Below are 80,943 nucleotides of genomic sequence, written 5' to 3' on the forward strand. Positions count from 1 at the left end.
CCGCGCGCGCCGGATGCGCCGGTCGATTACGACAAGGCGGCCGCGCCGGCGCCTGCGTCGGCAACGGCGACGAACGGGTAAGCACGGAGAAGGGCGGGCGCGGTATGCCGCGCCTCGCTTCGAAGTGGCTGTATGCGAAAACGAAAACGCTGCGGACGAAAGTCCGCGGCGTTTTCTTTTGCGCGGTCGAATCGTGCGGGAAGAATGGCGTCGACGTCGTGACGATGCGTGCGTCGCGTCGTATTGCGTTCGCGCCATCACACCGATCACGTCGATCACGTCGATCACACCGATCGCACCGTCAGTCGGCATGGCGCATCGTGCATCCGGCGACCTGCCTGCCCGCGTGAAGTGCGATCGCCCGGCACCGTGTCGGGTCCTGCATCCCAAACAAAACGCCACGGCATGCCGTGGCGTTCGTCGTTACCGCGTCGCGCCGTCGTCCGGCGCGGCGCGATCAGTGGTGTGCGTCGGCGGGACGCCCATCGAAGTCGTGTCCGGCGCGCCGAATTTCGCAGCGCGCATCCTTTTCGCCTTTCACGCCGTTGAACACGATGTTCAGGATCACGGCCGTGGCCGATGCGAGCAGGATGCCGCTGTGCAGGATCGGCGCGAGCGCCGGCGGCAGCTTCGAGAAGAAGTGCGGCGACACGACCGGCACGAGGCCCATGCCGACGCTCACGGCGACGATGAACAGGTTGTGCGAGTTGTTCACGAAGTCGACCTTCGACAGCACCTTGATGCCGTTCGCGGCGACCATCCCGAACATCACGATGCCCGCGCCGCCGAGCACGAACGGCGGCACCGACGCGACGACCTGCGCCATCTTCGGGAACAGGCCGAGCAGCACGAGGATCACGCCGCCCGTCGCACACACGAAGCGGCTCTTCACGCCCGTCACGCCGATCAGGCCGACGTTCTGCGAGAACGACGTATGCGGGAACGAGTTGAAGATGCCGCCGATCAGCGTGCCGAGGCCGTCGACGCGCAGGCCGCGCACGAGGCGCTCCTGGTTGACCGGGCGATCGACCATGTCGCCGACCGCGAGGAACATGCCGGTCGATTCGATGAACGTGACGAACATCACCGTGACCATCGTCACGATCGACAGCGGATCGAAGTGCGGCAGGCCGAAGTGGAACGGCATCACGAAGCCGACCCACGGCGCATGCGCCACGCCGTCGGTGTTCACGCGGCCGATCGCGAACGCGATCACGAAGCCGGCGACGATGCCGAGCAGTACCGAGATGTTCGCGATGAAGCCGCGGCCGAACTTGTTGATCAGCAGAATCAGCGTGAGCACGAGCAGCGACAGGCCGAGATAGACCGGGCTGCCGTACTCGGGGTTGCCGACGCCGCCGGCCGCCCAGTTGATGCCCACTTCCATCAGCGACAGCCCGATCACGGCGATCACCGTGCCGACGACCACGGGCGGGAAGAACCGCAACAGCTTGCCGATCATCGGCGCGAGCACGATGCCGATGATGCCGGCGGCGATGGTCGAGCCGAAGATGTCGAGAATGCCGAGGCCGGGGTTCGTGCCGATCGCGATCATCGGGCCGACCGCCGCGAACGTGCAGCCCATGATGACGGGCAGGCGGATGCCGAAGATCCACAGGCCGAGCGTCTGGATCAGCGTGGCGATGCCGCACGAAAACAGATCGGCGCTGATCAGGAACGCGATCTGGTCTTTCGGCAGCTTGAGCGCGGCGCCGACGATAAGCGGCACGGCGACGGCGCCGGCGTACATGACGAGGACGTGCTGCAGGCCGAGCGTTACCAGCTTGCCGGTCGGCAGCACCTCATCGCACGGATGGACCGTGTTCGATTGCATCTGTCTCACTCCATGATCTTGTTTTCGGGGTGATACGAAGTTATTCGGAATGAGTCCATGCAACAAGAGCACTGGGTTCTATTCCGCTCTTTGCTGGTTCGATATGCCATTTCGGCATGGAGCAGGGGATCGATCATCGGGAAACTGCCGCGGGAGTGAGGTGTACCGGTTTTATAGCGCTTCAAAATAGCGCCGGCCCCCATGTCAAATATGGGTCGCTTTATGGTGTGTATCGGGCCGGCCGCATAGTGGCAAAAAGCGGGGTGCGGAAATCGCGCCGGGTTAACCCGCGAACGGCCGCTTTCGCGTGCAAGGTGCAGCCCGGCGGAACGCCGCGACCCGACCGCATTTTCGATACGTCGAAGCGACCGCCAAAAACGGGGCGCGCGTCGCGATCCCGTTATCATCGATATCCGTTCATACGACTCCCCTTCACGTCATGCGCCTGCTCGGAATCGACCTCGGCACCGGCTCCATCAAACTCGTCACGCTCGATGCCGACGGCGTCGAGCGGGCGGTGGCGAGCGAGCCTTATGAGTTGTCGTCGCCGCAGCCCGGCTGGGCGGAAATCGCGGCCGACACCTGGTGGCAGGCGCTCGTGCGCGCGGCCGCGCGGCTGCCGGCCGACGAGCGTGCGCAGGTGGCGGCGATCGGGTTTTCGGGGCAGATGCATGGCGTCGTGCTGATCGACGCGGCCGGCCAGTCGGTGCGGCCCGCGCTGCTGTGGCCCGACACGCGCGCGGCGCGCGAGGCGGATGCGGCCGGCTGGCCGGCGTCCGGATCGTCCGTCGCACCGAACCCCGTGGCGCCCGGCATGGCGGGCCCGCTGTTGCGCTGGCTGGCGACGCACGCACCCGATGCGCTGCATGCCGCGCGCTGGGCCGTGCAGCCGAAGGACTGGCTGCGCATCGCACTCGGCGGCGACGTGGCGGCCGATCCGAGCGACGCGTGCGCCACCGCGCTCGCCACGCCCGACGGCGCATGGGATATCGCGTTGATCGACGCGCTCGGCCTGCCGGCCGACCGCTTCGCGCCGGTTCGTGCGTCCACCGCGCGCGGCGGCGTGCTCGGCGCGCAGGCCGCCGCCGCGCTCGGCCTGCCGGCCGGCGTGCCGTTGGCGACGGGCGCGGCCGATACCGCGTGCGCGGCGCTCGGCAGCGGGCTGGCCGCGGCAGGCGATGCGCTGCTGACGACCGGCAGCGGCGGGCAGATCGTCGTGCTCGCGGATGCGCTGCCGCCCGCGCGGCGCGGCTTGCATCGCTATCGTGCGGCGGCGGGCGGCGGCTATTACACGATGGCGGCGATGCAGAACGTCGGGCTCGCGCTCGAAGCCGTGCGCGGCTGGCTCGGCTACGCGCGATGGGCCGATGCGTATGACGACGCGTTCGCGCAGCCGGCGTCCGAACGGCTGTGCTTCCTGCCGTACCTGACCGGCGAGCGCTCGCCGTGGATGAACCCCGATGCGCGCGGCGGCTGGCTCGGCCTCGGGCTCGGCGATACGCGCGGCGCGATGATGCGCGCCGCATTCGAAGGCGTCGCGTTCGCGTTGCGCGCGGGGCTCGATGCGATCCGCGACGCCGATCGCGGCGACGCGGTGACGACGCTGCGCCTCGCGGGCGGCGGCTCGGTCGATCCGCGCTGGCGCCAGTTGCTCGCCGACGCGCTCGGCGCATCGCTGCAGGCGATCGATTGCCCGAACGCCGCGACGCGCGGCGCCGCGCTGCTCGCAGGCGTCGCGATCGGGCATTGGCGCGAGGATGCGTTGCACACGCTGGCGCCGAGCGCGTCGCCGGTTGCCGCGCCGCATGACGACCGCCTGCTGGCTGCCCGCCACGCGCGCTTCGTCGATCTGTACGCGCGCACGGATGCATGGTTCACGACGGGCGTTTAAACTCGGGCACTTGTTCTTTTGCGTCAGCGATGACGCATCCTGGCAAGCCGGCGACCGTTTCCCGCACGCGACGCGCGGCGGGAGCCGCCATCATGGCGAGCACGAGATTCTTGCGCCGTGCCACGCGCGGCACGGCTTCGACCGCTTTGCACGAAACCCCGGCAGGCGCCGGCACGCCGGCTCGGGCCGATTTCACAGACACACAGGAGTGACACGATGAAAACGAAAGCCGCGATTGCATGGAAGGCCGGTGCGCCGCTGACGATCGAGGAAGTCGATCTCGAAGGGCCGCGCGCCGGCGAAGTGCTGATCGAAGTGAAGGCGACGGGCATCTGCCACACCGACTACTACACGCTGTCGGGCGCCGATCCGGAAGGGATCTTCCCGGCGATCCTCGGCCACGAAGGCGCGGGCGTGGTGGTCGACGTCGGCCCCGGCGTCGGCACCGTGAGAAAGGGCGACCACGTGATTCCGCTCTACACGCCCGAATGCCGCGAATGCAAGTTCTGCCTGTCGCGCAAGACCAACCTGTGCCAGAAGATCCGCGCGACGCAGGGCAAGGGCCTGATGCCGGACGCGACGTCGCGCTTCTCGCTCGACGGCAAGCCGCTGTTCCACTACATGGGCACGTCGACGTTCTCGAACTACATCGTCGTGCCGGAGATCGCGGTCGCGAAGGTGCGCGAGGACGCGCCGTTCGACAAGATCTGCTACATCGGCTGCGGCGTGACGACGGGCGTCGGCGCGGTCGTGTACTCGGCGAAGGTCGAGGCCGGTGCGAACGTCGTCGTGTTCGGCCTCGGCGGGATCGGCCTGAACGTGATCCAGGGCGCGAAGATGGTCGGCGCGGACAAGATCATCGGCGTCGACATCAACCCGAAGCGCGTCGAGCTCGCGAAGAAGTTCGGGATGACGCACTTCATCAACCCGAACGAAGTCGAGAACGTCGTCGACCACATCGTGCAGCTGACCGACGGCGGCGCCGACTACTCGTTCGAATGCGTCGGCAACGTGAAGCTGATGCGCCAGGCGCTCGAGTGCACGCACAAGGGCTGGGGCCAGTCGTTCATCATCGGCGTGGCCGCGGCCGGCGAGGAAATCGGCACGCGTCCGTTCCAGCTGGTGACGGGCCGCGAATGGAAGGGCTCGGCGTTCGGCGGCGCGCGCGGTCGTACCGACGTGCCGAAGATCGTCGACTGGTACATGGAAGGCAAGATCAACATCGACGACCTGATCACGCACACGCTGCCGCTCGAGCGGATCAACGAAGGCTTCGACCTGATGAAGGCCGGCGAGTCGATCCGCTCGGTCGTGCTGTACTGACCGGGGGCATACCGCCATGCTCGAACTCGTTTCCTCGCATGCGTGCCACGGCGGCGAGCAGCGTTTCTACCGTCACGATTCGGCGGCCATCGGCCTGCCGATGAAGTTCTCGGTGTACCTGCCGCCGCAGGCCGCGCACGGGCGCGTGCCGGCGCTGTTCTATCTCGCGGGGCTCACGTGCACCGACGAGACGTTCGCGATCAAGGCCGGCGCGCAGCAATACGCGGCGCAGCACGGGATCGCGCTCGTGATGCCCGACACGAGCCCGCGCGGCGCGGGCGTGCCGGGCGAGACCGATGCATGGGACTTCGGCGTCGGCGCGGGCTTCTACGTCGATGCGACCGAAGCGCCGTGGTCGACGCATTACCGGATGGAGTCGTACGTGACGGGCGAGCTGCGCGTGCTCGTCGCGGCCGAGCTGCCGATCGACGGCGCGCGGCTCGGGATCTTCGGCCACTCGATGGGCGGGCACGGTGCGCTGACGCTCGCGTTGCGTCATCCGGGCCTGTACCGGTCGGTGTCGGCGTTTGCGCCGATCGCCGCGCCGACGCGCTGCCCGTGGGGCGAGAAGGCATTCGCGGGCTACCTGGGCGCCGATCGCGAAGCGTGGAAGGCGCACGACGCGAGCGAGCTGGTCGCGCGCGCCGATGCACCGAAGTTCGCGGACGGCATCCTGGTCGATCAGGGGCTCGCCGATCAATTCCTCTCGAACCAGCTGAACCCCGACGTGTTCGAAGCCGCGTGCGCGAAGGCCGGCCAGCCGCTGACGCTGCGCCGCCATCCGGGCTACGACCACGGCTACTACTTCATCTCGACGTTCATCGCGGATCACCTCGCGCATCACGCGCGCGTGCTGGCGCGGTGAGTATCGGCGCAAGCCGGTCACGCATCCGGTTCGCATGAAAAAACGCCGGCGCTGCCCTCGGGCACGCCGGCGTTTTCATTGGCATCGGGCGGCGAGCGCCGCGATCAGTTGCGCCGCAACAGGCTCGCGCCGTACACGAGCGCCGACAGCGCGGTGATCCAGAAGCTCGTCGGCCAGTCGGTGTGATACGCGAGCACGATGCCGACCCACGCTTCGAACAGCGCGAACAGCGCGGCGAGCAGCACGCCCGTCGACAGGCGCGTCGACACGTTCTGCGCGGCCGCCGCCGGCCCGACCAGCAGCGTGAACACGAGCAGCACGCCGACGATCTGCGTCGCCGCCGCCACCGCGAGCGCGCACACCGCGAGGAACAGCATCGACACCGTGCGCAGCGACACGCCCTTGGCTTCGGCCAGCTCGGGCTGCAGCGACGCGAACAACAGCGGCCGCGCGATCAGCGCGAGCGCGGCGAGGCTCACGGCGCCGATGCCGGCGAGCACCGCGAGCGTGTCGCGGCTGACCGCGAGCACGTTGCCGAACAGCAGCGCGGTGACCTGCGTCGCGAACGACGTGTAGAAGTGCAGGAACAGCAGGCCGAAGCCGAGCGCGCCGGACAGGATCACGCCGATCGCCACGTCGCGGCCCGCGAGCCGTTCGCCGAGCGCGCCCATGCCGATCCCGGCCGCGAGCGTGAAGCCGACCATCCCCCAGATCGGCGAGAGGCCGAGCAGCACCGCGCCCGTCGCGCCGGTGAAGCCGACGTGCGACAGCGCGTGGCCGGCGAAGGTCTGCCCGCGCAGCACCAGGAAATAGCCGACGATGCCCGCGAGCACCGCGACGATTCCCGACGCCGCGAAGGCGTTGATCATGAAGTCGTATTCAAACATCGTGCGAATGCCCGGGATGGGCGTGTCCATGGTGATGATGGCCGTGGCCGCCGCCACCGCCGTGCGAATGATCGTCGTCCTCGTGTTCGTGATCGTGCTTCTCGATCTCGACGTCGCCCGACATCACGAAGATCTTGCCGTTCACGCGCATCACGTCGATCGGCGATCCGTAGAGCCGCGACAGCACGGGCTTCGTGATCACCTCGTCGACGGTGCCGAGCGCCGCGACGCCGTTGCCGAGATACAGCACGCGGTCGAGCGCGTTCAGCAGCGGATTCAGTTCGTGCGCGGAGAACAGCACGGTGATGCCGAGCTCGCGCTGCACGTTGCGCACGAGTTCGACGACGCCGCGCTGGTGGTTCGGATCGAGGCTGATCAGCGGCTCGTCGAGCAGCAGCAGCTTCGGGTTGCCGAGCAGGCATTGCGCGAGCAGCAGCCGCTGCCGTTCGCCGCCCGAGAGTTCGGACAGCGGCCGGCGCGCGAGCGACGGGCCGCCGACGAGGTCGAGCACGCGATCGACGTCGCGGCGCGTGGCCGCGTTCGTGTGCGGCAGGCCCCAGCGGTGGCCGTCGGCGGCCATCGCGACGAAGTCGTAGCCGCGCATCCGGCGGTTCGCGAGGCCGCTCCTGATCTGCGGCATGTAGCCGATCGACGCGTTGCCGCGCACGACCGGCACGCCGCCGACCGACAGCGTGCCGGCCGACACGGGGATGAGGCCGAGCACCGCGCGCATCAGCGTCGTCTTGCCCGCACCGTTCGGCCCGAGCACGCCGACGAATTCGCCGGGCTCGATCGAGAAACTCACGTCGCGCAGGATCGTGCGGCCGCCCAGTTCGAGCGTGACGCGATCGACGGCGAGGGCGTGGGGAGTGACGGTCATGTCGTTACGGTCGTTTATTGCTTGCCGGCCGACAGCGCGTTGCCGAGCGCGTCGAGCTGGCCGGCCATCCATTGCTGGAAGGTCTTGCCGGCCGGCTGCGTCTCGGTGACGCTGACGGTCGGCACGCCGCCGTCGCGCGCGATTTTCAGCATGCGCTTGGTCATCGGTTCTTCGGCCTGGCTGTTGTAGATCAGCACGCGCACCTGCTTCTTGCGCAGGTCGCCTTCGAACGCGGCGACGTCCTGTGCGCTCGCCTCGGTGTCGTTCATCGTCGCGAGCTGGAAGCGCTGGTTGCGCATGTCGAGGCCGATCGCGTCCGACATATAGCCGAACACGGGCTCGGTGGCCGTCACGGGCACGCCCTTGTACTTCGCGCGCAGCGCGGCGACCTTGTCGTCGACGGGCTTCAGCGACGCGACGAACTTCTGCAGGTTCGCATCGTACTCGGCCTTGTTCGCCGGGTCGGCGCGGCCGAGCTCGGCCGCGATCGCGCGGGCGGCCGCCGGCATCGTCGCCGGGTCGTACCACAGGTGCGGGTTGTCGCCGGCCTTCTTGCCGACGAGATCGGCGACGACGATCGTCGCGCGCTTCGCCTGCTTCGACGCGCCGAGCAGCTTGGCCATCCACGGATCGTAGTTCGCGCCGTTGTAGATCACGACCTGCGCGTGCTGGAGCGCGCGGGCGGTCTTCGGGCTCGCTTCGAACAGGTGCGGATCTTGGTCGGGATTGCTGAGGATGCTCGTGACCGCGACGTGGCGGCCGCCGATCTGCGATGCGACGTCGCCGTAGAAATTCTCGGCGGCGACGACGTTGACGGTCGCGGCCTGCGCAAGCACGGGCGCGGCGAACGACAGCGCGGCGACGGCGGCGGCCAGCCAGCGGACAGGCGACAGGGCGCGCCGCGGCGCGCGCTTCAGGGCAATGGACATGGAACTCCTCGTTGGAAGGGCGGCGCGTGCGCCGCGCGAGTCGGCGTCAGCGCTGCGCGGGCTTGCGCTTGCAGTGCCCGCACAGGCCGCTCAGCTCGACGACTTGGTGGTGGACTTCGAAACCGTGCGCGGGCCCGCTCGCGGACAACTGCTTCGCGAGGTCACCGCCGGGAATCTCGACGGTGTCGCCGCACGCATCGCAGATCAGGAACTGGCCTTCGTGCGGCACGCCGATCTCGCAGCAGGCGAAGAACGCGTTCTTCGATTCGATCCGGTGGATGAAGCCGTGCTCGACGAGGAAATCCAGTGCGCGATAGACGGTCGTCGGCGGCACGCGGCCGCGCTGCGGTTCGAGTTCCGCGAGCAGGTCGTACGCGCCGATCGGGCGCTGCGCGGCCAGCACGCGTTCGTAGACCTGGCGGCGCAGCGGCGTCCACGCGAGCCCGTGCTCGGCGGCGAATGCGTCGGCCCGGGACAGCCGGGCGTCAATGGACGATGAGGTAGCCATGGCATGAAGCAGGCGCTGAAACAAAGTACAGCGATGATATAACGTATCGTCGCGCCATGCAGCGCGAATTCCGTTTCCCGCCCTTGCTTCCCGCCGTCGCTGCGTCCCCTTCACCGTCAACGCCACTGCGCCGCACCGTGCGCCGCGCGCCCTTGCCGTGCGGGCGCGGCGGGACATCGCCGGGCGCCGCCGTGCCGCAGCGCGTCATAGAAAGCCGTCACGTCGTCTTGACAGCGCGTATCGCGTATCCGATCATTCGATCACCAACAGAGCAATTGATCGGTCCGCGAGCGTTCGCTCACTTCGTGACCGTCGTGCAACAGAACGAACCGGAGACAACCAGTGAGACTGGCAGACAAGGTCGCGATCCTGACGGGCGCCGCAAGCGGCATCGGCGAGGCGGTCGCGCAACGCTATCTGGACGAGGGCGCGCGCTGCGTGCTGGTGGACCTGAAGCCTGCGAGCGGCTCGCTCGCACGGCTGATCGAGGCCAGCCCCGGCCGCGCGGTGGCCGTCACGGCCGACGTCACGCGCCGCGACGACATCGCGCGGATCGTCGCGACGGCGGTCGAGCGCTTCGGCGGCGTCGACATCCTGTTCAACAACGCGGCGCTGTTCGACATGCGCCCGATCCTCGACGAATCGTGGGACGTGTTCGACCGGCTGTTCTCGGTCAACGTGAAAGGGCTGTTCTTCCTGATGCAGGCCGTCGCGCAGCGGATGGTCGAGCAGGGGCGCGGCGGCAAGATCGTCAACATGTCGTCGCAGGCCGGCCGTCGCGGCGAGGCGCTCGTGTCGCACTACTGCGCGACCAAGGCCGCGGTGATCAGCTATACGCAGTCGGCCGCGCTCGCACTCGCGCCGCACCGGATCAACGTGAACGGCATCGCGCCGGGCGTCGTCGACACGCCGATGTGGGAGCAGGTCGATGCGCTGTTCGCGCGTTACGAGAACCGGCTGCTCGGCGAGAAGAAGCGGCTCGTGGGCGAAGCCGTGCCGCTCGGCCGCATGGGCGTGCCGGGCGACCTGACGGGCGCCGCGCTGTTCCTCGCGTCGGCCGACGCCGACTACATCACCGCCCAGACGCTGAACGTCGACGGCGGCAACTGGATGAGCTGACATGCCGCCGCTCGCACGCGCAACCCCGGCGGCTTCGCTGCACGCGGCCGCCGCCGCACGAGGACACGCCTGATGGCCGAGATCGTCGTCGCCGGCGAACTGCTGGCCGAATTCGTCGCCGCCGAGCGCGGCCAGGGCTTCGATACGCCGGGCCTGTTCGCCGGACCGTTCCCGAGCGGCGCGCCGGCGATCTTCGCCGATCAGGCCGCCCGGCTCGGCGCGCGCGTCGCGTATGCGGGCTGCGTCGGGCGCGACGCGTTCGGCGATGCGATCGTCGCGCGGCTCGCACGCGACGGCGTCGACGTCGCGCGCATCCGCCGCGTCGGCCGTCCGACCGGCACCGCGTTCGTCGCGTATCGCGACGACGGCTCGCGCAGTTTCGTCTTCACGTTGTCGACCAGCGCGGCCGCGTGCGTCGATGCGTCCGACGTCGACACCGCGATGTTCGACGGCTGCCGCTATTTCCACGTGATGGGCTCGTCGCTGACGAGCGAATCGGCGATCGCGGCCGTGCAGCGCGGCGTGATCGAGGCCGCGCGCGCCGGCGCGAAGGTGTCGTTCGATCCGAACGTGCGGCCCGAGATGCTGAGTTTTCGGCCGATGCGCGCGGCGCTCGACGAGATGCTCGCCGCGTGCCACCTGTTCCTGCCGAGCGAAGCCGATCTGCCGTTCTTTTGCGGGCCGCAGCCGGCCGAGCGCGCGATCGCGGGCCTGCTCGCGACGCATCCGCTGCTCGAGCGCGTCGTGCTCAAATGCGGCGCGCAAGGCAGCGTCGCGTTCGACCGTGCGAGCCGCATCGACGCGCAGGCTTATCCCGTCGACGAGCTCGATCCGACCGGCGCCGGCGATTGTTTCGGCGGCACGCTGGTCGCGAGCCTCGTCGCGGGCCTGCCGATCGATATCGCGTTGCGCCGCGCGAACGCGGCGGGCGCGATCGCGGTCACGCGGCGCGGCCCGATGGAAGGCAACAGCAGCGCGGCCGAGATCGACCGTTTCCTGACCGAACGAGGTATCGCATGTCCGGCCTGACGACCGTTGCCGAGCGCACGCGCACCGCACACGCGGACACGGTGCTGCGGATGATCTTCGACGCGAACCGCGCGGACGCGCAGCGCGGCATCTATTCGATCTGCAGCGCGCACCGGCTCGTGCTGGAGGCCGCGTGCGAAACCGCGCGCACCGACGGCTCGCCGCTGCTGATCGAGGCGACCTGCAATCAAGTGAACCATCTCGGCGGCTATACGGGCATGACGCCGGCCGATTTTCGCCGCGACGTCGATGCGATCGCCGCGCGCTGCGGGCTCGCGCCGTCGGCGCTCGTGCTCGGCGGCGACCATCTCGGCCCGAACCCGTGGCGCCATCGCCGCGCGGCCGACGCGATGCGCGAGGCCGGTGCGATGGTCGCCGCGTATGTCGAAGCCGGGTTCGAGAAGATCCATCTCGACGCGAGCATGGCGTGCGCGGACGATCCGGCGCGGCTCGACGATCGCACGATCGCCGCGCGCGCGGCCGAGCTGTGCCGCGTCGCGGAAGACGCGGCGGCGCGCGCCGGGATCGCGCCCGTCTACGTGATCGGCACCGAGGTGCCGACGCCGGGCGGCGAGGTGGGCGGCGAGGCGAGCGACGACGCGATCGCGCGGATCGCGGTCACGCGCAGCGACAGCATCGCGGCGACGCTCGACGCGCATCGCCGAGCATTCTCGGCGGCCGGGCTCGACGACGCGTGGACGCGCGTCGTCGCGATCGTCGCGCAGCCGGGCGTCGACTTCGACGATCGCCACGTGCTCGACTACGACAGCGCGAAGGCAGCGTCATTGGGCGCGAGTATCCTGCAGACGCCGCACCTCGTGTTCGAAGCGCATTCGACCGATTACCAGACCGAGGCCGCGCTCGCCGCGCTGGTGCGCGACCACTTCGCGGTGCTGAAGGTCGGCCCCGCGCTGACGTTCGCGCTGCGCGAGGCGCTGTTCGCGCTGACGTTCATCGAGGACGCGCTGATCGACGACGTCGCGCAGCGCTCGCGGTTGCGCGACGTCGTCGATGCGGCGATGCGCGCGCAGCCCGAACACTGGGCGCCGTACTACCGCGGCGACGAGACCGCGCAGCGGCTCGCGCGCCAGTTCAGCTACAGCGACCGCATCCGCTATTACTGGCTGCAGCCGGCCGTCGCGGCCGCGGTCGAGCAACTGTTCGACAACCTCGCGCGGCAGCCGGTGCCGGAGACGCTCGTCGCGCAGTGGCTGCCGGACGTCTATGCGGCATGCCGCGCGGGCGGCCTCGCGAAGGCGCCGCGCGCATGGGTGCGCCACCGGATACGCGACGTGATCGCGCACTATGCGCGCGCGTGCGGGATGCAGCGGCCGGCATGACGGGCCGCGAAGGAAACGATGCAACACCGACGCAAGACCGACGACATTTCGAACAATCACAGGAGACATGCCATGCAACGAAAGATGCTCGACGCCGCCGCACGCTGTTTCGCCGGAGCCGCGCTTGCGACGGCGGCCTGCGCGGCGTCCGCCGGCACGCTGACGATCGCGACGCTGAACAACCCCGACATGATCGAGTTGAAGAAGCTGTCGCCGGCGTTCGAGAAGGCGAACCCCGACATCAAGCTGAACTGGGTGATCCTCGAGGAGAACGTGCTGCGCCAGCGCGCGACCACCGACATCACGACCGGCAGCGGCCAGTTCGACGTGATGGCGATCGGCACCTATGAAACGCCGCAGTGGGGCAAGCGCGGCTGGCTCGCGCCGATCACGGGGCTGCCCGCCGACTACGACCTGAACGACATCGTGAAGACCGCGCGCGACAGCCTGTCGTACAACGGCCAGCTCTACGCGCTGCCGTTCTACGTGGAAAGCTCGATGACGTTCTACCGCAAGGACCTGTTCGCGGCGAAGGGGCTGAAGATGCCCGACCAGCCGACCTACGACCAGATCGCCGAATTCGCGGACAAGCTCACCGACAAGTCGAAGGGCACCTACGGGATCTGCCTGCGCGGCAAGGCCGGCTGGGGCGAGAACATGGCGTACGTGTCGACGGTCGTGAACACGTTCGGCGGGCGCTGGTTCGACGAGAACTGGAACGCGCAGCTGACGTCGCCCGAATGGAAGAAGGCGATCAATTTCTACGTGAACCTGCTGAAGAAGAACGGCCCGCCGGGTGCGAGCTCGAACGGCTTCAACGAGAACCTGACGCTGACCGCGTCCGGCAAGTGCGCGATGTGGATCGACGCGACGGTCGCGGCCGGGATGCTCTACAACAAGCAGCAGTCGCAGGTGGCCGACAAGATCGGTTTCGCGGCCGCGCCGGTCGCCGCGACGCCGAAGGGCTCGCACTGGCTGTGGGCGTGGGCGCTGGCCGTGCCGAAGACGTCGAAGCAGCAGGATGCCGCGCGCAAGTTCGTCGCGTGGGCGACGTCCAAGCAGTACATCGAGATGGTCGGCAAGGACGAGGGCTGGGCCTCGGTGCCGCCGGGCACGCGCACGTCGACGTATCAGCGCGCCGAGTACAAGGCCGCCGCGCCGTTCTCGGATTTCGTGCTGAAGGCGATCGAGACGGCCGACCCGAACGATCCGTCGCTGAAGAAAGTGCCGTACACGGGCGTGCAGTACGTCGGGATTCCTGAATTCCAGTCGTTCGGCACGGTGGTCGGCCAGTCGATCGCGGGCGCGGTCGCGGGCCAGATGTCGGTCGACCAGGCGCTCGCCGCCGGGCAGGCTGCCGCCGACCGCGCGGTGCGGCAGGCCGGCTACAAGAAGTAACGCGCAAGCCGTCGCGCGGCTCGCATCGTGCGCCATGGCGCACGGCGCGAGCCGGCGCAGCCGACAGGCGGGCAGGCCGTTCGCGCCCGCGCATCAACCGGAGGGACTCCGATCATGCGTCACCTGCGTCTTCCCCTGAGTCACGCGCCGTCGGTCGGCGACGCGTCGTCGCCGCCCGGTGCGCCGCGCCGCGCGCGCGGCGGCGCGAGCTGGCTCGTGTCGCCGTCCGTCGCGGTGCTGCTGCTGTGGATGTCGATTCCGCTCGCGATGACGATCTGGTATTCGTTCTCGCGCTACAACCTGCTGAACCCGGACGTGAAGGGCTTCGCCGGGCTCGACAACTACCGTTTCCTCGCGACCGATCCGTCGTTCCTGCCCGCGATCTGGCACACGCTCGTGCTGATCGGCGCGGTGCTCGCGATCACCGTGGTCGGCGGCGTGCTGATGGCCGTGCTGTTCGACCGCAAGTTCTACGGGCAGGGCATCGCGCGCCTGCTCGCGATCGCGCCGTTCTTCGTGATGCCGACGGTGTCCGCGCTGATCTGGAAGAACATGATCCTGCATCCGGTGTACGGGCTCGTCGCGAACGCGATGCGCGCGCTCGGGATGACGCCGATCGACTGGTTCGCCGACTACCCGTTGACCGCGGTGATCATCATCGTCGCGTGGCAGTGGCTGCCGTTCGCGTTCCTGATCCTGTTCACCGCGATCCAGTCGCTCGACCAGGAACAGAAGGAAGCCGCGCGCATCGACGGCGCCGGCCCGGTCGCGATGTTCTTCTACATCACGCTGCCGCACCTGAAGCGCGCGATCGCCGTGGTCGTGATGATGGAGACGATCTTCCTGCTGTCGATCTTCGCGGAGATCTATACGACGACGGGCGGCGGCCCCGGCGACGCGACGACCAACCTGTCTTACCTGATCTATGCGCTCGGCCTGCAGCAGTTCGACGTCGGCCTCGCGTCCGCGGGCGGCATCATCGCCGTCGTGGTCGCGAACGTCGTGTCGTTCTTCCTCGTGCGGATGCTCGCGCGCAACCTGAAGGGAGAGTACGAGAAATGAGCGACCTGACCTTCGAAGGCCGGCGCACGCCGGCCGTGTTCGACCTCGTGCGGCGCGCGCTGCCCGGCACGCTCGCATGGCTGATCGCGCTGCTGCTGTTCTTCCCGATCTTCTGGATGGCGATCACCGCGTTCAAGACCGAGCAGCAGGCGTACGCGTCGACGCTGTTGTTCATGCCGACGCTCGACAGCTTCCGCGAGGTGTTCGCGCGCAGCAACTACTTCGCGTTCGCATGGAATTCGGTGCTGATCTCGGCCGGCGTCACGGTGATCTCGCTGCTGTTCGCGGTGCCGGCCGCGTATGCGATGGCGTTCTTCCCGAACCATCGCACGCAGAAGGTGCTGCTGTGGATGCTGTCGACGAAGATGATGCCGTCGGTCGGCGTACTGGTGCCGATCTACCTGCTGTGGAAGAACTCCGGGCTGCTCGACACGGTGTCGGGGCTCGTGATCGTCTACACGCTGATCAACCTGCCGATCGCGGTATGGATGACCTTCACGTACTTCAACGAGATCCCGAAGGACATCCTCGAAGCCGGGCGCATCGACGGCGCGTCGACGTGGCAGGAGATCGTCTACCTGCTGATGCCGATGGCGCTGCCGGGGCTCGCGTCCACCGCGCTGCTGCTCGTGATCCTGTCGTGGAACGAGGCGTTCTGGAGCATCAACCTGTCGAGCTCGAACGCCGCGCCGCTGACCGTGTTCATCGCGTCGTATTCGAGCCCCGAAGGGCTGTTCTGGGCGAAGCTGTCCGCCGCCTCGCTGCTCGCGGTCGCGCCGATCCTGATCGTCGGCTGGCTGTCGCAGAAGCAGCTCGTGCGGGGGCTCACGTTCGGGGCGGTCAAATGAGCGGTGCGAGTGCAGGGACGAACGTGCTGATCTGCGATTGCGACGGCGTGCTGATCGACAGCGAGGCCGTCGCCGCCGACGTGATCGTGCGCGAGCTCGATGCGCGCTGGCCGGGCGTCGATGCGCGGCCGGCCGTGATGCCGCTGCTCGGGCTGCGCATCGAGCGCGTGCTGGCGGGCGCGAGCGACGCGGTGGGGCGCGCGCTGTCGGCCGACGACGTCGACGCGATCCGCCGCGCGGTCGAGGCGGCCGCCGTCAACGCGCCGATGGTCGACGGCATCGATGCGGCACTCGCGGCGATCGAGCTGACGACCGCCTGCGCGAGCAACAGCTATCGCGCATACGTCGAAGCGGCGCTCGCGCGCACCGGCCTCGCGCGCTTTTTCGGCGACCGGCTGTTCTGCGCGGATTCGGTCGCGCGGCCGAAGCCGGCGCCGGACGTGTATCTGGCGGCCGCGCGCACGCTCGGCGCGGCGCCCGCGAACTGCCTCGTCGTCGAGGACAGCGCGACGGGCATCACCGCGGCGGCCGCGGCCGGCATGACCGTGCTCGGCTTCGTCGGCGGCGGGCACGCATCGGCCGCGCAGATCGACGCGCTGCGCGGCATCGGCGCGCGTCACGTATTCGACGACATGCACGAGCTGCCCGGCTACGTCGCGCGTTGGCAGGCGACGGGCGCGGTGCTGCCGAACTAGCAACGATCACGCGCCGCCGGCCAGGCGACGCATCACGAACGAACGGAGACAGATCATGGCAAGCGTGCTCCTGCGCAACATCGCGAAGCGCTACGACGACACCGAAGTGCTGCGCAACGTGAACCTCGACATCGCCGACGGCGAATTCGTCGTATTCGTCGGGCCGAGCGGCTGCGGCAAATCCACGCTGATGCGGATGATCGCCGGCCTCGAAGACATTTCGAGCGGCGACCTGCTGATCGACGGCGCGAAGGTCAACGACGTGCCGAGCGCGAAGCGCGGCATCGCGATGGTGTTCCAGTCGTATGCGCTGTACCCGCACATGACGCTGTACGACAACATGGCGTTCGGCCTGAAGCTCGCGGGCGCGAAGAAGCCCGAGATCGACCAGGCCGTGAAGCAGGCCGCGAAGATCCTGCACATCGATCACCTGCTCGACCGCAAGCCGAAGCAACTGTCCGGCGGCCAGCGGCAGCGCGTCGCGATCGGCCGCGCGATCACGCGCAAGCCGAAGGTGTTCCTGTTCGACGAACCGCTGTCGAACCTCGACGCCGCGCTGCGCGTGAAGATGCGGCTGGAATTCGCGCGGCTGCATGACGAGCTGAAGACGACGATGATCTACGTGACGCACGACCAGGTCGAGGCGATGACGCTCGCCGACAAGATCGTCGTGCTGTCGGGCGGCGCGGTGCAGCAGGTCGGCACGCCGAACACGCTGTATCACGCGCCGGCGAACCAGTTCGTCGCGGGCTTCATCGGCTCGCCGAAGATGAACTTCCTGAAGGGCACGGTCGAATCGGCCGATGCGACCGGCGTGCTCGTGCGGTTCGACAGCGGCGAGACGCAGCGTGTCGCGGTCGACGCGGCCGGGCTGCAGCGCGGTGCGGCCGTGACCGTCGGCGTGCGGCCCGAGCACCTGCTGGTCGATGCGGCGGCGCCCGGCGTCGCCGCGCGGACGATGGCCGTCGAATCGCTCGGCGACGCCGCGTATCTCTATGCGGAGTCGGCCGTCGCGCCGGACGGGCTGATCGCGCGAATTCCGCCGCTCGACACGTATCGCACCGGCGAGGCGCTGCGCGTGCATGCGCTGCCCGAGCACTGCCATCTGTTCGACGAGCACGGGCAGGCGTTTCGGCGGCTGAGCGCGCACGCGAAGGCGGCTTGACCGCTGCTGCGCGCCGGTTACAGCCGCAAATGCTCGGCCATGTAATCGACGAACGCGCGCTGCTTGGGCATCGGATGGCGGCCTGACGGCCACAGCACGTAGAACGGCGTACGGCTCGCGACGTGGTCGTCGAGCACCGCGCGCAGCCTGCCGTCGGCGAGCGTGTCGCGTACGAAGAACTCGGGCAGGCATGCGATGCCGAGCCCGCGTAGCGCGAAGCACAGGCGCGTCTCGGCATTGTTGCTGACCATCGAGACGGGTACTTCCGGCGGCGTGCCGGCGCGCGGCGCGCGCAGCGGCCAGATCTCGAGCTTGCCGCTGCTCGGGAAGCGGTAATGCAGGCAGCGGTGCTGCGCGAGATCGGCCGGCGTGCGCGGCGTGCCGTGCCGGTCGAGATAGTCGGGCGACGCGACCAGGTGCTGGCGGAAGTGGCCGAGCAACCGCGACGACAGTCGCGAATCGGTCGGACGGCCGGTGCGCAGGACCACGTCGAAGCCTTCGTCGATCACGTCGACGATCCGGTCGCTGAAATCGATGTCGAGCTCGATCGCCGGATACGCGGCCATGAAATCGGCGAGCACCGGCAGCAGCAGCGTGCCGATCGTCGGCAGGCTCACGCGCAGCCGCCCGCGCGGCGCCTCGACGCTCTGCGTCAATTCCCGCTCGGCCGCATCGATTTCGGCGATCACGCGCCGGCACCGTTCGAGAAAGCGCGCGCCTTCGGCCGTCAGCGTGATGCTGCGCGTGCTGCGGTGAAAGAGCCGCACGTTCAGGCGCGCCTCGAGGCGCGCGATGCGCTTGCCGATCGCCGACGCCGACAATCCGAGCGCGCGGCCGGCCGCGACGAAGCTGCGTGTTTCCGCGACCTGGACGAACACGACGAAACCGCCAAGATTTTCCATGCAGGGCCTCGATTACGGACATCGATGTCCGGAGTGTCCGGAACTCTAACCCGGTTTTTCTTCCGGCGCCGGCTCCTTACGATGGGCGTTCCTTCACTGTTCGAGGTCACGCCATGTCGTCACTGCCTGTCACCACGCACCGCAGGGAACCGGACGCCGCGCTGCGCGCGCGGCTCGACGCCGTGCTCGATCGCGCGCTGGCCGACGCGCGCGTGGTCGGCGCGGTCGTGCTGGTCGCGCGCGACGGCGAATTGCGTTATGCACGCGCGGCCGGGCTGGCCGACCGCGAAGCCGGCACGCCGATGCGCGAGGACACGCTGTTCCGGCTCGCGTCGGTATCCAAGCCGATCGTGACGGCCGCCGCGATGCGGCTCGTCGCGGCATCGAAGATCGGCCTCGACGAACCGGTCGCGCGCTGGCTGCCGGCATTCACGCCGACGCTCGCGGACGGCACGCCTGCCGACATCACGCTGCGCCATCTGCTGTCGCACACGGCCGGGCTCGGCTATCGCTTTCTCGAAGCGGACGCCGACGGACCGTATGCGCGCGCGGGCGTGTCCGACGGCATGGACGGCGCCGGACCGTCGCTCGCGGAGAACGTGCGGCGCATCGCCGGCGTGCCGCTGCGATTCGCGCCCGGCACGTCGTGGCACTACTCGCTCGCGACCGACGTGGTCGGTGCGCTGATCGAGGCGGTCGACGGCCGACCGCTCGCCGATGCCGTGGCGGCGCTCGTGACGACGCCGCTCGGGATGACCGACACGGCGTTTTTCACGCGTGACGCGGCGCGCCTCGCGACGCCTTACGTCAGTACGCCCGGCGTGCCGCGCCGGATGACCGGCGACGATCTCGTCCCGGTGTACGAGGGTACGGTCGGCATCCGTTTCGCACCGGCGCGCGCGTTCGATGCGGCCGCGTGGCCGTCGGGCGGCGCAGGGATGATCGCTACGGCGGGCGACTGCATGACGCTGCTCGATACGTTGCGCACCGGGCGCGACGGTTGGCTCGCGCGCCGCTGGATCGACGAGATGTCGCGGGTTCAGCCGGGCGCGCACGACCTGCCGGACGCGCCGGGGTTCGGCTTCGGGCTCGGCTGTTCCGTGCTGCATGACCCGGCGGCCGCGCGATCGCCGGAATCGGTCGGCACGTGGCGCTGGGGCGGCGCGTACGGGCATGCGTGGTTCGTCGACCGGGCGGCCGGGCTGACGGTGGTGGCGCTGACCAATACGTTGTACGAAGGGATGCACGGGCGCATCGTCACCGACGTGCGCGATGCGGTGTATGGCGTCGACGACCGGAGTGCGCAATGAGCGAGTGCGTATCCGTCTCCGAGCGCGCCGTCGATCGCGCGGCAGATCCGTCCACGCCGGCCCGTGCGCACCTGCCCGTCGCGAACCTGCTCGCGCTGGCCACCGCCGGCTTCATCACGGTACTCACCGAAGCGCTGCCGGCCGGCCTGCTGCCGCCGATGAGCGCCGACCTGCGCGTGACCGAGGCGCTGGTCGGCCAACTGGTGACCGCCTACGCGCTCGGCTCGATCGTCGCGGCGATTCCGCTCGTCGCCGCGACGCGCGCGATGCGCCGGCGCCGCCTGCTGCTCGCCGCGCTGGCCGGTTTCGTCGTGTCGAACGCGCTGACGGCCGCGTCGCCGTATTACGCGCTCACGCTTGCGGCGCGGTTCGTCGCGGGGATGTCGGCCGGGCTGCTGTGGGCGCTGCTGGCCGGGTATGCGAGCCGGATGGTCGACCCGGCGCTGCGCGGCCGCGCGATCGCGGTCGCGATGCTCGGCATACCGGCGGCGATGTCGATCGGCATTCCGGCCGGCACCGCGCTCGGCGCGACGTTCGGCTGGCGCCTCGCGTTCGCCGGTATTTCGGCCGCGGCGCTCGCGCTGATCGGCTGGATCCGCATGCGCTTACCCGACTATCCGGGCCAGCAGGCCGGCGCGCGCGAGCCGGTGCTCGGCGTGATGACGCTGCCCGGCGTGCGCCCGGTGCTGACGGTGATGTTCGCGTACGTGCTCGCGCACAACATGCTGTACACGTACGTCGCGCCGTTCCTCGCGGGCGTGCGCATGGGGGCGCAGGTCGACGTGGTGCTGTTCGTGTTCGGCGTTGCGTCGCTCGTCGGCATCGCGCTGACGGGCGCGTGGATCGGCGCCGCGCAGCGACGCCTCACGCTCGCGAGCATCGCGCTGTTCGCGCTGGCGGCGGCGATGCTCGGCGCCGGTTCCGGGATGACGACCGTCTATGCGGGCGTCGTGCTGTGGGGGCTCGCGTTCGGCGGCGCGCCGACGCTGTTCCAGACGGCCACCGCGAACGCGGCGGGCGAATCGGCCGACGTCGCGCAGTCGATGCTCGTGACGGTGTGGAATCTGGCGATCGCCGGCGGCGGCATCGCGGGCGGGATGCTGCTCGGCGCGACGGGCGCCGGCGCGATTCCGTGGGTGCTCGTCGCGCTGCTGGCGCTGGCCTGGGTCGGCGCGTGGCGCGCACGCCGGCATGCGTTTCCGGTGCCGCGCGCGGCCTGAGCCGGCGCGGGCGACGGCGGCGTCAGGCCGCCTTCGCGGCGAGCGCGGCGCGCGCGCAGGTTTCGTCGGTGACGAGCCCCGACAGCCAGCCGCCGCGCAGCGCGGCAATCACCGCGTCGTGTTTCTTCGGGCCGCCGGCGAACGCGATCGTCGGCCGCTTCGGCGGCGTGGCGAGCGCGACGCTCGTCACCCGCGCGCTCGTCGACACGGTGATCTGCGTGCCCTTAGCGTCGATCGGCACGCCGAGCAGTTCGGCCACCGCGCCGAGCGCGGTCATCTCGTCGCGCTCCTGTTCGGTGATGAAGCCGTCTTCGTAGAGCGGGCAGTGCGGACCGATGTTGCCGATCCCGACGAACGCGACGTCGGCTTCGCCCGACAGCGCCTCGACGATCCGGTACAGCCGGTGATTGCACCACTGCGCGCGCTCGGCGTCGCTGTCGGCGAACAGCGGCGCGGGCAGCAGGAAATGCTTGCTGCCGGTTTTCTCGGAGATGTACTGCGCGACGTCGTAGCGGTTCGACGAGCCGTCGGCCGCGATCGCGCCGACCATCGACACGAGCCGGTGCTGCGGGCGGTCGATCTGCGCGATCTGCGCGACCGCGGCCTTCAGCGTCCGGCCGCTGCTGACCGCGATCACCATCGGCCGCGTTTCGTTCAGGTAGCGCTCCATCACCTGCGCGCCGGCGACCGCGAGCTTGCGGTCGATCGCGTCGGGCGCATCGGCGTCGACGGGCACGACTTCGCACATCGCGAGGCCGTAGCGTTTCGACAGTTGCGCGCCGAGATCGAGACAGTCGGCGAGCCGATGGTCGACACGCACGCGGATCAGGTTCTTCTCGACCGCGAACGCGACGAGGCGTTGCGCGACGGGGCGCGACACCTGCAGCTTTTCGGCGATTTCGTTCTGCGTGTCGCCCGCGACGTAATAGAGCCACGCGGCGCGCGTGGCGAGATCGAGTTTTTCTGAGGACTTGGACACGATAGCGATTCGGTTCGGATCTGAGGGGCCGCCCCGCGGGCCGGCGGACCGCACGACGGCATCCACTGTACCGCATGTCGCACGCGTGGCCGGCGGGCGGCCGCGCGCGCGGCGCCTACGCGAGCCGTGCGCGCGACGGTTCGTACAGCGGCCGCACGTGACGGTACAGCGTGCGGAACGCATCGAGGCGTTCGCGCAGCCGCGCGTGGCGGTCGGCGTCCGGTGCGTATTCGGCGCGCACCGGCGGCTTGGTCAGCACCGTCTGCGGATCGCCGCCGACGGCCAGCCAGCCGAGCCGTGCCGCGCCGAGCGCCGCGCCCGTTTCGCCGCCGCCGATCTGGCGCGTGCGCACGTTCAGCGCGTCCGCGATCAGTTGCGCCCAGAACGCGCTGCGCGCGCCGCCGCCGATCAGCGACAACCGGTCGGTTTCGACGCCGGCCGCATGCAGCGCGTCGAGGCCGTCGGCGAGGCCGAGCGTCACGCCTTCGAGCACCGCATAGCCGAGGTGCGCGCGCTCGGTCGCGTGGGTCATCCCGAAGAACACGCCCTGCGCGTACGGATCGTTGTGCGGCGTGCGTTCGCCCGACAGGTAGGGCAGGAACAGCGGCGCCGCGGCGAGCGCGTCGGCGTCGAGCGCCGCGACCTCGGCGAGCAGCGCGGGCTCGTCGGTGCCGGTCAGCTTGCAGACCCAGCGCAGGCAGCTCGCGGCCGACAGCACGACGCTCATCAGTTGCCAGCGATCGGGAATCGCATGGCAGAACGCATGCACGGCCGAGGAGGGATTCGGCATGAAGCGGTCGCCGACCACGCTCAGCACGCCGGACGTGCCGAGCGACACGAAGCCGTCGCCCGCGTGGATCGCACCGATGCCGAGCGCGCTCGTCGCGTTGTCGCCGCCGCCGCCCGCGACCGGGACGGCCTCCGACAGCCCGAGCTCGCGTGCGACGTCCGCACGCAGCGTGCCGGACGGCGCGTTGCCCTCGACGATGCGCGGCATCTGCGCGCGCGTCATCCCGCACGCGGCGAGCAGCGCATCGGACCAGTCGCGGCGGGCAACGTCGAGCCACAGCGTGCCGGCCGCGTCCGACGGGTCCGACACTTTCGCGCCGGTCAGCCGGAATCGCAGGTAGTCCTTCGGCATCAGCACGCACGCGGTTGCCGCGAACACGTCGGGTTCGTGCCTGGCGACCCACAGCAGTTTCGGCGCGGTGAAGCCGGGCATCGCGAGGTTGCCGGCCAGCGCGTGGAGATCGGGCGCGCGCTCGGTGAGCAGCGCGCATTCGTCGGCGCTGCGCATGTCGTTCCACAGGATCGCCGGGCGCAGCACGCGATCGTCGCGGCCGAGCAGCACCGCGCCGTGCATCTGGCCCGACAGGCCGATGCCGCGCACCTGCGCGAACGCGTGGGGGTGCCGCTCGCGCAGCGTCGCGAGCGCCGCGAGCGTGCCTCGCCACCAGTCGTCCGGATGCTGTTCGGCCCAGCGCGGATGCGGCCGCGACACCGTGAACGGCGAGCCGGCGGTGCCGACGACCGCGCCGTCCGGGGCGAGCAGCAGCACCTTCACTTCCGAGGTGCCGAGGTCGATGCCGAGATACATGAGCGATCCGTTCCGTCAGAGAGGAGCCGCTACTTTAGCCGTGCCGCACGGCATGTGCCAAGCGGGTTCGCCCGGCTGCGCGGCCGGGCGCCGGCACGCGCGTGGTCAGCGCGCCGCGAGCCATGCGTCGACGCGCGCGAGCCCGGCGCGCAACGCGTCGAACAGCGCGGCGTTGCCGGCCAGCGAGCCCCACAGCGCGCGGTTGGCGCACAGCGCGACGACCGGGTCGTCGGCGTCGACGATCGCACGCGCGACGCTGTCGTCCATCACGCCGTCCTGGTACGCATACGGCAGCGTGCCGCGCGCCCAGCGCTCGAGAAAGCGCAGGAACAGTGCGGGCAGCACGGCGGTGGCGACCGGCGCGGCGCCGCGCGCGAACGATTCGACGAGCGTCGGCGCGATGAAGCCGGGGATCTTCGAGAAGCCGTCGGCCGCGACGCGCTGGTTCGTGTCGAGCACGTACGGGTTGCCGAAGCGCTCCAGCACGACGTCGCGGTAGCGCGCGAGATCGAGCGGGCTCGGCGTCAGGCACGGGATCACGTCCTGCGTCACGTAGTCGTGCGCGAAGCGGCGGATCGCCGCGTCGTGCGTGCCTTCGTGGATATACGCATGGCCCGCGAGCGTGCCGGCCCACGCGATGCAGCTGTGCGTCGCGTTGAGGATGCGGATCTTCGCTTCCTCGTACGGATGCACGTCGTCGACGAGTTCCGCGCCGGCTAGCTCCCAGCGCGGCCGGCCGGCCGCGAAGCGGTCCTCGATCACCCACTGGATGAACGATTCGCCCATCACCGGGCACGCGTCGTCGACGCCGGTGGCCGCGCGCACGCGCTCGCGCACGTCGGCGGTCGGGCGCGGCGTGATGCGGTCGACCATCGCGCTGGGCGTCGCGACGTTCGCATCGAACCATGCGATGAGATGCGTTTCGCCGCGCCGTTCGAGGAATTCGCGCATCCCTGCGCGAAAGCGTGCGCCGTTGTTGCGCAGGTTGTCGCAGCTTTGCAGCGTGAGCGGGCCGGCGCCGCGCCGCACGCGTTCGGCGAGCAGCGCCGCGAGCGCACCGTACAGCGTCGTGCGCGCGCCCTGCAGGTCGGTGGCGAGATCGGCGTTCGCGAGGTCGAGCCGGTCGTGTTCGTCGAGGTAGTAGCCGCCTTCGGTGACGGTGAACGACACGATCCGGCACGCCGGATCGGCGCCGGCGTCGATCAGCGCGGCGAGATCGATCGACCACGGCAGCACGCGCGTGATCGAACGGATCGTCTCGTAGGCGCGTTCGCCTTGCGGCGTGACGGTTTCGAGCGTGTACGCGCCATGTTGCGCGGCGAGCGCGTCCATCGTCGCGCGCATGTCGTCGCGGATGTTGCCGACGGTCAGCGACCAGCGTTCATCGGCCGGCACGGCCGCGTTCACGCGATGCAGATACCACGCCTGGTGCGCGCGGTGAAACGAGCCCGCGCCAATGTGCAGCAGCACGGGCGCGCGGGCGGAGGGCGAGTCGCTCATCCGGTGTCTCCTGTTCCTGCCTGTCTATCCTGTCGAATACGATCATTTGCTCTTTGTGTGAGCGAATGATCGTATTCGGGCGAACGAAAGTCAAGGCGGGGACACGGCATTTCGATGGTGCGCTGCGGCGCGGGCGGCGCGGGCGGGGAGGGCACGCGGGCAGGCAGGCGGCAGGCGGGCAGGCGCGACGCAGCCGGCGAAAAGAGCGTCAGCACCCCTCGCGCGTGAGTGCGACGAGTTCGTCGAGCAGCTTGCCGGCCGGCCCCGGCAGGATCCCGTGGCGGCGCCGGAATGCGGTGAGCGTGCGCACCGCGACGACTTCGCGCACGGGCAGCGTGTCGATCGTGCCGGCGCGCCGTTCGGCGCCGTACATCGGCTCGGCCATCCAGCAGAGGAATCCCGCATGCGCGACCAAGCTTTTCAGCGTCGTGACCGAGCGCGTCTCGACCGCGATGTCGGGCAGCGGGAGGCCGTGCGCGTCGAAGGTCGCGCGCATGTGGTCGAACGGCGCGGTGCCGCGCGGCGGAATCGCCCAGCGCGCGTGCAGCGTATCGGCGAGCGTCGGCGCGCGGCCGAGCGCGCGCAGCGGATGGTGCGGCGCCGCAACGATATGGCTGCGGTCCTCCCAGCGGCATTCGGGAATCGCGACGATCTCGTCGGTATCGGGCCCGTGCGCGGACAGCGCAAGGTCGATCTCGTGCTTGATCAGCCCTTGCGCGAGCCGGTCCCACACGCCCTCGATGATTTCGACGCGCAGGTTCGGCCAGCGGTCGAGCACGCGGCCGACCGCGACCGGCAGCACGAGGCTCGCGATGCTGCCCACCGTGCCGACCTTGATCGTGCCCTTCGCGAACCCGCGCATCGCGTCGAGCTCCTCGCGCGCATGTTCGGCCTCGTGCTGCAGCAGCGTCGCGTGCGGCAGCAACGCCTCGCCGAACGCGGTGAGCTGCACGCCCTTCGAATGGCGCTCGAACAGCGGCGCGCCGACCTGCTCCTCGAGCCGCTTCAGGATCCGGCTCAGCGCAGGCTGCGTGACGTGCAGCGCATCGGCCGCGCGGCCGAGGCTGCCGCACGCGACGATCGTCGTGAAGGCACGCAGTTGTCGGAGATCGAAAGTCATGCCGGAACGTAATGGCTTTTCGCAGAAAATACAGTATCGGTGAATGGCTTGCGCTTCGATACTGTGGAAACCGCCAAGCCATCGAGGAGCGCCGAGCATGTCCGGCCATTCACCCCTTTCCGCTGCATCGATCACCGTTCGCGATGCGGTGATCGACTTGCTCCGCCAGTTCGGGATCGACCGCGTGTTCGGCAATCCCGGCTCGACCGAGCTGCCGATGTTCCGCGACTTTCCCGATGATTTCCGCTACGTGCTCGGCCTGCACGAAGCCGTCGTGGTCGGGATGGCCGACGGCCATGCGCAAGCCACCGGCAATGCGGCGGTCGTCAACCTGCATTCGGCGGCGGGTGTCGGCAACGCGATGGGCAATCTGTTTACCGCGTTCAAGAACCGCACGCCGCTGATCGTCACCGCCGGCCAGCAGGCGCGCGCGATTCTGCCGTTCGATCCGTTCCTCGGCGCGACGCAGGCCGCCGAACTGCCGAAGCCGTACGTGAAATGGAGCATCGAGCCCGCTCGCGCGCAGGACGTGCCGGCCGCGATCGCGCGTGCGTACCGCATCGCGATGCAGGAGCCGCGCGGCCCCGTGTTCGTGTCGATCCCGGTCGACGACTGGGACCAGCCGGCCGAACGGCTGCCGCGGCGCGACGTCAGCCGCATCGTGCGGCCCGATCCCGACGCGCTCGCCCGGCTCGGCGACGCGCTCGATGCCGCGCGGCGCCCGGCGTTCGTGGTCGGCGCGGCCGTCGATCGCGCGGGGGCCTGGGACGACGCCGTGCGTCTCGCCGAGCGGCACCGTGCGCGCGTGTACGTCGCGCCGATGTCGGGGCGCTGCAGCTTTCCCGAGGACCATCCACTGTTCGCCGGCTTCCTGCCCGCGATCCGCGAGAAGATCGTCGCGCGGCTCGCCGGGCACGATCTCGTGTTCGCGTTCGGCGCGCCCGCGTTCACGTATCACATCGAAGGCTTCGGTCCGCACGTGCCGCCGGGCGCGACGCTCGTGCAGCTCGTCGACGATCCCGGCGTCGCCGCGTGGACGCCGTCGGGCGATGCGGTCGTCGGCAACCTGCGGCTCGCCGCGCGCGATCTGCTCGCGCGGCCCGCGCCGCCCGAGCGGCCGATGCCCGCGCCGCGCCCGCCGCACGTCCGTGTCGACACGCCCGCCGCCGGCGAGCGCATGTCGGTCGCGTTCGCGCTGCAGACGCTCGCCGACGTGCGCGACGCGCAGGACATCGTCGTCGAGGAGGCGCCGAGCGCGCGGTCGGTGATGCAGGAACATCTGCCGTTCACGCGCAGCGGCACGTTCTACACGATGGACAGCGGCGGCCTGGGTTACGGGATGCCGGCCGCTGTCGGCGTCGCGCTCGCGCAGCCGGGCCGGCGCGTGATCGGGCTGATCGGCGACGGCTCGAGCCTGTACTCGATCCAGGCGCTGTGGAGCGCCGCGCAACTGAAGCTGCCGATCACGTTCGTGATCCTGAACAACCGGCGTTACGCGGCGCTGCAGGATTTCGCGCCCGTGTTCGGTTTCGGCCCGGGCGACCCGGTGCAGGGCACCGATCTGCCCGACCTGGATTTCGTCGCGCTCGCGCAAGGGATGGGCTGCCGCGGCGTGCGCGTCGCCGATGCCGCCCGCCTGCGCGACACGCTGACCGACGCGCTGCGGGCCGCGACGCCGGTCGTCGTCGAAGTCGAGATTGCCTGACGCGCCGCGCGCGTCTTTCCGGAGATGCCATGCAAACCGTAGCGATGCTGATCGGCGGCGAACGCCGCCACTCGTCCAGCGGCGCGACCTTCGTGCGCCGCAACCCGCTCGACGGCGAAATCGCGTCGGCCGCGCCCGCGGGCACCGTCGACGATGCGCGCGCGGCGGCCGACGCGGCCGCCCGTGCGTTTCCCGAATGGGCCGCGCTCGGCCCCGGCGCGCGACGCGCATGGCTGCTGAAGGCGGCCGCCGCGCTCGAAGCGAAACACGAGCAGTTCGTCGCCGCGATGGCGGCCGAGACGGGCGCCTCCGCGCTGTGGGCCGGCTTCAACGTGAAGCTCGCGGCGAGCGGGCTCGTCGAGGCGGCGTCGCTCACCACGCAGGTCGGCGGCGCGCTGATCCCGTCCGACGTGCCCGGCTCGCTCGCGATGGGCGTGCGGCAGCCGGCCGGCGTCGTGCTCGGCATCGCGCCGTGGAATGCGCCGGTGATTCTCGCGACGCGCGCGCTCGCGCTGCCGCTCGCATGCGGCAACACGGCCGTGCTGAAAGGCTCGGAACTGTGCCCCGTCACGCACGGGCTGGTCGTCGAGGCGCTGCAGGAAGCCGGGCTGCCGCCGGGCGTCGTCAACTTCGTGACGAACGCGCCCGACGATGCGGGCGCCGTCGTCGACGCGTTGATCGCGCATCCGGCCGTGCGCCGCGTGAATTTCACCGGCTCGACGCGAGTCGGGCGGATCGTCGCCGAAGCCTGCGCGCGCCATCTGAAACCGTCGGTGCTGGAACTCGGCGGCAAGGCGCCGTTCGTCGTGCTCGACGATGCCGATCTCGACGCGGCGGTCGCCGCGGCCGCATTCGGCGCATTCGCGAATTCCGGGCAGATCTGCATGTCGACCGAGCGCATCGTCGTCGACGCATCGATCGCCGATGCATTCGTCGCGAAGCTCGCCGCCAAGGCTGCATCGCTGCCGCTCGGCGACCCGCGCCACGGGCCCGTCGTGCTCGGTTCGCTGATCGACGCGAAGGCCGTCGAGCGCTGCAACGCGCTGATCGACGACGCGCTCGCGCACGGCGCGACGCTGCTGTGCGGCGGCAAGGCCGACAGCACGCTGTTTCCCGCGACGCTGCTCGATCACGTGACGCCGGCGATGCGCGTCTATGCGGAAGAATCGTTCGGCCCGGTGAAGGGCATCGTGCGCGTCGACGGCGAGGACGCCGCGATCCGCTGCGCGAACGACAACGCGTTCGGGCTGGCGTCGGCCGTGTTCAGCCGCGACGTCGCGCGGGCGCTGCGTGTCGCCGCGCGCATCGAATCGGGCATCTGTCACGTGAACGGCCCGACCGTGCACGACGAAGCACAGATGCCGTTCGGCGGCGTGAAGGACAGCGGCTTCGGCCACTTCGGCGGCCAGGCCGGCATCGCCGCGTTCACCGACCTGCGCTGGATCACCGTGCAGACGGCGCCGCGCCACTATCCGTTCTGACGAGGCCGCCGACGATGAGAATCGCGATTCTGGGCGCGGGCGCGATGGGCTCGCTGTTCGGCGGGCGGCTCGCCGAAAGCGGCGAAGCCGTCACGCTGATCGACGTGAACGATACGCATCTCGATACGATCCGTCGCGACGGGTTGCGCATCGACGACGATCGCGGCGAGCGGCGCATCCGCTCGCTGCAGGCCGTGCGGCCGGAGGCCGCGAATGCGCACGCGGCCGCCGCGCCCGACACACCGTTCGACCTGCTGATCGTTTTCACGAAATCGCTGCACACGCGGGCGGCGCTCGACGGCGTGCGCGCGCTGCTGACGGCGGGCACGTTCGTGCTGACGCTGCAGAACGGGCTCGGCAACGTCGAGACGCTGAATGCGTTCGTCCCGCTCGAGCGCATCCTGGTCGGCGTGACGACGTGGCCGGCCGATGCGGCCGGCCACGCGCACGTGCGCTCGCACGGCGCCGGCACGATCCGCATGATGACGGCCGACGGCGTGGCGCGCCCGTTCGCGACGGCCGTGGCCGATGCGTTGTCGCGCGCGGGGCTCGCGTGCACGCTCGATCCCGACGTGTGGGCCGCGATCTGGGAGAAGGTCGCGTTCAATGCGGCGCTCAACCCGCTGTGTGCGGCGACGGGCTGCACCGTCGACCAGCTCGGCCATCGTCACGACGGTCCGCGGCTCGCGCTGGCGATCGCGGCCGAGACCGCCGCCGTCGCGCGCGCGAGGGGCATCGCGGTCGACGGCGAACGCATTGCGCGTAACGTCGAGCATGCGATCCGCGAGCATCGCGGCCATCGTCCGTCGATGCTGCAGGACGTGCTCGCGGGCCGCCGCACCGAGATCGACGCGATCAACGGCAAGGTCGTCGCGGCCGCGCGCGAAGCGGGCGTCGCGGTGCCGCATGCCGAGACGCTGCTCGCGCTCGTCCGGCTGATCGACGCACGGACGAACTGAGCAGCAGGCCGGCGGCCGGCTGGCGCCGCGTGACGATACGGATGCCGCGTACGCGGGACGATGGCGTCGGATCGTAAAGGGCAGGACAGGACGCCGGCGCCGATGCATGCGCGCCGGCCGACTGCGCAGCACGAGATCCGGGCACGCGTGTGCGCCAGCCCGGACAACAGGAGACGCCATGAAAGCCATCGAATACCGTTGTCTTGCCGCGCGCCGTTCGCGCACGTTGCCGCCGACGTGCGGCGCCCGGGAGGTCGCATGAGCACGCGCGACCCACTGGACGGACGGCTGCCGCCGTCGGTCGACGTCGGCACGACGCTCGACGACGGGCCGTTCACGGCGATGCAGCGCGGCGTGGTGCTGCTCGCCGCGCTCGCGATCGTGCTCGACGGCTTCGACGGCCAACTGATCGGTTTCGCGATTCCCGTGCTGATCCGCGAATGGGGCATCACGCGCGGCGCGTTCGCGCCGGCCGTCGCGGCGGGGCTGATCGGAATGGGTATCGGCAGCGCGTGCGCGGGGATCGTCGCGGATCGCTTCGGCCGCCGCCAGGCCGTGATCGGCAGCGTGTTCCTGTTCGGCATCGCGACCTGCGCGATCGGCTTCGCGCCCGACGTCGCGACGATCGCGATGCTGCGCTTTTGCGCCGGGCTCGGGATCGGCGGCGCGCTGCCGACGGCCACCACGATGACCGCCGAATACACGCCCGCGCGGCGCCGCACGATGATGGTGACCGCGACGATCGTCTGCGTGCCGCTCGGCGGCATGCTGGCCGGCCTGTTCGCGCACGAGGTGCTGCCGCGCTACGGCTGGCGCGGGCTGTTCTTCGCGGGCGGTGCGCTGCCGCTCGTGTTCGGCTTCGTGCTCGTGCGTGCGTTGCCCGAATCGCCGCGCTATCTCGCGCGGCGCCCCGCACGCTGGCCGGAACTCGGCGCGCTGCTCGCGCGAATGCAGCGGCCGGTCGCGCCCGGCACCGTGTTCACCGATACGAAGGACGCCCGCGCGCCCGGTAGCCGCGGCGGCTTCGGCGCACTGTTCGCGAGCGGCCACGCGCGCGACACGATCGCGCTGTGGTGCGCGTTCTTCATGTGCCTGCTCGCCGTGTACGCGGCATTCAGCTGGCTGCCGACGATGCTCGCGGCGAGCGGGTTGAGCGTGTCGGTCGCGGGCTCGGGACTCACCGCGTACAACCTCGGCGGCGTGGTCGGCGCGCTGCTGTGCGCGTGGGCGATCGCGCATGCGGGGTCGCGCTGGCCGCTCGCGCTGTGCAGCATCGGCGGCGCGGCGAGCGCGGTGTGGCTGATGGGCGTCGATGCGAGCCGCCATACGGGCTGGCTGATCGTCGGGCTCGGCTTGCACGGGCTGTTCGTCAACGCGGTGCAGTCGACGATGTATGCGCTGTGCGCGTACATCTACCCGACGGCCGTGCGCGCGACGGGCACCGCGAGTGCGCTCGCGTTCGGCCGGCTCGGCGCGATCCTCAGCGCGTTCGCGGGCGCGATCGTGATCACGGCGGGCGGCGCGGGCGCCTACCTGACGATGCTGGCCGTTGCGATGGGCGTGGTCTGCGTCGCGCTGCTCGCGGTGCGGCGGCACATTCCGCGGCTGTCGCGCGCGCATGCGCCGCCGCGCGAAGGGGAGGAGCTCGCGCGGACGTCGTCGTGACGGCGCCCGCGCGACGGGCGTTACAGCGTGGTGCGCACGTGCCAGAGTTCGGGGAACAGCACGACGTCGAGCATCTTGCGCAGGTACGGCGCGCCGCTCGTGCCGCCGGTGCCCTGCTTGAAGCCGATGATGCGTTCCACCGTCGTCACGTGACGGAAGCGCCACTGGCGGAACGCGTCCTCGAGATCGACCAGTTCCTCGGCCATCTCGTACAGTTCCCAGTGCTGCTGCGGATGACGATAGACCTCGAGCCACGCGGCTTCGACCGTTTCGTCGTGACGCATCGGCTGCGTCCAGTCGCGATCGAGCCGCTCCGGCGCGATCGGGAACCCGCGTCGCGCGAGCAGGCGCACGACCTCGTCGTAGAACGACGGTGCCTCGAGCGTCGCGCGCACCTGTTCGAGGATATCGGGCCGGTGCGCATGCGGCTGCAGCATCTGCGCGTTCTTGTTGCCGAGCAGGAATTCGAGCTGGCGATACTGATACGACTGGAAGCCCGACGACTGGCCGAGATACGGCCGCATCGCCGAATACTCGGACGGCGTCATCGTCGACAGCACGTTCCACGCCTGCACCAGTTGCTCGAGGATGCGCGACACGCGCGCGAGCATCTTGAACGCGGGCGGCAGCGCGTCGGTGCGCACCGCATCGAGCGCGCCGCGCAGCTCGAACAGTGCGAGCTTCATCCACAGCTCGCTCGTCTGATGCTGGATGATGAACAGCATCTCGTTGTGATCGGGCGACAGCGGATGCTGCGCGTCGAGGATCGCGTTCAGCGACAGGTAGTCGCCATAGCTCATCGACTTCGAGAAATCGAGCTGCGCGTCGTGCCAGCCGCCTTCGGCGGCGTCGCCCGGCACGTGCGGCGCTTCGTGCGCGGCTTGCGCCGGCTGGGCGGCGCGTGCGCCCGAGAACGGACAGCCAGCCGGCGCGTCGCCGCCGGGGGGCTGCATATGACCAGAATTCACGACTTTCTCCAGATTTGAATGACGAATGCGCGGCGCGCGCGCCGCATGCAACTGCGGCGCGCCGTGCAGAACCGGTCAGGTCACCGCGCCGCGTTCGGCGAACTCGGGCGCCTTCCACGCGTCGGTGGCGAGGATGTCGCGCAGCGTCTCGACCGCATCCCATACGTCGGCGAAGCGCGTATAGAGCGGCGTGAAGCCGAAGCGCAGCACGTACGGCTCGCGGTAGTCGCCGATCACGCCGCGCGCGATCAGCGCCTGCATCACTTCGTAGCCGTGCGGATGCTCGAAGCTCGCCTGCGAGCCGCGCTGGTGATGCGCGCGCGGCGTGACGAGCTTCAGCGACAGGCCCGCGCAGCGTTCCTCGACGAGCGCGATGAACGCGTCGGTCAGCGCGAGCGACTTGCGGCGGATCGTCTGCATGTCGGTCTGCAGGAATACGTCGAGCCCGCATTCGACCATCGACATCGACACGATCGGCTGCGTGCCGCACAGGAAGCGCGCGATGCCCGGATCGGGCGCGAAGCCCGGCTGCATCGCGAACGGCGCGCGATGGCCCCACCAGCCCGACAGCGGCTGCGAGAACTGCGCGAGATGGCGTTGCGGCACCCACACGAACGCGGGCGAGCCGGGGCCGCCGTTCAGGTACTTGTACGTGCAGCCGACCGCGCCGTCCGCGCGTGCGCCGTTCAGGTCGACCGGCACCGCGCCGGCCGAGTGCGCGAGATCCCACAGCATCAGCGCGCCCGCGTCGTGCACGAGCTGCGTGACGGCCGGCATGTCGTGCATGTAGCCGGTGCGGTAGTTCACGTGCGTGATCATCGCGACGGCCGTGTCGGCGCCGAGCGCGTCGGGCAGGTCGGCCGGATCGTCGATCAGGCGCAGCTCGTAATGGCCGCCGAGCTGCTCGATCAGCCCTTGCGCGATGTACAGGTCGGTCGGGAAGTTCGAACGCTCCGACACGATCACGCGGCGCTCGGGCGCACGCTCGGCCTGGTGGCGCAGCATCGCCGACAGCAGCTTGAACAGGTTGATCGAGATGGTGTCGGTGACGACCGTCTCGCCGGGCGCGCCGCCGATCAGCGTCGCGAGCTTGTCGCCGAGGCGGCGCGGCAGCGCGAACCAGCCTGCCGTGTTCCAGCTGCGGATCAGGCCTTCGCCCCATTCGGCGCCGATCACCTGCTGCGCACGGGAAGCCGACGCGCGCGGCTGCGCGCCGAGCGAGTTGCCGTCGAGGTAGATCACGCCGTCGGGCAGCGAGAACTGGTCGCGCAGCGGGGCGAGCGGGTCGTCGCGGTCGAGCGCGAGCGCGTCTTCACGGGTCTTGATCATCATGATGGGGGTCGTAGGTCGGGTAATCAGGAAGCGTGCGAGGAAGCCCGCGCGGGCAGTGCGCGCAGCACCGCGCGCACGGGGCTCGCGTCGAGCGTCGCGAATTTCAGCGGCAGCGCGATCAGTTCGTAGTCGCCGGCCGGCACGTCGTCGAGCACGATCCCTTCGAGGATCGCCATCCGGTGCGCGCGCACGCGGCGATGCGCATCCATCGTCTTCGATTCCTGCGGATCGAGCGACGGTGTATCGATGCCGATCAGCGTCACGCCGTGCGCGGCGAGCAGGTCGACGGTGTCGGGCGCGACCGCGCAGAAATCGCTGTCCCATTGCTCGACGCTGGCGCGCTCGTACGTGCGCAGCAGCACGCGCGGCGGCACGCCGTCGAGCGCGGCCGCGACGTCGGCCGGCCGCACGACCGGCGATGCGCCGATGCAATGGATCACGCGGCACGGGCCGAGATAGGTGTCGAGCGGCACCGCGCCGATCGGCGCGCCGTCAGCGTCGTAGTGCAGCGGCGCGTCGCAGTGCGCGCCCGTGTGCGGCGACAGCGTCAGGCGTGCGACGTTGACCGGCGAACCGGCCTCCATCCGCCACACGCGTTCGACGGAAACCGGCGTATCGCCCGGCCACACGGGGGTGGCGGGGCTGACGGGCGGCGAGATGTCCCAGAGTGTGTCCATGGCATGACGAATCGTGAGTCGATCCTTCGAATGATAGGTGGACACTCGCAGAAAGTGCTTGCGAAATAAACATGGACAATCCGCCGGATTGGCAGATAATTCGACTCAGAGGGAAAACGGGGACCAAAAATGCACGCGATCACGCTCGATGCCACCGACTGCCGGATTCTGGCGGTACTGCAGGAGGAGGGCAGAATCAGCAATCTCGACCTGGCCGAACGCATCTCGCTTTCGCCATCCGCCTGCCTGCGCCGCATGCGTCTGCTCGAGGAGCAGGGCGTGATCGAGCACTATCGCGCGTGCCTGAGCCGCGAGAAGCTCGGCTTCGAGCTCGAGGCGTTCGTGCAGGTGTCGATGCGCAACGAAGAGAATCAATGGCACGAGCGCTTCGCGGAAGCGCTGCGCGAATGGCCGGAGGTGGTCGGCGCGTTCGTCGTGACGGGCGAGAGCCACTATCTGCTGCGCGTGCTCGCGCACAACCTCAAGCACTATTCGGATTTCGTGCTGAACCGGCTCTACAAGGCGCCGGGCGTGATGGACATCCGTTCGAACATCGTGCTGCAGACGCTGAAGGACGAAGCCGGCGCGCCGGTCGGCCTGGCGCGCACGGGGGCGATCAAAGCGGTGTGAGGCCGTGGAAGCCGCCGCCGTGGAACACGAGTGGCGGTGCCGTTTCCGATACCGCGCGCACGCCGCAGCGTTCCACTTCGCCGACGAAGATCACGTGGTCGCCTTCGTCGTAGCGGCTGCGGTTGTGGCATTCGAACCACGCGAGCGCGCCGTCGAGCACGGGCATTCCCGAGTTGCCGGCCGCGTGCGCGATCCCTTCGAAGCGGTCGCCCTTGTAGGTCGAGAAGCGTTTGCACAGGTCGAGCTGCGACGCCGCGAGCACGTTCACCACGTAATGGCTGTTGCCGCGGAACACGGGCGTCGACGCCGATTTGTGCGCGAGGCTCCACAGCACGAGCGGCGGATCGAGCGACACCGAATTGAACGAGCTGGCGGTGATGCCGATCAGCTGCCCGGACGGCGCCTGCGTCGTGATCACCGTCACGCCCGTCGCGAACTGGCCGAGCGCCTGCCGGAAGGCGGCCGAGTCGAAATCCGGTGGATTGGCGTGGCTCATCGGGCAGCCATCCGGAACGGGACGGGCGGGCGCGACACGCCACGGGTGTGACGGGCGTGGCGGACGAAAGGCGACGAAGCGGTCGATGAAGAAGGGGTGCGCATGGCCCGATTTTAGCGGAATCGGGGCCGCCGGGCCCGCTCGGGCGGCGCAGCGCGACGGCAGGGTGACGTAGCGAACACTGCGGTGCGCGGTCGGCGGCGCCGTTCTGTCGCGTTTTTCAGCGGTGCCGCCGTTCATGCCGACGCCGTGCCGTCCCGCCCGGCATCGCCGCCCGTGCTATCGCGCCGCCGCCAGTCCGAGCGACAACGCGCCCGTCACGATCAGGCTCGACGCCCATACCGCATCCAGATTGAACCAGCTCCGCGACACGAACTTCAGCCCGAGATAGCGGTACACGAGCCACGCGAGCCCGCCGCCGGCGGCGATCATCGCGGCCGCGTGCACGGCCGCGACGACGAGCGCCATGCCGAGATGCGCATCGACGAGCGCCGCGGCCGCGCGATGGCCGGCATCCCGGTCGAGCCCGCACAGGCCGAGGTAGATTGGCACCAGCATCAGCCCCGCGCCGTGCGCGAGCGCGACCGCGAACGACCACAGGCCGAGCCGCGCCGGCGGAATCCGCGCGAGCGCCCGCGGATGCCGGCGCCGGATCAGCAGCCCTGCGCCGAAGCCGATCACGAGTGCGCTCGCGCCGATCCGGATCGCCGACTGCCAGGCGAGCAGCGCCGCAAGCAGCCCGAACGGCAGCATCACCGCGAAGACGGCGAGCGCGTGACCGATCGCGAGATAGCCGAGCGCGGCGACGAGCGCGGCGCCGCGGCGCGTCATCAGCGCGTTCGACACCGCGAGCGGCCAGCCCATCGCCGGGTTCAGCCCGTGATAGACGCCGCTCGCGAGCACGGCCGCCCACCACGCGAACGGCACGTGAAGGCCGGCGCTCAACGCTTGACCGACGGATAGCAGAACGAATCGGTCGAGCAGTCGCCGCCTTCGAGCCGGATCTGGTGCGCGCGGTAACCGTCGGGGAATTCGACCCAGTAGTCGTCGGCGAGCGTCAGCCCGCCGTCCGGCCCCGCGTGCGCGAGCACCTGCGCGGCCGGCACGCCGTCCGGATAGAACTGATCGTCCCACGTCGAATAGAGCGAGTTGGTCCAGTACACGCGCCGGCCGTCGCGGCTGATCTCGACCATCTGCGGGCCGCCCGCGAACGTGCGGCCGTTCGGGTGCGGCGCCCGGCGCGCGATGCCGCCGATGCGTACCGACCCGGCCAGCACCGGGTTGTGCGGATCCGACACGTCGTACTGGCGCATTTCGCCGGTGCCCCAGCACGACACGTACAGGAACCGGTCGTCGAGCGACAGGTCGATGTCGGTCACGAGCGGCGGCACCGCGCCGAATCCTTGCAGCAGCGGCGGCAACGCGTCGGCGGCGGCCGGCTCGGCCGGGATCGTCGCGGTCTTCTTCGCATGGAACTTGCCGCCTTCGCGCCACCAGGTCCAGATCGAACCTTCGAGGTTGGTCGTATCGACCACGACGCCGACGAATCCGTATTCGCGCACCGGGTCGTGCGCGGGCCGCACCTCCAGCGCCATCTGGTGCTGCGCGCCGAGATCGATCGTCTGCACGTTGCGTCGCGCGCGCAGGTCCCAGAAATGCAGCCGGTGCCCGTACTTGTTCGCGAGCAGATCCTCGGGGACGATCCCGTTCTCGAATTGCGGCGGCAGCGCCCATTCGCTCGACACCATGTAGTCGCGCGGCAGGTTCCACCAGAAGTCGTAATGCTTGTCCTGCGGGCCGCGGTCGATCTCCCAGCGGCCGAGCACGTCGAAGGTCTCGCAATCCATGATGAAGATGCCGGGCGCGCCGTCGGTGCCGTCCTTGCCCGCGCCGCCGAGCGTGCTCACGTAGATGCCCTCGGGGCCGCAATGCACGGTGTGCGGCCGCGAGTAGCCGGTCTTCGCGAAGATCTCGTCGGGCTCGATGATCTTGTGGATGCGTGCCTGCGTCGGATGCGGCTTCGTATCGATCACGTAGATGCGCGACGAGCGCAGGCCGGGGATGATCAGGAACCGGCGCTCGAGGAACGCATGGCCGGTGAGCGGCGACAGCGACGACGAACACGCATTCCAGCCGAAGTGGTGAAACTCGTCGCCGGTGTTCGGCATCGTCACCGTATGCACGATCTTGCCGTACGTCGACGAACCGGGCTTCACGTCGATCACGGCGAGCGCGTCGGGTCTCGAAAAATCGGGGCTCAGCAACAACGTATACGCGAATGCTTCGGCCGGCGCCTGCATCGCGAGCTCGGGCGAAGCGTGAAACGTCGGGTCGGGCCGCATGCTCATGGTGATGTCCTCTCGATGGTGTCGGATCGTGGGCGCACGGCCGTCGTCCGTTGCGGGCGTGCGGGCTGCGATTGCCGCGCGACGCGCATCATGCAGGCGGCACGCTCGGCGAGCCGGCACGCGTCGGCGGCGCGCGCGATGCCGTGCATCAGGTCGTGAAAGCGGGAAAAGGCGAAAGGCTGTCGCGCGGCGCCCGCGGTGAAACGGGTACGCGCGATCGCGATGGCGCGATCGACGTATCGGCGACCGGGCCCGCGACGCAGGCGATGTCTGTTAAGGCGTGCATATCGATGTTCCGGCAGATGGGGTTGGCATCGGGGGCGGGCATGCATCGGACGCTGCGCGTGCGCGACGGGTTGGCCGTCGCGTGCGCGTGCCTAAGTGTAGACGAGAAATCCGCGGCGGGTCGCGTGCGGCGCCTGGCCGATCTGCCAGGTTCGCGCGCGAGTGAGATACTTGACGAAGTGCCGTTGCCGTCCGCGTCGCGGGCGGGCGACGGCGACGCGAAACGATGGCGCCGGCGCCTGCGTGCCAACTGCCGTCATCCACGAGGGACTGATTTCATGGGGAACGAGATGCTTGAAACCGCGACGCTCGGAGGCGGGTGTTTCTGGTGCACGGAGGCCGTGTTTCTCGACGTCGACGGCGTGACGGCCGTCCAGTCGGGTTACGCGGGCGGCCATACGCGCAATCCCGGCTATCGCGACATCTGCGAAGGCGACACGGGCCACGCGGAAGTCGTCAACGTGACGTTCGATCCGGCGCGCATCGGCTATCGCGAGATCCTCGAGATCTTCTTCGCGACGCACGATCCGACCCAGTTGAACCGGCAGGGCAACGACGTCGGCACGCAGTACCGGTCGGTCGTGTTCACGCATTCGGATGCGCAGCGCGACACCGCGCTCGACGTGATCCGCGAACTCGAGCGCGAACAGGTGTTCGGCCAGCCGATCGTCACGCAGGTCGTGCCGCTCGACGGCAACTACTGGCCGGCGGAGGACTATCACCAGAACTATTACGCGCGCAACCCGGGGCAGGGCTATTGCTCGGTCGTGATCGGGCCGAAGCTCGCGAAGTTCCGGCAGAAGTTCTCGCACCGGCTGAAGTCGCTGCGCGGCGCGTAAGCGCGGGCATGGCCGGCGCAAACCGGCGTCACGCCGCCTCGTTGCGCCACTGCGCGCACGCGGCGGCGATTTCGCGTGCGAGCGCGATGCACGACAGCGGCGCGGAGCCTTCCGCCTTGTTGTTGATCGTGATGATCACCGGCTGCCCGGCCAGCGCATAGCGCGCGGCCAGTTCGGCGAGTGCCGAGCGCGTGGTCGGATCCTCGTCGACGAGCTTGTCGAACGGCTCGTATTTCGCTTTCGCCTGTTCGTACTTGAAGCCGCCGTGCAGGCTCCAGCGCACGATCAGCGGGCCCGGCGCGTCGCCGTCGAGCAGCGCGAGCGCGGCGGCCTGGCGCAGCGGGTCGGGCATCCGCGCGTGCAGGCCGACGCAGTAGCGCACGCCGAGCGCGGCCAGCGCGCGGATGAAGCGCGGCGTGAGCAGGCTCGCGTCGCGGATCTCGATCGCATAGCGCGTGCCGTCGGCGTCCGGCGGCAGCGGCGGCAGCGCCGCGAAGAACGCGGTGAGCCGGTCGATCAGCGCGGCCGGCTCAGCGAGCAGTTGATCGGGCAGCGGCGAGAACTGGAACACGAGCACGCCGGCTTTGCGGCCGAGCCCGTCGAGACAGGGCTGGACGAATTCGCGGGTCGCGAGCGGCGCATCGAGGAAGGTCGGGTTCGGCCCGGACGGCTCGCCGCGCCGGCCGCGGATCACCGCGTCGGTCACCGCGGCCGGCGCTTTCACGACGAAGCGGAAATCGTCGGGCACCTGTTGCGCGTAGCGCAGGTAGTCGGCCACCGACAGCGGCCCGTAGAACGACCGGTCGAGGCTCACGCTTTTCAGCAGCGGATGGGCGCCATACGCTTCGAGCCCTTCGCGCGACAGCTTCGTCTGCGCGAAATCGCCGTCGTAGACGATGCCGTTCCAGCCGGGGAAATACCACGACGACGTGCCGAGCCGCACGTTCGGCGGCAAGCCGGCCGCGACGTCGGCCACGTCCGCCGAGACCGGCGCGGGCGGCACGCCGCGCTGGCGGCGGCCTTTTTTCGGCGCGGCGGCCGGCGGGGACGGTTCGTCCCACAGCAGGCCGGACGACGGGGCAGGCGTGTCGTCGGCGGCGGGGCGGGAAGTCGTGCGGGCGGGCGGCGCCGATGGCGCGTCCTTTGGTGCGTCCGGCGTCACGTGCGCTTCGGGGCCGGCGGGGCGAGCGCCGTCCGCGGGCGATGCGCGTGGGGCGTGCGTCGGCACGCCGAACAGGTCGAATTGTCCGTCGGCGTGCGACTCGTTGGCGTCGTCGTGCTGCTGTCGTTGCGGCGGCGCCGTGCGCCGCGTCCTGCCGTCACCCATGCATGCCCAGCGTGAGGCGCCGCCTAGCGCGGCAGCGCGTGTTCGTACATGTAGCGCCGCGACCACGGCAGCGTTTTCGCGCTGCGTCCGGCCTTGCGGCACACGATCTGGAAGATCGACACGTCGTCGTGCTCGAACGCATACGCGCAGCCGGCAAGATACACGCGCCAGATCCGGAATTTCTCGTCGTCGACGAGCTTTCTCGCTTCTTCGGCTTTCGCTTCGAAGTTTTCCGTCCAGATATCGAGCGTGCGCGCATAGTGCCGGCGCAGGCTTTCGACGTCAACCGCCTCGAGCCCGCCGCGCTGCGCGGCTTCGAGCGCCAGGCTGATGTGCGGCAGCTCGCCGTCCGGGAACACGTAGCGATCGATGAATTCGCCGCCGCCGAGCGCCGTTTCGCCGCTTTCCGCGTCGGTCGACGTGATCCCGTGGTTCATCGCGATGCCGTCGTCGGTCAGCAGCTCGCGGATGCGCGAGAAATAGAGCGGCAGGTTCTTGCGGCCGACGTGCTCGAACATCCCGACGCTCGTGATGCGGTCGAACTGGCCTTCGATCTCGCGGTAATCCTGCAGACGAATCTCGATCCGGTCTTCGAGCCCCGCCGCCTTCACGCGCGCGGTCGCGAGGTCGAACTGGTTCTGCGACAGCGTCACGCCGAGACACGTCGCGCCGAACTTCTGCGCGGCGCGCAGCACGAGCGCGCCCCAGCCGCAGCCGATGTCGAGCAGACGCTGCCCGGGCTCGAGCCGGATCTTCGTCAGGATGTGGTCGATCTTCTTGATCTGCGCGGTGGCGAGATCCTCGTCGCCGTTCTCGAAGTACGCGCATGAGTACACCATGTTCTCGTCGAGCCACAGCCGGTAGAACGCGTTCGAGACGTCGTAGTGGTACTGGATCGCCTTCTTGTCGGTGCTCTTCGTGTGATTGAAGTAGCGCTTCACCCGCGCGAGCTTGCTCGCGCTCGTCACGGTGCTGCGCGCGAGCGAGTAGCCGATGTTGATGATGTCCGACAGCTTGCCTTCGATGTCGATCTTGCCCTTCACGTACGCCTCGCCGAGATTGTCGAGGCTCGGTTCGAGCAGCAGCGGCAACGCCGATGCGCTGTTCACCTTCAGCGTGACCTGCGGCGCGCTGAAGGTGCCGAAATCGAGTTGTTCGCCGTTCCACAGCACGAGGCGCGCCGGTATGTTCGCCTTCGCCCGTACTTCATCCGCCCACTGTGCCAGCTTCTTTTCCCAGAACATTTGGATTCTCCGTTTGTTCGTTGAATCGAATACAGCCAAGTATCTTGACCGGCGCCCGCCGCTTGCCGCGCGGGCGCCCGGATGCAACACGAGACACGGCCGGCACGCGCCGGCGGCGCGCTTACGGCGACAGGCGCGAGATCGTCCAGCCCGACGCCGCCGCGGCGTCGCGCGTATAGAGCAGGCGGTCGTGCAGCCGCGACGGACGCCCCTGCCAGAACTCGATCGAGTCGGGCACGAGGCGGTAGCCGCCCCAGTGCGGCGGGCGCGGCGGGTCGTCGCCGTAGCGCTCGCTGACGGCCCGTTCGCGCGCTTCGAGCGTCGCGCGGCTGTCGATCACGGTGCTCTGCTCCGACGCCCATGCGCCGATGCGCGAGCCGAGCGGGCGCGACGCGAAATAGCGGTCGCTTTCTTCCGCGCTGGTTTTCTCGATCCGGCCTTCGATGCGAACCTGGCGCTCGAGCTCGATCCAGTAGAACAGCAGCGCGGCTTGCGGATGCACGGCGAGATCGTGGCCCTTGCGGCTTTCGTAATTGGTGAAGAAGACGAACCCGCGTTCGTCGACGCCCTTGATGAGCACGATCCGGGCCGACGGCCGGCCGTCGGCGCCGACGGTCGCGAGCGTCATCGTGTTCGGCTCGGGCAGCTTGGCGGCGAGCGCCTCCTTGAACCAGCGATCGAACTGGGCGAAGGGGTCGGGGGCGGCATCGGCCTCGTCGAGCGAAGCACGCGAATAGTTGATGCGGAGATCGGCGAGAGTCGTCATGTTATGCAAACGCTTCAATCTGGGGCCAGTATAGCGAACGCGCGAGAATCGTGCGTGCACAGTGGCGCGTGCGAGCGGGGAGTTCAGGCAAAATAGAGGGCTGCACGACTTACGTTTTCCTTGCTGCCATGTCCTCCGCCGACGCTGCCCCGCCCAGTTCTTCCGATCTTACCCCGACCCCGGAAATCCGGCTTGACGTGGATCGCGCGCGGCGTTTCGGCGGCGTCGCGCGCCTGTACGGCGCGCCGGCCGCCGCCGCGTTCGAACGGGCGCACGTCGCGGTGATCGGGATCGGCGGCGTCGGGTCGTGGGTGGCCGAGGCGCTCGCGCGCAACGCGGTCGGCACGCTGACGCTGATCGATCTCGACAACGTCGCGGAAAGCAACACGAACCGGCAGGTCCATGCGCTCGACGGCAATTACGGCAAGCCGAAGGTCGACGCGATGGCCGAGCGGATCGCGCTGATCGACCCCGCGTGCCGCGTGAACCGCATCGAGGATTTCGTCGAGCCCGACAACTTCGACGCGCTGCTCGGCGGCGGCTTCGACTACGTGATCGACGCGATCGACAGCGTGCGCACGAAGGTCGCGCTGATCGCATGGTGCGTCGCGAAGCGGCAGCCGTTGATCGTCGTCGGCGGCGCGGGCGGCCAGCTCGATCCGACACGCATCCGCATCGACGATCTCGCGCTGACGATCCAGGATCCGCTGTTGTCGAAGGTGCGCGCGCAGTTGCGCAAGCAGCACGGTTTTCCGCGCGGGCCGAAGGCGCGTTTCAAGGTCAGCGCCGTGTATTCGGACGAGCCGCTGATCTATCCGGAAGCGGCGGCCTGCGACATCGAGGACGGCGCGGAGCCGTCCGCGGCCGCGCACGTCGCGGGGCTCAACTGCGCGGGCTTCGGTTCGAGCGTGTGCGTGACCGCGAGCTTCGGGTTCGCGGCCGCCGCGCATGCGCTGCGGGCGATCGCGGCACAGGCGGCCGGCTGAGCGCGCGGCGCGCGGGCAGGGCAAGACGATGCCGCGGCGCGGGTGACGTGCCGCGCGCGATACGGCGATGCGGCCGGGCTATCGCGGCCCGGCCGGGCGCGCATCAGTTGAGCGCCATGCTCAGCTTGCGTCGCCACGCGGCGACGAGGTCGGGGCGATCGCCGGCCAGTTCGAACACCGAGATCATCGTGCGGCGGCCGAGGTCGTCGCCGTAGGCGCGATCGCGCGTCACGATTTCCAGCAACTGTTCCAGCGCGCCTTCGTACGCGCGCCGCGCGATCAGGCTCTGCGCGAGGTCGAAGCGCGCGTCGAGATCGGCCGGGTTCGCCGCGATGCGCGCTTCGAGCGCGTCGGTCGGCGGCAGGTCGGCCGTGGCGTCGAGCGCGTCGAAGCGGGTCTTGATCGCCTGGTAGCGCGGGTCGCCGTTCTGCACGGTTTGCGGCGACAGGCGTTCGGTTTCGGCGCGCGCGGCGTCGACCTCGTTGCGCGCGAGCTGCAGCTCGATCAGGTCGAGGCGCGCGTCGTCGTAGCCGGGGTTCAGCGCGAGCGCCGCTTCGAGGTGCGCGCGCGCATCGTCGAAGCGCTGTTCGGCCATCGCATACTGCGCGGCGCGGCGCTCGGCTTCCTCGGCGGCCGGCAGCAGCCGGTCGAGGAACGCGCGCAACTGGCCTTCGGGCAGCACGCCGACGAACTGGTCGACCGGGCGCCCGTCGGCGAACGCGATCACGTGCGGGATGCTGCGCGTCTGGAAGTGCGCGGCGAGTTCCTGGTTCTCGTCGACGTTGACCTTCACGAGCTTCCAGCGGCCTGCGTAGTCGGCTTCGAGCTTTTCCAGCAGCGGACCGAGCGTCTTGCAGGGGCCGCACCACGGCGCCCAGAAGTCGACCAGCACGGGCGTGTCCAGCGACGCCTCGATGACGTCTTTCTCGAATGTGGCAAGCGTGGTGTCCATGTCGTTCTCTTCCGTTCGAATATCGTCAGGATGGGGGTGGCGCGCCGCTTTTTCAACGCGGCTTCGATTCGGGCAGCGGAATCCACTCGGTTTCGCCCGGCACCTTGCCCATCTCCTGCCGCGTCCAGGCCGCTTTCGCACGCTCGATCGCGTCGCGGCTGCTCGCGACGAAATTCCACTCGATGAAGCGTTCGCCATCGATCCGGTCGCCGCCGAGCAGCATCGCGCGCGCGCCGCTGCCGCTCGTCAGCGTGACCGTCGCACCCGGCGCGAGCACGGCCATCCGTTCGGCCGGCACCGGCGTGCCGTCGATCGCGAGCTCGCCGTCGACCACGTAGACCGCGCGCTCCTCGTGCGACGCATCGAGTTCGAGCCGGCCGCCGGCCGCGAATTCGGCCGCGACGTACAGCGTGCGCGAGAACGTCGTCACGGGCGAGCGCAGCCCGAACGCGTCGCCGGCGATCACCGTCAGCGACACGCCGTGTTCGTCGCGCTTGGGCAGCGTGTCGGCCGCATGGTGCTCGAACGACGGCTCGGTCGTCTCGTGCGCTTGCGGCAGCGCGACCCAGGTCTGGATCCCGTGCACGGTGTGGCCGCTGGCGCGCTGCGCGTCCGGCGTGCGCTCCGAGTGGACGATGCCGCGGCCGGCCGTCATCCAGTTCACGTCGCCCGGCACGATTTCCTGCCGTGAGCCGAGGCTGTCGCGGTGCAGGATCGCGCCGTCGAACAGGTAGGTGACCGTTGCGAGCCCGATGTGCGGATGCGGGCGCACGTCGAGCCCCGTGCCGGCCGGCAGCACGGCGGGACCCATGTGATCGAAGAAGATGAACGGGCCGACGAGGCGTGCGGCGAGCGCGGGCAGCGTGCGGCGCACCTGCAGGTTGCCGATGTCGCGCACGTGCGGCTTGAGCAGGGCTTTGATCGAGTCGGTCATGGCGGGCCTCGTGGGAACGGCTGGATTGCCGGTCATTGTACTGGCGGCGCGGCGGCGCGCGTGACGGGAACGCGAAACGCGCGCGGTGCGATGCGGCCGCGGCAGGCATGCGTCGTGCGGTGTCCACCGCGTTGCACAAGCCGATGCACGCGCCGCTGCGCACGCCGATGCGCACGCCGATGCGCACGCCGCCGATTCCATGCGCGCCGCGCGGGTATCGGGCCGGACCGCGAAACCCGGTAGACTGACCGGCTTCACGACAACGATTCGACAATCGAAGGAGACGCCGATGATGGCCCCCAAGGACTTGCTGCTCGCACTGGTCGTGATCCTGGCGTGGGGCGTGAACTTCGTCGTGATCAAGGTCGGCCTGCACGGCATGCCGCCGATGCTGCTCGGCGCGCTGCGCTTCACGCTCGCGGCCGTGCCCGCGGTGTTCTTCGTGCGCCGGCCGCAGATTTCGTGGCGGCTGCTGATACTGTACGGCGCGACGATCCAGCTCGGCCAGTTCGTGTTCCTGTTCACCGGCATGTACGTCGGCATGCCGGCCGGCCTCGCATCGCTCGTGCTGCAGTCGCAGGCGTTCTTCACGCTGGTGTTCGCGATGCTGTTCCTCGGCGAGCGGCTGCGCGCGCAGAACCTGATCGGGCTCGCGATCGCCGCGGGCGGGCTCGTCGTGATCGCCGCGCAGGGCGGCCGCACGATGACGCTCGCGGGCTTCCTGCTGACGATCTGCGCGGCCGCGATGTGGGCCGTCGGCAATATCGTCACGAAGAAGGTCGGGCGGGCGAACCTCGTGTCGCTCGTCGTGTGGGCGAGCCTCGTGCCGCCCGTGCCGTTCTTCCTGCTGTCGCTGTGGTTCGAAGGGCCGCAGCGGATCGCGACCGCGCTCGCCGGCCTGAGCGGCGCGTCGATCTTCGCGGTCGTCTATCTCGCGTTCGTCGCGACGCTGCTCGGTTACGGGCTGTGGAGCCGCCTGATGTCGCGCTACCCGGCCGCGCAGGTCGCGCAGTTCTCGCTGCTGGTGCCGATCGTCGGGCTCGCGTCGTCGGCGCTGCTGCTCGACGAACACCTGACGCAAGCACAGCTGATCGGCGCCGCGCTCGTGATGGGCGGGCTCGCGGTGAACGTGTTCGGCGGGAAACTGCTGAGCCGCGTCGCGGCGTCGTGACGCGCCGGCACGCGCTGCGTGCCGGCGGCAGGGAGCGGGCGGCGCTCAGGCCATCCGGTTCTTCGCGAGCGGCGGATTCGCGGCGAAATAGCGCTTGATGCCGCGGAAGATCGCATCGGCCATCTCGTCGCGATAACTGTCGTCGTTGAGCCGGCGCTCTTCGTCCGGGTTGCTGATGAATGCGGTTTCGACGAGGATCGACGGAATGTCGGGCGCCTTCAGCACCGCGAACCCGGCCTGCTCGACCGAGCCCTTGTGCAGCTTGTTGATCCCGCCCACTTCCTTCAGCACGTAGTTGCCGTAGCGCAGCGAGTCGCGGATCTGCGCGGTCGTCGACATGTCGAACAGCGCGCGGTTCACTGCCGCGTCCGCCGTCTTGATGTTGATGCCGCCGATCAGGTCCGACGAATTTTCCTTGTTCGCCATCCAGCGCGCCGCGGCGCTCGTCGCGCCGTGGTCGGACAGCGCGAACACCGACGAGCCGCGCGCGGACGGCGTCGTGAACGCGTCCGCGTGGATCGACACGAAGAGATCCGCGCCGACGCGACGCGCCTTCTGCACGCGCACGTTCAGCGGCACGAAGAAATCGGCGTCGCGCGTCATCATCGCGCGCATGTTCGGTGCGGCGTCGATCTTCGCGCGCAGCTTCTTCGCGATGTCGAGCGCGATGTGCTTCTCGTACGTGCCGGCGCCGCCGATCGCGCCCGGATCCTCGCCGCCGTGGCCCGGGTCGATCGCGACCGTCAGCAGGCGCACGGTGCCGCCCTTGCCGGATTTCGGCGCGGTGAACTTGTAGGTGTCGCCGTCGTCGTCGCTGTCGTCGCGGCGCGCGATGACGGGCGGCGGCTTGACGGCCGGCTTCGCGGGCGTCGACGGCGTGCCGGCGGACGGCGGCGCATGCGGCGTGGCCGGCGTGTTCTGCGCGAAACGCTGGAAGAACGCGTCGCTGTTGTCGCCCGCGGCGGGCGGCGGCGTGCCTGGGCCGGCCAGCGCCGGCGGCGGCTGCATCTGCTGCGCGCGCGCGGTGTCGTTGAGCGCCTGTTCCTTGCGTTCCGTCTGCGCGATCAGGTCGGACAGCGGATCGGGCGCGACGGCCGGATACAGGTCGAACACGAGCCGGTACTTGTACGTGCCGACGGGCGGCAGCGTGAACACCTGCGGCTTCACCGAGCCTTTCAGGTCGAACACCATCCGCACGACGTGCGGCTGATACTGGCCGACGCGCACCGACTGGATCTGCGGATCGTTCGGCGCGATCTTCGATACGAGGTCGCGCAGCGCCTGGTCCAGGTCGAGGCCGCTCAGGTCGACGACGAGCCGGTCGGGACCCTGCAGCAACTGTTGGCTATTCTGCAGCGGCTGGTCGGATTCGATCGTGACGCGCGTGTAATCGCGCGCGGGCCACACGCGCACGCCGAGCACCGACGACGCGTGCGCGAGTCGCGGCGCGACGAGACCGAGCACCAGCGTCGACGCCCCCGCGCGCAGGATTTGACGGCGCCGCCAGTTGTGCGTCGCGGTGGCCGCCGATTCGATCGAGCGGAACGGTTTGATCAACATCTTTCGAGACATGCCTTTCCTGAAGCGCTGTACGCACGGACGGTGAGGGCGCGGCCGTCGCCGTCCACGTCGAGCGAGAAAACCAGATCGGGCACGCCGAGCAGGGCGCCCGCCCGTTGTGGCCATTCGACGAGGCAGATCGCGCTGGAATTGAAATATTCGCGAAAACCTGCATCGGACCATTCGGCCGGATCGTTGAATCGATACAGATCGAAGTGATAGACCTCGAGTTCCCCATCGCTGCGTTCGAGCGCGTACGGCTCGACGAGCGTATAGGTCGGGCTGCGCACGCGCCCCGAGTGGCCGAGGCCGCGCAGGATCGCGCGCACGAGGGTCGTCTTGCCCGCGCCGAGATCGCCGACCAGCTGGACCTGCAGCCCGTCGAACGCATGGGCGCGGTCGAGCGCGATGCGTGCAGCGTCGAGCGCGTGCGCGAAACGCGTGCCGAAGGCCTCGGTTGCCGCTTCGTCTGCGAGCGCGATCACGCGCTCCGCGAGCGGGGCGGGCAACGTGGGATGAGGCGGTTGGCTGGACGTGGCTGGCATTCTCGTAAAATAGTGCGATGAACCGACTACCGGAACGCGCCGCATCCGACAGGCCTTCGACTCGTGGCGAAGACGCGGCGCCGTGCGCGCTCGACGATGCGGCGTTGGCTGCGCTCGCCGCTCGCATCAGGGCGTGGGGGCGCGAATTGGGTTTCGGGGCGATCGGCATCAGCGATACCGATCTCTCGGATGCCGAAGCAGGCCTCGCCGCCTGGCTGGAAGCCGGATACCACGGCGAAATGGATTATATGGCCAAACATGGGATGAAACGCGCGCGGCCGGCCGAACTTGTGGCCGGTACGCGACGCGTGATCTCCGTGCGGCTCGCCTATTTGCCGGCCCAGACGCGCGCCGACGGTGCGTCCGGCGGCGAGCCCGGTGCGCTCGTTGCGCACGACTGGCGCGCGCGCGAACGGGCGCGGCTCGACGATCCGCAGGCGGCCGTCGTGTCGATCTATGCGCGCGGCCGCGACTATCACAAGGTGCTGCGCAACCGGCTGCAGACGCTCGCGGAGCGCATCGAGCACGAGATCGGCGGGTTCGGCTACCGCGTGTTCACCGATTCGGCGCCCGTGCTCGAAGTCGAGCTCGCGCAGAAGGCCGGGGTCGGCTGGCGCGGCAAGCACACGCTGCTGCTGCAGCGCGATGCCGGCTCGCTGTTCTTTCTCGGCGAGATCTACGTCGACCTGCCGCTGCCGACCGATGCGCACACGTCGCCCGACACCGCGCCCGAGACGCCCGGCGCGCATTGCGGCAGTTGCACGCGCTGCCTCGACGCATGCCCGACCGGCGCGATCGTCGAGCCGTACCGCGTCGATGCGCGCCGCTGCATTTCGTATCTGACGATCGAACTGAAAGGCAGCATCCCCGAGCCGCTGCGGCCGATGATCGGCAATCGCGTGTACGGCTGCGACGACTGCCAGCTCGTGTGCCCGTGGAACAAGTTCGCGCAGGCCGCACCCGTCGCCGATTTCGACGTGCGGCACGGCCTCGACCGCGCGACGCTCGTCGAGCTGTTCGCGTGGGACGCCGACGCGTTCGATACGCGGATGCAGGGCAGCGCGATCCGGCGCATCGGCTACGAAAGCTGGCTGCGCAATCTCGCGGTCGGGCTCGGCAATGCGCTGCGCGCCGGCGCGGACCGGCTCGACCCGTCCGCGCGCGACGCGATCGTCGCCGCGCTGCGCGCGCGGGCCGACGATCCGTCGCCGGTCGTGCGCGAGCATGTCGAATGGGCGCTGCGCGCCGCGTGAAGGCGGCGTAAAGTGTCGTCGGCGCGCGGTCAGGGCCGCGCGCATCCCCGGTCAGGAGAAGGCAATGTTCAACGCAGTCATCGACGCGCCGTTCGGCAAGGTCGGCATCCGCACCGATGCCGCGGTGGTGCGCGAGATCGTCTATCTGCCCGAGTCGATGAAGTCGGTCGAGCCGGATTCGGCGCTCGCGAAACGCGCGGTCGAGCAGATCGAACGTTATTTCGAGCGCGCGTCCGCCCGCTTCGACCTGCCGCTCGCCGACGTCGGCAGCGCATTCCAGCACCGCGTGTGGGACGTGATCAGCGCTATCCCGCCCGGTACGGTGCTGACCTACGGCCAGGTCGCGAAGCGGATCGGCAGCGCGCCGCGCGCGGTCGGCCAGGCGTGCGGCGCGAACTACTTCCCGCTCGTGATTCCGTGCCATCGCGTCGTCGCGGCGGGCGGCCTCGGCGGGTTCGCGAACCACGACGACAATGGTTATTACCAGCAAGTGAAGCGCTGGCTGCTGACGCACGAGGGCGTGCCGTACCGATGAGCGAACCGCTGATTTCCCCCGAAGCCGACGGCGATGCCGTCGCGGCGTCGCCCGCGCTGCTCGCGAGTCGCGCGTCGATCGACGTGTTCTGCGATGCGCTGTGGCTCGAGCACGGGCTCGCGCGCAACACGCTCGATGCGTACCGGCGCGACCTGGCACTGTTTTCCCAATGGCTGGCCGCGACGCACGACGCGCCGCTCGACTCGGCCGACGAGGCGATGGTGACGGGCTACATCGCCGCGCGCAGCGACGGCAAGGCGACGTCGTCGAACCGGCGCCTGTCCGTGTTCCGCCGCTATTACGGCTGGGCCGTGCGCGAGCATCGCGCGAGCGCCGACCCGACGCTGCGGATCACGTCGGCGAAACAGGGGGCCCGGTTTCCGTCGACGCTGTCCGAGGCGCAGGTCGAGGCGCTGCTCGGCGCGCCCGACATCGACACGCCGCTCGGCCTGCGCGATCGCACGATGCTCGAGCTGATGTATGCGAGCGGGCTGCGCGTGAGCGAACTCGTGACGCTGAAGACGGTCGAGGTCGGCCTCAACGAAGGCGTCGTGCGCGTGATGGGCAAGGGTGCGAAGGAGCGGCTCGTGCCGTTCGGCGAAGTCGCGCACGGCTGGATCGAACGCTACCTGCGCGACGCGCGGCCGGCGCTGCTCGGCGCGCGCGCGGCCGACGCGCTGTTCGTGACCGCACGCGGCGACGGGATGACGCGCCAGCAGTTCTGGAACATCATCAAGCGGCACGCGCAGCAGGCCGACGTGCGCGCGCACCTGTCGCCGCACACGCTGCGGCATGCGTTCGCGACGCACCTGCTGAACCACGGCGCCGACCTGCGCGTCGTGCAGTTGCTGCTCGGCCACAGCGACATCTCGACCACGCAGATCTATACGCACGTCGCGCGCGAGCGGCTCAAGACGCTGCATGCGCAGCACCACCCGCGCGGCTGACGCGCGACGCGTGCATGCGACGCGGCGCTGCGCGCGCGCCGATGCGGGCTCACGCGTGTGCGGCGGCCGCGTCAGACCAGTTCGCGCAGCCGGTGCTTGAGCACCTTGCCGGTCGACGCGGCCGGCAGCGCAGCGAGTACGCGGATATGCGCAGGGCGTTTGTAGGCCGCGAGCCGATCCGCACACCATGCGTGCAATGCCGCGTCGTCCGCCGTCGCGCCCGGCACCAGCTCGACGAACGCGAGCACTTCCTCGTTGCCTTCGATCGCGCGGCCGATCACGGCCGCCTGCACGACGTCCGGATGCGCGTTCAGCACCTGTTCGACCTCGACCGGATACACGTTGAAGCCCGAGCGGATGATCAGCTCCTTGCTGCGGCCCGCGATCGTCACCGCGCCGTCCGCGTCCTGCCGCGCGAGATCGCCGGTGCTCAGCCAGCCGTCCGGCGACACGGCCGCGCGCGTCGCGTCCGCGTCGCGGTAGTAGCCGAGCATCACGTTCGGCCCGCGCACGCGGATCTCGCCGACTTCGCCGGGCCGCACGTCGGTGCCGTCCGGCGCGACGATCCGCAGGTCGACGCCCGGAATCGGCACGCCGACCGAACTGTCCGTGCGCGGCGCGTCGAGCGGCGTCTGCGTGATCGTCGGGCTGCTTTCGGTCATCCCGTAGCCGTTGTGCAGCGGCACGCCGTACAGGCGCTCGACGCGCGCCTTCAGGTTCGCATCGAGCGGCGAGCCGCCCGAATACGCGAAGCGCAGCCGCGGCGCGCGCCATGCGTGACCGTGCGTGTGCAGGTGTTCGAGCAGCTTCGCGTGCATCGCGGGCACGCCCTGGAAGATCGTGACGCCTTCGTCGGCGAGCGCGACGCGGACGGCTTCCGGCGAGAAGCGCGGCGCGAGCCGCAGCGTCGCGCCCGCGTACAGGCTGCCCAGGCACACCGACGCGAGCCCGTACACGTGGGACACGGGCAGCACCGTGTAGGCGACGTCGTCGGGCGACACGCGGCGCAGCGTGCTCGACGTCGCCGCGATGAACAGCAGGTTGCGGTGCGACAGCATCACGCCTTTCGGCATACCGGTCGTGCCCGTCGTGTAGATCAGCGCCGCGCATTGCTCGGCACCGTCGGCGGCCACCGGTTCGGCGGGCGCGCCCGCATCGACCCGATACGACCACGCGCCGATGTCGATCGGCAGCGCGCCGGCGGGTGTGGCGCCGAGCCGCTCGGCATGGGCGCGCGCATCGGGGGAGACGTCCGTCGTGAACGCGATCAGCTTCGGGCGCGCATGCGCGGCGATCGCGTCGAGCTCGGCGGCCGACAGCCGCGCGTTCGACAGGAGCGCCCACGCGTCGAGGCGGGCGGCCGCGAACAGCAGCACGATCTGCGCGACGCAGTTTTCCGCGACGATCATCACGCGGTCGCCGCCTTGCACGCCGAGGCTCGCCAGCCGTGCCGCCGCCGCTTCGATGGCCCGCGCCAGCTCGCCGTACGACAGGCGGCGCGCATCTTCGATCAGCGCCGGATGCGCAGGCGATTGCGCGGCCCGCTGGGCGGGCACGTCGGCGATGCGCCGCGGCAGCGCGGCGAGCAGCGCATCGACGTCGAGCGATTCGGATGAACGGCGGGGCGAGGGCATGGCGTCTCCAGTAGAGGGGCCGGCGGCGGCCGACAATATTTGCGAACGATCGTGCCATGGCTGGGCGCGCGCCACAATCGGCCAATCGGTCAATAGCGCTTCGCGATGTCCGCAACGATGGCGCGTGCGATCGTCGTCGCGATGCGGCGGGCCGCCGGCGGGAAAACGGGCCGCGAGTATAGCGTTGGCGCGGGCATGCCATCGCGCGCGCCGATCGTTCGCCATTAAAATGCCGCCATGAGCAAATCCCGACACGTGTCCGAAACCCCCGCAACCCAGTTGCTGCGCCGCCACGGCGTCGCATTCGGCGAGCATCCGTACGAATACGTCGAGCACGGCGGCACCGGCGAATCGGCGCGCCAGCTCGGCGTCGACGAGCATCGCGTCGTGAAGACGCTCGTGATGGAAGACGAACACGCGAAGCCGTTGATCGTGCTGATGCACGGCGACCGCACCGTGTCGACGAAGAATCTCGCGCGGCAGATCGGCGCGAAGCGGGTCGAGCCGTGCAAGCCCGAGGTCGCGAACCGCCATTCGGGCTATCTCGTCGGCGGCACGTCGCCGTTCGGCACACGCAAGGCGATGCCGGTCTACGTCGAGGCGACGATCCTCGAATTGCCGACGATCTACCTGAACGGCGGCCGGCGCGGCTACCTCGTCAGCCTCGCGCCGGCGGTGCTCACGTCGCTGCTCGGCGCGCAGCCCGTGCAGTGCGCGAGCGTCGACTGAGGGTTTCACCTTCGTGGCAGTCCGCGCCCGTTCGGTAGAATGGGCGCCGTTTCGGCTTGCCGGCTTGCCGCGCACCGCCGTCCCTTTCCCGATACGTTGAAAGAAGAGTTCCCCGCATGCAGACCCTGCTCGCCGCCCTCGTTGCCTACCTGATCGGTTCGGTGTCGTTCGCCGTCGTCGTCAGTTCCGTGATGGGCCTGGCCGACCCGCGTTCGTATGGATCGAAGAATCCCGGCGCGACCAACGTGCTGCGCAGCGGCAACAAGAAGGCCGCGATCCTGACGCTCGTCGGCGACGCGTTCAAGGGCTGGATCGCCGTCTGGCTCGCGCGGCGCTTCGGCCTGCCCGACGTCGCGGTCGCGTGGGTCGCGATCGCGGTGTTCCTCGGCCATCTGTACCCGGTGTTCTTCCGCTTCCAGGGCGGCAAGGGCGTCGCGACCGCGGCCGGCGTGCTGCTCGCCGTGCACCCGGTGCTCGGGCTCGCGACCGCGTTGACCTGGTTGATCGTCGCGTTCTTCTTCCGCTATTCGTCGCTCGCGGCGCTGGTGGCGGCCGTGTTCGCGCCAGTGTTCGACGTGTTCCTGTTCGGTATGCCGGGCCACAACCCGATCGCCTGGGCCGTGCTCGCGATGAGCGTGCTGCTCGTGTGGCGTCACCGCGGCAACATTTCGAAGCTGCTCGCGGGGCAGGAGAGCCGGATCGGCGACAAGAAGAAGGCGGCCGCGGACGGCGGCGCGCAGGACGGCGGAAAAGCCTGAGAACGCGCGGCGCTTGCCGCGCGCCGGGCGCGCCGCGTAGGCGGGGCCCGGCCGGACGACGCGACGAGCCGGCGGCCGGTCAGTCGCGGAAGTTGTTGAAGTCGAGCGGCGTGTCGGTCACGTCCTTGCGCAGCATCGCGATCGTGCTTTGCAGGTCGTCGCGTTTCGCGCCCGAGATGCGCACCGCGTCGCCCTGGATGCTCGCCTGCACCTTGATCTTGCTGTCCTTCACGAGGCGCACGATCTTCTTCGCGAGGTCGCCCGTCACGCCTTTCTTCACGGTGACGATCTGCTTGACCTTGTCGCCGCCGATCTTCTCGACCTTGCCGTAGTCGAGGAAGCGCACGTCGACGTTGCGCTTGGCCAGCTTGCCGATCAGCACATCCTTGACCTGGCCGAGCTTGAAATCGTCGTCGGCGAACAGCGTCAGCTCGCGTTCCTTCTGCTCGACGCGTGCATCGGAGCCCTTGAAGTCGAAGCGCGTCGAAATTTCCTTGTTCGACTGCTCGATGGCGTTCTTCACTTCGATCATGTTCGCTTCGGAAACGACGTCGAACGATGGCATGGCATTCTCCCTTGAGATGCGGGCGCCCGGCTCGCGCGCGGGCACTCGCTATAATTGCGGACTGTTTGCCATTTTACCGATGCCCCTGCGTTTGCCCAAGGCCGGCCCCTGCGCCGCCCGGGCCGACGTGACCGCGAATGCCGATGCCTCCTGACGATTCCGCCCTGTCGCTGCTTCCCGACCATCCGCTCGCCGCGCACAACACGTTCGGCATCGCCGCGCGCGCGCGCTTCGCCGCGCGCGTCACGCAGGCGGCCCAGTTCGAGGCGCTGCATCGCGACCCGCGGGTCGCGAACCTGCCGCAGCTCGTGCTCGGCGGCGGCAGCAATATCGTGTTCACGCGCGATTTCGACGGCGTCGTGCTGCTCGACGAGATCGCGGGCCGCGGCGTCGTGCGCGAGGACGACGACGCGTGGTACGTCGAGGCCGGCGGCGGCGAGAACTGGCACGCGTTCGTCGCGTGGACGCTCGAGCACGGGATGCCGGGCCTCGAGAATCTCGCGCTGATCCCGGGCACCGTCGGCGCCGCGCCGATCCAGAACATCGGCGCGTACGGCCTCGAGATGAAGGCGTATTTCGATTCCCTGGTCGCGGTCGAGCTGGCGACGGGGCGCCGCGAGCGTTTCGACGCCGCGCGCTGCGCGTTCGGCTATCGCGACAGTTTCTTCAAGCGGGAAGGGCGCGGCCGGTTCGCGATCGTCGCGGTGACGTTCCGGCTGCCGAAGCAATGGACGCCGCGGCTCGGCTACGCGGACGTCACGCGCGAACTCGACGCGCGCGGCATCGCGCCCGATGCGGCGACGCCGCGCGACGTGTTCGACGCGGTCGTCGCGATCCGCCGCGCGAAGCTGCCCGACCCGCTGGTGCTCGGCAATGCGGGCAGCTTCTTCAAGAATCCGGTGATCGACGCCGCGCAGTTCGATGCATTGCGCGCCCGCGCACCGGAGATCGTGTCGTATCCGCAGCCGGACGGGCACGTGAAGCTCGCGGCCGGCTGGCTGATCGACCGCTGCGGCTGGAAGGGTCGCGCGCTCGGGGCGGCGGCCGTGCACGACCGGCAGGCGCTCGTGCTCGTCAATCGTGGCGGCGCGACCGGCGCCGACGTGCTCGCGCTGGCGCGGGCGATCCAGGCCGACGTGCGCGCGCGGTTCGGCGTCGAGCTGGAGGCGGAGCCGGTCTGCCTGTAACGCAGTGCGCGCGCCGGTTCGGGCGCATCCAAACGAAAAGCGCCGATCGTCGACCGGCGCTTTTTTTACGCGTGCGCGTTGCGGCGCGTCAGTGCTTGAGGCGGCCGAGCAGCAGGAACTCCATCAGCGCCTTCTGCACGTGCAGGCGGTTTTCCGCTTCGTCCCACACGACGCTTTGCGGGCCGTCGATCACGCCGGCCGTCACTTCCTCGCCGCGGTGCGCGGGCAGGCAGTGCATGAAGAGAGCATCCGGATTCGCATGGCCCATCATTTCCTCGTCGACGCACCAGTCGGCGAATGCCTGCTTGCGCGCCTCGTTCTCGGCCTCGAAACCCATGCTCGTCCATACGTCGGTCGTCACGAGATCGGCGCCCTTGCACGCTTCGTTCGGATCGTCGAACACCTCGTAGAACGGCGCGCTGTCGGGCGACACGAGCTTCATGTCGAGCGCGTAGCCGGGCGGCGTCGACAGGCGCAGCTTGAAGCCGAGGATCTGCGCGGCTTCGATCCACGTGTACAGCATGTTGTTCGCGTCGCCGACCCACGCGACGGTCTTGCCGGCGATCGGGCCGCGGTGTTCGTAGTACGTGAAGATGTCGGCGAGCACCTGGCACGGGTGATATTCGTTGGTCAGGCCGTTGATCACCGGCACGCGGGAGTTCTGCGCGAAGCGCGTGATCACGTCCTGCTCGAACGTGCGGATCATGATGATGTCGACCATTCGCGAGATGACCTGCGCGGAATCCTCGACGGGTTCGCCGCGGCCGAGCTGCGTGTCGCGCGTGCTCATGAAGACGGCGTGGCCGCCGAGCTGGAAGATCCCGGCCTCGAACGACAGGCGCGTGCGCGTCGAGCTCTTCTCGAAGATCATCGCGAGCGTGCGGTCGTGCAGCGGGTGATAGGTCTCGTAGTTCTTGAACTTGCGCTTCAGGATACCCGTGCGTTCGAGCACGTACTCGTAGTCTTCCAGCGAGAAATCCTTGAACTGCAGGTAGTGACGAATGGTTTTGGCGGTCATGAAACGAAATACGGCGGGTCTCACCCGGCAGCGAGGCCGGACGGCGCCGCCGTCGGGTGTGGATAACTCAAAGCAGCATAAAGGATTTTCCGTGCTTTGACGAGCCGTGGCGCGACGCGACGCGGGATCGCCGCGCACGACCGGCGGCGCGGGAGCGGGGGTGTCGGGACGACGCGCGATGGCGCGCTGCGGTATAATCCGAAAGTTTTCTCCAGCCCGGCAGGCAAGGCTTTTCGCGCTCTGCCGGACACAAGCCGTGCGCTGCACACATCCGGTGCAGTCCACCGGCGGCGCGCCTCGACGCCCCGTTTTCGGGATATCGATCGGCTCGTGCCGCCGACCCTCCAGCTTTGTGTTCGCGTACCCAGGCGCCGTTGCCTGGGCATCGCCGGGCCGTCACTTGGGTAACCACATGGCTGAAACCCCTCCGACCGAATTTTTCATCCAGGGCATCACGAAAGACGGGAAAAAGTTTCGCCCGAGCGACTGGTCGGAACGCCTGGCCGGTGTGATGGCCTGCTTCGGGCCGGGGGCGAGCGGGCCGAATGCGCGTCTCAAGTATTCGCTGTACGTGCGCCCGACGATGCTCGGCGACCTGAAATGCGTGATCCTCGATTCGCGGTTGCGCGACATCGAGCCGATGGCGTTCGATTTCGTGCTGAATTTCGCGAAGGACAACAACCTCGTCGTGACCGAGGCGTGCGAGCTGCCGGACTACAACGCGAAGAAGTGAGTGATGTCGACGGGCGAGGGCGCGTGCCGCGCCCGCCCGGACGAATGCCGCCGCCGTGCGTGATGCGCAGGCGACAGGCAACAAAAAAACCCGCATTCGCGGGTTTTTTTGCGATCGCAGGAAACAGGAGCGCCCGCGCTAGCGGGCGCACCAGATTTACGCTGCTGCCTGCAGGCCCTTGACGGCTGCGGCCAGGCGGCTCTTGCTGCGAGCGGCCTTGTTCTTGTGAACGATCTTCTTGTCGGCGATCGTGTCGATCGTCTTCACGGCAGCCTTGAACAGTTCGGCAGCCTTTGCCTGGTCGCCGGCTTCAACGGCCTTGCGAACCGACTTGATCGCGGTACGGAATTTCGAGCGCAGCGCCGAGTTGTGCGAATTTGCCTTCGCGGCTTGGCGGGCGCGCTTGCGTGCTTGTGCGGAGTTAGCCATGACGGTTCCTTATCCTGTCCTGTTTCCAGAGCTTGGAGCCTAGACGGCCAAGCGCTGCTTTTCGATCCGTCCCCTGAGAGCGATTGCCCAGGGGCGCATAAAAAACGGTGATTTTACCGGAGCCGACCCATGGAAACGTCAGGCGCAACGCATGTGGCAAGCCCAGAAACGGCGGATTATAGCAACAAAATCAAGCGCGTGGCAAGTTTGGCGTCGCCCGCGCATGCCGGGCAGGTGCGGCGGGGTGCGCTTTTCGGCATCCGGCCATGCCGTGCCGCGCAACGTCCGTATAATAAGCGCCCCATGAATCTATTCCGAGCCCTGCTGACGGTCAGCGGCTTCACGCTGCTGTCGCGCGTGACCGGACTGGCCCGCGAGACGCTGATCGCCCGTGCGTTCGGCGCCAGTCAATACACCGACGCGTTCTACGTCGCCTTCCGTATTCCGAACCTGCTGCGCCGCCTGTCCGCCGAAGGCGCGTTCTCGCAGGCGTTCGTGCCGATCCTCACCGAGTTCAAGAACCAGCAGGGTCACGAGGCGACGAAGGCGCTCGTCGACGCGATGTCCACCGTGCTCGCGTGGGCGCTGGCCGTGCTGTCGGTCGTCGGGATCGCCGGCGCGTCGTGGGTCGTGTTCGCGGTCGCGTCCGGCCTGCACGGCGACGGCCAGGCGTTCCCGCTCGCGGTCACGATGACGCGGATCATGTTCCCGTACATCGTGTTCATTTCGCTGACCACGCTCGCGTCGGGCGTGCTGAACACGTACAAGAGCTTCTCGCTGCCCGCGTTCGCGCCGGTGCTGCTCAACGTCGCGTTCATCGCCGCGGCCGTGTTCGTCGCGCCGCACCTGAAGGTGCCGGTCTACGCGCTCGCGTGGGCCGTCATCGTCGGCGGCGTGCTGCAGTTTCTCGTGCAGTTGCCGGGCCTGAAGAAGATCGACATGGTGCCGCTGATCGGCCTCAACCCGCTGCGTGCGCTGCGTCATCCGGGCGTGAAGCGCGTGCTCGCGAAGATGGTGCCCGCGACGTTCGCGGTGTCCGTCGCGCAACTGTCGCTGATCATCAACACCAACATCGCGTCGCGGCTCGGGCAGGGCGCCGTGTCGTGGATCAATTACGCCGACCGCCTGATGGAATTCCCGACGGCGCTGCTCGGCGTCGCGCTCGGCACGATCCTGCTGCCGAGCCTGTCGAAGGCGCACGTCGACGCCGATTCGCACGAATATTCGGCGCTGCTCGACTGGGGGCTGCGCGTCACGTTCCTGCTCGCGGCGCCGAGCGCGCTCGCGCTGTTCTTCTTCGCGACGCCGCTCACCGCGACGCTGTTCAACTACGGCAAGTTCGACGCGCATACCGTCACGATGGTCGCGCGCGCGCTCGCCACCTACGGGATCGGCCTCGTCGGCATCATCCTGATCAAGATCCTCGCGCCGGGCTTCTATGCGAAGCAGGACATCAAGACGCCCGTGAAGATCGCGATCGGCGTGCTGATCGTCACGCAGCTGTCGAACTACGTGTTCGTGCCGCTGATCGGCCATGCGGGCCTCACGCTGAGCATCGGCGTCGGCGCATGCCTGAACTCGCTGCTGCTGTTCCTCGGGCTGCGCAAGCGCGGCATCTACCAGCCGTCGCCGGGCTGGCTGCGCTTCTTCGTGCAGCTCGTCGGCGCGGCGCTCGTGCTCGCGGGCCTGATGCACTGGTGCGCGATCAGTTTCGACTGGACCGGGATGCGCGCGCAGCCGCTCGATCGCATTGCGCTGATGGCTGCGTGCCTCGTGCTGTTTGCTGCACTATATTTCGGTATGTTGTGGGTGATGGGCTTCAAATACGCTTACTTCAGAAGGCGCGCCAAGTGACGACCGCAATGACCCGCGTCCTCGACTACTTCAGCACGCTCGTGGCGGACGACGACAGTCTGCCCGTGACGGAAGCCGCGCTGTCGTTGGCGCAGGACGCGTATCCCGACCTCGACCTGCAGGGCACGCTGGCCGAACTCGACATGCTGGCGGCGCGGCTGCGCCGGCGGCTGGCCGACGATACGGACCTGAAGGGCCGCGTCGCCGCGCTGAACGACTTCTTCTTCCGCGAGCTCGGCTTCGCGTGCAATCACAACGATTACTACGACCCCGATAACAGCCACCTGAACGCCGTGCTGAAACGGCGGCGCGGGATCCCGATCTCGCTGTCGGTGCTGTACCTGGAGCTCGCCGAGCAAATCGGCGTGCCGGCGCGCGGCGTGTCGTTCCCCGGTCATTTCCTGCTGCGCGTGACGCTGCCGGACGGCGACCTGATCATCGATCCGACCAACGGCCATTCGCTGTCCGAAGCCGAGATGGTCGAGATGCTCGAACCGTACGTCGCGCGCGCGGCCGGTGCGGTCGACAGCGCGTTGCGCGCGCTGCTGCAGCCCGCGACGAGCCGCGAGATCATCGCGCGGATGTTGCGCAACCTGAAGACGATCTACTTGCAGACGGAACGCTGGCAGCGGCTGCTCGCGGTGCAGCAGCGGCTCGTGATCCTGTTGCCCGAGCAGCTCGACGAAGTGCGCGACCGCGGCTTCGCATATGCGCGGCTCGACTACCTGCGTCCCGCGCTCGAGGATCTCGAGCAGTATCTCGGCGAGCGGCCGGAGGCGGAAGACGCGACCGTCGTCGAGTCGCAGGTCAGCGAATTGCGGCAGCGGATGCAGCGCGACGGCGAAGATTGAGGCGCTCGCGCGCCGCCGCCGGCCCACGAAAAAAACGCCCGCATCGCGGGCGTTTTTTTCTTGCGCGCGTGCGGCGACGTCGGCCGCATCCGGATCGCGCCGTCGGCACGACCCGCGCGTTCGCCGATCGTATGGGGCGCCACAGTGCGGCGGCGACACGTGCGCGGTCGTGCCCATCACGGCAGCCAAAAAAAAGCCGCCCGGAACGGGCGGCTTGCGGGTGCGCGACGCGCGGCTTACTTCAGTGCGGCAAACGCGCGCTCGCGGATTTCGTCGACGGTGCCGAGGCCCGAGATCTTGCGATACTGCGGCGCCTTCAGGCCGTTCTCCTCGCCGCGCTGCGCCCAGTCGCCGTAGTACGTGATCAGCGGCTTGGTTTGCGCTTCGTACACTTCGAGACGCTTCTTGACGGTTTCTTCCTTGTCGTCGTCGCGCTGGATCAGCGGTTCGCCCGTCACGTCGTCGTGGCCTTCGACCTTCGGCGGGTTGAACTTGACGTGGTACGTGCGGCCCGATGCCGGGTGCGTGCGGCGGCCGCTCATGCGTTCGATGATTTCCGAGAACGGGACGTCGATCTCGAGCACGTAGTCGATCGCGACGCCGGCTTCCTTCATCGCGTCAGCCTGCGCGATCGTGCGCGGGAAGCCGTCGAACAGATAGCCGTTCGCGCAGTCGGATTCCTTCAGGCGTTCCTTGACGAGGCCGATGATCAGCGCGTCCGGCACGAGCTTGCCGGCGTCCATGTAGCCCTTCGCCTCGACGCCGAGCGGCGTGCCGGCCTTCACGGCCGCGCGCAGCATGTCGCCCGTCGAGATTTGCGGGATGCCGAATTTTTCCTTGATGAAGTTTGCCTGGGTGCCCTTTCCCGCGCCGGGCGCGCCCAACAGGATCAAACGCATGGTGATATCTCCAAGTATGTAGATTCGTGTGGCGAGACACGAAGGCGTCGGCGACAGCGGGCGCGGGGCTTGCCCGGCGCGCGGCGGATCGGTCTGATGCGGCGCGTCGGCCAGGGCGACGCGCGGCTGCCGGCAAGGCCACGGGCGGGGTCAAGCGAGGACGCGCTGGTCGCGGACGGCTCGCACAATCGCCTGATTATGCCACGGGTTATTTTGAACCCGGCTGAAAAAGGGCCTGCACGCGCGCGAGATCGGCGGGCGTGTCGATGCCGGCTTCGGGCGCGGACTCGGTGATCAGCACTGCGATGCGCTCGCCGTGCCACAGCGCGCGCAGCTGTTCGAGCTGCTCGGCCTGTTCGATCGGCGCCTGCGCGAGCGACGGATAGGTGCGCAGGAAACGCGCGCGATACGCATAGAGGCCGATGTGTCGATAGACCGGGAAAGCCGCTGCCGGCATGGCCGCGACGTTCGGCCAGTGCGGCTGATAGGCGTCGCGGCTCCACGGAATCGGCGCGCGCGAGAAGTACAGCGCGACGCTCTGCGCGTCGAGCGCGACCTTCACGACGTTCGGGTTGAACACGTCGGCCGCGTCGTGGATCGGGTGAGCCGCGGTCGCGATCGCGCACGCCGGATGCGCGGCCAGGTGCGACGCTACGTCGCGCACGAGCACGGGGTCGATCAGCGGCTCGTCGCCCTGTACGTTGACGACGACGGTGTCGTCGCGCCAGCCGAAGGCCGCCGCGACTTCCGCGAGCCGATCGGTGCCGGACGGGTGATCGGCGCGGGTGAGCACCGCTTCGAAGCCGTGATCGCGCGCCGCGTCGAGCACGCTCTGCGCGTCGGAGGCGACGAGCACCTGCTGCGCGCCCGCCTCGCGCGCGCGCTCGGCGACACGCACGACCATCGGCTTGCCGCCGAGATCGGCGAGCGGCTTGTTCGGGAGCCGCGTCGACGCGAGCCGGGCGGGAATGACGGCGATGAAGGGTTGCGGGTGAGTCATCGGGAGCGTTGGGAAGAACGGGGCGGGCGACGCCGGAAGCCGGTCGCCCGGCGGACTGCGGCGACCCGGCCGGGGCCGGGCCGCCGGTTTCGAATCGGTGCGCCGGGCGAGCGGCGCGGCGGTTCAGCGGCCGGCCGGGTCGACCGGCGTGCCTTCGACGGTCTGGCGCGCTTCGTCGACGAGCATCACCGGGATGCCGTCGCGGATCGGGTAGGCGAGCTTGTCCGCGTTGCAGATCAGCTCCTGCGCGGCACGGTCGTAGTGGAGCGGGCCTTTGCAGATAGGGCACACAATGATTTCAAGCAGGCGAGCGTCCACGGAGTTTCTCCACAACGAGGGCAATGAGGCGAGGGTCGAGCGCGGCTTCGACGGGGACCACCCACAGTCGGGCGTCGCGCCAGGAAGCGCCCAATTTTACTGCATCCTTCTCGGTGATCAGGATCGCATCGACGGCGTCGTCGACGAACGGATTGTCGGCGAACGCGTAATGGTCGGGCAGCGCGCGGGTCGCCGGCGCGAGGCCGGCCGCGCGCAGCGTCGCGAAGAAGCGCTCCGGCGCGCCGATGCCGGCCGCGGCGAGCACGCGTTCGTTCGCGAATTGCGACAGCGGGCGGCGCAGCGCGGGCTGGTCGAGGTGCCACGCGGCGCCGGGCGTCAGCGCGAGCGCGTAGGTGTCGGGCCACGGCGGCAGCGCGCCGCTGTACGGATCGTTGACGAGCGTCGCGTCGCGGTGCCGCGACAGCGGCTCGCGCAGCGGGCCGGCCGGCAGCAGGAAGCCGTTGCCGCCGAGCCGGTGGTCGAATACGACGAGTTCGACGGTGCGCGCGAGACGGTAATGCTGCAGGCCGTCGTCGCTGACGATCACGTCGACGTCCGGGTGCGCGGCGCGCAGTGCCTGCGCGGCCGCGACGCGGTCCGGGCACACCCATACGGGCGCGCCGGTGCGGCGCGCGATCAAGAGCGGTTCGTCGCCGGCCGCGCCCGCGCGCGACGCCGGCGTGACGGCGGTCGGCGCCGTCACGTTCGCGCCATAGCCGCGCGACACGACGCCGGGCGTGAAGCCGGCCGCGCGCAGCGCGTCGACGAGCGCGATCACGGTCGGCGTCTTGCCGGTGCCGCCGACGGTCACGTTGCCGACCACGACCACCGGCACGCCGACGTCGACCGGCTGCTTCCAGCCTTGCGCGTAAGCGGTGCGTCGCAGCGCCGCGCACAGGCCGAATACGCATGCGAACGGCGTGAGCGCCCACGCGAGCGCGCCGCGCCGCTGCCATTCGCGTGTCAGACGCGCTTCGAGTCGCGCGAGCGGGCCGCCGGGCGCGCTCATCGGGCCGGGCGCGGCGCGTCGTGCGCCGCGGCGAGGGACGGATTCGTCAAGGCGAATTCTCCGGTGGGCGGCGCATGCCGCAGGGTCCGTGGAAGGCGGCACTCTAGCGCGCCGCACGCGGGCGCGGCAAGCGCGATCGGCCGTTGCAGCGTGCGGGGCCGGATCGGGTCGGGCTGTGGATAACTCTGTGAAAAACTCCCCGGTCGATTGCCTCAAACGCCCGTCCGGCGGGCATCGAATCGGATGAGAATCATTCTGAAAGCTTTAAAAAATTATAAAAATCAACGTGTTACAAAGAATTGTCTGGCTTTTTTAGCGGTTTCCGAGCGTTTTACGCGGACGAATGCCAGAGTGTGGACACCTTTTCCGTGCCCGGCGGCGAATGCGGCGGCGCTGGACGTCGCGTGCATGTCGGACTATCGTGACGCCGCCAGCATTCATCCGACCGCCCATGCTTTCCGATTCTCCTTTTTCCGCACCCGGCGCCACGCGCGGCGGCGACGAAGTGATTCCCGTTTCGGCGCTCAATCGTGCGATTTCGACGATGCTCGAGCGTTCGTTTCCGCTGCTGTGGATTTCCGGCGAAGTGTCGAATTTCACGCGCGCCGCGAGCGGCCACTGGTATTTCTCGATCAAGGACCAGCAGGCGCAGATGCGCTGCGTGATGTTCCGCGGCCGCGCGCAATACGCGGAATTCACGCCGCGCGAAGGCGACCGCATCGAGGTGCGCGCGGTCGTCACGATGTACGAGCCGCGCGGCGAAGTGCAGCTCAATGTCGAAGCGGTGCGGCGCACCGGGCAGGGGCGCCTGTACGAGGCGTTCCTGCGGCTGAAGGCGCAGCTCGAAGGCGAGGGCCTGTTCGCCGCCGAGCGCAAGCGGCCGTTGCCGGCGCACCCGCGCGCGATCGGCATCGTCACGTCGCTGCAGGCCGCCGCGCTGCGCGACGTGCTGACCACGCTCGCGCGGCGCGCGCCGCACATTCCGGTGATCGTCTATCCGGCCCCCGTGCAGGGCGCCGGCTCCGCCGAAAAGCTCGTCGCGGCCGTCGCGACCGCGAATGCGCGGCGCGAGGTCGACGTGCTGCTGGTTTGTCGCGGCGGCGGCTCGATCGAGGATTTGTGGTCGTTCAACGACGAAGTGCTGGCGCGCGCGATCGCGGCGAGCGAGTTGCCGGTGGTGAGCGGCGTCGGGCACGAAACCGACTTCACGATCGCGGACTTCGCGGCCGACCTGCGCGCGCCGACGCCGACCGGTGCGGCCGAACTCGCGAGCCCGCAGCGCGCGCTGCTGCTGCGCGAGGTCGACGACCGCCGGCGTGCGCTCGCGCGCGGCATGGCGCGCCGGCTCGAGCAGCGTGCCCAGCAGCTCGACTGGCTCGCGCGCCGGCTCGTGAGCCCGGCCGAGCGGCTGCAGCGGCAGCGCACGCACGTCGAGCAGCTCGCGGTGCGGCTGGCATCGGCCGCAGCGCGGCCGGTGCGCGATGCACGGGCGCGTTTCGCGCTCGCGCAGCTGCGCTGGCAGCGCGCGCGGCCCGATCCGTCACAGGCGCGCCACGCGCTCGCGGGACTGTCGCAACGGCTCGCGACCGCATTGCAGCGCCGTCATGAACGCGACACGGCGCGTGTGTCAGCCTGTGCGGCGCGGCTCGAGGTGCTGAGCCCGCAGCGCACGCTCGAGCGCGGCTATGCGGCGCTGATCGATGCGCAGACGGGCCGCGCGGTGCGTGCGCCGAACGCGCTGAAGCCGCAGCGGCGCCTGACCGTGCATCTCGCCGAGGGTTCGGCCGACGTGTCGCTCGCCGACGTGCAGCCGCGGTTGACCGATACGATCTGACGTAAGCGGCGCGAGCGAAACGCGACGAATGCCGCAACGCGTGCCGCAGGGCCGGGCACGAATACTGCGCATCGTCGGGTTCGTCCTGCCGGACGTTGCGCCAGCATCGCTTTTCCGCATACCGCGGATAAATGGCCCGTGAGTTTGCGGGGATATTCGTCCTCGCCTACAATCGGACGCTCGGCAGCATTCAACACAGCCTCCCTACATACTCAACGAAGGAATCGCCATGGCTCATACGCTCCCGCCGCTCCCGTACGCTGAAGACGCACTCGCGCCGACCATCTCGAAAGAGACGATCGAGTACCACTACGGCAAGCATCACCAGGCTTATGTGACGAACCTGAACAATCTGATCCCGGGCACGGAATTCGAGAACCTGCCGCTGGAAGAGATCATCAAGAAGTCGTCGGGCGGCATCTTCAACAACGCCGCGCAAATCTGGAACCACACGTTCTTCTGGAACAGCCTGTCGCCGAACGGCGGCGGCGCACCGACGGGCGCGCTGGGCGATGCGATCAATGCGAAGTGGGGTTCGTACGACGCATTCAAGGAAGCGTTCTCGAAGGCAGCAGTCGGCACGTTCGGTTCGGGCTGGGCATGGCTCGTGAAGAAGGCTGACGGTTCGCTCGACATCGTGTCGACGAGCAACGCAGCCACGCCGCTGACGACCGCCGACAAGCCGCTGCTGACGATCGACGTGTGGGAACACGCGTACTACATCGACTACCGCAACGCACGTCCGAAGTTCGTCGAAGCGTTCTGGAACATCGTGAACTGGGACTTCGCAGCGAAGAACTTCGCGTAAGTCCGGCGCTTGCGCGTCACGGCGCGCGGCATCGAAAAAGCCCTCGTTTCGAGGGCTTTTTGTTTTTCGTCCCGCCGCGAACGCGGCGCGTGGGCCGGATCAGCCGGCCGTGCCGAGCAGCCAGCCGAGCGCCGCGCTCGCGATCACGACGGCCCACGGCGGCACGCGCCAGAACACCAGCGCGACGAAGGCGACCAGCGCGGCGGCCAGGTCGCGCGGCGCGACGATCGTGTCGGTCCAGACCGGGTGATAGAGCGCGGCGAGCAGCAGCCCGACGACGGCCGCGTTCACGCCGGCGAGCGCTGCCTGCATCCGTGCGCTGCGGCGCAGGCGCTCCCAGAACGGCGCGGTGCCGGCGATGAGCAGGAACGACGGCGCGAAGATCGACACGAGTGCGATCGTGCCGCCGAGCCAGCCGTTCGGCGCATCGCGCAGCGACGCACCGAGGAATGCCGAGAACGTGAACAGCGGCCCCGGCACGGCCTGCGCGACCCCATACCCGGCGAGAAACGCCGAATCGCCGACCCAGCCGGGCGCGACCACCGCCGCCTGCAGCAGCGGCAGCACCACATGGCCGCCGCCGAACACGAGCGCACCCGTGCGGAAGAACGCGTCGACGACGGCGAGCGTATCGGAGCGCAGCGTGCGGGCCGCGAACGGCAGGGCGACGAGCAGCGCCGCGAACACGGCGAGCCACAGCACGCCTGCCCGCGGCGACACGTGCAGCGGCAACGGTTCATGCGCGTCGCGCGCCGGTTGCGGCAGCAGCACGAGCCCGGTCGCTGCCGCCGCGACGATCACCGCGACCTGCGTCCAGGCGGCCGGCGCGAGCAGCGCGACGCACGCGGCGGCGGCCATCAGCGTGACGCGCCGCGCATCCGGGCACAGCGTACGCGCCATGCCCCACACGGCTTGCGCGATCACCGCCACCGACACGATGCGCAGCCCGTGCAGTGCGCCCGCTTCGATCGGCGCGCCCGATGCGTGAACGCCGAGCGCGAACAGCATCATCAGCAGCGCCGACGGCAGCGTGAAGCCGAGCCACGCGGCGAACATGCCCGCATAGCCGGCACGCGCGAGACCGATCGCCATCCCGACCTGGCTGCTCGCCGGCCCCGGCAGGAACTGGCACAGCCCGACGAGATCCGCATAAGTGCGCTCGGTGAGCCAGCCGCGCCGCGTGACGAATTCCGCGCGAAAGTAGCCGAGATGCGCGACCGGCCCGCCGAACGACGTGAGGCCGAGCCGCAGGAATGCGACGAATACGGGCCACGGATGGCGCGCGGCAGCGGGAAGGGTCGACGTATTCAAGGCGGGGCGGGCGGCGCACGGAACGAGCCGTCACGATAGCGCAACTCGGCGGCCGCGGGCAGCGCATCGAGGCCGATCGAGGCCGAATGGCGGCCGTTGTGCGGCGTTCAGTGCGTGCCGTCGCCGAGCCCGCTCGCGCGGCGCAACGCGTCGATGTCCACGAGCTCGATCTCGCCGACGTGCAGCCGCACGACGCCGTCGGCCTGCAGCGCCTTCAGCAACTGGTTGGTGGTCTGCCGCGTCAGCGACAGCATCGACGCGAGCGTTTCCTGCGACAGCCGGACGTGCGTGCGCCCGGCGCTGATGCCGCCGTAGCCTTCGGCGATCATCAGCAGTCGCGCGGCGAGCCGCTGCGCGGCCGGCATCACGCTCATCGACTCGACGGTCAGGAAGCTCAGGCGCAGCTTTTGCGCCATCAGCAGCGCGAACTGCCGCCAGTACTGCGGCGTCGCATCGAGGATCGCGAGCAGCGCGGCCTGCGGCACGTGCAGCAGCAGCGCGTCGTCGAGCGCGATGGCGTCGTGCGTGCGCGGCTGGCCGTCGAACAACGCGATCTCGCCGAACCAGGTGACGGGCTCGGCCACCGTCAGCAGCGTTTCCTTGCCCTGCGGATCGACCGCACCTATCGTGAGTGAACCGGCCAGCACCGCGTACAGCCCGCACGGCGGATCGCCGCGCCGGAACAGCGCGTGGCCGGACGGCAGACGGCGCAGCGTCGCGCGGGCGATCAGTTCGGCGCGCAGCGCGGGCGGCAGCGCGGCGAACCACGGGTTCGCTTCGATCTGCGGCAGGTACGGGGCGAGCGAGGAAGGCATGGGCACGCGATGTCGGGTAGCTGACAGAGGTTCTCGGGCGTGACGCGCATCATAGCGCTCGATAACCGATCAGGAGACGCCATGAAAACCCTCGAAGACCATCTTTCCCAGTATGCGGCCTACCATCGCGACGCGCGCAACATCGCGACGCATCTGGTCGGCATCCCGATGATCGTGTTCGCGGTCGAGGTGTTGCTGTCGCGGCCGGCGATCGGCGCGCCGGCCGGCATTGCGTTGTCGCCGGCGTTGCTGCTCGCCGTCGTGTCCGCGGCGTTCTACCTGCGTCTCGACCTGCGGTTCGGGATCGTGATGACCGTGCTGCTCGCGCTCGGCCTGTGGGCCGCGCAGGCGCTGGCGTTGCTGCCGACCGCGCAATGGCTCGGGATCGGCGTCGGCGCGTTCGTGGTCGGCTGGATCGTGCAGTTCGTCGGGCATTGGTTCGAAGGCCGCAAACCCGCGTTCGTCGACGATCTGGTCGGCCTGATCGTCGGGCCGCTGTTCGTCGTCGCCGAGGTCGCGTTCTTCGCGGGGCTGCGCGGCGACGTGCGCCGCGAAGTCGAGCGGCGCGCGGGCCCGGTGCACGGCGGCGCGCATTCGCATGTCTGACAGGCCGGCCGGGCCGATCTGCGTGTTCGGCGCAGGCGCGGTCGGCTGCTATCTCGGCGGGCGCCTTGCGGCGGCCGGTGCGAACGTGACGCTCGTCGGCCGTGCACGGATCGGCGACGCGATTCGTCGACACGGGCTCACGCTGACCGATCGGCGCGGCTATCGCGCGGCGCTCGCGCCGGCCGACGTCGGATTCGCGACCGATCCGGCCGCGGCGGCCGACGCACGGCTCGTGCTCGTCGCGGTGAAGTCGGCCGCCACGCGCGAGGCCGCCGCGCAACTGGCCGGCGTGCTGCGGCCCGGCGCGATCGTGATCAGCTTCCAGAACGGCCTGCACCACGCCGACACGCTGCGCGACGCGTTGCCGCAAGCGACCGTGCTGGCCGGCATGGTGCCGTTCAACGTGATCGAGCGCGGGCCCGGCGCGTTTCACCAGGGTTCGGCCGGCACGCTCGCGGCCGACGCGGCGCCGGCGCTGCAGCCGTTCGCCGGCATGTTCGCGCGCGCCGGGTTGCCGCTCCTGCTGCATCGCGACATGCGCGCCGTGCAGTGGGCGAAGCTGCTGCTCAACCTGAACAACGCGATCAACGCGCTCGCGAACCTGCCGCTGCGCGACGAACTTGCCCAACGCCCGTACCGGCGCTGCGTCGCATTGGCCCAGCGCGAGGCGCTGCACTGGCTGGCGCGGGCCGCGATCCGGCCTGCGCGGCTGACGCCGTTGCCGGCTGCATGGATTCCGGCCGTGCTCGATCTGCCCGATGCGGCGTTTCGCGTGCTCGGCGGCCGGATGCTCGCGATCGATCCGTTGGCGCGGTCGTCGATGTCCGACGATCTCGCGGCGGGCCGCGCGACCGAAGTCGACTGGATCAACGGTGAAATCGTGCGGCTGGCCGGCCGCTTCGGCGCGCAGGCGCCGGTCAATGCGCGACTCTGCGCGCTCGTCCGCGACGCGGAAAGCGCGGCGGTGCGTCCGGCGTGGTGCGGCGATGCACTGTGGGCCGACCTGTCCGCGCAGGCGCCGCGCACGGGCCGCGTGCCGGCCGTGTAGGCCGGCGTCGCACCATTGGCCGGCGGCGCGGTCCGTGCGCAACGGCTAAGATGCGGAGTGCGTCATACGACGCTTTTGCGGAGCAATCGCCATGGTGGATCGCCCGACTCTCGATGCTTACGACGCCCATGCCGCGCAATACGCGCAGGACTGGCTCGACCAGGCGGCGCCCGACGACATGTACGCGCTGCTCGAACAGCATTTCTCGCCGGGGCTGACCGCCGACGTCGGCTGCGGCGCGGGGCGCGACACGGCCTGGCTCGCGTCGCGCGGGTTCGACGTGCGCGGCTACGACGCGAGCGCCGCGCTGCTCGACGAGGCGCGACGGCGCCATCCGGGTCTGGCTTTCGAGCTGGCCGCGCTGCCGGCGCTGGCCGGCGTACCGTCCGGCGCGTTTCGCAACGTGCTGTGCGAAACGGTCGTCATGCATCTCGAACAGGCGGACGCGGCGGCGGCCGCCGCGCGGCTGGCCGATCTGCTGATGCCGGGCGGCACGTTGTACCTGAGTTGGCGGGTGGCCGGAAACGGCGTGTTGCGCGACGAGCGCGGCCGCCTCTATACGCCGCTCGACTCGGCGCGGATGCGTGCGGCGCTGGGCGCCGGCGTGCACGTGATCGACGAACACGAGGTCGTCGGCGCGTCGTCCGGCAAACGCGTGCACCGGCTGATCGTGCGCAAGGCGGGCGGCGACGCGTAAACGCGACGCGCCCACGCACTTACTCGCGGCTGAGCGCCGCTTCCCAGTTGATGTCGACGCAGAGCACCTGCATGCCCGTCGCGGCCGGTGCGGCGATCGACGCGGTCACGCACAGGTGCGCCTCGTTGATCGACAGGTAGGGCGCCGTCAGGTGCACCCCGCCCGGCGCGCGCATCGCGTCGATGAAATACGGGCGGCGTTCCCAGCTCGCGCCTTCGGAATGCAGCAGCGGCCGGAAGCGCTTCGCGCGTTGCGACACGCTGCCGCGCGCGAGCACGTTGTCGCCGATCTGGCGGCCCGACGCGTCGAGCAGGAAGCAGCGCGCGGTCTCGGGCAGTCCGAGCACGGCGGCGGCCGCGTCGGTGAGCGATTCGCCCGCGCCGAGCTTGCGGCTCGCTTCCTCGAGCGCGGCGACGTACGGCGCGAGCCGTTCCGCCTGCGTGCGCTCGCGCTGCGCGACGCGCAGCCGCAGCGCGGCCGACAGCGTGTCCATGCAGCCCGCGGCGGCCTGCGGCTGCACGGGATCGACGCTCGGCCCCGCGAAGTACTGGCCCTGCACGAAATCGACGTCGCATTCGAGCGCGATCAGCGCGTCGCGTTCGGTCGCGAGCCCGCCCATCAGCACGAGCTGGCCGGATTCGTGCAGCAGCGACACGAGCCCCGGCAGCACGCGTTCGAGATGCGAGTGCTCGCTCGCCTGCGCGAGGATGCCGCGGTCGAGCGTGACGATGTCCGGATGCAAATGCCACACGCGATCGATGTTCGAGTGCTTCGCGCCGAAGCCGACGAGGGCGATCAGGAAGCCGGCCTTGCGCAGCCCGTCGATGATCGCCGCATAGCGCGGCGTCTCGCCGCCGGCCTGCTCGGGCACCTCGAGCACCACGCGGTGCGGCGGCAGCCCGAGCGCCTTCAGATTCGCGAGCAGCGCGTCGCCGTAGATGGTGTCCATCAGCGCGGCCGGATGCAGGCTCAGGAAGAGCCATTCGTCGTGGCTGTCGAACGCGTGGAAGTTACCGAGATGCAACGATTCGGCGAGCCGGCCGAGCTCCAGCAGGTCGCCGCGCCGCGCCGCCTGCGTGAATACCTCGTGCGACGCCACCTGGCGGCTTTCCTCGTCGTGCGCGCGCAGCGACGCGTGATAGCCGATCGCGCGCCGGTGCGACACCGAGAAAACGGGCTGGAACACGCTGAACACGGTGTAGCCGCCGTACAGCACGGTGCGCCGGTTCCCGTCGTCGCCGGCGACCGGGCGGGGCGGCTGAAAGCCGGGGGGATCGATTTCGATCATGCTCATGATGTCGGCCGAAGGAAGACTGCCAGTTTACCTACAGAATAGGCGAGCAAGAAGCATGCACGGCAGCGCGCCGCGCGCGGCCGCCATTCGCGGCCGGTACGCGCACGCGTGCCCGGCCGCGTTGCACCGCGATGGTGCGCGCGAGCCCGATTCGGCGCGCGCCGCGCGTCACGCGCGCTCGGACGGGTCGGTCTTGCGCGCGGTGCTGCGGATCTCGGGCGCGAGCTGCGCGAAGATCCACGCGGACGCGGCCGTGATGATCCCGACGCAGATGAACGTCGCATGGAACGCCGGCAGCGTGTTGCTCGGCGTCACGGTGCGCAGCATGCCGGTGAACGTCGCGAGCAGCGCGCCGGCGACCGTGACGCCGAGGCTCATCGACAGCATCTGCACGAGCGAGAACAGGCTGTTGCCGCTGCTCGCGCCGCCGGTGCCGAGATCCTTCAGCGTCAGCGTGTTCATCGCGGTGAACTGCATCGAGTTGAAGCCGCCGAACAGCGCGAGATGCACGACCTTCACCCACACCGGCACCGTGTCGCGCATCAGCGCGAAGCTCGCCATCATCACGCCGACCATGATCGTGTTCGCGAGCAGCACCTTGCGGTAGCCGTGCCGCGTGATCAGGCGCGTGATGATCCGTTTCGAGAACATGCCGGCCGCCGCGACCGGCAGCATCATCAGCCCGGCCTCGAACGCCGAGTAGCCGAGGCTCACCTGCAGCAGCAGCGGGATCAGGTACGGCATCGCGCCGCTGCCGATCCGCGCGAACAGGTTGCCGAGCAGCCCGACGCTGAACGTGTGGATCTTGAACAACTCCAGCGAGAAGATCGGCTGCGGCGCGCGCACCGCGTACAGCCCGTACGCGACGAAGCACGCGAGGCTCAGGATCAGCAACACCAGCACGGCCGCGTGCTGCATGCCGAGATCGGCGAGCCCGTCGAGCGACAGCGAGATCGCGACCATCCCGATCGTCAGCAGCAGATAGCCCTTCAGGTCGAAGCGGCCGGCGGCCGGGTTGCGCGAATCGGGCATCGAATAGAAGGTCGCGATGCAGCCCGCGACGCCGACCGGCACGTTGATCAGGAAGATCCAGTGCCACGACGCGATCTTCACGAGCCAGCCGCCGAGCGTCGGCCCGATCAACGGGCCGATCAGCCCCGGAATCGCGACGAACGACAGCGCGGGCAGGTAGCGCTCGGCCGGGAACGTGCGCAGCACCGCAAGCCGGCCGACGGGCAGCAGCATCGCGCCGCCGACGCCCTGCACGACGCGGAACGCGACGAGCTGCGTCAGCGTATGGGCGTTCGCGCACAGCAGCGAGCCGAGCGAGAACACCAGGATCGCGCTGAAGAACACGCGCCGCGTGCCGAACGTGTCGGCAAGCCAGCCCGATACGGGGATCATCACCGCCATCGTCAGCGAGTATGCGATCACGACCGATTGCATCCGCAGCGGCGATTCGCCGAGGCTCGCGGCCATCGACGGCAGCGCCGTGTTGACGATCGTCGCGTCGAGCGTCTGCATGAAGAAGCCCGTCGCAACGAGCCAGAGCATCACGGTGAGGTTCTTTTCGCCGGGAGCGGCGGCGGGCGGGCGTTGGAACATGACGGCGGGGACGGTGGCGCGGGACAGCCGACATTGTAGGGAAAGCCGCCGCGCCGTGCAGTTCGGGGTGCGGTGTCGGGTGGCCCGCCCGGCCCGGCCGCCGGATGCCTGTCTCCGTCGGGCGGCCAGTACAGTTCAGCCGAAAGCGTCTGCGGCCGTATCTGTCCGTGTGCCGCCGCTATCCGAAATACTGGCGGCATCGACCCCGTGCGACCAGGAGGCTGCCATGCGCGAACTGCGACTTTACGTGATGGACGGCGACGAGCCGGCCGGACGGTGGCGGATCGTCGATCGCACGCTGATCGAGGTGGCCGCAGGCGACGTGTGGGTGACCGTCGAGGGCCGGCCCGACGATCACTGGCTGGGCGCGGGCGCATCGCTGACGTTGCTGCCCGGCACGCGCGCGTGGGTCAGCGCCGGGCCGCGCGGCGCGACGTTCGCGTTCGGCCCGCTCGCGGCGCCGGCCGAGCGCCGCGCGCCGGCATGGTGGCGCCCGTTCGCCGCATGGCGCGGCGGCCGGCGTCACGCGGCCGCGTCGCTGCCGACGTAGCGCGCCCGCGGCCGGATCAGCTTCCCGTCCGCGTACTGTTCGAGCGCATGCGCGATCCAGCCTGCCGTGCGGCCGGCCGCGAACAGCGTGAACGCCGCGCCGTCGGGCAGCGCGAGCGTGCGCTCCAGCACCGCGAGCGCGAAATCGATCGTCGGCCGCAGGCCCGTCGCCGCTTCGACGCGCGAAGCGAGCGCGCGCGCCCTGCGCAGCGCCGGCCGCTCGGGTGTCGCCGCGTGCAGTGCATCGAGCAGCGCCCGCGCGCGCGGGTCGCCGTCGGGGTACAGCGGGTGCGCGAAGCCGGACAGGGCCGTGCGCCCGCCGTCCGCGCGTTCGTCGTGCGCCAGCCGCAGCGCGAGGTAGCGATCGAGATCGGCGGCGCGGGCGGCTTCGTCGAGCAGCGTGCCGGCGCGGAACGTCTCGCCGCCGTGGCGCGGCCCCGACAGCGCCGCGAGCCCGCCCGAGATCGCGCCGAACAGATGGGTGCCGGTCGATGCGATGCAGCGCACCGCGAAGGTCGACGGATTCAGTTCGTGATCGGCGCACAGCACGAGCGCACGCCGCAGCAGGTCGGCTTCGTCGCGCCGCCGCACGCGCCACGCGGCCGCGAGCTGGCGGTGCACGGGTGCGTCGCCCGGCGCGATGCCGGCGAGCGCGGCCGTCGCGACGCGCAGCAGCAGCGCCGCGGAATCGAGCTGCGCGTTGCGTCCCTGCGCCCACAGGCGCGGCAGCGATGCGGCCGCGGCCGGCAGCAGCACCAGCGCCCGTTCGAGCGGTGCGAGATGCGCCCAGCGACGCGCCCAGTCGTCCCACTGCGCCGCATCGAAACCGGTCGATGCGAGCGACGTGGCGGCCAGCCGTGCGGGCGGACAGTCCCACAGCCGCGCGGCCGTTTCTTCTAGCGTCGCTGCGTCGGCCAGCGCGATCGCATCGGCGCCGCGGTACCGCAGGCGGCCGTCGGCGATCTGCGTGATGCGCGATTCCAATACCGGCACGCCCCAGTCGAGCGAACGTTCGGCGACGCCGCCCGCGCGCTTCGCGTCGGCGCGGCGGCGCGCGAGCAGGCGCACCTCGTTCGTGTCGTAGCGGCGGCGCTTGGTCGCGCCGTCGGGCAGCGAGCGCAGCAGGCCGCGGCTCACGTATGCGTAGAGGGTGCTCACGCTGACGCCGAGCATGCCGGCGGCTTCCTGTGCACTGACGGATGTCATGCCGCTTGCTCCTGTCGCCGCGCATGAAACGCGGGTCCGCTACAACTATTCGTTATGTATTGATTCGCGCAATCAAGATTGATCGTGCCCGTCGCGAATTCTAGACTCGATTCCGTCTCCCCAACGGCGCCTCCTTCACCATGACACCCGAATTCGCATTGGCGCATCTTTGGCAACTCGCAGACGGCGCGCGCGACGCGCTGGCCCGGACGACCGTGACCGGGCAGGACCCGGCGCTGCCGTCGACGTTTCATGTCGGCACGCTTGCCGCCGCGACGATCGCCGCAGCCGGGCTCGCGGCGGCCGAATGCCATCGGCTGCGAACGGGCGTGGCGCAAACGGTCGACGTGTCGGTGCGCGACGCGCTCGTGGCGTTCCGCAGCGAACGCTACCTGCGCGTGGACGACGGGCCGCCGCCGGAGTTGCGCCATCCGGTGACCGGCTTCTTCGAGACGGGCGACGGACGCTGGATTCAACTGCACGCGAATTTTCCGCATCACCTGCACGGCATTCTCGACGTGCTCGGCTGCGGCTCGCAGCCCGCCGACGTGGCCGCGGCGATCCGTACGTGGGACGGCGCGGCACTCGACACCGCGCTGGCGGAGGCCGGCCTGTGCGCGGCATTGATCAGAACCCCTGACGAATGGGCGGCTCACGAGCAGGCGCGCGCGATCGCGTCGCTGCCGCTGTTCGAGATCGAGCGGATCGGCGACGCGCCGGCCGAGCCGATCGGCCGTGGCGACGCCGACCAGCCGCTGGCGGGCGTGCGCGTGCTCGATCTCACGCGCATCATCGCGGGGCCGGTCGCGGGCCGCACGCTGGCGTCGCACGGCGCGCAGACGCTGCTCGTCAACGGTCCGCACCTGCCGAACATTGCGCCGCTCGTGATCGACAACGGGCGCGGCAAGCGTTCGACGTGGATCGATCTGCGCGACGCGGCGGGCGTCGATACGCTGCACGCCCTGGCGCGCGATGCGGACGTGTTTCTGCAGTCGTACCGGCCCGGCGCGCTCGCGGCGCGCGGCTTCGCGCCGCAGGCGCTGGCGGCGCGGCGGCCCGGCATCGTCTACGTGTCGGTGTCGGCGTACGGGCATGCAGGACCGTGGGCGGCGCGGCGCGGGTTCGACAGCCTCGTGCAGTCGGCGAGCGGAATCGCATGGCAGGAGCAGCAGGCCGCGCAGGCGAGCGGGCCGCGCCATCTGCCGTGCCAGGCGCTCGATCATGCAACGGGGTATCTCGCGGCGTTCGGCGCGATGATCGCGCTCGCACGGCGGGCGCGCGAAGGGGGAAGCTGGCACGTGCGGATGTCGCTCGCGCAGACGGGGCGCTGGCTGCAGTCGTTCGGCGTCGTGCCGGACGGGCTGCACGCGCCCGATCTCGCGCTGGCCGACGTGCGCGACCGGATCGACCGCATCGCGTCGCCGTTCGGCGCGCTCGACACCGTGCGGCCGGCCGAGCGGTTGTCGGCGACGCCGCCGTCGTTCGCGCGGCCGCCCGTGCCGCTCGGCACCGACGACGCACGCTGGCTGTGAGGACCGGCGACGTGCGCTCGCGTTACTTGCGCAGTTCGACGACGAAATCGTAGTAGTCGTTGCGGCAGTAGGTATCGGTCAGTTCGATCGCACGCTGGTCGGACGTATAGCCGATCCGCGTGATCAGCAGGAGGGCGTCGTGCGGGGCGATGCCCATCTGCTCGGCGATCTCGTCGGTCGCGTTGACCGCGCGGAAATGCTGCAGCGCGCGCACGATCGGCGTGCCGCGCGCTTCGAGATAGCTGTACAGCGAGCCGACGATCGCCTGCGGATCGGGAATCAGCGTGGCGGGGAACGTCGAGTTCTCGACGGCCATCACGATGCCGTCGGCGAGACGCAGGCGTTTCAGGCGTGTAACCGAGGCGGCCGGCGACAGCCCGAGCTGGATCACTTCGTCGCGGTTCGCGGGCTGAATTTCGCGCGCGAGCCACTGCGAGCTCGGTTTGAAGCCGCGGCGCTCGAGCATTTCGCTGAAGCTCGACAGCCGCGACAGCGGATCCTCGTAGCGCGGCTGGATGAAGTTGCCCGCGCCCTGTGTGCGGCGGATCAAGCCTTGCTCGACGAGCAGCGCGATCGCCTTGCGCGCGGTGATGCGCGACACGCCGAGCGCTTCGGACAGCACACGCTCGGAGGGCAGCGCTTCGCCGGCCGTCCAGCGGTTGTCGTGGATCGCGTCGCCGAGCTTGCGGGCGAGCTGCAGGTAGAGCGGCGTATCGTTGTCGGGGTCGGGGCGCAGGTCCTGCCAGCGGTCGTCCGTGGGTGCCTTCATACAATGGGTATCGATCAGGTTGCGGCCATTCTAAGTCATCATGCCGCGCCGTTATAGCCGGTTTTTGCCGTGTAATAGGCCAGCGGCGCACCGATTGACTACACTGATGCGTCGTATCCGATGCTTCGGCCGCGGTGTGCGGCCACGAATCCGCGACGAGGAACGCATGACAGACACGATCGCCACGGTCGCCTTGCCGAACGGCGAGACGATTCCGAAGCTGGGGCTGGGCACCTGGGAAATGGGCGAGCGGCCGGCGCGGCGCGCGGACGAGATCGCCGCGCTGCGCGAGGGCGTCGAACTCGGGATGACGCTGGTCGATACGGCCGAGATGTATGGCGACGGCGCGACCGAGGAACTGGTCGGCGATGCGCTCGCGGGCCTGCGCGACGACGTGTTTCTCGTCAGCAAGGTCTATCCGCACCATGCGAGCCGGCGCGGGGTCGTCGCCGCGTGCGACGCGAGCCTCAAGCGCCTGCGTACCGACCGCCTCGACCTGTACCTACTGCACTGGCGCGGTTCGGTGCCGCTCGAGGAAACCGTCGAGGGCTTCGACGCGTTGCAACGTGCGGGCAAGATCCGCCACTGGGGCGTGAGCAATTTCGATACGGCCGACATGGCCGAACTCGTCGACGAGGCGGGCGGCGGTGCGTGCGCAACCAACCAGATTCTCTACAACATCGCGCGACGCGGCCCGGAATTCGACCTGCTGCCGTGGCTGGCCGACCATCGGATTCCGGCGATGGCGTACAGCCCGGTCGATCACGGGCGGCTGCCCAAACGCTCGCCGCTCGACGATATCGCGCGGCTGCGCGGCGTGTCGGTGATGCGCGTCGCCCTGGCATGGGTGCTCGCGCAGCCGGGTGTATTCGCGATTCCGAAGGCGTCGCGGATCGAACACGTGCGCGACAATCGCGCCGCGCTCGATTTCGTGTTGAGCGATGACGAGCGCGCGCAGCTTGACGCGTATTTCCGTCCGCCGCGCAGCAAGCGCGCGCTCGAGATGCTCTGACCGTATTCGGCCGGGCAACGCTTCGGGTCAGTGGTTGCCGCCGGACGATCCGCCGTTGCCGTGACCGCCGCCGTTGCCGTTGCCGGTGCCACGGCCGTTGCCGACGCCGCCACTGCCGTTGCCGTTACCGTTGCCGCCGCCGTTGCCGTGGCCGCCGGTGCCATTGGCGCCGCCGCTCCCGCCGCCGTTACCCGCGCCTCCACCGCCGTTACCGTTTCCGCCACCGTTGCCCGCGCCGCCGCCGGCGCCGCCGCTATTGCCACCATTACCACGGCCGTTGCCGACACCGTTAGCGCCGCCATTGCCGGCTCCGCCACTGCCGTTGCCATTACCGTTGCCGCCACCATTGCCGTGACCGCCACCACCGTTGCCACCGCCGTTGCCGTTGCCATGGCCGCCACCACCGTCACCATGGCCGCCGCCATTGCCATGGCCGCCACCACCGTCACCATGGCCACCGCCATTGCCGTGACCGCCACCGCCGTCACCATTGCCGCCGCCGTTGCCGTGACCACCACCGCCGTTGCCATTGCCGCCGCCATTGCCATGGCCGCCACCACCGTCACCGTGGCCGCCGCCATTGCCGTGACCGCCACCGCCGTCACCATTGCCGCCGCCGTTGCCGTGACCACCACCGCCATCGCCATGGCCGCCACCGTGGCCGTGACCGCCGCCATTACCGTCGCCATCGCCGTGGCCGCCACCGTGGCCGTGACCGCCGCCATTACCGTCGCCATCGCCGTGGCCGCCACCGTGGCCGTGACCGCCGCCATTACCGTCGCCATCGCCGTGGCCGCCACCGTGGCCGTGACCGCCGCCATCACCGTCGCCGTCGCCATGGCCGCCACCGTGGCCGTGACCGCCGCC

General features: G+C 69.6%; 77 protein-coding genes. 40 read left to right on the forward strand and 37 right to left on the reverse strand.

Features of this window, described 5'->3' with window-relative positions; all coding sequences use genetic code 11:
• The coding region (locus WS96_RS34245; RefSeq protein WP_218920983.1) for a hypothetical protein at positions 1–350 on the forward strand (350 nt) is incomplete at its 5' end.
• Positions 351–457: 107 nt separating this feature from the next.
• Here WS96_RS34245 and WS96_RS15990 read toward each other — a convergent pair.
• Positions 458–1,834: a nucleobase:cation symporter-2 family protein gene (locus WS96_RS15990; protein WP_059506709.1), complete on the reverse strand. Its 1,377-nt coding sequence runs from the start codon at positions 1,832–1,834 to the stop codon at positions 458–460.
• Positions 1,835–2,273: 439 nt separating this feature from the next.
• Between WS96_RS15990 and WS96_RS15995 the strand changes: the two genes are divergently transcribed.
• The 3 genes from WS96_RS15995 (at position 2,274) to fghA (ending at position 5,913) form a co-directional block, all read left to right on the forward strand.
• On the forward strand, positions 2,274–3,725 hold the full coding sequence (locus WS96_RS15995; RefSeq protein ID WP_059833727.1) for a xylulokinase: 1,452 nt from the start codon (positions 2,274–2,276) through the stop codon (positions 3,723–3,725).
• 216 nt (positions 3,726–3,941) lie between these two features.
• Positions 3,942–5,048 carry an S-(hydroxymethyl)glutathione dehydrogenase/class III alcohol dehydrogenase gene (locus WS96_RS16000; protein ID WP_034208263.1) on the forward strand — a complete coding sequence of 369 codons (1,107 nt, stop codon included), beginning with the start codon at positions 3,942–3,944 and terminating at the stop codon, positions 5,046–5,048.
• Between the two features lie 16 nt (positions 5,049–5,064).
• Positions 5,065–5,913: an S-formylglutathione hydrolase gene (gene fghA / locus WS96_RS16005; protein WP_059833729.1), complete on the forward strand. Its 849-nt coding sequence runs from the start codon at positions 5,065–5,067 to the stop codon at positions 5,911–5,913.
• A 104-nt stretch (positions 5,914–6,017) separates the two neighbouring features.
• Here fghA and WS96_RS16010 read toward each other — a convergent pair whose 3' ends face one another.
• From WS96_RS16010 to WS96_RS16025, 4 genes are read right to left on the reverse strand one after another with little or no spacing between them, the layout of a single operon-like run.
• The gene (locus WS96_RS16010) at positions 6,018–6,800 is read right to left on the reverse strand and encodes a metal ABC transporter permease (protein ID WP_034208755.1); all 783 of its coding nucleotides are present in this window, start codon (positions 6,798–6,800) and stop codon (positions 6,018–6,020) included.
• Entirely contained in the window at positions 6,793–7,680 is an 888-nt protein-coding gene (locus WS96_RS16015) for an ABC transporter ATP-binding protein (protein ID WP_059824849.1), read from the reverse strand. The genes WS96_RS16010 and WS96_RS16015 overlap by 8 nt, the downstream gene beginning before the upstream one ends.
• A 14-nt stretch (positions 7,681–7,694) precedes the next feature.
• Positions 7,695–8,609, reverse strand: a complete 915-nt coding sequence (locus WS96_RS16020) for a metal ABC transporter solute-binding protein (protein WP_059833730.1) — start codon at positions 8,607–8,609, stop codon at positions 7,695–7,697.
• Positions 8,610–8,655: 46 nt separating this feature from the next.
• Positions 8,656–9,117, reverse strand: coding sequence for a Fur family transcriptional regulator (locus tag WS96_RS16025; protein ID WP_027785279.1), 462 nt, complete (start codon positions 9,115–9,117; stop codon positions 8,656–8,658).
• A gap of 342 nt (positions 9,118–9,459) precedes the next feature.
• Here WS96_RS16025 and WS96_RS16030 point away from each other — a divergent pair, with 342 nt between their 5' ends.
• The 8 genes from WS96_RS16030 (at position 9,460) to WS96_RS16065 (ending at position 17,773) form a co-directional block, all read left to right on the forward strand.
• Complete coding sequence (locus tag WS96_RS16030; protein ID WP_059833732.1) at positions 9,460–10,236, forward strand: L-iditol 2-dehydrogenase; 777 nt, start codon at positions 9,460–9,462, stop codon at positions 10,234–10,236.
• A 72-nt stretch (positions 10,237–10,308) separates the two neighbouring features.
• Positions 10,309–11,265, forward strand: coding sequence for a sugar kinase (locus WS96_RS16035; RefSeq protein ID WP_059833735.1), 957 nt, complete (start codon positions 10,309–10,311; stop codon positions 11,263–11,265).
• Positions 11,253–12,605, forward strand: a complete 1,353-nt coding sequence (locus WS96_RS16040; RefSeq protein WP_059833736.1) for a D-tagatose-bisphosphate aldolase, class II, non-catalytic subunit — start codon at positions 11,253–11,255, stop codon at positions 12,603–12,605. The genes WS96_RS16035 and WS96_RS16040 overlap by 13 nt, the downstream gene beginning before the upstream one ends.
• Positions 12,606–12,677: 72 nt before the next feature.
• Positions 12,678–14,003 carry an ABC transporter substrate-binding protein gene (locus tag WS96_RS16045; RefSeq protein WP_059833738.1) on the forward strand — a complete coding sequence of 442 codons (1,326 nt, stop codon included), beginning with the start codon at positions 12,678–12,680 and terminating at the stop codon, positions 14,001–14,003.
• Positions 14,004–14,117: 114 nt separating this feature from the next.
• Complete coding sequence (locus WS96_RS16050) at positions 14,118–15,065, forward strand: carbohydrate ABC transporter permease (RefSeq protein WP_034208255.1); 948 nt, start codon at positions 14,118–14,120, stop codon at positions 15,063–15,065.
• Positions 15,062–15,913, forward strand: a complete 852-nt coding sequence (locus WS96_RS16055; RefSeq protein ID WP_034208254.1) for a carbohydrate ABC transporter permease — start codon at positions 15,062–15,064, stop codon at positions 15,911–15,913. The genes WS96_RS16050 and WS96_RS16055 overlap by 4 nt, the downstream gene beginning before the upstream one ends.
• Positions 15,910–16,608 (forward strand): HAD family hydrolase, encoded by a 699-nt coding sequence (locus WS96_RS16060; protein WP_059833740.1) that lies wholly within the window; start codon positions 15,910–15,912, stop codon positions 16,606–16,608. Before WS96_RS16055 ends, WS96_RS16060 begins: the two co-directional genes overlap by 4 nt.
• A gap of 55 nt (positions 16,609–16,663) precedes the next feature.
• Positions 16,664–17,773: an ABC transporter ATP-binding protein gene (locus WS96_RS16065; protein ID WP_059833742.1), complete on the forward strand. Its 1,110-nt coding sequence runs from the start codon at positions 16,664–16,666 to the stop codon at positions 17,771–17,773.
• Between the two features lie 17 nt (positions 17,774–17,790).
• On the opposite strand, the gene WS96_RS16070 is transcribed toward WS96_RS16065, so the two are convergent.
• A complete protein-coding gene (locus WS96_RS16070) occupies positions 17,791–18,675 on the reverse strand; it encodes a LysR family transcriptional regulator (protein WP_059833744.1) in 885 nt (294 codons plus the stop codon).
• A gap of 113 nt (positions 18,676–18,788) precedes the next feature.
• Between WS96_RS16070 and WS96_RS16075 the strand changes: the two genes are divergently transcribed.
• Positions 18,789–19,985 carry a serine hydrolase domain-containing protein gene (locus tag WS96_RS16075; RefSeq protein WP_059833746.1) on the forward strand — a complete coding sequence of 399 codons (1,197 nt, stop codon included), beginning with the start codon at positions 18,789–18,791 and terminating at the stop codon, positions 19,983–19,985.
• Positions 19,982–21,205, forward strand: a complete 1,224-nt coding sequence (locus WS96_RS16080; RefSeq protein WP_059833748.1) for an MFS transporter — start codon at positions 19,982–19,984, stop codon at positions 21,203–21,205. Before WS96_RS16075 ends, WS96_RS16080 begins: the two co-directional genes overlap by 4 nt.
• Before the next feature lie 22 nt (positions 21,206–21,227).
• Here the strand turns inward: WS96_RS16080 and WS96_RS16085 are convergent, their stop codons facing one another.
• The 4 genes from WS96_RS16085 to WS96_RS16100 all read right to left on the reverse strand — a co-directional run bounded on the left by WS96_RS16085 (position 21,228) and on the right by WS96_RS16100 (position 26,401).
• Entirely contained in the window at positions 21,228–22,238 is a 1,011-nt protein-coding gene (locus WS96_RS16085; RefSeq protein WP_082720271.1) for a sugar-binding transcriptional regulator, read from the reverse strand.
• A gap of 61 nt (positions 22,239–22,299) precedes the next feature.
• Positions 22,300–23,781, reverse strand: a complete 1,482-nt coding sequence (gene xylB, locus WS96_RS16090; RefSeq protein ID WP_059833752.1) for a xylulokinase — start codon at positions 23,779–23,781, stop codon at positions 22,300–22,302.
• Between the two features lie 105 nt (positions 23,782–23,886).
• Entirely contained in the window at positions 23,887–25,281 is a 1,395-nt protein-coding gene (gene dalD / locus WS96_RS16095; protein WP_059833753.1) for a D-arabinitol 4-dehydrogenase, read from the reverse strand.
• A 208-nt stretch (positions 25,282–25,489) separates the two neighbouring features.
• Positions 25,490–26,401: a LysR family transcriptional regulator gene (locus WS96_RS16100; RefSeq protein WP_059782173.1), complete on the reverse strand. Its 912-nt coding sequence runs from the start codon at positions 26,399–26,401 to the stop codon at positions 25,490–25,492.
• A 97-nt stretch (positions 26,402–26,498) separates the two neighbouring features.
• Between WS96_RS16100 and mdlC the strand changes: the two genes are divergently transcribed.
• From mdlC to WS96_RS16120, 4 genes are all read left to right on the forward strand, one after another.
• Positions 26,499–28,106, forward strand: coding sequence for a benzoylformate decarboxylase (mdlC, locus tag WS96_RS16105; RefSeq protein ID WP_059833755.1), 1,608 nt, complete (start codon positions 26,499–26,501; stop codon positions 28,104–28,106).
• Positions 28,107–28,135: 29 nt separating this feature from the next.
• Positions 28,136–29,587, forward strand: coding sequence for an aldehyde dehydrogenase family protein (locus tag WS96_RS16110; RefSeq protein ID WP_059833757.1), 1,452 nt, complete (start codon positions 28,136–28,138; stop codon positions 29,585–29,587).
• Between the two features lie 14 nt (positions 29,588–29,601).
• Positions 29,602–30,546: a ketopantoate reductase family protein gene (locus WS96_RS16115; RefSeq protein ID WP_059833758.1), complete on the forward strand. Its 945-nt coding sequence runs from the start codon at positions 29,602–29,604 to the stop codon at positions 30,544–30,546.
• A gap of 258 nt (positions 30,547–30,804) precedes the next feature.
• Positions 30,805–32,211, forward strand: coding sequence for an MFS transporter (locus WS96_RS16120; protein WP_059833760.1), 1,407 nt, complete (start codon positions 30,805–30,807; stop codon positions 32,209–32,211).
• Between the two features lie 20 nt (positions 32,212–32,231).
• Here WS96_RS16120 and kynA read toward each other — a convergent pair whose 3' ends face one another.
• The 3 genes from kynA to kynB all read right to left on the reverse strand — a co-directional run bounded on the left by kynA (position 32,232) and on the right by kynB (position 35,188).
• Positions 32,232–33,164, reverse strand: coding sequence for a tryptophan 2,3-dioxygenase (kynA, locus tag WS96_RS16125; RefSeq protein WP_059833762.1), 933 nt, complete (start codon positions 33,162–33,164; stop codon positions 32,232–32,234).
• A gap of 90 nt (positions 33,165–33,254) precedes the next feature.
• Positions 33,255–34,508, reverse strand: a complete 1,254-nt coding sequence (kynU, locus tag WS96_RS16130; protein ID WP_373557897.1) for a kynureninase — start codon at positions 34,506–34,508, stop codon at positions 33,255–33,257.
• Positions 34,509–34,534: 26 nt separating this feature from the next.
• Positions 34,535–35,188 carry an arylformamidase gene (gene kynB / locus WS96_RS16135; protein ID WP_059833766.1) on the reverse strand — a complete coding sequence of 218 codons (654 nt, stop codon included), beginning with the start codon at positions 35,186–35,188 and terminating at the stop codon, positions 34,535–34,537.
• Between the two features lie 129 nt (positions 35,189–35,317).
• Between kynB and WS96_RS16140 the strand changes: the two genes are divergently transcribed.
• Positions 35,318–35,818: an Lrp/AsnC family transcriptional regulator gene (locus WS96_RS16140; protein WP_006477992.1), complete on the forward strand. Its 501-nt coding sequence runs from the start codon at positions 35,318–35,320 to the stop codon at positions 35,816–35,818.
• Here WS96_RS16140 and WS96_RS16145 read toward each other — a convergent pair.
• The 3 genes from WS96_RS16145 to WS96_RS16155 form a co-directional block, all read right to left on the reverse strand.
• Positions 35,805–36,314 (reverse strand): flavin reductase family protein, encoded by a 510-nt coding sequence (locus WS96_RS16145; RefSeq protein WP_034208238.1) that lies wholly within the window; start codon positions 36,312–36,314, stop codon positions 35,805–35,807. The two genes, WS96_RS16140 and WS96_RS16145, sit on opposite strands and share 14 nt — an antisense overlap.
• A 279-nt stretch (positions 36,315–36,593) precedes the next feature.
• Positions 36,594–37,259, reverse strand: coding sequence for a hypothetical protein (locus WS96_RS16150; RefSeq protein WP_059833768.1), 666 nt, complete (start codon positions 37,257–37,259; stop codon positions 36,594–36,596).
• A complete protein-coding gene (locus WS96_RS16155) occupies positions 37,256–38,662 on the reverse strand; it encodes a selenium-binding protein SBP56-related protein (RefSeq protein WP_059833769.1) in 1,407 nt (468 codons plus the stop codon). The genes WS96_RS16150 and WS96_RS16155 overlap by 4 nt, the downstream gene beginning before the upstream one ends.
• Before the next feature lie 563 nt (positions 38,663–39,225).
• Between WS96_RS16155 and msrA the strand changes: the two genes are divergently transcribed.
• A complete protein-coding gene (msrA, locus tag WS96_RS16160; protein WP_059578436.1) occupies positions 39,226–39,786 on the forward strand; it encodes a peptide-methionine (S)-S-oxide reductase MsrA in 561 nt (186 codons plus the stop codon).
• 28 nt (positions 39,787–39,814) lie between these two features.
• Here msrA and WS96_RS16165 read toward each other — a convergent pair whose 3' ends face one another.
• From WS96_RS16165 to pdxH, 3 genes are all read right to left on the reverse strand, one after another.
• Positions 39,815–41,113, reverse strand: coding sequence for a DUF72 domain-containing protein (locus WS96_RS16165; RefSeq protein ID WP_059833771.1), 1,299 nt, complete (start codon positions 41,111–41,113; stop codon positions 39,815–39,817).
• Positions 41,114–41,136: 23 nt separating this feature from the next.
• Positions 41,137–42,357, reverse strand: a complete 1,221-nt coding sequence (locus WS96_RS16170; RefSeq protein WP_059833772.1) for an SAM-dependent methyltransferase — start codon at positions 42,355–42,357, stop codon at positions 41,137–41,139.
• A gap of 121 nt (positions 42,358–42,478) precedes the next feature.
• Positions 42,479–43,123, reverse strand: a complete 645-nt coding sequence (pdxH, locus tag WS96_RS16175) for a pyridoxamine 5'-phosphate oxidase (RefSeq protein WP_034208232.1) — start codon at positions 43,121–43,123, stop codon at positions 42,479–42,481.
• A 128-nt stretch (positions 43,124–43,251) separates the two neighbouring features.
• On the opposite strand from pdxH, the gene WS96_RS16180 reads away from it, so the two are divergent.
• Entirely contained in the window at positions 43,252–44,109 is an 858-nt protein-coding gene (locus WS96_RS16180) for a tRNA threonylcarbamoyladenosine dehydratase (protein WP_059833775.1), read from the forward strand.
• A gap of 103 nt (positions 44,110–44,212) precedes the next feature.
• Here WS96_RS16180 and trxA read toward each other — a convergent pair whose 3' ends face one another.
• The gene (gene trxA, locus WS96_RS16185; protein ID WP_034208230.1) at positions 44,213–45,061 is read right to left on the reverse strand and encodes a thioredoxin; all 849 of its coding nucleotides are present in this window, start codon (positions 45,059–45,061) and stop codon (positions 44,213–44,215) included.
• 52 nt (positions 45,062–45,113) lie between these two features.
• Positions 45,114–45,995 (reverse strand): pirin family protein, encoded by an 882-nt coding sequence (locus tag WS96_RS16190; protein WP_034208229.1) that lies wholly within the window; start codon positions 45,993–45,995, stop codon positions 45,114–45,116.
• A gap of 292 nt (positions 45,996–46,287) precedes the next feature.
• On the opposite strand from WS96_RS16190, the gene WS96_RS16200 reads away from it, so the two are divergent.
• On the forward strand, positions 46,288–47,166 hold the full coding sequence (locus WS96_RS16200; protein WP_179949948.1) for an EamA family transporter: 879 nt from the start codon (positions 46,288–46,290) through the stop codon (positions 47,164–47,166).
• Between the two features lie 45 nt (positions 47,167–47,211).
• Here the strand turns inward: WS96_RS16200 and WS96_RS16205 are convergent, their stop codons facing one another.
• Entirely contained in the window at positions 47,212–48,738 is a 1,527-nt protein-coding gene (locus WS96_RS16205; protein ID WP_059833780.1) for an N-acetylmuramoyl-L-alanine amidase, read from the reverse strand.
• Positions 48,720–49,271: a tRNA (adenosine(37)-N6)-threonylcarbamoyltransferase complex ATPase subunit type 1 TsaE gene (tsaE, locus tag WS96_RS16210; protein ID WP_059833782.1), complete on the reverse strand. Its 552-nt coding sequence runs from the start codon at positions 49,269–49,271 to the stop codon at positions 48,720–48,722. The genes WS96_RS16205 and tsaE overlap by 19 nt, the downstream gene beginning before the upstream one ends.
• 17 nt (positions 49,272–49,288) lie before the next feature.
• Here tsaE and queG point away from each other — a divergent pair, with 17 nt between their 5' ends.
• From queG to xerD, 3 genes are all read left to right on the forward strand, one after another.
• On the forward strand, positions 49,289–50,524 hold the full coding sequence (gene queG, locus WS96_RS16215) for a tRNA epoxyqueuosine(34) reductase QueG (protein ID WP_059833785.1): 1,236 nt from the start codon (positions 49,289–49,291) through the stop codon (positions 50,522–50,524).
• A gap of 64 nt (positions 50,525–50,588) precedes the next feature.
• Positions 50,589–51,059, forward strand: a complete 471-nt coding sequence (locus WS96_RS16220) for a methylated-DNA--[protein]-cysteine S-methyltransferase (protein WP_034208224.1) — start codon at positions 50,589–50,591, stop codon at positions 51,057–51,059.
• Positions 51,056–52,006, forward strand: coding sequence for a site-specific tyrosine recombinase XerD (xerD, locus tag WS96_RS16225; RefSeq protein WP_059833787.1), 951 nt, complete (start codon positions 51,056–51,058; stop codon positions 52,004–52,006). The genes WS96_RS16220 and xerD overlap by 4 nt, the downstream gene beginning before the upstream one ends.
• A gap of 71 nt (positions 52,007–52,077) precedes the next feature.
• On the opposite strand, the gene WS96_RS16230 is transcribed toward xerD, so the two are convergent.
• Entirely contained in the window at positions 52,078–53,640 is a 1,563-nt protein-coding gene (locus WS96_RS16230) for a class I adenylate-forming enzyme family protein (RefSeq protein WP_059833789.1), read from the reverse strand.
• 237 nt (positions 53,641–53,877) lie between these two features.
• Here WS96_RS16230 and ybaK point away from each other — a divergent pair, with 237 nt between their 5' ends.
• Positions 53,878–54,369 carry a Cys-tRNA(Pro) deacylase gene (gene ybaK, locus WS96_RS16235; RefSeq protein ID WP_034208221.1) on the forward strand — a complete coding sequence of 164 codons (492 nt, stop codon included), beginning with the start codon at positions 53,878–53,880 and terminating at the stop codon, positions 54,367–54,369.
• 116 nt (positions 54,370–54,485) lie between these two features.
• Positions 54,486–55,127, forward strand: a complete 642-nt coding sequence (plsY, locus tag WS96_RS16240; RefSeq protein WP_059833791.1) for a glycerol-3-phosphate 1-O-acyltransferase PlsY — start codon at positions 54,486–54,488, stop codon at positions 55,125–55,127.
• A 79-nt stretch (positions 55,128–55,206) separates the two neighbouring features.
• Here the strand turns inward: plsY and WS96_RS16245 are convergent, their stop codons facing one another.
• Entirely contained in the window at positions 55,207–55,692 is a 486-nt protein-coding gene (locus tag WS96_RS16245) for a YajQ family cyclic di-GMP-binding protein (protein ID WP_034208219.1), read from the reverse strand.
• Between the two features lie 137 nt (positions 55,693–55,829).
• Here WS96_RS16245 and murB point away from each other — a divergent pair, with 137 nt between their 5' ends.
• On the forward strand, positions 55,830–56,879 hold the full coding sequence (gene murB, locus WS96_RS16250; RefSeq protein ID WP_059833792.1) for a UDP-N-acetylmuramate dehydrogenase: 1,050 nt from the start codon (positions 55,830–55,832) through the stop codon (positions 56,877–56,879).
• Between the two features lie 88 nt (positions 56,880–56,967).
• On the opposite strand, the gene argF is transcribed toward murB, so the two are convergent.
• Positions 56,968–57,897, reverse strand: coding sequence for an ornithine carbamoyltransferase (gene argF, locus WS96_RS16255; RefSeq protein ID WP_006482207.1), 930 nt, complete (start codon positions 57,895–57,897; stop codon positions 56,968–56,970).
• 412 nt (positions 57,898–58,309) lie between these two features.
• On the opposite strand from argF, the gene WS96_RS16260 reads away from it, so the two are divergent.
• The gene (locus WS96_RS16260) at positions 58,310–58,630 is read left to right on the forward strand and encodes a DUF3579 domain-containing protein (protein WP_006482210.1); all 321 of its coding nucleotides are present in this window, start codon (positions 58,310–58,312) and stop codon (positions 58,628–58,630) included.
• A gap of 156 nt (positions 58,631–58,786) precedes the next feature.
• On the opposite strand, the gene rpsT is transcribed toward WS96_RS16260, so the two are convergent.
• Positions 58,787–59,059: a 30S ribosomal protein S20 gene (gene rpsT / locus WS96_RS16265; protein WP_006482211.1), complete on the reverse strand. Its 273-nt coding sequence runs from the start codon at positions 59,057–59,059 to the stop codon at positions 58,787–58,789.
• A 129-nt stretch (positions 59,060–59,188) separates the two neighbouring features.
• Here rpsT and murJ point away from each other — a divergent pair, with 129 nt between their 5' ends.
• Complete coding sequence (gene murJ / locus WS96_RS16270) at positions 59,189–60,913, forward strand: murein biosynthesis integral membrane protein MurJ (RefSeq protein WP_306454039.1); 1,725 nt, start codon at positions 59,189–59,191, stop codon at positions 60,911–60,913.
• Positions 60,914–60,921: 8 nt separating this feature from the next.
• Positions 60,922–61,764, forward strand: a complete 843-nt coding sequence (locus WS96_RS16275) for a SirB1 family protein (RefSeq protein ID WP_011546044.1) — start codon at positions 60,922–60,924, stop codon at positions 61,762–61,764.
• A 236-nt stretch (positions 61,765–62,000) separates the two neighbouring features.
• Here the strand turns inward: WS96_RS16275 and adk are convergent, their stop codons facing one another.
• From adk to lpxK, 4 genes are all read right to left on the reverse strand, one after another.
• Positions 62,001–62,663 carry an adenylate kinase gene (gene adk / locus WS96_RS16280; RefSeq protein WP_034208216.1) on the reverse strand — a complete coding sequence of 221 codons (663 nt, stop codon included), beginning with the start codon at positions 62,661–62,663 and terminating at the stop codon, positions 62,001–62,003.
• A gap of 208 nt (positions 62,664–62,871) precedes the next feature.
• Entirely contained in the window at positions 62,872–63,663 is a 792-nt protein-coding gene (kdsB, locus tag WS96_RS16285; protein ID WP_034208215.1) for a 3-deoxy-manno-octulosonate cytidylyltransferase, read from the reverse strand.
• 123 nt (positions 63,664–63,786) lie between these two features.
• The gene (locus tag WS96_RS16290; protein ID WP_006482216.1) at positions 63,787–63,981 is read right to left on the reverse strand and encodes a Trm112 family protein; all 195 of its coding nucleotides are present in this window, start codon (positions 63,979–63,981) and stop codon (positions 63,787–63,789) included.
• Positions 63,962–64,990, reverse strand: coding sequence for a tetraacyldisaccharide 4'-kinase (gene lpxK, locus WS96_RS16295; protein WP_059833796.1), 1,029 nt, complete (start codon positions 64,988–64,990; stop codon positions 63,962–63,964). Before lpxK ends, WS96_RS16290 begins: the two co-directional genes overlap by 20 nt.
• Positions 64,991–65,441: 451 nt before the next feature.
• On the opposite strand from lpxK, the gene xseA reads away from it, so the two are divergent.
• A complete protein-coding gene (gene xseA, locus WS96_RS16300) occupies positions 65,442–66,824 on the forward strand; it encodes an exodeoxyribonuclease VII large subunit (RefSeq protein ID WP_059833798.1) in 1,383 nt (460 codons plus the stop codon).
• Positions 66,825–67,053: 229 nt separating this feature from the next.
• Positions 67,054–67,632: a superoxide dismutase [Fe] gene (gene sodB, locus WS96_RS16305; protein WP_034208212.1), complete on the forward strand. Its 579-nt coding sequence runs from the start codon at positions 67,054–67,056 to the stop codon at positions 67,630–67,632.
• A gap of 99 nt (positions 67,633–67,731) precedes the next feature.
• On the opposite strand, the gene chrA is transcribed toward sodB, so the two are convergent.
• Both chrA and WS96_RS16315 read right to left on the reverse strand, forming a co-directional pair.
• Positions 67,732–68,943, reverse strand: a complete 1,212-nt coding sequence (chrA, locus tag WS96_RS16310) for a chromate efflux transporter (protein WP_059833800.1) — start codon at positions 68,941–68,943, stop codon at positions 67,732–67,734.
• A 107-nt stretch (positions 68,944–69,050) separates the two neighbouring features.
• The gene (locus WS96_RS16315) at positions 69,051–69,758 is read right to left on the reverse strand and encodes a Crp/Fnr family transcriptional regulator (RefSeq protein ID WP_034208210.1); all 708 of its coding nucleotides are present in this window, start codon (positions 69,756–69,758) and stop codon (positions 69,051–69,053) included.
• Positions 69,759–69,839: 81 nt separating this feature from the next.
• Here WS96_RS16315 and WS96_RS16320 point away from each other — a divergent pair, with 81 nt between their 5' ends.
• From WS96_RS16320 to WS96_RS16330, 3 genes are all read left to right on the forward strand, one after another.
• Positions 69,840–70,364, forward strand: a complete 525-nt coding sequence (locus tag WS96_RS16320; protein WP_059833801.1) for an Mpo1 family 2-hydroxy fatty acid dioxygenase — start codon at positions 69,840–69,842, stop codon at positions 70,362–70,364.
• Positions 70,357–71,412, forward strand: a complete 1,056-nt coding sequence (locus WS96_RS16325) for a 2-dehydropantoate 2-reductase (protein WP_059833803.1) — start codon at positions 70,357–70,359, stop codon at positions 71,410–71,412. Before WS96_RS16320 ends, WS96_RS16325 begins: the two co-directional genes overlap by 8 nt.
• Before the next feature lie 91 nt (positions 71,413–71,503).
• Complete coding sequence (locus tag WS96_RS16330) at positions 71,504–72,109, forward strand: class I SAM-dependent methyltransferase (protein WP_059833805.1); 606 nt, start codon at positions 71,504–71,506, stop codon at positions 72,107–72,109.
• A gap of 19 nt (positions 72,110–72,128) precedes the next feature.
• Here the strand turns inward: WS96_RS16330 and WS96_RS16335 are convergent, their stop codons facing one another.
• Complete coding sequence (locus WS96_RS16335) at positions 72,129–73,403, reverse strand: EAL domain-containing protein (protein ID WP_034208206.1); 1,275 nt, start codon at positions 73,401–73,403, stop codon at positions 72,129–72,131.
• Positions 73,404–73,571: 168 nt separating this feature from the next.
• Positions 73,572–75,008, reverse strand: a complete 1,437-nt coding sequence (mdtD, locus tag WS96_RS16340; RefSeq protein WP_034208205.1) for a multidrug transporter subunit MdtD — start codon at positions 75,006–75,008, stop codon at positions 73,572–73,574.
• A 226-nt stretch (positions 75,009–75,234) separates the two neighbouring features.
• Between mdtD and WS96_RS16345 the strand changes: the two genes are divergently transcribed.
• Positions 75,235–75,558, forward strand: a complete 324-nt coding sequence (locus tag WS96_RS16345; RefSeq protein ID WP_059833808.1) for a DUF2917 domain-containing protein — start codon at positions 75,235–75,237, stop codon at positions 75,556–75,558.
• Here the strand turns inward: WS96_RS16345 and WS96_RS16350 are convergent.
• Complete coding sequence (locus WS96_RS16350) at positions 75,531–76,763, reverse strand: citrate/2-methylcitrate synthase (RefSeq protein ID WP_059833810.1); 1,233 nt, start codon at positions 76,761–76,763, stop codon at positions 75,531–75,533. The genes WS96_RS16345 and WS96_RS16350 overlap by 28 nt on opposite strands.
• Before the next feature lie 140 nt (positions 76,764–76,903).
• Between WS96_RS16350 and WS96_RS16355 the strand changes: the two genes are divergently transcribed.
• Positions 76,904–78,295, forward strand: coding sequence for a CoA transferase (locus tag WS96_RS16355; RefSeq protein WP_059833812.1), 1,392 nt, complete (start codon positions 76,904–76,906; stop codon positions 78,293–78,295).
• 22 nt (positions 78,296–78,317) lie between these two features.
• On the opposite strand, the gene WS96_RS16360 is transcribed toward WS96_RS16355, so the two are convergent.
• Positions 78,318–79,064, reverse strand: a complete 747-nt coding sequence (locus WS96_RS16360) for a GntR family transcriptional regulator (RefSeq protein ID WP_006489667.1) — start codon at positions 79,062–79,064, stop codon at positions 78,318–78,320.
• A gap of 166 nt (positions 79,065–79,230) precedes the next feature.
• On the opposite strand from WS96_RS16360, the gene WS96_RS16365 reads away from it, so the two are divergent.
• Positions 79,231–80,076, forward strand: coding sequence for an aldo/keto reductase (locus tag WS96_RS16365; RefSeq protein ID WP_059833814.1), 846 nt, complete (start codon positions 79,231–79,233; stop codon positions 80,074–80,076).
• Between the two features lie 60 nt (positions 80,077–80,136).
• Positions 80,137–80,943 (forward strand): hypothetical protein (locus WS96_RS34785; RefSeq protein ID WP_059833816.1); only part of this gene is annotated, 807 nt, incomplete at its 3' end.

Origin of the sequence: Burkholderia sp. MSMB1835 (assembly GCF_001526365.1) — a bacterium.
GTDB lineage: Bacteria > Pseudomonadota > Gammaproteobacteria > Burkholderiales > Burkholderiaceae > Burkholderia.

Excerpts from the sequence above, each read along its gene's own strand:
- WS96_RS16230 (WP_059833789.1), bottom strand. The coding sequence starts at position 53,640 with ATGCCCTCGCCCCGCCGTTCATCCGAATCGCTCGACGTCGATGCGCTG.
- trxA (WP_034208230.1), bottom strand. The coding sequence starts at position 45,061 with ATGGACACCACGCTTGCCACATTCGAGAAAGACGTCATCGAGGCGTCG.
- kdsB (WP_034208215.1), bottom strand. The coding sequence starts at position 63,663 with ATGACTCACCCGCAACCCTTCATCGCCGTCATTCCCGCCCGGCTCGCG.
- WS96_RS16155 (WP_059833769.1), bottom strand. The coding sequence starts at position 38,662 with ATGAGCATGCGGCCCGACCCGACGTTTCACGCTTCGCCCGAGCTCGCG.
- WS96_RS16180 (WP_059833775.1), top strand. The coding sequence starts at position 43,252 with ATGTCCTCCGCCGACGCTGCCCCGCCCAGTTCTTCCGATCTTACCCCG.
- WS96_RS16170 (WP_059833772.1), bottom strand. The coding sequence starts at position 42,357 with ATGTTCTGGGAAAAGAAGCTGGCACAGTGGGCGGATGAAGTACGGGCG.
- WS96_RS16040 (WP_059833736.1), top strand. The coding sequence starts at position 11,253 with ATGTCCGGCCTGACGACCGTTGCCGAGCGCACGCGCACCGCACACGCG.
- WS96_RS16320 (WP_059833801.1), top strand. The coding sequence starts at position 69,840 with ATGAAAACCCTCGAAGACCATCTTTCCCAGTATGCGGCCTACCATCGC.
- WS96_RS16025 (WP_027785279.1), bottom strand. The coding sequence starts at position 9,117 with ATGGCTACCTCATCGTCCATTGACGCCCGGCTGTCCCGGGCCGACGCA.
- WS96_RS16010 (WP_034208755.1), bottom strand. The coding sequence starts at position 6,800 with ATGTTTGAATACGACTTCATGATCAACGCCTTCGCGGCGTCGGGAATC.
- WS96_RS16120 (WP_059833760.1), top strand. The coding sequence starts at position 30,805 with ATGAGCACGCGCGACCCACTGGACGGACGGCTGCCGCCGTCGGTCGAC.
- WS96_RS16205 (WP_059833780.1), bottom strand. The coding sequence starts at position 48,738 with ATGTCTCGAAAGATGTTGATCAAACCGTTCCGCTCGATCGAATCGGCG.
- mdlC (WP_059833755.1), top strand. The coding sequence starts at position 26,499 with ATGTCCGGCCATTCACCCCTTTCCGCTGCATCGATCACCGTTCGCGAT.
- WS96_RS16045 (WP_059833738.1), top strand. The coding sequence starts at position 12,678 with ATGCAACGAAAGATGCTCGACGCCGCCGCACGCTGTTTCGCCGGAGCC.
- WS96_RS16365 (WP_059833814.1), top strand. The coding sequence starts at position 79,231 with ATGACAGACACGATCGCCACGGTCGCCTTGCCGAACGGCGAGACGATT.
- pdxH (WP_034208232.1), bottom strand. The coding sequence starts at position 43,123 with ATGACGACTCTCGCCGATCTCCGCATCAACTATTCGCGTGCTTCGCTC.
- plsY (WP_059833791.1), top strand. The coding sequence starts at position 54,486 with ATGCAGACCCTGCTCGCCGCCCTCGTTGCCTACCTGATCGGTTCGGTG.
- WS96_RS16355 (WP_059833812.1), top strand. The coding sequence starts at position 76,904 with ATGACACCCGAATTCGCATTGGCGCATCTTTGGCAACTCGCAGACGGC.
- WS96_RS15995 (WP_059833727.1), top strand. The coding sequence starts at position 2,274 with ATGCGCCTGCTCGGAATCGACCTCGGCACCGGCTCCATCAAACTCGTC.
- WS96_RS16110 (WP_059833757.1), top strand. The coding sequence starts at position 28,136 with ATGCAAACCGTAGCGATGCTGATCGGCGGCGAACGCCGCCACTCGTCC.
- WS96_RS16070 (WP_059833744.1), bottom strand. The coding sequence starts at position 18,675 with ATGGAAAATCTTGGCGGTTTCGTCGTGTTCGTCCAGGTCGCGGAAACA.
- WS96_RS16020 (WP_059833730.1), bottom strand. The coding sequence starts at position 8,609 with ATGTCCATTGCCCTGAAGCGCGCGCCGCGGCGCGCCCTGTCGCCTGTC.
- kynB (WP_059833766.1), bottom strand. The coding sequence starts at position 35,188 with ATGGACACACTCTGGGACATCTCGCCGCCCGTCAGCCCCGCCACCCCC.
- WS96_RS16165 (WP_059833771.1), bottom strand. The coding sequence starts at position 41,113 with ATGGGTGACGGCAGGACGCGGCGCACGGCGCCGCCGCAACGACAGCAG.
- WS96_RS16315 (WP_034208210.1), bottom strand. The coding sequence starts at position 69,758 with ATGCCTTCCTCGCTCGCCCCGTACCTGCCGCAGATCGAAGCGAACCCG.
- WS96_RS16035 (WP_059833735.1), top strand. The coding sequence starts at position 10,309 with ATGGCCGAGATCGTCGTCGCCGGCGAACTGCTGGCCGAATTCGTCGCC.
- WS96_RS16050 (WP_034208255.1), top strand. The coding sequence starts at position 14,118 with ATGCGTCACCTGCGTCTTCCCCTGAGTCACGCGCCGTCGGTCGGCGAC.
- murJ (WP_306454039.1), top strand. The coding sequence starts at position 59,189 with ATGGAAACGTCAGGCGCAACGCATGTGGCAAGCCCAGAAACGGCGGAT.
- WS96_RS16080 (WP_059833748.1), top strand. The coding sequence starts at position 19,982 with ATGAGCGAGTGCGTATCCGTCTCCGAGCGCGCCGTCGATCGCGCGGCA.
- lpxK (WP_059833796.1), bottom strand. The coding sequence starts at position 64,990 with ATGAGCGCGCCCGGCGGCCCGCTCGCGCGACTCGAAGCGCGTCTGACA.
- WS96_RS16350 (WP_059833810.1), bottom strand. The coding sequence starts at position 76,763 with ATGACATCCGTCAGTGCACAGGAAGCCGCCGGCATGCTCGGCGTCAGC.
- WS96_RS16360 (WP_006489667.1), bottom strand. The coding sequence starts at position 79,064 with ATGAAGGCACCCACGGACGACCGCTGGCAGGACCTGCGCCCCGACCCC.
- WS96_RS16115 (WP_059833758.1), top strand. The coding sequence starts at position 29,602 with ATGAGAATCGCGATTCTGGGCGCGGGCGCGATGGGCTCGCTGTTCGGC.
- msrA (WP_059578436.1), top strand. The coding sequence starts at position 39,226 with ATGGGGAACGAGATGCTTGAAACCGCGACGCTCGGAGGCGGGTGTTTC.
- xylB (WP_059833752.1), bottom strand. The coding sequence starts at position 23,781 with ATGTATCTCGGCATCGACCTCGGCACCTCGGAAGTGAAGGTGCTGCTG.
- WS96_RS16100 (WP_059782173.1), bottom strand. The coding sequence starts at position 26,401 with ATGACTTTCGATCTCCGACAACTGCGTGCCTTCACGACGATCGTCGCG.
- rpsT (WP_006482211.1), bottom strand. The coding sequence starts at position 59,059 with ATGGCTAACTCCGCACAAGCACGCAAGCGCGCCCGCCAAGCCGCGAAG.
- WS96_RS16015 (WP_059824849.1), bottom strand. The coding sequence starts at position 7,680 with ATGACCGTCACTCCCCACGCCCTCGCCGTCGATCGCGTCACGCTCGAA.
- WS96_RS16200 (WP_179949948.1), top strand. The coding sequence starts at position 46,288 with ATGGCCCCCAAGGACTTGCTGCTCGCACTGGTCGTGATCCTGGCGTGG.
- argF (WP_006482207.1), bottom strand. The coding sequence starts at position 57,897 with ATGACCGCCAAAACCATTCGTCACTACCTGCAGTTCAAGGATTTCTCG.
- adk (WP_034208216.1), bottom strand. The coding sequence starts at position 62,663 with ATGCGTTTGATCCTGTTGGGCGCGCCCGGCGCGGGAAAGGGCACCCAG.
- WS96_RS16335 (WP_034208206.1), bottom strand. The coding sequence starts at position 73,403 with ATGAGCATGATCGAAATCGATCCCCCCGGCTTTCAGCCGCCCCGCCCG.
- WS96_RS16260 (WP_006482210.1), top strand. The coding sequence starts at position 58,310 with ATGGCTGAAACCCCTCCGACCGAATTTTTCATCCAGGGCATCACGAAA.
- WS96_RS16220 (WP_034208224.1), top strand. The coding sequence starts at position 50,589 with ATGTTCAACGCAGTCATCGACGCGCCGTTCGGCAAGGTCGGCATCCGC.
- xseA (WP_059833798.1), top strand. The coding sequence starts at position 65,442 with ATGCTTTCCGATTCTCCTTTTTCCGCACCCGGCGCCACGCGCGGCGGC.
- WS96_RS16000 (WP_034208263.1), top strand. The coding sequence starts at position 3,942 with ATGAAAACGAAAGCCGCGATTGCATGGAAGGCCGGTGCGCCGCTGACG.
- WS96_RS16145 (WP_034208238.1), bottom strand. The coding sequence starts at position 36,314 with ATGAGCCACGCCAATCCACCGGATTTCGACTCGGCCGCCTTCCGGCAG.
- WS96_RS16345 (WP_059833808.1), top strand. The coding sequence starts at position 75,235 with ATGCGCGAACTGCGACTTTACGTGATGGACGGCGACGAGCCGGCCGGA.
- fghA (WP_059833729.1), top strand. The coding sequence starts at position 5,065 with ATGCTCGAACTCGTTTCCTCGCATGCGTGCCACGGCGGCGAGCAGCGT.
- WS96_RS16325 (WP_059833803.1), top strand. The coding sequence starts at position 70,357 with ATGTCTGACAGGCCGGCCGGGCCGATCTGCGTGTTCGGCGCAGGCGCG.
- WS96_RS16275 (WP_011546044.1), top strand. The coding sequence starts at position 60,922 with ATGACCCGCGTCCTCGACTACTTCAGCACGCTCGTGGCGGACGACGAC.
- WS96_RS16140 (WP_006477992.1), top strand. The coding sequence starts at position 35,318 with ATGCACGCGATCACGCTCGATGCCACCGACTGCCGGATTCTGGCGGTA.
- kynA (WP_059833762.1), bottom strand. The coding sequence starts at position 33,164 with ATGCAGCCCCCCGGCGGCGACGCGCCGGCTGGCTGTCCGTTCTCGGGC.
- queG (WP_059833785.1), top strand. The coding sequence starts at position 49,289 with ATGAACCGACTACCGGAACGCGCCGCATCCGACAGGCCTTCGACTCGT.
- mdtD (WP_034208205.1), bottom strand. The coding sequence starts at position 75,008 with ATGTTCCAACGCCCGCCCGCCGCCGCTCCCGGCGAAAAGAACCTCACC.
- sodB (WP_034208212.1), top strand. The coding sequence starts at position 67,054 with ATGGCTCATACGCTCCCGCCGCTCCCGTACGCTGAAGACGCACTCGCG.
- ybaK (WP_034208221.1), top strand. The coding sequence starts at position 53,878 with ATGAGCAAATCCCGACACGTGTCCGAAACCCCCGCAACCCAGTTGCTG.
- WS96_RS16060 (WP_059833740.1), top strand. The coding sequence starts at position 15,910 with ATGAGCGGTGCGAGTGCAGGGACGAACGTGCTGATCTGCGATTGCGAC.
- WS96_RS16075 (WP_059833746.1), top strand. The coding sequence starts at position 18,789 with ATGTCGTCACTGCCTGTCACCACGCACCGCAGGGAACCGGACGCCGCG.
- WS96_RS15990 (WP_059506709.1), bottom strand. The coding sequence starts at position 1,834 with ATGCAATCGAACACGGTCCATCCGTGCGATGAGGTGCTGCCGACCGGC.
- WS96_RS16330 (WP_059833805.1), top strand. The coding sequence starts at position 71,504 with ATGGTGGATCGCCCGACTCTCGATGCTTACGACGCCCATGCCGCGCAA.
- WS96_RS16065 (WP_059833742.1), top strand. The coding sequence starts at position 16,664 with ATGGCAAGCGTGCTCCTGCGCAACATCGCGAAGCGCTACGACGACACC.
- dalD (WP_059833753.1), bottom strand. The coding sequence starts at position 25,281 with ATGAGCGACTCGCCCTCCGCCCGCGCGCCCGTGCTGCTGCACATTGGC.
- murB (WP_059833792.1), top strand. The coding sequence starts at position 55,830 with ATGCCGATGCCTCCTGACGATTCCGCCCTGTCGCTGCTTCCCGACCAT.
- WS96_RS16190 (WP_034208229.1), bottom strand. The coding sequence starts at position 45,995 with ATGACCGACTCGATCAAAGCCCTGCTCAAGCCGCACGTGCGCGACATC.
- WS96_RS16245 (WP_034208219.1), bottom strand. The coding sequence starts at position 55,692 with ATGCCATCGTTCGACGTCGTTTCCGAAGCGAACATGATCGAAGTGAAG.
- kynU (WP_373557897.1), bottom strand. The coding sequence starts at position 34,508 with ATGATCAAGACCCGTGAAGACGCGCTCGCGCTCGACCGCGACGACCCG.
- WS96_RS16055 (WP_034208254.1), top strand. The coding sequence starts at position 15,062 with ATGAGCGACCTGACCTTCGAAGGCCGGCGCACGCCGGCCGTGTTCGAC.
- xerD (WP_059833787.1), top strand. The coding sequence starts at position 51,056 with ATGAGCGAACCGCTGATTTCCCCCGAAGCCGACGGCGATGCCGTCGCG.
- tsaE (WP_059833782.1), bottom strand. The coding sequence starts at position 49,271 with ATGCCAGCCACGTCCAGCCAACCGCCTCATCCCACGTTGCCCGCCCCG.